This is a genomic window from Pseudomonas sp. CAU 1711, from assembly GCF_039888625.1.
Taxonomy (GTDB): Bacteria; Pseudomonadota; Gammaproteobacteria; order Pseudomonadales; family Pseudomonadaceae; genus Aquipseudomonas.
On sequence record NZ_JBDQQT010000009.1, the window covers coordinates 54681 to 167091 of the forward strand.

The window sequence follows — 112411 nt, forward strand, 5'->3', positions numbered from 1 at the left end:
GTACGCCTGACCCGTGAGCTGTACCGGGTGGAGACCGTGCTGGTCAGCCTGGTCGACCGCGACCGCCAATGGTTCAAGGCGCGCATCGGCCTGGAAGCGAGCGAGACGCCACGCGACATCTCCTTCTGCGGCCACGCCGTGGCGGCGCGCAGCCCGCTGGTGGTGGAGAACGCTCTGGACGACCCGCGCTTCGCCGACAACCCCCTGGTCAGCGGCCCGCCCTTCATCCGCTTCTATGCCGGCCAGCCCCTCTACAGCCGCGACGAGCAGCCGATCGGCACCCTCTGCCTGATCCACTCCGCGCCACGCCAGCTGAGCCAGGAAGAGCGCCTGCGCCTGCGCGACCTGGGCACCCTGGTGGAGGGTTATCTGCACCTGCGCAGCGTGGGGCAGCAGGCGCGTCGGCTGCGCGAGGCGGTGAATCGCGAGCAACGCAAGGCGCTGATCGACCCGCTGACCCAGCTATGGAACCGCGCCGCACTCGAGCGCTTCTACCCCCGCGAAGCGGCCGCCGCGCAGGACGCCGGCCAGCGTCTGGGGGCCCTCTACATCGACCTCGATCATTTCAAGCAGGTCAACGACCAGTTCGGTCACGCCGGCGGCGACCAGGTGCTGTGGCAGAGCGCACGGCGCATGGCCACGGCACTGCGCCCGGACGATCTGCTGCTGCGCCTGGGCGGCGAGGAGTTCGTCGCCCTGCTGGCGGTACACGACGCCCAGGAGCTGGGCCTGATCGCCGAGCGAGTGCGCCGCGCCATCGCCGACGAACCGATGCGCATCGGCGAGCGCCTGCATGGCATCACCGCCAGCCTGGGCACCGCCCTGGGACAACCCGGCGAGTCGAAGGCCAGTCTGCTGGAACGCGCCGACGCTGCCCTGTACCAGGCCAAGCAGCTGGGCCGCAACCGAACCCAGCACGCCCCCGACAACACCTGAGGAAGGGACTCCCCATGGCCGACGCCATCGCCGCCAGCCTGCACTACCTGTCGATCTTCGTCCTGTTCGCCCTGCTCACCGCCGAGCACCTGCTGTTCAAACCCGAGCTGGACGTCGCCACGGCGCGCCGTCTGCAGCGTATCGACATCGCCTACGGCGCCAGCGCCGGCCTGGTGCTGATCACCGGTCTGGTGCGGGTGCTGTGGTTCGGCAAGGGACTGGACTACTACCTGCACAACGGGCTGTTCCACGCCAAGATCGGCCTGTTCCTGCTGGTCGGCCTGCTGTCGATCTATCCGACCCTGACCTTCTTCAACTGGCGCAACGGCCTGCTGGCCGGACAGACGCCGGCCATCGCCCCGTACCAGGCCAGATGGGTGATCCTGACCATCCGTCTGGAACTGCTGCTCCTGCTATGCCTGCCGCTGCTGGCCGCGCTGATGGCCCGCGGCCACGGCATGATCCGCTGAGCCCCTGCCCGCCCGGGCACCCCCTCGCCATCGCTCTTCTATAGTTAGGGAACGCGCAGAGATAGCCGCCCGTCGCAAGTGCCCCATGGGCAAGGAGGATTGCATGAAAGGCGTGGTGTTCACCGAGTTCCTGGAAATGGTCGAGAACCGCTTCGGCCTGGAGACCCTGGACCAGATCATCACCCAGGCCCGGCTGGACAACGACGGCGCCTACACTTCGGTGGGCACCTACGAGCATCAGGAGCTGGTGAAGCTGGTGGCGGCTCTCAGCGGAACCACTGGGGTAGCCGCCCCCGACCTGATCAAGGCCTTCGGCGAACACCTGTTCGAGCGCTTCGCCCTCGGCTACCCGCAACTGTTCCAGGGCGTGACCTCGGCCTTCGACTTCCTGCGCTGCATCGAGCACTACATCCATGTGGAGGTCCGCAAGCTCTACCCGGACGCGGAACTGCCCAGCTTCGCCTACGAGGACCACGGGCCGGACAGCCTGGTGATGATCTACCAGTCGCGCCGCCCCTTCGCCGACCTCGCCGAAGGGCTGATCCTCGGCTGCGTCGCGCACTATGGCGAGCCCATCGACGTGCGCCGCGAGGACCTGGAAAGCGGCGCCAACAACCGCAGCCGCTTCACCCTGGTGCGGCGCCGGCCATGAACGCCAACGCGCCCGATCCGGGCCTGCTGTTGCGCCAGCTGGAGCGCGAGCGAGCCGCGCGCAAGAACGCCGAGGCCCTGCTGGAAAGCAAGAGCCTGGAGCTCTACCAGGCCAACCAGGAACTGCTCCGGCTCAACGGCACGCTGGAGGAGCGGGTACACGAGCGCACCCTCGAGCTGGTGGCGGCGCGCGACCAGGCACTGGAGGCCAGCCGCATCAAGAGCCAGTTCGTCGCCTCCGTCAGCCACGAACTGCGCACCCCCCTGCACGCGGTGATCAGCTACAGCGAGATGCTCCTGGAAGAGCTGGAAGACGCCGGACTCGGCCAACTGATCGAGGACCAGCGCAAGATCCAGGGTGCCGCCCAGCACCTGAAGATGCTGATCGACGAGGTGCTGGACTTCACCAAGCTGGAGGCCGGCAAGATGGAACTGCACGCCGGCAGCATCCGCCTCGACGCATTGACCGCCAACCTGCGGGACACCCTCGCCCCCCTGGCGCAGAAGAACGCCAACCGTCTCGACGTGCAGATGGCGGATGATTTAGGCGAGCTGGTCAGCGACCGCCTCAAGCTCAGCCAGTGCCTGTACAACCTGCTGAGCAACGCCTGCAAGTTCACCGAGAACGGTACCGTCACCCTCTCCATCCAGCGCGAGCGACAACAGGACGGCGAGTGGTATAGCTTCCAGGTCAGCGACACCGGCATCGGCATGGATGCCGGACAGCTGGCCAGGCTGTTCCGGCCGTTCAGCCAGGGCGACAGCTCGATCACCCGCAAGTACGGCGGCACCGGCCTCGGCCTGGCGATCACCCACGGCCTGTGCCAGGTACTGGGTGGCGAGATCACCGTCGACAGCCAGCCTGGCCAGGGCACGGTGTTCCGCATGCGGATACCTGCGACCCCGCCGCAGGAAGCTCCGGAGGATGCCGATGCCGCCTCTAGCTGACCCCGACCAGGCGCCCACCATCCTGGTGGTGGACGACGAGGAGACCAACCGCGACATCCTCAGCCGCCGCCTGCAGCGCCATGGCTATCGCGTGCGCCTGGCCGGCAGCGGCCGGGAGGCGCTGCAGAGCATCGCCGATGACACGCCGGACCTGGTCCTGCTGGACATCATGATGCCCGACATGGATGGCCTGGAGGCGCTCGATCGCATCCGCCAGAGCCATAGCCAGCAGGTCTTGCCGGTCGTCATGGTGACCGCCCGCAGCCAGAGCGAGGTGATAGTCGGGGCCCTGGACCATGGCGCCAACGACTATCTGGTCAAGCCCTTCGACTTCGCCGTGGCCCTGGCGCGGGTGCGCACCCAGCTGGCCTTCAAGCGTGCCGAACAGGCCGCCGAAGAGAGCCACGAGTTCTATCAACTGATCGCCCACTCCAGCAACGACGGCATGTGGGATTGGAACCGGCGCAGCCGGCGCATCTATTTCTCGCCACGCCTGCGGGCCATTCTCGGCTACTCCGAGGAGGACCTGCCCGACCGCCTGGACCTGTGGCTGGAGCGGGTCTACGAGAGCGACCGCGGCAAGCTCAAGGCCGCCTTCAAGGCCCATCTGGCCGGCCGCGCCGCGCATTTCCAGGTGGAGGTGCGCGCCTACAACCGGACCGGGGACTGCTGCTGGCTGCTCTGCCGCGGCCAGGGCAAGCGCGATGCCAGCGGCCGTGTGGTGCGCCTGGCCGGTTCCTGCACCGATCTCACCGAGCGCAAGACGGTGGACGCGCTGACCAACCTGCCCAATCGCGTGCTGTTCGACGACCGCCTGGAGCGCTGCATGACCCGCCGCGCCCGCCACCGCGACAGCCTGTTCGCCCTGCTGCTGATCGAGCCGGACCGCCTGCACCTGATCCAGGAGAGCCTCGGCCACCACGCCACCAACCAGCTGCTGATCGCCCTCTCCCTGCGCCTGCAGAATCTGGCGCGGCCCTCCGACACCCTGGCCTACCTGGGCGGGGTGAAGTTCGCCGTGCTGATCGACAACCTCAACCATCAGGGGGACGCCTTGCGCGTGGCCGAGCGCATGCAGGGCGCCTTCACCGAGCAGCTGTGCTACGAGAACCAGGAACTCTTCATCACCGCCAGCATGGGCGTCGCCGCCATCGACCAGTGCCCGCAGGGCAACCTGCTGCAGGCGGCGGAGACCGCCCTGGGCCGAGCCAAGGAGAAAGGCGGCAACCTCTACCAGATGTTCGACAACGCCATGCAGGTGCGCGTGATGGCGCGCATGCGCCTGGAGAGCGATCTGCGCCGCGCCCTGGAGCACCACGAGTTCGAGCTGTTCTACCAGCCCATGGTCGACCTCGACAGCGGCCGCATCGCCGGCTTCGAGGCGCTGTGCCGCTGGCACCACCCGCAGCAGGGCATGGTCTCGCCGGACATCTTCATTCCGCTGGCGGAAAGCACCGGGCTGATAGTGCCGCTCGGCCTCTGGGTGCTGCGCGAGGCGGTGCGGCAGCTGCGCGACTGGCACCAGCGCTTCCCCGGCCTCGCCGAGCTGGGCGTGAGCGTCAACCTGTCGGGCAAGCAGTTCAGCGAGAAGGGGCTGCTGGAGGACATCGGCCGCACCCTGACCGAGTCGGGCGTGGACAGGCGCAGCCTGAAGCTGGAGATCACCGAGAGCGCGATCATGAACGACGCCGACAGCGCCAAGCTGCTACTGGACCGCCTCAAGGAACTGGACATCCAGCTCAGCATCGACGACTTCGGCACCGGCTACTCCTCGCTGAGCTACCTGCACCGCTTCCCCTTCGACGTACTGAAGATCGACCGCTCCTTCGTCGGCAAGATGGACCAGGACCGCCAGGGCCTGGAGATAGTGCGCACCATCATCGCCCTGGCCCAGGTGCTGGAGCTGAAGGTGGTGGCCGAGGGCGTCGAGACGCCCAACCAGCTGGCCCAGCTGCGCCAGCTGGGTTGCCACTACGGCCAGGGCTATCTGTTCGCCAAGCCGCTGAACGCGGCGGACGCCGAGGCGCTGCTGGTCCGGGAGCCGCGCTGGTAGCGCACGCCCCCGGCCAGGGTGGCGGTTCAGGTCGCCAGGTAGGACGAGCGGGTCAGGCCCAGACGCAGCGCGTCGAGGAACTGGGTGCGCTCGTTGGCGGTGAGCTTGGCCCCGGCCACCTTGTCGCGGTAGTAGGTCATCAGCTCCTCGGGCGACAGGTGCACGTAGCGCAGCATGTCCTCGATGGTGTCGTGGGTCTCGATGCCGGTGTGGTACACGCCGCCGTCCGGGCGCTGATAGATGTTCACCGAGTCGGTGTCGCCGAACAGGTTGTGCATGTCACCGAGGATTTCCTGATAGGCGCCGACCAGGAACACGCCGAGCACGTAGTCCTCGCCCTCGCGCACCTCGTGCACCGGCAGGCTGGTCTCGATCGACTGCTCGTCGACGTACTGGCGGATCTTGCCGTCCGAGTCGCAGGTCAGGTCCTGCAGCACGGCGCGGCGCAGCGGCTCCTCCTCCAGGCGGGTCAGCGGCAGGATCGGCAGGATCTGGCCGATGGCCCAGGTGTCCGGCAGGCTCTGGAACACCGAGAAGTTGCAGATGTACTTGTCCGCCAGCTTGTCGTTGAGCTCGTCGATCACCTGACGATGCGAGCGCTGGCGCGCCTTGAGCTGGTTGTACAGGCGGCGGCAGATGGCGAAGTAGCACTGCTCGGCCAGGGCCTTCTGCGGCAGGTCGAGCTTGCCGGCGGAATACTGCGCGGCCACTTCCTCGATGAAGTGGGTGGCGCGCCAGTAGGTCTCGGCGACCATCTCCGGGTCGCTGTCGCCGAGCAGCTCGATCAGCGTCTGCAGCACCTCGGGATGCTCCACCTGCGGGTCGATCTGCGGCACCTCGTCGTTGTGCCGCTCGACGTCGGTGACCTGCACCACCAGCACCGCGTGGTGCGCGGTCATGGCCCGGCCGCTCTCGGAAAAGATGTGCGGGTGCGGCAGCTCCTGGCGGTCGCAGAACTCCTTGAGCATGTCGACCACGGTGCCGGCGTAGTCCTCCATGTCGTAGTTGATCGAGCTGGCGTTACGCGAGTGGGTGCCGTCGTAGTCCACGCCGAGACCGCCGCCGACGTCGATGTGATCGACCGGCAGGCCGAGGGCGCGCAGCTCGCCGTAGTAGCGGATGGCCTCGCGGAAACCCTTGCGGTAGTCGGCCAGGTTGGCGATCTGCGAGCCCATGTGGAAGTGCAGCAGGCGAATGCCCTGGTCCAGCTTGGCCGCGCGGAAGCGCTCGACCACCGAGAGCAGCTGCGCGGCGGACAGGCCGAACTTGGACTTCTCGCCGCCGGTGTCGGCCCACTTGCTCGAAGCCAGCGAAGACAGGCGCACGCGCAGACCGATCTGCGGGGCGACCTTGAGCTTGGCCGCCTCCTCGATAACGAACTGCACCTCGGATTCCTTCTCGATCACGATGAATACGTTGTGGCCGAGCTTCTGCCCCATCAGCGCCAGCTTGATGAACTCACGGTCCTTGTAGCCGTTGCAGACGATGGTGCCGCCCTTCGGCGCCAGCGCCAGCACCGCCATCAGCTCGGGCTTGGAGCCGGCCTCCAGGCCGATGGAGACGTCCTGGGTGGCGATGATGTTCTCCACCACCGCCTCCTGCTGGTTGACCTTGATCGGGTACAGCGCGGTGTAGCGGCTGCCGTATTCGAGACGCTCGATGGCCGCGTCGAAGGCGCCGGTGAGCTGGCGCACGCGGTACTGCAGGATGTCCGGGAAACGCACCAGCAGCGGCAGCGACAGGCCGCTCTCGCGCAGGCCGTCGAGCTGCGCGTAGAGGTCGATCGGCGCGCTGTCCGGACCATTGGGACGCACTTCGACGCGGCCGGCATCGCTGATCGAGAAGAAACCGGCGCCCCAGTGGCGAATGCCGTAGACGCTGCGGCTGTCGGCCACCGTCCATTGGCTGCCATCGTCTTTGCGTGTGCGTCGTGCGGCCATCTATGTCTCCTGTGGATAGCGAAAAGGCTGCCGCCCCATTGGGCCGCAGGTGTAAGCCATGGTGATGACAATTGCAGGGGTGTTGACCACACCTGCCCGAATGAAGTTTAGGAAAGTCCGGCTCAGCCGCCGGATTTCTTGGCCCTGAAGCCGCGCTTGGTCAGCTCCTCGAGGAGCAGTTCGAGCATGTCGCCCTGGATCTCGATGACCCCGTCCTTCAGCCCGCCGCCGCAGCCGCAGCGCTTCTTCAGGGCGCTGGCCAGCTCCTTCAGCTCGGCCTCGGCGAGAGGAACACCGGTGATGGTGGTGACGGTCTTGCCGCCGCGCCCCTTGGTTTCGCGGCGCACGCGGGCGATGCCGTCGCCTGCGGGAATCTGGCTCTGCTTGCAGATGCAGGCGGCCACCGGCTGGCCGCAGTCGGGACAGTGCCGACCGCCATCGGTGGAATAGACGAGACCGCCCAGGGCGGCGAGGGACGCAGCTTTCTTGACCACCGGCTTTTCCTCGTAGGGGTCAGGATAGCGACTGGCCGGCGGGGTGCCGACCGCGAAGCCCCACTCAGGCAGGGGCAGCGCAGCCAGGCATGGCGCCTGGCTTTGAAGGTGGCGCAGTGTAAGGGCAAAAGGCCGGGATGCTAAGTGCGAAATTGCGCCATTGATCGACGGATTGGCGACCTCGTGCGGCATCGTGCACGGCGCGTCCGGGAATACTGCACAAATCCACGCCCGGCGCGGCTTTGGCTCCCCTCTCCCAGACCCTAGGGTGGGTTAGGCCGCAGGCCGTAACCCACCCTCTGGGCCTGCCTCAATGCCGCTCGCTGGGTTACGCCGCCAGGCGGCTAACCCACCCTACGTCTGATTCGCCAGATACAGGCGCAGGTCGTAGGCTGTACTCGCCGCAGGCAGTACACCGACCACGGTGGGCTGCCGCTGCGCGGCGAGACCACCCTACGACCGAGTCAGATCGTAGGCTGGGTTAGGCCATAGGCCGTAACCCAGCTTCGGCATCCAGTCGCGACATCGCTCGCCGGGTTACGCCGCGGCGCGGCTAACCCAGCCTACGACCGGGAATCCAGATACAGCCGCAGCGCCTGCAGCGAGTCCGGGCAATAGGGCCGCTGCATGGCATCGGCCAGGACCTCGGCCGGGGCGACGAAGTGGGCCTCCAGCACCTCCTCCGGCTGCAGCCGCAGGGGCGCATCGGAGACGGCCGAGTACAGGGCGCACCACAGGCGGTTGCCCGGCTCGTCGAAGAAGAAGCGTCCATGCTCGCGCAACGCGACGCCGACTATGCCCAGTTCCTCGGCCAGTTCGCGGGCGGCGGACTCGGCGTAGCTCTCGCCCGCGCCGACCATGCCGCCGGCAGCCGCGTCCCAGTAGCCGGGATAGAGCGCCTTGCTCAGGGTGCGCCGGTGCACGCACAGCAGGCCGGCGGAATTGAACAGCAGAATGAAGGTGCCGCGGCCGATCAGCCCGCGCTCGCGCAACTCGGCCCGCGGCAGCACGCCGAGCGGCCTGTCCTGCTCGTCGACCCAGACGATAGGTTCGGCATCGGAAGCGGCGCGATGCGCCGCCTCGCGCTCGCTGATGCTCATCAGCCCTGGCTCAGCAGGGTGCGCAGATCGATGATCGCGGCATTGGCGCGGGAGATGTAGTTGGCCATCACCAGCGAATGGTTGGCCAGCACGCCGTAGCCGCTGCCGTTGAGCACCATCGGGCTCCACAGCGGCTCCTGGGCCGCCTCCAGCTCGCGGATGATCTGCCGCACGCTGACGGTGGCGTTCTTCTTCGCCAGCACGTCGGCGAAGTCCACCTCGATGGCGCGCAGGATGTGCGACAGCGCCCAGGCCTGGCCGCGCGCCTCGTAGAACACGTTGTCGATCTGCAGCCAGGGTGTCTTCACTTCCTCCTCGCTCAGCGGGGCGCCTACCGCCGCCGACTGCCCTTCGAGCAGGTCGGTGTTCAGCCGCACCCGGCCGACGCTGGCGGACAGGCGCTGGGACAGCGAGCCGAGACGGGTGGCCACATCGCCCAGCCAGCTGTTGAGGTTGTCGGCGCGGGTATAGAACTGCGCGTTCTGCTGGTTCGGGTCGGCCAGCGCCTTCAGATAGCGCTCCAACGACTTGAGGCCCTCGGCGTACTCGGCCTCGGAGGCCGGCAGGGCCCAGCTCTTGTTGTCGAAGTTGAAGCGCTGCTCGGCCTTGATCAGATTGGCGTCCTCGGTGGACTGCGACTGCGAGCGGGCGAAGTCCTTGCGCAGTGCCCGCGACAGGTCGCGCACCTGCACCAGCACGCCGTACTCCCAGCTCGGCATGTTGTCCAGCCACAGACCGGGCGGCGCGATATCGTTGGACAGGTAACCGCCGGGCTTGTCCAGCAGGGTCTGCGCCACCCTCTTCAGGGTCGCCACCGTGGTGTAGCCGCCGACCAGCTTGCGCTGGGCCTGCTCGGCAGCGGCCTGGGCGCTCTGCTGCACCGGGAACAGTTGCGGCTCCTGGCTCCAGTACCAGCCCACCAGCAGCGCACCGAGCAGGTAGAGCGCGAGCAGGCCGGCCAGGGCCCGGCCCAGCCAGAACCCTCCGACCTGGCCGCGCGCGCCGCGCGCCGAGACGCCGACAGTGCCGGTCGGCTCACTCGTGCCTTTCTTCCAATCCAACATGATCTCGATCCTTAACTGGCATGTTTCTCCCGGCCCACCCAAGGAGGGCCACTGCCCTGCACTATAAGTGAAGCGTAGCGACGAAGCAGTGTCGCAGAGGACTGATCGGCCAAAAGCTAGAAAGTTGGCGCCAGATGACCGGTGGTTGTCGTACAGTTATTGACCAGTGGTAGCATGCCGCCATCATCTCACCTCCCCTGCACTGCCAGATCACCCCATGAGCGAACACGAAGATCCCAATCGCGACCGTCTCAAGCAGCACTTCGCCAAGCGTGTGATCCATCAGGCGCGCCAGGTGCTGGAAGTCTGGCAACGCCTGCAGCAGCAGGAGTGGGATGCTGCGGTGATGGCCGAGATGCACGAGGCCAACCTGGGCCTGCTGCGCTATGCCGAGCGTTTCGAGCAGGAGGTGCACATCCAACTGGCCCGCGCCGTCGGCCATTGCCTGGATGCCGTGGAGGCCAATCGCGGGCGCCTGACCAGCCCATTGATCACCGAGATCAACCAGCTGATGCAGCGCCTGTCGCGCACCGGCCTGCGCCATGGCGACCAGTACGAACAGACCTTCCTGCCGCCGCTGCGCAAGCCGGTGTACCTGGCCCTGCAGGACCTGGAGCGCGCCGAGCGCCTGGCCCAGCAGCTGGAGTTCTTCGGCCTGACGGCCCAGGCCCTGGCCGACGCCAATGCCTTCCGCGCGGCCATGACCGAGCGCCACCCGGCCGCCATCCTGATGGAGGTCGACTTCGCCGGCCCCGGCCAGGGCCTGCAGCTGGCCGACGAGGCCCAGCAGGGCCTGGCGCAGAAACTGCCGCTGCTGTTCTTCAGCCACGCCGACGTCGACACCCCGACCCGCCTGGCCGCCGTGCGCGCCGGCGGCCAGGAGTTCTTCACCGGCGCCCTGGACGCCTCCAGCCTGATCGAGCGCATCGAGATCCTCACCAACGTGGTCCACTACGACCCCTACAAGGTGCTGATCATCGACGACTCGCGGGCCCAGGCCACCCACACCGAGCGCGTGCTGAACAGCGCCGGCATCGTCACCCGCACCCTGATCGAGCCGATCCAGGCCATGGCCGAGCTGGCCGAGTTCCAGCCGGACCTGATCATCCTCGACATGTATATGCCCGAGTGCAGCGGCACCGAGCTGGCCAAGGTGATCCGCCACAACGACCGCTACGTCAGCGTGCCGATCATCTACCTGTCCGCCGAGGACGACCTGGACAAGCAGCTCGACGCCATGAGCGAGGGCGGCGACGACTTCCTGACCAAGCCGATCAAGCCACGCCACCTGATCGCCACCGTGCGCAACCGCGCGGCGCGGGCGCGCAACCTCAAGGCGCGCATGGTGCGCGACAGCCTCACCGGGCTGTTCAACCACACCCATACCCTGCAGTTGCTGGAGGACGCGCGCTACCGCGCCCGCCGCGATGGCCAGCCACTGGCCTTCGCCATGCTCGACATCGATCACTTCAAGAAGGTCAACGACACCTACGGCCACCCCATGGGCGACCGGGTGATCAAGAGCCTGGCGCTGTTCCTCAAGCAACGCCTGCGCAAGACCGACCATATCGGCCGCTACGGCGGCGAGGAGTTCGCCGTGGTCCTGCCCGACACCGACGCCGCCACCGCGGCCAAGGTGCTCGACGAGATCCGCCGGCGCTTCGCCGAGATCCACTATCCGGCACAACCCCAGGACCTGACCTGCACCTTCAGCTGCGGCATCGCCGAACTGCGCGAGGGCATGGACTGCAACAGCCTGTCCAAGAGCGCCGACGAAGCGCTCTACGTGGCCAAGCGCGGCGGGCGCAACCGGGTGGCGATCCACGGCGAGCAAGAGTGACGCGCGTCACGTCGTCATAAAGTCGTAACCGAATCGCAATAACCTGCGGGCATCGCCAGCTTTTCGGTGCCCATCATGCGTCTCAAGCAGCTCACCAACCTGTCCACCGCCCTGCTGGTCATCGCCTGCGTCGCGCTCGGGGCGACGCTCTGGTGGTCCGAGCGGGCGCTGGAACGCCCTTACCTGCTGATGCAGCGCTACCTGAACCTGTCCCAGCAGTTCCAGCGCCAGGTCGCCGACAACGTCCAGGCCTACCTCGCCAAGGGCGACGCCCTGCGCCACAGCCAGGCCAGCCAGGCCATAGCCGAACTCGACAGCCAGCTGGGCGAACTACCCGCGAAGCTGGCCGCACAGCTGCGCCCCAGCCTGGAGGAGCTGAACCGCTTCGTCGCCACCGACCTGCTGGCCGCCGGCAAGCTGGCCGGCGACCCGCAGGGCCTGCTGTTGCAGGCGGAGCGCGAGATGGCCGGCGCCCTCGACCAGCTGGCCAGATACGCCGAGAACGGCGACGGCCCGCAGACGGGCGCCTATCGGGCGACCCTGTTCTCCGCCGCCCAGCACCTGGCGCGCCTCGGCCATGCCCGCGGCAAGCTGGTGAGCAGCGGCCGCGACGAGCTCGCCGCCGACGTCGAGCGCGAACTGGCCACCCTCGCCGAGCAGAGCGCCCGGCTGGACGCCCTGCCGCTGCTCGGCGTGAGCGAGGAGGCGGACAGCGGCAGCAGCTTCGCCGCCCTGCTCGGCCTCGACCAGGGCGAAGAGCAGGCCGAGGTGGAGGACAAGGGCATCGGCCTCAAGCGCGAACTGGCCAGCCTGATCAAGCGCTACCCGAGCGAGCTGAACCGAACCCGCGAGCTGATCCGCCAGCGCGGCGAGCTGCTCAGCACCAGCGCCGCCCGCGTCGAGCGCCTGCAGCAGGCGCTGGCCGCACTGGAGCCCGCCGTACGGGCCGAGCACGGCCGCATCCAGGGCGAGGTGCGCCTGATCCAGGGCCTGGTGATCGGCCTGATCCTGCTCATCGCCCTCGGCCTGGACCGGATTCAGCGACGCCTGAGCACAGTGCTGAGCCGGCTGGCGCCGGAACTGTCGACCTGGGCCGCCGGCGACTTCGCCCAGGACATCCAGCTGCGGGCACGCACCCGCGAGATGCGCGACATCGAGGACTCGCTCAACCGCCTGCGCCGCTACCTGGTGGAGCTGGTCGGCACCATTCACCAGCATGCCGGCGAAGTGGCCGGCAGCAGCCGCACCCTGGCCGAACTGAGCCAGGGCCTGCACGGCGGCGCCGAGCGCCAGCTGGCCGACACCGCGCAGATTCGCGACGCCCTCGGCGAGCTGGAGGGCACCATCTCCCAGGTGGCCGACGACGCCAGCCAGGCCGCCGAGGCCAGCCGCGCCGCCAGCCGCGCCGTGGAACAGGGCCAGCGGGTGATCGAACAGAGCCTCGCGGGCCTGCACGCGCTGGTCGGCGAGGTGCAGGGCAATGCCCAGTCCATCGAACAACTGGCCAGCGAGACCGCCACCATCGGCTCGGTGCTGACGGTGATTCGCGGCGTGGCCGAACAGACCAACCTGCTCGCGCTCAACGCCGCCATCGAGGCGGCCCGCGCCGGCGAGGCGGGGCGCGGCTTCGCCGTGGTCGCCGACGAGGTGCGCTCGCTGGCGCAGCGCACCAGCGGCGCCACCGAGGAGATCCAGCAGCTGATCGCCCGCCTGCAGCAGGCCGCACAGCAGTCGGTGGCGGCCATGCGCGCCCAGGTCGTGCATGCCGAGGCCACCGCCGGCCAGGCCGAGCAGGCCGATGGCGCGCTGGACGAGGTGGTCGGCGCCATCCGCACCATCGCCAGCATGGCCGAGCGCATCGCTGAGGCCACCGCCCAGCAGGGCGGCGCCGCCAGCGAGATCCGCCACCGCAGCGAGCGCATCCACAGCCTGGGCGGCGCCAACCTCGAGCGCATCGGCGAGGGCCGCGCCCAGGGCGAACAGTTGCTGCACCTGGGCGGGCGCCTGCACACGGCGGTGCAGGCCTTCCGCGTGTAGGCTGGGCCGCAGCGCGGCGTAACCCAGCGCTCGGAAAACACCTAGTTTGAGCCACGCAGGCCGGCCGCCTAGGTTGAGCGCGGCGAAACCCTACACACGAGCAGAAACACCGCCCAGCGCCCGGCAATATCCGCTGACACCCTGCGCCCCCCGCTCGCCTGGGGTCCGGCGAGCGACTTGGGTATGATGCCCGCACATCTTTCGTGCGAGCCCGTTATGCGCCGTCTGCTGCCCCTGTTCCTGCTGCTGTTCACCCTGCCCGCCCTGGCCGGTCTGTTCGACGACCCGGCGCCACGCGGCATCATCGACGACGCGCCGCTGAACAACAGCGGCGACTTCCTGCCGGTGCGCGAGGCGTTCAAGCTCAACCTGGTTGAGCACAACGACAAGTCGGTCAAGCTGCGCTTCGTGGGCGCCGAGGGCTACTACCTCTACAAGCACCGTTTCAGTTTCCGCATCGAGCCGAGTGATCTGGCCAGGGGCGAGGCGGTGCTGCCGGCCGGCACGCCCAAGCACGACGAATACTTCGGCGATGTCGAGGTGTACTACGGCATCACCGACGTCGAGTTGCCGCTCGACAACCCCGTCGACCTGCCCTTCACCGTCCATGTCGGCTATCAGGGCTGCGCCGACAAGGGCCTGTGCTATCCACCGGAGAGCGAGCGCATCGAGGTCGAGGGCCTGGGCGCCGCACCGGCCAGCTCGACCGCCACCGCACCGAGCGACGCCCCGGCGCAGTCCGGCTGGACCTGGAAGGAGCTGACGCTGTTCTTCCTCGGCGGCCTGGCCCTGACCTTCACCCCCTGCGTGCTGCCGATGCTGCCGATCCTCACCGGCGTGGTGCTGCGCGGCCAGCCCGGCGGCGCCCGCGGCCTGGTGCTGTCGCTGGCCTACGTGCTGCCGATGGCGCTCAGCTTCGCCATCCTCGGCGCGCTGATGGGCGTGTTCGGCGCCGAGCTCAACCTGCAGGCGCGCCTGCAGTCGCCCTGGGTGCTGGTGCCTTTCGCCATTTTCTTCGCCCTGTTCGGCGCCGCCAGTCTGGGCTTCCTCGAACTGCGCCTGCCGGCCGCCATCGGCGTCCCGCTGGAGAACCTCAGCCAGCGCCTGAAGGGCGGCACCCTGCTCAGCGCCGCCGCCCTCGGCGTGCTCTCCAGCCTGCTGGTATCGCCCTGCGTATCGGCGCCGCTGGCCGGCGCCCTGCTCTATATCAGCGCCAGCGGCGACGCCCTCGGCGGCGGCCTCAAGCTGCTGGCCCTGGGCCTGGGCATGGGCGCGCCGCTGGTGCTGTTCGCCGTCGGCGGCGGAGCCCTGCTGCCACGCTCCGGCCAATGGATGGTGGCGGTGCGCAACACCTTCGGCGCGCTGCTGATGGCGGTCGCCGTGTGGCTGCTGGAGCGAGTGGTGCCCGGCCCGGTCGCCCTGGCCCTGTGGGGCCTGCTGGCCGCCGGCATCGCCCTGTGGCTCGGCACCCTGGAGCTGACGCCCAAAACCCATCACCAGAAGCTGGCCCAACTGCTCGGCCTGCCGCTGCTGGTCTACGCCCTGGTCGCCTGGTTCGGCGCCCTGCAGGGCGCTAGCGACCCGCTGCGCCCGCTGGGCCGCGCCGAAGTCGCCGTCACTACCACGACGGCCTCCGCCCAGGGCAAATGGCAGACCGTCACCGCCCCGGCCGAACTGGACGCAGCCCTGGCCTCGGCCAAGGCTGCGGGCCAGCCACTGCTGCTGGACTGGTACGCCGACTGGTGCATCAGCTGCAAGGTGATCGAGCGCGAGGTGCTCACCGCCCCGGCGGTGAGCGCGCAGCTGGGCGGCTACCGACTGGTGCGCTTCGACATCAGCGAGAGCCGCGAGGACCAGCGCGCCCTGCTCGACCGCTACCAGCTGTTCGGCCCGCCGGCGATCCTGTTCTTCTCACCCGCAGGTGACGAATGGGCCGATCTGCGTGTCGTAGGTGAAATCGATGCCAGCGACTTTGCCGATCGCCTGACCCACGCCGCCTCGCGACAGAACTGACGACGTCATATTTCTGCCGCAAATTTCGTCCATCTTGCCGACTACTCCTGGCATCTGGACAGCCTGCGGCGCATTGGGCATAGTCCAGGCCAACCCTCGCACGGAACGACAAGGAAGCGCCCATGGCCACCCTCCTGGTGCTGCACGGACCCAACCTCAACCTGCTGGGCACCCGCGAGCCCGACAAATACGGCGCCACCACCCTGGCCGAGATCAATCAGGACCTGGAGCAGCGCGCCCGCGCCGCCGGCCATCATCTGCTGTACCTGCAGAGCAATGCCGAGTACGAGCTGATCGACCGCATTCACGCCGCAAAAGGCGAAGGTGTCGACTTCATCCTGATCAATCCCGCCGCTTTTACCCATACCAGCGTCGCATTACGTGACGCATTGCTGGCGGTGAGCATCCCATTCATCGAAGTGCACCTGTCCAACGTGCACAAACGCGAAGCCTTCCGCCATCACTCCTACTTCTCCGACGTAGCGGTGGGAGTGATCTGCGGCCTCGGCGCCAGCGGTTACCGCCTGGCTTTGGAAGCCGCCCTGGAACAATTAGAACGCCCCTGACCTCACCCTTGGGAGTTGAAAAACTATGGATATCCGCAAAGTCAAAAAACTGATCGAACTGCTGGAAGAGTCCGGTATCGACGAACTGGAGATCCGCGAGGGCGAAGAGTCCGTGCGCATCAGCCGCCATAGCGCCAAGGCCATGGCCGCCCCGGTCTACGCCACCGCTCCGGCTCCGGCCGCCGCTCCGGTGGCCGCCCCGGCCCCGACCGCCGAAGCCGCCCCGGCCGCCGCCAAGCTGAACGGCCACGTGGTGCGTTCGCCGATGGTCGGCACCTTCTACCGCGCCGCCTCGCCGACCTCGGCCAACTTCGCCGAACCCGGCCAGACCGTGAAGAAGGGCGACATCCTGTGCATCGTCGAAGCCATGAAGATGATGAACCACATCGAGGCCGAAGCCAGCGGCGTGATCGAGCAGATTCTGGTCGACAACGGCCAGCCGGTTGAGTACGACCAGCCCCTGTTCACCATCGTCTGATGCACGGGGAGCCTGCGATGCAGAAGCTGGAGAAAGTCCTGATCGCCAACCGTGGCGAAATCGCCCTGCGCATCCTGCGCGCCTGCAAGGAGATGGGCATCAAGACGGTGGCCGTGTACTCCACCGCCGACCGCGAACTCATGCACCTGGGCCTGGCCGACGAGACCGTCTGCATCGGCCCGGCACCGGGCGCCAAGTCCTACCTGAGCATCCCGGCGATCATCGCCGCCGCCGAGGTGACCGGCGCCACCGCCATTCACCCGGGCTACGGCTTCCTCGCCGAGAACGCCGACTTCGCCGAGCAGATCGAGAAGTCCGGTTTCAAGTTCGTCGGCCCCACCGGCGACGTGATCCGCCTGATGGGCGACAAGGTCTCGGCCAAGAACGCCATGATCAAGTCCGGCGTCCCCGTGGTGCCCGGCTCCGACGGCCCGCTGCCGGAGGACGAGGAAGCCGCGCTGGCCATCGCCCGCGATGTCGGCTACCCGGTGATCATCAAGGCCGCCGGCGGCGGCGGTGGCCGCGGCATGCGAGTGGTGCACAAGGAAGAAGACCTGATCAAGTCGGCCAAGCTGACCCGCACCGAGGCTGGCGCCGCCTTCGGCAACGAGATGGTCTACCTGGAGAAGTTCCTCGGCAATCCGCGCCACGTGGAAGTCCAGGTGCTGTCCGACGGTCAGGGCAACGCCATCCACCTGTACGACCGCGACTGCTCGCTGCAGCGCCGTCACCAGAAGGTGCTGGAGGAAGCCCCCGCCCCGCAGATCGACGAGAAGGCCCGCGCCGAAGTGCTCAAGCGCTGCGTCGACGCCTGCATCGAGATCGGCTACCGCGGCGCCGGCACCTTCGAGTTCCTCTATGAAGACGGCCGCTTCTACTTCATCGAGATGAACACCCGCGTGCAGGTCGAGCACCCGGTCACCGAGATGGTCACCGGCATCGACATCGTCAAGGAGATGCTCAGCATCGCCGCCGGCAACAAGCTGTCGATCAAGCAGGAAGACGTGAAGATCCTCGGCCACGCCCTGGAGTGCCGGATCAACGCCGAAGATCCGGACAACTTCATGCCCTGCCCGGGCAAGGTCAAGCACTACCACGCCCCGGGCGGCAACGGCATCCGCGTCGACTCGCACCTGTACAGCGGCTATTCGGTACCGCCGAACTACGACTCGCTGATCGGCAAGCTGATCAGCTACGGCCGCACCCGCGACGAGGCCATGGCGCGCATGCGCAATGCCCTGGAGGAGATCGTGGTGGACGGGATCAAGACCAATATCCCGCTGCACCGCGACCTCACCCGCGACAAGGGCTTCCTCAAGGGCGGCGTGAATATCCACTACCTGGAAAAGAAACTGGGCATGGATAAGCACTAAGTCGAGCCTCAAGCTGCAAGCCTCAAGCGGCAAGCTGTACGATATGCACTTCAAGGGAGCGGCCTCGGCCGCTCCTTCTTTTTCTTGCAGCTTGAAGCTTGCCGCTTGAAGCTGCTCCCGAAGGGAGCCCCCCATGCCCTGGTTACAAGTCCGTCTCGCCATCACCCCCGAACAGGCGCAGACCTACGAGGACGCCCTGCTCGGCGTCGGCGCCGTGTCGGTGACCTTCATGGATGCCGAGGACCAGCCGATCTTCGAGCCTGACCTGGGCACCACCCCGCTGTGGTCGCACACCCATCTGCTGGCCCTGTTCGAGGCCGATACCGACGCCACCAACCTAGTCGCCCACCTCGAGCTGCTCACCGGTGGCGCCCTGCCCGAGCACCAGATCGAGCGCATCGAGGATCAGGACTGGGAACGCAGCTGGATGGACAACTTCCAGCCGATGCGCTTCGGCCGGCGCCTGTGGATAGTGCCGAGCTGGCACGCGGCGCCGGAACCGGGCGCGGTCAACCTGCTGCTCGACCCCGGCCTGGCCTTCGGCACCGGCACCCACCCGACCACCGCGCTGTGCCTGGAATGGCTGGACGGCCAGGACCTGGCCGGCTGCGTGGTCATCGACTTCGGCTGCGGCTCCGGCATCCTGGCCATCGCCGCCCTGCTGCTCGGCGCCCCCCAGGCTCGCGGCACCGACATCGACCCGCAGGCCCTGGAAGCCTCGCGCGACAACGCCTCGCGCAACGGCATCGCCGCCGAGCGCTTCCCGGTCTATCTGCCGGCCGATATGCCGCAGCAGCCCGCCGATGTGGTGGTGGCCAATATCCTGGCCGGCCCGCTGGTATCCCTGGCGCCGCAGATCACCGCGCTGGTCAAGACCGGCGGCCGCCTGGCGCTGTCCGGCATCCTCGCCGAGCAGGCCGAGGAAGTGCGCGCCGCCTATGCCGAGGCCTTCGAACTCGACCCGACTGCCGTCAAGGACGGCTGGGTCCGCATCAGCGGCATCAGACGCGGCTAACCCCTTGTATTCCCAGGCCCGGGACTGGGTAAACTAGCGCCCTGTTTCGCACGGACCGCCGCATGACCGACAGTTTCGTCACTCAATGCCCCCACTGCCGCACCAGCTTCCGCATCAGTCGCGCGCAGCTGGGCGCCGCCCATGGCGCCGTGCGCTGCGGGGCCTGCATGCGCGTGTTCAATGCCGCCCAGCAGCTGCTGGTGGACCAGAACCGGGCCAGCAAGCCGGCCACACCACAGCCCACGCCCACGCCCACGCCGGCTCCGGCTCCGGCTCCGGCTCCGAGCAAGCCCGCGACGGTGGCCGCTCCGCCAGCCCGGCCTGCACCTCCCGCATCACCAGCCCCCGTGCAACCCGCAGCCGCGCCAGCGTCCAGGCCCAGCCAGCCACCGCCGGCAACGGAGAAGAAGTCCGTCGACACCCTGTGGATTCACGACGACCTGGACCTCGACAGCCTCGACCTGGACGAGGAGCTGGCCAAGCTGGAAGAGCAGGAGATGCAGCTGTCCCGCGAGTTCCTGGCGATGGACAGCGCGCCCAAGCCCGCCGAGCACCTGCTGCGCGGCGAGGACGAAGATAAGCGCCATGACGAGAGTTGGGCCGAATCGTTGATCCAGGACGAGCCGCCGCGCAAGCCGGCGCCCATCGCCCCGCCGCGGCCGCGACCGGAGCCGCAGCCCGCCCCGCGCACAAAAGTCGAGCCCGAGCCACCCAAGGCCGAGCCGGCGAGCCGCACCAAGCCCAGCGAAGCGCCTGCGGCCATGCCCACGCCCGTGCCGGAGCGCGAGGAGCCCAGCCTGGGCAAGCTGTCCATCTCGGATGCAGATGCGCCCGAGGAAATCGGCGATGGCGACTACGGCATCGCCGCCGAACCGGTGCAAGCCGCCAAGCCCACGCGTAGCGAGCCGGCCCTGCGCGACGACAGCCTGCTGGAGCTCAGCGACGACCCGTTGCAGCTCGACTGGCGACAACCACGCAAGCCCTGGGGCCGCTGGATCGGCTGGGGCCTGCTGAACCTGCTGGCCGCCGTCGCCCTGGCCGGGCAGTACGTGACCTACCACTTCGAGGAACTGGCCCGCCAGGACCAGTATCGCCCCTGGTTCGAGGCCCTCTGCCCGGAAATCGGCTGCAGCCTGCCGTCCAAGGTCGACATCACGCAGATCCGCAGCACCAACCTGGTGGTGCGCAGCCATCCGCAGTACATGGACGCGCTGCTGGTCGACGCCATCCTCTACAACCGCGCGCCCTTCGCCCAGCCCTTCCCGCTGCTGGAGCTGCGCTTCGCCGACCTGGGTGGCCAACTGATCGCCAGCAGCCGCTTCCGCCCCAGCGAATACCTCAGCGGCGAACTGGCCGGGCAGGACGAAATGCCGCCACAGACGCCGATCCACATTTCCTTGGAGATCAAGGACCCGGGCGCCAAGGCGGTCAACTACAGCCTCAGCTTCCACTCGCCCGAATAGCCGCGCCGCCTGCTCGCCGGCGGGCCTCAGCGCTCCCGAACACAGGCCCGCTCCCGGCCGCAAGCGCCGAGATTCCGGCGCTTGCGGGTTCAACCGAGGCGAACGGCGATAAGCCGCAGGCTGCTCATAATTTGTTCAAAACAGCCTTTATCCGGTCATCGAGAGCGGGTATCATGCCCTCCCTTTTCCGCACTCCCCCGAACGCCGTCACCGCATCGGCAGGCTACGCCTTTGCCCGGACGACTTCGAGATAACAGGGATGACCATGTCGGTGGTACGCATCGGCCCTTACACACTGCCCAACCCGCTGATCCTCGCCCCCATGGCGGGCGTCACCGATCAGCCGTTCCGCCAGCTGTGCCGACGGCTGGGCGCGGGCATGGTGGTCTCGGAGATGGTCACCAGCGATGTGCGCCTGTGGAACAGCCGCAAGTCGCGCCTGCGCCTGGTGCACCAGGGCGACCCGGAGCCGCGTTCGGTGCAGATCGCCGGCGGCGACCCCGAGATGCTGGCCGAGGCCGCCCGCCGCAACGTCGAGCTGGGCGCGCAGATCATCGACATCAACATGGGCTGCCCGGCCAAGAAAGTCTGCAACAAGGCCGCCGGCTCCGCCCTGATGAAGGACGAACAGCTGGTCGCAGCCATCCTCGACGCCGTGGTCAAGGCGGTAGACGTACCGGTCACCCTGAAGATCCGCACCGGCTGGGACCGCGCGAACAAGAACGGCATCGCCGTGGCGAAAATCGCCGAACAGGCGGGCATCGCGGCGCTGGCCGTGCACGGCCGCACCCGCGCCGATCTGTACACCGGCGAGGCCGAGTACGACACCATCGCCGCCATCAAGCAGGCGGTGTCCATTCCGGTATTCGCCAATGGCGACATCGATTCGCCGCACAAGGCCAGGCAGGTCCTCGACGCCACCGGTGCCGACGCCCTGCTGATCGGCCGCGCGGCACAGGGACGGCCGTGGATCTTCCGCGAGATCGCCCATTATCTGGCGACCGGCAAGGAGCTGCCGGCGCCGACGCTGTACGAAGTGGAACAGATTCTGCTGGAGCACCTGGCCGCATTGCACGCCTTCTACGGCGAGCACATGGGCGTGCGCATCGCGCGCAAGCATGTCGGCTGGTACCTGGCAACCCTGCCCGGCGCCAAGGAGTTTCGCGCCGAGTTCAATCGTCTGGACAGTACGGACGCGCAGTGCACCGCCGCTCGGCAGTTCTTCGCCGCGCAGAACAACAATGGAAAAGGGGTGGCCGCATGACCAGGATGACCGAGCCTTTTTTTGAGCAATCCGTTTTTGATGGGGCAGTACCCGTGAGCGACAACGCCAACCTGAAGCAGCACCTGAACACCCCCTTCGAGCAGGGCCAGTCCCTGCGCGACAGCGTGGAGAAGGCCCTGCACAACTACTTCGCCCATCTCGAAGGGGCTGAGGTGACAGATGTCTACAATCTGGTACTGACCGAGGTCGAGGCGCCGCTGCTGGAGACCGTCATGAACTACGTGAAGGGCAACCAGACCAAGGCCTCCGAGCTGCTCGGCCTGAACCGCGGCACCCTGCGCAAGAAGCTCAAGCAGTACGACCTGCTGTAAACACGCATTCCCCGAGAAGGGCGGTCCGCACAAACGACCGCCCTTTTCCGTTGAATCCCGCCGTTAGATGGAAACCGTGATGACCGACCAAACCACCCGCACTCCCGTTCGCCGCGCCCTGATCAGCGTCTCCGACAAGACCGGCGTCGTCGACTTCGCCCGTGAGCTCGCAGCCCTCGGCGTGGAGATCCTCTCCACCGGCGGCACCTACAAGCTGCTCAAGGACAACGGCATTGCGGCCGTGGAAGTGGCCGACTACACCGGCTTCCCGGAGATGATGGACGGCCGGGTGAAGACCCTGCACCCGAAGATCCACGGCGGCATCCTCGGCCGTCGCGCGCTGGACGGCGCGGTGATGGAACAACACGGCATCAAGCCGATCGACCTGGTCGCGGTCAACCTCTACCCCTTCGCCGCCACCGTGGCCAGGCCCGACTGTGATCTGGCCGATGCCATCGAGAACATCGACATCGGCGGCCCGACCATGGTCCGCAGCGCGGCGAAGAACCACAAGGACGTGGCCATAGTGGTCAACGCCTGCGATTACGCCGGCATCGTCGAATCGCTCAAGGCCGGCGGTCTGAGCTACGCCCAGCGCTTCGACCTGGCGCTCAAGGCCTTCGAGCACACCGCCGCCTACGACGGCATGATCGCCAACTATCTGGGCACCATCGACCAGAGCCGCGACACCCTGAGCACCGAGAATCGCGGCGCCTTCCCGCGCACCTTCAACAGCCAGTTCGTCAAGGCCCAGGAAATGCGCTACGGCGAGAACCCGCACCAGAGCGCTGCCTTCTACGTCGAGGCCGACAAGGGCGAGGCCAGCGTCTCCACCGCCGTGCAGCTGCAGGGCAAGGAGCTGTCGTTCAACAACGTGGCCGACACCGACGCCGCACTGGAATGCGTGAAGAGCTTCGTCAAGCCGGCCTGCGTCATCGTCAAGCACGCCAACCCCTGCGGCGTCGCCGTGGTACCGGACGACGAAGGCGGCATCCGCAAGGCCTATGACCTGGCCTATGCCACCGACAGCGAATCCGCCTTCGGCGGCATCATCGCCTTCAACCGCGAGCTGGATGGCGAGACCGCCAAGGCCATCGTCGAGCGCCAGTTCGTCGAAGTGATCATCGCGCCCAAGGTTTCCGCCGAGGCCCGCGAAGTGGTGGCCGCCAAGGCCAACGTGCGCCTGCTGGAGTGTGGCGAGTGGCCGGCCGATCGCGCCGCCGGCTGGGACTTCAAGCGCGTCAACGGCGGCCTGCTGGTGCAGAGCCGCGATATCGGCATGATCGCCGCGTCCGACCTCAAGGTCGTGACCCGGCGCGCGCCGAGCGAGCAGGAGATCCACGACCTGGTCTTCGCCTGGAAAGTGGCCAAGTTCGTCAAGTCCAACGCCATCGTGTACGCGAAGAACCGTCAGACCGTCGGCGTCGGCGCCGGCCAAATGAGCCGGGTCAACTCCGCGCGCATCGCCGCCATCAAGGCCGAGCACGCCGGCCTGCAGGTTCAGGGCGCGGTGATGGCCTCGGACGCCTTCTTCCCCTTCCGCGACGGCATCGACAACGCCGCCAAGGCCGGCATCACCGCGGTGATCCAGCCGGGCGGCTCGATGCGCGATGCCGAAGTCATCGCCGCCGCCGACGAAGCCGGCATCGCCATGGTGTTCACCGGTATGCGCCATTTCCGTCATTAACAGCGAGCTGCAAGCTGCAAGCTGCAAGCTGCAAGCAAAGCGCCGTTCAGTTCGGCTTTTGCTTGAGGCTTGAGGCTTGAGGCTTGAGGCTCTCTCCGCAGGAGAGATTCATGAACGTACTGATCATCGGCAGCGGCGGCCGCGAGCACGCCCTGGCCTGGAAAGTGGCGCAGGACAAGCGCGTCGAGAAAGTCTTCGTCGCCCCGGGCAACGCCGGCACCGCCCTCGAAGCCAAGTGCGAGAACGTCGCCATCGACGTGCTGGCCATCGAGCAGCTGGCCGACTTCGCCGAACAGAACGTGCAGCTGACCATAGTCGGCCCGGAAGCGCCGCTGGTGAAGGGCGTGGTCGACCTGTTCCGCTCGCGCGGCCTGGACATCTTCGGCCCCACCGCCGCCGCCGCTCAGCTGGAAGGCTCCAAGGCCTTCACCAAGGACTTCCTGGCGCGCCACAACATCCCCACCGCCGCCTACCGGAACTTCACCGAAGTCGAGCCGGCCCTGGCCTACCTGCGTGAGCAGGGCGCGCCGATCGTGATCAAGGCCGACGGCCTGGCCGCGGGCAAGGGCGTGATAGTCGCCATGACCCTGGCAGAAGCCGAAGAGGCCGTGCGCGACATGCTCAGCGGCAATGCGTTTGGCGACGCCGGCGCACGCGTGGTGATCGAGGAATTCCTCGACGGCGAAGAAGCCTCCTTCATCGTCATGGTCGACGGCGAGCACGTGCTGCCGATGGCCACCAGCCAGGACCACAAGCGCGTCGGCGACGGCGACAGCGGCCCCAACACCGGCGGCATGGGCGCCTACTCGCCGGCCCCGGTGGTCACCCCGGACGTGCACCAGCGGGTGATGGACGAAGTGATCATGCCGACCGTGCGCGGCATGGCCAGCGAAGGCAACGTCTACACCGGCTTCCTCTACGCCGGCCTGATGATCGACAAGGCCGGTGCACCCAAGGTCATCGAGTTCAACTGCCGCTTCGGCGACCCGGAGACCCAGCCGGTGATGCTGCGTCTGGAGTCCAGCCTGGTGCTGCTGGTCGAGGCCGCCCTGGCCAAGGCCCTGGACAAGGTCGAGGCGACCTGGGACCCGCGCCCGACCGTGGGCGTGGTGATCGCCGCCGGTGGCTACCCGGGCGACTACGCCAAGGGCGCCGTTATCGAAGGCCTGGACGAGGCCGCCAAGCTCGACGGCAAGGTGTTCCATGCCGGCACCAAGCTTTCGGACGGTCAGATAGTCACCGCCGGCGGCCGCGTGCTGTGCGCCACCGCCATCGGCCCGAGCGTGTCCAGCGCCCAGCAGCAGGCCTATCGCCTGGCGGAAAAGATCCGCTGGGACGGCAGCTTCTACCGCACCGACATCGGCTACCGCGCCATCGCCCGCGAACAGGGCGAGAACTGAGGCTAAAAAGTAAAGTTGCGGTAAAGCGCGCATAAAGGCAGCCGGCATGGCTGCCTTTTGTTCATTCGCGATAGCTATAATCGGGAAATTGACTTTCGAAGGGACTCCGCCCGTGCGCCGGCTCTGGATCGCCACCGGACTCATATTAAGCCTGCTCCTGGGCCTGCCCCTGCCGGCCAGTGCCAATGGGCAGAGCTGGTCCATCCTGCTGGACAAGTCGGCCCAGATGAGCTTCGCCGAGGTCCAGGCCCAGCGCTCACGCTTCCAGCCGCTGGATCGCCTGGCCTTCACCCTGCCCGCCTCGCCCCAGGCCATCTGGCTCAAGGTCGACACCCAGGCCCTGGCCGAGCCGCACTGGCTGTGGCTGTTCGCCCCGCGGGTGCAGCACCTCGACTTCTACCTGCTCAAGGATGGCGAGCTGGAACAGCAGCTGCGCACCGGCGAGGCCCTGACCCTGAGCTCGCGCCCCTTGCCGTCGCGGGCCTACCTGTTCAACCTGCCCAACGACGGCCAGCCGCGCACCGCCTACCTGCGCATGACCTCCAACCATGCCCTGATGATGTGGTTCAAGGTCATCGACGAGGCCGAACTGGTGGCCCAGGAGAAGCCCGCCTACCTGTTCGGCGCCCTGCTCGGCGGCCTGCTGCTGCTGGCCCTGTTCAACCTGCTGCGCATGGGCTATTCGCCCACCGCCAGCAACCTGTGGCTGGCCGGCATGCACTGCGCCCTGGCCCTGTGCGCCACCGCCAACATCGGCCTGCTCGCCGTGCTGCTACCCGAGCAGAGCTACAACCAGTCGCTGATCGCCGACCTGGCCGCGCTGAGCGCGGCCCTGTGCATTCTCGGCTACACCCGTTTCTTCTTCCGCGGTACCTGCACCGAGCGCCGCATACTGAATCTCGCGCTCTATGCCGAATTCGCCCTGGTCGCCGGCGCCGCCCTGATGATCGCCCTCACCGGGCAGTTCTGGCACAGCTGGCTGGTCTACGGCCTGGTGGTGCTGGTGGCGCTGACCGTGCCCGGCGTGGCCCTGATCCACTGGCGCGCCGGCTACCGGCCGGCGCGCCTGATCTTCGCCGGCATGCTGCTGTTCGACCTGGGCTTCGCCATCCTCGGCCCGGTGCTGTTCGGCTTCGACCAGCTCAACCCGGGCTGGCTGGTGCTCAGCCTGTTCAGCGTGGCCATGGTCGCCGGCGTCATCCTCAGCGTCGCCCTGTCCGAGCGGCAGCGACAGATCCAGAACGAGACGCTGTTCCGGCGCACCCGCGAGGCCGCCAGCAGCGCCGAGCTGAAGGCCAAGGCCGAGTTCCTGGCCAAGATCAGCCACGAGATCCGCACCCCCATGAACGGCGTGCTGGGCATGACCGAGCTGCTGCTCGGCACGCCGCTGTCGGCCAAGCAGCGCGACTACGTGCAGACCATCCACAGCTCCGGCAACGAACTGCTGACCCTGATCAACGAGATTCTCGACATCTCCAAGCTGGAGTCCGGGCAGATCGAGCTGGATGACGTGCAGTTCGACCTCAATGCCCTGATCGAGGACTGCCTGGACATCTTCCGCGCCAAGGCCGAGCAGCAGAAGGTCGAGCTGATCAACTTCACCCAGCCGCAGGTGCCACGGGTGATCGGCGGCGACCCCACGCGCCTGCGCCAGACCCTGCTGAGCCTGCTGGACAACGCCTTCCGCCAGACCGACGAGGGCGAGATCCTGCTGGTGGTGGCGCTGGACACCGAGGGCCAGAGCCCGCGCCTGCGCATCGCCGTGCAGGACAGCGGCCGCCCGCTGGAGTCGGCCGAGCGCGACGCCCTGCTCAACAGCGAGCTGCACAGCAGCGACTTCCTCAGCGCCAGCAAGCTCGACGGCCGCCTCGGCCTGATTATCGCCCGCCAGCTGGTGCGCCTGATGGGTGGCGAGCTCGGCGTGCAGGGCGGCGGCAACAGCGGCAGCACCCTGTGGCTGAGCCTGCCGCTCGACCCGCAGAGCCTGCAGCAACCCGCCACCGACCTCGACGGCCCGCTGCAGGGCGCGCGCCTGCTGGTGGTGGACGACAACGAGACCTGCCGCAAGGTGCTGCAGCAGCAGTGCAGCGCCTGGGGCCTACAGGTCAGCGCGGTGGCCTCCGGCAAGGAGGCCCTGGCCCTGCTGCGCACCAAGGCGCATCTGCGCGAATATTTCGACGCCGTGCTGCTGGACCAGGAGATGCCCGGCATGACCGGCATGCAGCTGGCGGCCAAGATCAAGGAAGACCCCAACCTCAACCACGACCTCCTGCTGGTCATGCTCACCGGCATCAGCAACGCGCCGAGCAAGATCGTCGCGCGCAACGCCGGGATCAAGCGCATCCTGGCCAAGCCGGTGGCCGGCTACACGCTCAAGACCACCCTCGCCGACGAGCTGGCCCAGCGCCAGGCCGGCGCGCCGCAGCGGGCGCAGCCCGACAACGACACGCTGCAGGTGCCGGAGGACTTCCGCATCCTGGTCGCCGAGGACAACAGCATCTCCACCAAGGTGATCCGCGGCATGCTGAGCAAGCTCAACCTGCAGCCGGACACCGCCAGCAACGGCGAGGAAGCCCTGCACGCCATGCAGCAGCGGCAGTACGACCTGGTGCTGATGGACTGCGAGATGCCGGTGCTCGACGGCTTCTCCGCCACCGAACGCCTGCGCGAGTGGGAACGCAACGAACGGCGCGGGCATACCCCGGTGGTGGCGCTGACCGCGCACATCCTCGCCGAGCACAAGGAGCGCGCGCGCCAGGCCGGCATGGACGGCCACATGTCCAAGCCGGTGGAGATGTCGCAACTGCGCGAACTGATCGCCCACTGGGTCAGCGAGCGCGAACGCCGCCAGCGTGACGCCCTGCCCTCATGACGCATCGAAAGCGGGCCGCCACCGCGGCCTCTATGCTTGCCCTACCTGACTCGACGAGCCGTCCCCATGCTTTCCCTGCTGTCCACCCTGTACCTGAAGATGCTGGTGCTTTACAGCCCGTTCTTCGTGCTGTCCTGCTTTCTCGGCCTCACGCCCGGCTATAGCGTCAGGGAGCGCAAGCGCCTGGCCTGGAAGGTGGCGCTGGGCACCCTGATCTCCAGCGTGCTGCTCTACCTGTTCGGCCAGACCATCTTCGAGATCTTCGGCATCACCGCCGACGCCTTCCGCATCGGCGCAGGCTCGGTGCTGTTCATCTCGGCGCTGGGCATGGCCCAGGGCAAGTCGGCGATACAGGCGGACAACCCCAACCAGGACATCACCATAGTGCCGCTGACCATCCCGCTGACCGTCGGCCCCGGCACCATCGGCGCGTTGCTGGTGATGGGCCTCAGCCAGCCCGCGTGGGACGACAAGCTGCTGGCCATAGTCGCCATCGCCTTCGCCAGCATCACCGTCGGCCTGGTGCTGTACCTCTCGGACAAGGTCGAGCGCCTGCTCGGCCAGCAGGGCCTGCAGATCCTCAGCCGCCTGATGGGCCTGTTCGTCTGCGCCCTGGCCGCGCAGATCATCTTCACCGGCGTGCGCGGCTACCTCGTCCCCTGAATCCCGCCCCCTACTGGCGCACCACCACGACCGGCCGGCCCCCAAACGGGGCAGGCCAGCCCGGCGGCGCGCCCAGCACAAGTTATAAATTCTTCTAATTTCAATCGCTTAGAAATCTGGCACGGCTTTCGCTTTACGGACATCGACTTGGATACAAGAAGGAATCTTGGACGATGTCCCACGCCACCCTCGGCTGGACCCTCGGCGACTGGCAGCAGGCCTATAGCAGCGGGCAACTGCAACCCGGCGTACTGGCCGAGCTGCTCGGCGAACTCGGCGCGGGCGACCCGGCCTGGATCGCCCTGGCCAGCCCAGACCAACTGCAGGATCAGCTCGACCAGCTGGCCGAGCGCCTGAGCGCCGCCGCAGGCGACCTCGGCAAGCTGCCGCTGTACGGCGTGCCCTTCGCCATCAAGGACAATATCGACGCCGCCGGCTGGACCACCACCGCCGCCTGCCCGGCCTTCGCCTACGACGCCACAGCCGATGCCACAGTGGTCGCCCGCCTGCGCGCGGCCGGTGCCATCCTGATTGGCAAGACCAACCTCGACCAGTTCGCCACCGGCCTGGTCGGCACCCGCTCGCCCTATGGCGCGGTGCCCAACAGCTTCGATCCGGCCTACGTCAGTGGTGGCTCCAGCTCCGGCTCGGCCAGCGTGGTGGCGCGCGGTCTGGTGGCCTTCGCCCTGGGTACCGACACCGCCGGCTCGGGCCGGGTGCCGGCCGGCTTCAACAATATCGTCGGGCTCAAGCCGACCAAGGGCTGGCTATCCACCCACGGCCTGGTGCCGGCCTGCCGCACCCTGGATTGCGTCTCGGTGTTCGCCCTGACCGTGGCCGATGCTCAGACCGTGGCCAACATCGCCGGCGGCTATGACGCCAGCGATGCCTACAGCCGCAAGAACCCCAACAGCGCCAGGGTCGGCATGCCGACCAAGCCGCGCCTGGCCGTGCCAGCCGATGCCGAGTTCTTCGGCGACGCGCAAAACCAGGCGCTGTTCGAGCACGCCCAGGGCAAGCTGTGCGAACTGGGCGCCGAGCTGGTGGAGATCGACTTCGCCCCCTTCCGCGAGCTGGCCGAGCAGCTCTACCAGGGCGCCTGGGTCGCCGAGCGCACGCTGGCGGTCGAAGGCGTCGAGCCCGCGCATATCGACCCGGTGGTGCGCGGCATAGTCGACAGCGGCCACCGCTACAGCGCCTGCGACGCCTACCGGGCCGAGTATGCGCGCGCCGAGCTGAGCCGCCGGATCAACCAGGCCCTGGCCGGCTTCGACGCGCTGCTGGTGCCGACCTCGCCGACCCTGCGCACCCTGGCCGAGATGCAGGCCGAGCCGGTGCTGTTCAACAGCCAGTTTGGCACCTACACCAACTTCACCAACCTCGCCGACCTCTGCGCCCTGGCCCTGCCGGCCGGGTTCCGCAGCGACGGTCTGCCGGCCGGCATCACCCTGATCGCTCCGGCCTGGCACGACCAGGCGCTGACCGCCCTCGGCCGCCGTTGGCAGGCGTTCCTGGGTCTGCCGCTGGGCGCCACCGGGCGCGCCCTGCCGGCGCAGCCGGCCGCGCCCCAGGCCCCCGGCAGCGTGCGCGTGGCGGTGGTCGGCGCGCACCTGACCGGCATGCCGCTGAACTTCCAGCTCACCAGCCGCGACGCCGTGCTGGTCGAGCAGACCACCAGCAGCGCCGACTACCGGCTCTACGCCCTGCCCGGCAGCGTGCCGCCCAAGCCGGGCCTGGCGCGGGTCGCCGAGGACGGCGCCGAGATCATCGTCGAGCTGTGGGACGTGCCGCAGGCGCGCTTCGGCGAGTTCGTCGCCGAGATCCCGCCGCCGCTGGGCATCGGCAACCTGCAGCTGGCCGACGGCCGCTGGGTCAAGGGCTTCATCTGCGAGCCCTACGCGCTGCAGGGCGCCCGCGATATCACCGCCTTCGGCGGCTGGCGCGCCTTTATCGCCGAAACCAGGAAGTGAATGACTCCCCTCTCCCCCCGGGAGAGGGGCCGGGGGTGAGGGTGTAGGGGATGTTCCCTCACCCTAGCCATCTCCCAAGGGGAGAGGGAACAAGAGCGCAGTCCATCGCGCCAGCCAGGAGACCAAGGAATGTTTCATACCGTACTGATCGCTAACAGAGGCGAGATCGCCGTCCGCGCCATCCGCACCCTCAGGCGCCTGGGCGTGAAGAGCGTGGCGGTGTACTCCGACGCCGACCGCAACGCCCAGCATGTGCGCGATGCCGACCTGGCCATCGCCCTGGGCGGCGACAAGCCGGCCGACAGCTACCTGCGCATCGACAAGATCCTCGCCGCCGCCCAGGAAGCCGGCGCCCAGGCGATCTACCCCGGCTACGGTTTTCTCTCCGAAAGCGCCGAGTTCGCCGAGGCCTGCGAAGCCGCCGGCATCGCCTTCGTCGGCCCGACGCCCGGGCAGATCCGCGAGTTCGGCCTCAAGCACCGTGCCCGCGAGCTGGCCGCCGAAGCCCGGGTGCCGATGGCGCCGGGCACCGGCCTGCTGCACAGCTTGGACGAGGCGCTGCAGGCCGCCGAGGACATCGGCTACCCGGTGATGCTGAAGACCACCGCCGGCGGCGGCGGCATCGGCCTGACCCGCTGCAACGATGCGGCGGCATTGACCGGCGCCTATGACAGCGTCAAGCGCATGGGCGAGCAGTTCTTCAGCGATGCCGGGGTGTTTCTCGAGCGCTTCGTCGACCAGGCGCGGCATGTCGAGGTGCAGATCTTCGGCGACGGCCAGGGCAGGGTCGCGGCCCTGGGCGAACGCGACTGCTCGCTGCAGCGACGCAACCAGAAGGTGGTCGAGGAAACCCCTGCGCCCAACCTGCCGCAGGCCACCCGCGAACGCCTGCACGCCGCCGCCGTACAGCTCGGCGAGTCGGTCAGCTACCGCAGCGCCGGCACCGTGGAATTCATCTACGACGGTGCCCGCGACGACTTCTACTTCCTCGAGGTAAACACCCGCCTGCAGGTCGAGCATCCGGTCACCGAGATGGTCACCGGCCTCGACCTGATCGAGTGCATGCTGCGCGTGGCCGCCGGCGATGCCCTCGACTGGGACGCACTGAACCGCGCCCCGCAGGGCGCCGCCATCGAGGTGCGCATCTATGCCGAGGACCCGCTGAAGAACTTCCAGCCCAGCCCCGGCGTGCTCAGCGAAGTGCACTTCCCAGAAGATGTGCGCGTCGACGGCTGGGTCAGCACCGGCAGCGAAGTCTCGGCCTTCTACGACCCGATGATCGCCAAGCTGATCGTCCACGGCGAGAACCGTGAGCAAGCCATCGCCAAGCTGCGCGCGGCCCTGGGCGAGACGCGCCTGCACGGCATCGCCAGCAACCTCGACTACCTGCGCCAGGTGGTGGCCGACCCGCGCTTCGCCAAGGGTGAGGTGTGGACCCGCCTGCTCGACGGCTTCGAGTTCGCGGCCAGCGTGATCGAGGTGCTGGAGCCCGGCACCTACTCCAGCGTGCAGGACTATCCCGGCCGCCTCGGCTACTGGGATATCGGCGTGCCGCCGTCCGGGCCGATGGACGACTTCGCCTTCCGCCTGGCCAACCGCATCGTCGGCAACCACGCCAGCGCCGCCGGCCTGGAGTTCACCCTGCAGGGCCCGACCCTGCGCTTTCACTGCGACGCGCTGATCGCCCTGACCGGCGCCGACTGCCCGGCCGAACTGGACGGCGAAAGCGTGGCCTACTGGCAGCCGCTCCCGGTCAAGGCCGGCCAGGTGCTCAAGCTCGGCCGCGCGCGTAGCGGCTGCCGCACCTATCTGGCGGTGCGCAACGGTTTCGACGTGCCGCTGTACCTGGGCAGTCGCTCGACCTTCGCCCTCGGCCAGTTCGGCGGCCATGCCGGGCGTACCCTGCGCCCGGCCGATATGCTGGCCATCTCGCAGCCGGCGCTTGCCGCCTGCACCACCCCGGCGCCGGTGGCGCCGCCGCAGGCCGCCCACCCCAGCCTGATCCCGGCCTACGGCAACACCTGGCACATCGGCGTGCTCTATGGCCCGCACGGCGCGCCGGACTTCTTCACGCCCGAGGCGATCGAGGAATTCTTCGCCGCCGAGTGGGAAGTGCACTACAACTCCAACCGCCTCGGCGTGCGCCTGTCCGGGCCCAAGCCGAGCTGGACCCGCGCCAACGGCGGCGAGGCCGGCCTGCATCCGTCCAACGTGCACGACTGCGAGTACGCCATCGGCGCGATCAACTTCACCGGCGATTTCCCGGTGATCCTGACCAAGGACGGCCCGAGCCTGGGCGGCTTCGTCTGCCCGGTGACCATCGCCAAGGCCGAGCTGTGGAAGGTCGGCCAGCTCAAGCCCGGCGACAAGCTGCGCTTCTTCCCCATCGGCTTCCAGCAGGCGCAGAGCCTGGAGCAGGCCCAGCTGGGCAGCATCGAGGCGCTGGCCGCGATCAGCGCGGTGAGCCTGCCGGCGCCCTCGCTGCAGCCAGGCGCCACGGTTTCCGCCACCGTGCTGGCCGAGCTGGCGGCCGAGGGCAGCCGCCCACGGGTGGTCTATCGCCAGGCCGGCGACGCCTACATCCTCATGGAATATGGCGACAACGTGCTCGACCTGGCCCTGCGCCTGCGCGTGCACCTGCTGATGCAGGCGCTCAAGGCCGAGCCGCTGGCCGGCCTTGAGGAGCTGGCGCCGGGCGTGCGCTCGCTGCAGCTGCGCTACGACAGCCGCGTGCTGCACCAGCAGGCGCTGATCGAGCATCTGCTCACGCTGGAACAGCGCCTCGGCGACGTCGCCAGCCTCAAGGTGCCGACCCGCATCGTCCACCTGCCGATGGCCTTCGAGGACAGCGCCACCCTCGGCGCCGTCACCCGCTACCGCGAGACGGTACGCAGCGAGGCGCCCTGGCTGCCGAACAACGTCGACTTCCTGCAGCGCATCAACGGTCTGAACAGCCGCGAGGCGGTGAGAGACATCCTGTTCGATGCCAGCTACCTGATCCTCGGCCTCGGCGACGTCTACCTCGACGCGCCCTGCGCCGTGCCGCTGGACCCGCGCCACCGCCTGCTCAGCTCCAAGTACAACCCGGCGCGCACCTACACCGCCGAAGGCACGGTGGGCATCGGCGGCATGTACATGTGCATCTACGGCATGGACTCGCCCGGCGGCTACCAACTGGTCGGCCGCACCCTGCCGATCTGGAACAAGTTCGTGAAGAACGCCCAGTTCGAAGGTGGCCAGCCCTGGCTGCTGCACTTCTTCGACCAGGTGCGCTTCTACCCGGTCAGCGAGGCCGAGCTGGACGAATTCCGCGAGGCCTTCCGCGAGGGCCGCGCCGAGATTCGCATCGAGCACGGCGAATTCGATTTCGCCGAGTACCAGCGCTTTCTGTCCGCCAACGCGGACGATATCGCCGCCTTCCAGGCCCGGCAGAAGGCCGCCTTCGACGCCGAAGTGCAGCTGTGGCAGGACGACGACCCGACCGCCGCCGCGCCGCTGGCCGGCGTCCAGGACGAGGAGGACGACCTCGACGGCCATCTGGTCAGCGCCGACATGTGCGGCAGCGTGTGGAAGGTGCTGGTCGAGCCCGGCCAGCGCGTCGAGGCCGGCATGCCGCTGCTGGTGGTGGAGGCGATGAAGATGGAACTGGCGGTCACCGCGCCGGTGGCCGGCATCGTCAAGTCGGTGCGCTGTGCGCCGGGCAAGGCGGTGACCCCAGGCGACGCCCTGCTCCTGCTCGACGCGGTGGAGGTCGCCTGATGCAACTGGTCAGCCCCACCAAACCGGCCAAGGAGCGCCCGGAGAAACTCGCCGAGCGCATCTACCAGCGGCTCAAGGACGACATCTTCGAGTTCCGCCTGCTGCCCGGCGACCGCTTCAGCGAGGGCGAGGTGGCCGAGCGCATGGCGGTCAGCCGCACCCCGGTGCGCCAGGCCCTGTACCGCCTGGAGCGCGAGGGCTACCTGGAGGTGTATTTCCGCAGCGGCTGGCAGGTCAAGCCGTTCGACTTCCACCATTTCGAGGAGCTGTACGAAGTGCGCATCGTCCTCGAACTGGAGGCGGTCAAGCGCCTGTGCGAGCGCCCGGCCGGCGAGCTGCCGGCGCCGCTGGAGGACCTGCGCCGCACCTGGCTGGTGCAGCCGGAACAGCGCCTGCAAGACGGCCGCGCCGTGTCGCTGCTCGACGAGCGCTTCCACTGCCAGCTGGTCGAGGCCACCGGCAACCGCGAGCTGGCCCGCCTGCACGCCGAGGTCAGCGAGAAGATCCGCATCATCCGGCGCCTGGACTTCACCCAGGCGCCCCGCGTGGAACTCACCTACGAGGAACACGCCCGCATCCTCGGCGCGATCCTGTCGCGCCGCTGCGAAGAAGCACAGCTATTGCTCAAAGCCCATATCGAGGTGAGCAAGGCGGAAGTGCGCAAGATCACCCTGCACATGCTGCACAGCGCCCGCCAGCGGGCGCTGGCCGGGCAAGGGTGACGCGATAGACCCGTTGAAAGACTGCCAAGCCGAATAACCAGAAACCGCAGTACTCAAAACAGCTCGAATGGAGATCGCACCATGCAACGTCGCAGCCTGATCAAGGCCTTCACCCTTTCCGCCTCCATCGCCGCCATGGGCATGACCTGGACAGTGCAGGCCGCCGAAACCATCAAGGTCGGCATCCTGCATTCGCTGTCCGGCACCATGGCCATCTCCGAAACATCCCTGAAAGACATGGCGCTGATGACCATCGAGGAGATCAACGCCAAGGGCGGCGTCAACGGCAAGCAACTGGAGCCGGTGGTGGTCGACCCCGCCTCCAACTGGCCGCTGTTCGCCGAGAAGGCGCGCCAGCTGCTGACCCAGGACAAGGTCGACGTGGTGTTCGGCTGCTGGACCAGCGTGTCGCGCAAATCCGTGCTGCCGGTGTTCGAGGAGCTCAACGGCCTGCTGTTCTATCCGGTGCAGTACGAAGGCGAGGAAATGTCGCCGAACGTGTTCTACACCGGCGCCGCGCCGAACCAGCAGGCCATTCCGGCCGTCGAGTACCTGATGAGCGAGGACGGCGGCGAGGCCAAGCGCTTCTTCCTGCTCGGCACCGACTACGTCTACCCGCGCACCACCAACAAGATCCTGCGCGCCTTCCTGCATTCCAAGGGCGTGCAGGACAAGGATATCGAGGAGGTCTACACCCCCTTCGGTCATAGCGACTACCAGACCATAGTCGCGGGCATCAAGAAGTTCTCCGCCGGCGGCAAGACCGCGGTGATCTCCACCGTCAACGGCGACTCCAACGTGCCGTTCTACAAGGAACTGGCCAATCAGGGCATCGAGGCCACCGACATTCCGGTGGTGGCCTTCTCGGTCGGCGAGGAAGAACTGCGCGGCATCGACACCAAGCCGCTGGTCGGCCAGCTGGCCGCCTGGAACTACTTCCAGTCGGTGGACAACCCGGTCAACAGCGCCTTCGTCGACAAGTGGAAGGCCTACGCCAAGGCCAAGAACCTGCCGAACTACCAGAGCGCGGTGACCAACGACCCGATGGAGGCCACCTACGTCGGCATCAATATGTGGGCACAAGCGGTCGAGAAGGCCGGCACCACCGAGGTCGACAAGGTGCGCGAGGCCCTGGCCGGCCAGACCTTCGCCGCGCCCAGCGGCTACACCCTGACCATGGACAAGACCAACCACCACCTGCACAAGCCGGTGATGATCGGCGAAGTCCAGGAAGACGGCCAGTTCTCCATCGTCTGGCAGACCGAAGGCCCGCTGCGCGCCCAGCCCTGGAGCCCCTTCATCGCCGGCAACGAGAAGAAGCCGGACTATGCGGTAAAGAGCAACTGAGAGAAGCAGCTCGCGCATGACCTGGCTTCCCTCACCCCCGCCCCTCTCCCAAGGGGAGAGGGGGACCAGCGGCACCTGCGTTAACGACAAGTAGCGCGCCGCCGTACTGCTCCCCTCTCCCTCCGGGAGAGGGGTTGGGGGTGAGGGATGTGTCATCCGGCACATTCCTCGACCCGACAGGTTCGTAGCCCGGATGCACTCCGGGAAAGGCCGCCCCGGAGTGCATCCGGGCTACGGCTCCACTCGAAGGACCGTTCCACTATGCCCACCGCCCTATACCGCATCCTGCTGTCGCTGGCACTGCTGCTGCCACTGACCGCCCACGCCGGAGACGCCGCCGACTTCGTCGCCGCCAACCCGGCCAAGCAGGCCAGGCTCCTGGAGAGCTGGGCCGCACAACCCGATCCTGCCCGCCAGCCACTGCTCGATGCCCTGCAGCAGGGCCGCGTCGGGGTCGACAGCGGCAAGGCCGCCTTCTATGAAGTCGACGGTAGCTGGCAAGCCGCCGCAGGCGACGTGGCTCCCGCGACCACTCCGCGCAAACTGCGCCTGAACAACCGCCTGCGTGGCCTGCTGGCCATCGCCCAGGCCAGCCAGCAGCTGCTGGCACAGGATCCGGCCATGCGCCTGGCCGCCGCCCAGCAGCTGCAGAACAAGGCCAGGCAGAGCCAGCTGCAACTGCTCAATGCGCGGGTCGCCAGCGAACAGGATGACGCCGTGCGCGCTGCCCTGGCCCTGGCCCTGGCCAATCTACAACTGACCGACCCGGACCCTGCCGTGCGCCTGCAGGCCGTGCGCCTGCTCGGTGACAGCGGCGAGCCACGGGCCCGGGCACGCCTGGAGGCGCTGCTGGCTGCAGGCGTGGAAAGCGACGCAGCGGTACGCACCGCCGCCGAGACCAGCCTGGCCCAGGTCAAGCGCCGCCTGCTGGTCGGCGAACTGCTCGGCCAGGCCTTTAGCGGCCTCTCGCTCGGCTCGATCCTGTTGCTGGCCGCCCTGGGCCTGGCCATCACTTTTGGGCTCCTGGGCGTGATCAATATGGCCCACGGCGAGATGCTGATGCTCGGTGCCTACACCACCTATTTGGTGCAGATCGCCTTCCAGAAGTTCGCCCCCGGCTACCTTGCCCTCTATCCTTTGGCCGCCCTACCGGTGGCCTTCTTCGTCACCGCCGCCATCGGCATGGCCCTGGAGCGCACGGTGATCCGCCACCTGTATGGCCGCCCGCTGGAAACCCTGCTGGCCACCTGGGGCATCAGCCTGATCCTGATCCAGGCGGTGCGAGTGCTCTTCGGCGCGCAGAACGTCGAAGTGGCCAACCCTGGCTGGCTGTCCGGCGGCGTGCAGCTGCTGCCGAACCTGGTGCTGCCCTACAGCCGCATGGTGATCATCGGCTTCGCCCTGTTCGTGGTGGCGCTGACCTGGTTGTTGCTGAACAAGACCCGCCTGGGCCTGAACGTGCGCGCCGTGACCCAGAACCGCAATATGGCGGCCTGCTGCGGCGTGCCCACCGGGCGGGTGGACATGCTCGCCTTCGGCCTCGGCTCCGGTATCGCCGGCCTCGGCGGCGTGGCCCTGTCGCAGATCGGCAACGTCGGCCCTGACCTGGGCCAGAGCTACATCATCGACTCCTTCCTGGTGGTGGTGCTCGGCGGCGTCGGCCAGTTGGCCGGCAGCGTCATGGCCGCCTTCGGCCTAGGCATCGCCAACAAGCTGCTGGAGCCACAGATCGGCGCCGTACTGGGCAAGATCCTCATCCTCGCGCTGATCATTCTGTTTATCCAGAAACGTCCGCAGGGACTGTTCGCATTGAAAGGACGGGTGATCGACTGATGAATCAAGCACTCAATCCCACGCCTGTTAACAGGAGCCTGCTGGCCCGCGCCACGGCGAAGCTGGGGCCGAAGACCTCGCTGGCCGTGCTCGGCCTGCTGCTGCTCGCCCTGCTGGCCATGCCGCTGCTGCACCTGCTGCCGGCGGACAACGCCCTACACGTCTCGGCCTACGGCCTGACCCTGGTCGGCAAGATCCTCTGCTACGCCATAGTCGCCCTGGCGCTGGACCTGGTCTGGGGCTACGCGGGCCTGCTGTCGCTGGGCCACGGCCTGTTCTTCGCCCTCGGCGGCTACGCCATGGGCATGTACCTGATGCGTCAGAGTGCGGGAGATGGGTTGCCCGCCTTTATGAGCTTCCTGGCCTGGAGCGAGCTGCCCTGGTACTGGTACGGCACCAGCAGCTTCCTCTGGGCGATGTGCCTGGTGGTGCTGGCGCCCGGCCTGCTGGCCCTGGTGTTCGGCTTCTTCGCCTTCCGCTCGCGGATCAAGGGCGTGTACTTCTCGATCATGACCCAGGCGCTGACCTTCGCCGGCATGCTGCTGTTCTTCCGCAACGAGACCGGCTTCGGCGGCAATAACGGCTTCACCAACTTCCGCGCCATCCTCGGCTTCGATATCACCGCGCCGGGCACCCGCGCCACCCTGTTCCTCTGCACCGTGCTGCTGCTGGTCGGCAGCCTGGCACTGGGCTTCGCCCTGGCCCGCAGCAAGTTCGGCCGCGTGCTCACGGCCCTGCGCGACGCGGAGAACCGCCTGATGTTCTGCGGCTACGACCCGCGCGGCTACAAGCTGTTTATCTGGGTGCTCTCCGCCGTGCTGTGCGGCCTGGCCGGCGCGCTGTACGTGCCGCAGGTGGGCATCATCAACCCCAGCGAGATGTCGCCGACCAACTCCATCGAGGCGGCCATCTGGGTCGCCCTCGGCGGGCGCGGCACGCTGATCGGCCCGCTGCTCGGCGCAGGCATCGTCAACGGCATGAAGAGCTGGTTCACCCTGGCCTTCCCCGAGTACTGGCTGTTCGCCCTCGGCGCGCTGTTTATCGTGATTACGCTCTTCTTACCCAAGGGCGTGATCGGCCTCCTGAAAAAGGAGAAGGACCAATGAGAGCCACTCCGCTACCCGAGCTCATGCTCGAACCCGCCTTCGATCCGGCCGGCGCGGCGCGCGACGCCATCGGCGCCGGGCGCGCCGCGGCCAAGGGCCTGGATGTGCGCCACGGCACCATCCTCACCCTGGAAGGCATCGACGTCAGCTTCGACGGCTTCCGCGCCATCAGCGATCTCAACCTGTACATCGGCGTCGGCGAGCTGCGCTGCATCATCGGCCCCAACGGTGCCGGCAAGACCACCATGATGGACGTGATCACCGGCAAGACCCGCCCGGACAACGGCCACGCCTGGTTCGGCGAGACCTTCGACCTGACCCAGATGAGCGAGGTGGAGATCGCCCAGGCCGGCATCGGCCGCAAGTTCCAGAAGCCCACGGTGTTCGAGGCGCTGAGCGTCTTTGAAAATCTCGAACTGGCGCTAAAGACCGACAAATCGGTGTGGGCCAGCCTGCGCGCCCGGCTCTCCGGCGCGCAGAAAGACCGCATCGAGGAAGTGCTCACCACCATCCGCCTGGAGGGCTCGCGCCATCGCCCGGCCGGGCTGCTTTCGCACGGCCAGAAGCAGTTCCTCGAAATCGGCATGCTGCTGGTCCAGGACCCGCAGCTGCTGCTGCTCGACGAGCCGGTGGCGGGCATGACCGACGCCGAGACCGAGTTCACCGCCGAGCTGTTCAAGAGCCTGGCCGGCAAGCACTCGCTGATGGTGGTGGAGCACGACATGGGCTTCGTCGGCTCAATCGCCGACCACGTCACCGTGCTGCACCAGGGCAGCGTGCTGGCCGAGGGTTCGCTGGAGCAGGTGCAGGCCAATGAGCGGGTGATCGAGGTTTATCTGGGGCGCTAACGCGCCAGCCACAAGCAGCAAGCTTCAAGCGGCAAGTAAGAGCGTGCCAGTGCCGCTTTTCCTTGAGGCTTGCAGCTATGAGGAAGAAACATGCTCCAAGTCGAGAGTTTGCATCAGTACTACGGCGGCAGCCATATCCTCCGCGGCCTGAGCTTCGAGGCCAGGGTCGGCGAAGTCACCTGCCTGCTCGGGCGCAACGGCGTGGGCAAGACCACCCTGCTGAAATGCCTGATGGGCCTGATTCCGGCCAAGGAAGGCAGCATCAACTGGGAAGGCCAGGCCATCAACGGCCACAAGCCGCACCAGCGGGTGCGGGCCGGCATCGCCTATGTGCCGCAGGGTCGGGAAATCTTCCCGCGCCTGACCGTGGAGGAGAACCTGCTGATGGGCCTGTCCCGTTTCGGCGCCGGCGAAGCCAAGACCGTACCGGAATTTATCTACGAGCTATTTCCGGTGCTCAGGGAGATGCGTGGACGCCGCGGCGGCGACCTCTCCGGCGGCCAGCAGCAACAGCTGGCCATCGGCCGCGCGCTGGCCAGCCAGCCGCGCCTGCTGATCCTCGACGAGCCCACCGAGGGCATCCAGCCCTCGGTGATCAAGGAGATCGGCGTGGTCATCAGGAAGCTCGCCGAGCGCGGCGATATGGCCATCCTGCTGGTAGAGCAGTTCTACGACTTCGCCGCCGAACTGGCCGACCAGTACCTGGTGATGAGCCGCGGCGAGATCGTCCAGCAGGGCCGCGGCGACAGCATGGAGAGCGATGGCGTGCGCGGCCTGGTCGCCATCTGAGTCGCGGCGGCGCTCAGCCGCCGCGACTCATCCGCCCCAGGCGCTCGGACAGCTCCTGCATGTCATGCCCCAGACCGCGCAGGGTACCCGCATCGCGCGCGCCCTCCTCGCTGGCGGCATGAATGCGCACCGCCAGTTCGTTGATCTCGTGCGCCACATGGCTCTGCTGCTGGGCGGCCACGGCGATCTGCTGGGCACGGCGGACGATGTCGTCGAAGCTGGCCACAGTGCCGCCCAGGGTGCTGGCCACCCCGCCCGCCTGCTGCACCGCGGTACGGGTGCGCTCGACGCCGCCCTGCATGGTGGCCACCGCCTGCGCGGAAGCCTGGCGCAGGCCGCCGATCATCTCCTGGATTTCGTTGGCCGAGGCCTGGGTGCGTCCGGCCAGGGTGCGCACCTCGTCGGCCACCACGGCGAAGCCGCGGCCCTGCTCGCCGGCGCGGGCCGCCTCGATGGCGGCGTTGAGCGCCAGCAGGTTGGTCTGCTCGGAGATCGACTTGATCACCTCCAGCACGCCGCTGACCCGCTCGATGTCCTGACCCAGACGGGTGATGGCCTCGGCGGCGCCGTCGATCTCGCCGGCCAGGGCCTGGATCGAGGCGCTGTTGTTCTGCACCTCCTGCTGGCCTGCGCGCGCCGCCTCCAGCGACCGGCCGGCGGTGGCCGAACAGTCGGTGGTGTTGTTCGCCACCTCCTGGGCGCTGGCCGACATCTCGGTGATGGCGGTGGCCAGCAGGGTATTGTCCTCGCGCTGCACCTCGGCGCGCTCGGCGATGCCATCCGACAGCCGCGCCAGTTGCCCGGCCTGGCGCTCGAGGGTCGCCGACTCCTCGGCGATGGCGCCGAGCATGTCGCGCAACGAGCCGGCGTAGCGGTTCACCGCCTCGCGCAGCTCGCCGATCTCGTCGGCGCGGCGAATCTCCAGCTCGCTGGCGCCGCCGCCCTGGCCGAGGCTACGAATCTGCGCGGTGGTCTCCTCGAGCTGCGCCAGCAGGCCCTTGCCCGCCAGCCAGGCGAGGCCGAGCAGCAGCGCCAGCAGCGGCAGGAGGAACAGCAGTATCTCGCCGGTCAGGCTGTCCGCCAGGTCGGTGACGCGGGCCTCGGGGGTGACCAGGCCGACCCGCCAGCCGGTGCCCTCCATGGTCTCCAGGCTGACGTAGGCCGGCCCGTCGAGGCGCTCGTCGTGCTCCAGGAAGAGGGTCCGCCGCGCCTTGTCGGCACGCCCCAGGGCCTCTATCACCGGGGCGAAGCCGGGCAGCTCGCGCTCCAGGCCGGCCAGGGTCGGCAGGCCCTGGCCGGCCTTGGCCTCGGGGAAGAACAGCAGGTTGCCGGCCTGGTCGACGGCGAAGGCATAGCCGCCGGTGACATCGCCCTCGCGCTGGAGGAACTGGGCCAGGCCGTCGAGCTTGAGGTCGATGGTGGCCACCCCGGCGAAGCGGCCGCCGTCGTGGTAGGGCACGCTGCAGGTAGTCATGGCCACGCCGGTCACCGGGTCCTGATAGGCGTCGGACCAGACGCAGCGCCCGCCCGGTGCCGAGCGTGCGCTGCTGTACCAGGCCTCGCCGTGATAGGCGGCGATGTCCGCGGCGTTGTAGTCGTCCGAGTAGTCCAGCCCGCCCTGGGCATTGCGCGCCCAGAAGAAGCTGCGCCGCTCGACGCCGGCGGCGAAGGCGTCCGGCTCCGGCCACAGCCCGCCGCCGGCGATGGAAGCATCGCCCTGGCTGTCGACCACATTGGGCAGCTGCGCCTTCACCAGCGCCTCGTCCTTCGGCAGGGTCTCGGCCAGGTGCGCCATGGCCGCGGTGGTGCCCTCGATCAACTTGAGCTGCAGCGCCAGCTGGCGGGCGATGGCCACGGCCGACTGCTCGGCGGCCGTGGTGCCGGCCTCGACCAGCTGCGGCTTGCCGCGCAGGGTCATCACCGAGAAGATCGCCAGCGCGGTCAGCACCAACAGCAGGAGGATGCCGAGCGTCATGCGCTGGGCGATGCGAGCGGGAATAAGCGACACGGCTGCAACTCCACAAATGCATATAGGTGGAATGAAGATAACGCTCCGTGAAAGCCAGGGCGAGCCTGCCGGAGGTCACGGCGGGGGTTTCCGCCTCGAGGGCCATCGTCTCCACCACAGGCATGACGATCGCCCCTCATGCCTCAGGTATAGCAGTTCGTGCCTGGCTGGCCGTCAATCCTGGTCGATCGCCCCCGCCGAGGGCGGCCCGACAGGTGACAGTCGCTCGCCTATCGCGTAAACAAGCCTTCCACAGTCGAACCTGGGCCCACCCTATGCTTATCCGCGACGCGCTCGACAGCGACCTGCCCGCCATCCGTGACATCTACAACGACGCGGTGCTGCATAGCACGGCGATCTGGATGGACCGCGAGGTCGACCTGGCCAACCGCCAGGCCTGGTTCACCGCCCGCGCCGCCCAGGCCTATCCGATCCTGGTGGCCGAGGCCGGAGGCGAGGTGATCGGCTACGCCAGCTTCGGCGACTGGCGGCCGTTCGATGGCTTCTGCCACACGGTCGAGCATTCGGTGTATGTGCGCGCCGACCAGCGCGGCCGCGGCCTCGGGCCGCTGCTGATGAACGCGCTGATCGAGCGCGCACGGGCCTGCGACAAGCATGTGATGGTGGCCGCCATCGAGAGCGGCAACGCCGCCTCGATCCGCCTGCACGAGCGTCTGGGTTTCGTCGTCAGCGGGCAGATGCCGCAGGTGGGCCGCAAGTTCGGCCGCTGGCTGGACCTGACCTTCATGCAGCTGATCCTCAGCCCGCAGCGCAGCGCGCCCTGAGTGCCGCCGCGAGCGCATGGCACGACCTCACTCAGCGTAGCTGGCTGTCCTTGCTGCCGCGTCGGTTGTAGCCGCTGAAGGCCGCCTGTTCGCGGTCGTGGGTCGCCTGGCAGCTCACGCACAGGCGCACGCCGGGCAGGGCCCGGCGGCGCGCCTCGGGTATCGGCGCGGCGCACTCCTCGCAGTGCTCCAGCCCCGCACCGCTCGGCAGCTGGCTGCGCGCCCGGGCGACGGCATCCGCGAGGCTGTCGTCGATCTGCTCCTGCACCGCACCATCGTTGCTCCAGCCGCCGGCCATAGGCACCTCCACCCGTAGTCGGGGCAGATATGCGTCCGCCGCCGGAGCAATGCAAGCCTGCGGCGCCGTACGGTCTATTCCTTGACTTCCATGTACTCGCGCGCCCAGACGATGTAATCCTCGGGCTGGGTGTACTTGTGGGTCAGTTCGGTGGCGTTGAGGTCGCTGGCGGCGATGCCGCGCTGCTCGCGCAGGCAATCGTAGGTGGCCTTGATCGCAGCGAAATAGGCAGCGTGGCCGTCGACCACGATGCGCACGCCGAGACGGGCCAGGCGTGCGTCGTCGCGCAGCTCCGGGTTGCCGTAGCTGACCAGCATCAGCGGCACGCTGAGATGCCCGGCGATGGCCTCCAGGTGGGCGAAGTCGCGGATGCCGACCATGCAGATGGCGTCGGCGCCGGCGGCCTGGTAGGCCTGGGCGCGGGCGATCAGCTCGTCCGTCGGCAACACCCCGGCGTGGGTGCGGGCGATGATCGCCAGGTCGGGATCGACCCGCGCCTCCAGCGCCGCACGAATCTTGCCGACGCCCTCGTCGACGCCGATCAGGTCGGTGGACTTGCGGCCGAACTGGGCCGGCAGCAGAGTGTCCTCGAGGGTCAACGCGGCGATGCCGGCGCGCTCCAGTTCGACCACGGTGCGCATCACGTTGAGCGCGTTGCCGTAGCCATGGTCGGCGTCGGCGATCACCGGCAGGCGCGCCACCCGACCGATGCGGGTGGCCTGCTCGACGAACTCGCTGAGCGTGATCAGGGCGAAGTCCGGCGCCGCCAGAACTTGTAGTGAAGCTACAGAGCCGCCCAGGATGCCGACCTCGAAACCGAGATCGGCGGCGATCCGGGCGGACATCGGATCGAACACCGAGGCCGTGTGGTAGCAGGCGTCCGACGCCAGAAGCGCGCGAAACTGGGCGCGCAGGTCGTGATGTGAAGCTCTTTGCATGGAAAACATTCTGTGGGTCGCTCTCAGTGTCAGGGCGAATTATGTAGCAAAACTACAAAAGCAGCCATGTAGTAAAACTACATATACACCCATCCGCACCTCCCCAGGCTTTCAACGATGGACGGCACCCAGGCCCGCGGGCAAGCGCGGCGCCACGCCAGGGCCGCCGAGCAGGCCGTAGGCCATCCACAGCGCCACCAGCAGGTAGATCAGGCGTGGCAACCAGACCGCCAACTGCTGCTGGAAGTCCTCCAGCGCGGCGCTCTCGCGGGCGGCATAGCTCAGCAGGGTCGCCGGCAGGGCGCCGCCGGCCTCCGCACTGCATACCAACGCGGCGAGCTGCGTCTTGCCGGGAAAGTCCAGCAGCTGGAGCGCCTGGGCCAGCGTCTGCCCGGCCTGCAAGCGCACTTGTAGGCCGGCGAATGCGCGGCGCAACTCGGCATCGTCGAGGGTCGCCAGCGCCTTGGGCAGCGCCTCGAACATCGGCACCCCGGCCTCCAGCAGCAGCCCCAGGCTCTCGAAGAAATCCCGAACATTGCGCCGGCGCAGGGCCCGACCGAGCAGCGGCAGGCGCCCCGGCCAGGCACCGGGCCGCGTGCTGGCCTGCTGCCGACGCCACAGTTGACGCCCCAGCAGCCACAACGCCGCCAGCAGAACCAGCGGCTGCAACACACCCCAGAAATAGGCGAACGGACCTAGGCTGCCACCGATCAAGGCAGGCAGAGGCTGGATCAACAGTGCCAGTAACAGCACGCCACCCGGCAACAGCAGACGCGCGCGCAGGGCGGCGCCCTGAGCGGCACGGCGGGCGTGGCTGTCGGCCAGACGTTCGAATAACCGGGCCGGGCTGCCGGCACTCTGTGCGGCGCGTATCAGGCTGGCTTCCAGGGGCGTGAAGAGTCCCGCCTGACAACCGGCGCCCGCCAGCTCCCGCCCGTCTTCCAACCAGCGCGACAGGCGCTGCACTCGCGCCCGTGACGCCGGGCCGAGTTGCAAGCCGGCCAGCGCACTCAGCAAGGGAACCCCCGCCCGCTCCAAGGCCGCCAACTGGGCGAACAGCTGGGCGCGCTCGGCGAATGGCAGCGCGGTGGTAACAGGCGCGGCATGTCTCGGCGCAGAACACAAAGGAGCAGCCTGCCTCTTCACGGCATTGTGGCCCCCGGCAGCCAGCGCGCCAGGATGCTGCGCAGGCTGCCGTCGTGGCGCATCCCGTCCAGCTCGTGCCGCCAGCGCTCGACCAGAGCAGGCTCGGTCTGCGGGGAAAAGACGATGTAGTGGTCGGATCTCATGAAGACCATATGCGCCTGCACCTCCTCCGGCGTCAGGCCGCCACTGGCCAGCTCCTCGCGCAGGGTCAGGTCCTCGGTGGCGATCAGCTTGACCCGGCCGTGCTTGAGCATGGTCACCATCTGCCTGGGGCCCGCGGCGCCATACAGGTTGTCGAAGCCCATACGCTGCAGGGTCTCGTAGGTATACCACTGCTTGGGCATGGCGATGGTACCGGCACTGGCCGCCTGCTCCAGGCTGTCGACCTGCAGGCCGCTGTCCTTCAGCGAATAGAAGCGGGTGGAGCCGCGCAGAATGGGGCCGACCCACTGGAACAGCGCCTCGCGCTCGGCGGTGCGCACCACCAGGAACAGCCCGGTATTGGCTTCGCTCTTGGCCTTGCTGTAGGCGCGGGTCCAGGGCAACAGCTCGACATGGGCGCGGCTGCCGGTGCGGCGAATCAGCTCGCGCACCACCTCGACCGCATAGCCATCGGGCAGACCATCGCGCAGGAAGCTGGTGGGCGGCGCCTCCTCGGTCAGCAGCAACAGTTCGTCGGCGCGCAGCGGTGACTGCCACAGGAGCAGCAGCAACAGGCAGACACCCCACGCACGCATCCTCACCTCCCGTGCCTCATGGCGCCAGCAGCTGTTGCACCATCCCGTCGCCGAGATTGCGCTTGTCCACATAGATCGCCGGCAAACTGACCCGGCGCGGCCCCGTGAGGTCGCCATCGAGCAGCCGGCGCGCCCGAGCCACGCTCTCGGCCCCCATCAGGCGGGGCTGCTGCACCATCAGCCCGGCGATCTCGTCGCGCTGCAACGCATCGACCAGCAAGGGGCTGGCATCGAAGCCGACATGTGCCAGCTTGCCGGCGAGCTTCAGACGACGCAGCACGGCCAACACTTCCAGAGTAGTCGCTTCGCTGGGCGTGAACAGGCCGTCCAAGCGTGCCAACTCCCTGCCCAGCTTGGTCATCGCCTGCGGATCGGCGAGCGGCAGGTAACGGTCCAGCACCACCCGCAGCCCTCCGCCGTGGGCCCCCTCGATGAAGCCGCGCTCCCGTTCGCTGGTCGACTGCACGCTGGCATCGAGGCGCAGCAGCGCCACCTCGCCGCGCCCGCCGAGCAAACGCGCCAACTCGGCACCGGCGCGCCGCCCGGCGGCGTGGTTGTCGGTGGCGATGGCGGTCAGCACCTCATCGCCACTCAGGTCACGGTCGATATAGATGCCCAGCACACCCTGCGCCTTCAACTGGGCCATGCGCTGCGCCACCTCGGGGCCGCTGGGCGCGACTATCAGCACCCGACAGTCGAACTTGAGCATCCGCTCGATCAGCTTCAACTGCACCCGCGTATCGCCGTCGCGCGAGGGTCCGCGGGCATACAGGGGTATGCTCAGCTGCGCGGCGGTCTGCTCGGCGGCCTGCCGCACCTGATTCCAGAAAGACTGGCCTCCGGCACTGGTCACCAGACTGACGCAACGCTCCTGCGCCGCTGCGCCTGCGCTCAGCAGCAGCAGGCCACAGGACCAGGCTCTTATTCGCTCGTGCATTGTCGACTCCCCTTACGACAGGGTCGGTTATCGGCAACTGGGCGCATCTCTTCAGCAATCTAGCAGTTGGCCGGACGCACGCCGCTCGCGGCGACCATCTGCACGCGCGCTCGAGGCCGGTCTCGCATAAACTGCGCGGCCGTTTTTCCGGAACCAGCGCAACATGACCCCATACTCCGCCAACGCCCTGGGCATCGATTTCGGCACCTCCAACTCCACGGTCGGCTGGTGGCGCCCCGACGCAGAGCCCCTGCTGCCCCTGGAGGGCGGCATGACCACACTGCCCTCGGTGATCTTCTTCAACACCGAGGAGCGCCGCCCGGTGTACGGGCGCCAGGCCCTGAGCGAGTACCTGGACGGCTACGAAGGCCGTCTGATGCGCTCGCTGAAGAGCCTGCTCGGCTCCAAGCTGCTGAAAAGCGAGACCACCGTGCTGGGCAGCGCCCTGCCGTTCCGCGACCTGCTCGGCTTCTTTATCGGCGAGCTGAAGAAACGCGCCGAACAACAGGCCGAGCGCGAGTTCGAGCAGGTGGTACTGGGGCGTCCGGTATTCTTCGTCGACGACGATGCGGCAGCCGATGCCGAGGCCGCCAACACCCTGCAGGCGGTGGCGCACAAGCTGGGCTTCAGGGAAGTGTCGTTCCAGTACGAACCGATCGCCGCGGCCTTCGATTACGAGCGCAGCATCCAGCGCGAGGAGCTGGTACTGATCGTCGACATCGGCGGCGGCACCTCGGACTTCTCCCTGGTGCGCCTGGCCCCCGCACGGCGCGAGCTGGACGAGCGCCAGGACGACATCCTGGCCACCGGCGGCGTGCATATCGGCGGCACCGACTTCGACAAGCAGCTCAGCCTGGAGGGCGTCATGCCGCTGTTCGGCTATGGCAGCCGGATGAAGAGCGACGCGCCGATGCCGACCAGCCACCACCTCAACCTGGCCACCTGGCACACCATCAACGCGGTGTATGCGCAAAAGGCCCAGCTGGCGCTGAAGAACATGCGCTACGACAGCCTCGATCCGAGCGGTATCGACCGCCTGCTCAGTCTCACCGAGCAACGCGCCGGACATTGGCTGGCCATGCAAGTGGAAGACAGCAAGATCGCCCTGACCGAGCACGACAGCCGGCTCATCGACCTGTCGCGCATCGAGGACGGTTTGAGCGCCCTGCTCGACCGCGCGCTGCTCGACCGCGCCATCGATGGCCTGCTCGAACGCATCCGCGCTGGCGTGAACGAGCTGCTGCTCAAAGCCGGCGTGAGCCACGGCGAGATCGACACCATCTTCTTCACGGGCGGATCCAGCGCCATTCCGGCCCTGCGCCAGAGCGTCGCCGCCCTGCTGCCCAACGCCCGCCCCACCGAGGGCAACAGCTTCGGCAGCATCGGCAGCGGCCTGGCCATCGAGGCCAGACGTCGCTACGGCTGACCGCTCGATCTGCCGGCAGCTGCAGATACGCCGCCGGCAGGTTAAGTTTGCCCATCGTCATGTTCTAGAGACCGTCATGCGCCCCATCATCGTTCTGCTCTGCCTGTTCACCCTCGCCGCCTGCGACGGCGGTGCCGCCACCGCCACCAGCGCAAAACTGCAGGCCGACCGGGCCGAGCAGGCGCAGCAGCAGATGGAACAGCTCAAGCAGCAGATCGACCAGGTCAACGCGCAGAGTCAGCAGCGCCTGCAGCAACTGGAACGACAGGGACAGCAGTGAAACGAAAAAGGCCAGACAAATGCCCGTAACACTGTTCTCTTAAGAAAACGCCGCGACTTCTTTACAGAGCCGCGGCGTTTTTCTGGTTTGGCCAGTAGCGAACGAGACCGCGCAATACCACGACCTGAATGTCACGGTGTCTCGAGAGCGCTCCCCCTCTCCCGCCGGGAGAGGGGCTGGGGGTGAGGGACTATCGCCTACTCGTTGCCTGACCCTCACCCCGGCCCTCTCCCGGAGGGAGAGGGAGAACAGCAGCCGCACACCTGAACCCAAAAAAGTCCGGCCGTGGCCGTGATGCCGCTAAGTGAACAGCATTAGGACAAATGCCCGGCCTTCTCTTGATCCGCCCGGATCAGGCCGCGCGTCTGAGCAGAACCACCCCCGCCAGCGCGCAGATGGTCGCCGGCACGGCCACCGCCAGCAGCGGCGAGAAACCGAATACCAGGCTGGATGGGCCGAGCAGGTCCTGGGCGATGCGGAACACGAAGCCCACCAGCACCCCGGTGAACACCCGCTGGCCGAGGGTCACCGAACGCAACGGGCCGAAGATGAAGGAAATCGCCATCAGCACCAGGGCGGCGGTGATCAGCGGCTGCAGCACCTTGGTCCAGAACGCCAGCCAGTAATTGCCGTTGCTCAGCCCCTGCTCGCCGAGATAGTGGATGTAGCGCCACAGGCCGCTGATCGACAAGGCCTCCGGCGCCAGCACCACGGTGCCGAGCAGCTCGGGCTTGAGTTCGACGTCCCAGCGCTCGCTGGCAGCCTGCTGCACATCGGTGGTCTTGCCGTGGAAGCGAGTGGTCTTGACCTGCTGCAGCATCCAGTGGTCGCCCTGGTACTGGGCCGAGCGGGCGAAGCTGGCCGAGAGCAGGTGGCGCTCGTCGTCGAAGCGGTAGCGGGTCACGCCGAGTAGGCGGCCGTTCGGCTGCACCGCGTTGATATGCACGAATTCCTGGCCATGGCGATGCCACAGGCCGCGCTTGGAGGTCTGCGCCTCGCCGCCGCCCTGGGCCAGCGCGCGATGGGCCTGGGCCTGGCTCTCGCTCCAGGGCGCCAGGTACTCGCCGACCAGCACGCCGGCCAGCATCAGCACCAGCATGGGCTTCATCACCGCCCAGACGATGCGTCCGACCGACACCCCGGCGGCGCGCATGACGGTCAGCTCGCTGCTGCTGGCCAGGCTGCCGAGGCCGATCAGGCAGCCGATCAGCGCCGCCATCGGCAGCATCTCGTAGGCCCGCCGCGGCAGGGTCAGCAGCACATAGGTCAGCGCCTCCCAGGTGCCGTAGCTGTCGCTGAAGTCGCCCAGTTCGTCGATGAAGGCGAACAGCAGGCCCAGCCCGACGATGATGCCGAGCACCGCCAGGATGGCGAAGAAGACGCTGGTACCGATGTAACGATCAAGCCGGCGCATGGGCCATCTCCTTGGCTGCGCGACGAGCGGCGAGCTTGAGTTTCAGGGGGCTCCAGCCGACCAGACCGAGGCCGATCAGGAGGAACAACGCATGCACCCACCACAGGCCCAGTTCCATGGGCAGCTTGCCCTTGTCCAGCTGGCCACGGACGCCGATCAGCAGGGCCAGGTAGGTCATGTACAGCAGTACCGCCGGCAGCAGCTTGAGGAAGCGCCCCTGGCGCGGGTTGACCCGGGCCAGCGGCACCGCCAGCAGGGTGACCACGAATACCAGCACGGGAATCGACAGGCGCCACTGCAGCTCGGCCTGCTCGCGCGGGTTGTCGCTGCCGATCAGCTCGCGGGTGGGAATGGCCTCGCGCTCGCTGGCCTCGGCGCCGACTTCCGGCTTGGGCAGCAGCACGCCATAGGTGTCGTAGCGGATCGCCCGGTAGTCGGCCTGCCCCGGGTTGCCGTCGTAGCGATAGCCGTTCTCCAGGATCAGGTAGCGGCTGCCATCGTCCTGGATCACCTGGCGGCCCTGCTCGGCCACCAGCAGGGTGATGCCGCGCTTGCCCTTGTCCTGATCGGCGCGCCCCTTGCCGGTGCGCTGCTCGGTGATGAACACCCCGCTGAGCTCACCGCGGTCGTCGGACAGGCCCTCGGTATAGGTCACCCGCGAGCCATCCTTCATGGCCTGGAAGCGGCCGGGCACCAGGGTATCGAACTCGGTCAGGGCGTCCTGCTCCTTGAGGATGCGCATCTGCTCGGCCACGCCCTGTGGCGCCAGGCCCAGGCTGAGCCAGGCGACCAGCGCGGCGACCAGCGCGGCCGGCGCCATGCTGTAGGCCACCAGGCGGCGGTTGCTCATACCGGTGGCCGACAGCACGGTCATCTCGCTGTCCAGGTAGAGGCGGCCGTAGGCCAGCAGGATGCCGAGGAACAGGCCCAGCGGCAGGATCAGCTGGAGGAAACCGGGAATCCGGTAGCCCATGATCAGGAACAGCACGCTCGGGTCCAGCGCACCCTGTGCGGCCTGGGCCAGGTACTTGATGAAACGCCCACTCATGATGATCACCAACAGCACGGCGCTCACCGCGCCGAGGGTCACCAGCACTTCGCGGGACAGATAACGGAAGACGATCAAACCGGACGCTCCAGGGTTGTCAGGCTCCAGCGGCTACGCTCACACTAGCCGCTCTCGGATGGCCGGCCCGCCGCGGCGGGCCTCGAAAAAATGACCGGCATTATCCGTCAAACCCGACTCTTTGTCTTGGGGACAGCACATGGAATTCCTCGTCAAAAGCACCCGCCCGGAAACCCTGAAGACCGCGACCCTGGTGGTCACCCTCGGCGAGGGCCGCAAGCTCGGCGCGGCCGCCAAGGCCGTGGACGAGGCCAGCGGCGGCGCCATTTCGGCCCTGCTCAAGCGCGGCGACATCGCCGGCAAGCAGGGCCAGACCCTGCTCCTGCACAGCCTGCCGGGCCTCAAGGCCGAGCGCGTGCTGCTGGTCGGCAGCGGCAAGGGCGAACTGTCAGACCGCCAGTTCCGTAAACTGGTTGCAGCCGCCCATGGCGTGCTGAAGAGCCTCGGCGGCGCGGATGCCGTGCTGACCCTCGGCGAACTCAAGGTCAAGGGCCGCGACGCCTACGGCAAGGCCCGCCTGCTGGTCGAGACCCTGGCCGACGGCGCCTATGTGTTCGACCAGTTCAAGAGCCAGAAGGCCGAGCCGAAGGCGCTGAAGAAGATCACCCTGATCGCCGACAAGGCCGAGCAGGCCGAAGTCGAGCGCGGCAGCCTGCATGCCCGCGCCATCGCCACCGGCATGGCCTTCACCAAGGATCTCGGCAACCTGCCGCCGAACCTCTGCCACCCCAGCTACCTGGCCGACGAGGCCAAGGCCCTGGCCAAGGCGCACAAGAACCTCAAGGTCGACATCCTCGACGAGAAGAAGCTCAAGGAGCTCGGCGCCGGCGCCTTCCTCGCCGTGGCCCAGGGCAGCGAGCAGCCGCCGCGGATGATCGTGCTGCACTACCAGGGCAGCAAGAAGGACGACAAGCCCTTCGCCCTGGTCGGCAAGGGCATCACCTTCGACACCGGCGGCATCAGCATCAAGCCGGCCGCCGGCATGGACGAGATGAAGTACGACATGTGCGGCGCCGCCAGCGTGCTCGGCACCCTGCGCGCCGTGCTGGAACTTGCGCTGCCGATCAACCTGGTGTGCCTGCTGGCCTGCGCCGAGAACATGCCCAGCGGCCGTGCCACCCGCCCGGGCGACATCGTCAGCACCATGAGCGGGCAGACCGTGGAGATCCTCAACACCGACGCCGAAGGCCGCCTGGTGCTGTGCGACACCCTCACCTATGCCGAGCGCTTCAAGCCGCAGGCGGTGATCGACATCGCCACCCTCACCGGCGCCTGCATCGTCGCCCTGGGCAGCAATGTCTCCGGCCTGATGGGCAACAACGAGGCGCTGGTGAAGCAGATCCTCAAGGCCGGCGAGCACGCCGACGACCGTGCCTGGCAGCTGCCGCTGCACGACGAGTACCAGGAGCAGCTCGACAGCCCCTTCGCCGACATCGCCAATATCGGCGGGCCCAAGGCCGGCACCATCACCGCCGGCTGCTTCCTGTCGCGCTTCGCCAAGAGCTTCCACTGGGCGCACCTGGACATCGCCGGCACCGCCTGGATCAGCGGTGGCAAGGACAAGGGCGCCACCGGCCGCCCGGTGCCGATGCTGACCCAGTACCTGCTGGATCGCGCCAAGGCCTGAGCCTGTAGGATGGGTTGAGGCGCCCTGGCGCCGATACCCATCAACGGCATCGAACCACATCCGCGAGTAGCCCATGCGCGTCGAGTTCTACGTTCTTTCCTCCGCCACCGCCGAAGGCCGCCTGCGCGCCGCCTGCCAGCTGGCCGGCAAGGCCTGGAAGGCCGGCCTGCCGGTGTTCCTGCGCGGCGCCGAGCAGGCCCAGTGCGAAGCGCTGGACCGGCTGCTGTGGAGCTTTCGCGCGGAGTCCTTCATTCCCCACAGCCTGTACGAGGAAGACCCCGCCGCCCCGGTGGTGATCGGCCTCGACCAGGAGCCGGCGCAGGACGGCGGCGTGCTGCTCAACCTGCACCCGCAGCTGTCGCCGCACCTGGCCCACTTCAGCCGAGTGATTGAGATAGTCAACCAGGAGCCGGCGCTGCTGGCCCAGTGCCGCGAGAACTTTCGCCAGTACCGCCAGCTCGGCCACGACCCGCAGCGCGTCGAGCTGTGACGCCGCGCGGCCTCGAAAAAGCCCGGCGGCAGGCGTAGAATCTGCAGTCTCGGCCACCCTCCCCCGCCCGCAACGCCCATGGACAGCTCGCCTCCCGCCAAACCCGCTCATCTGCTGGATGACCTCGAAGCCATCCGCCAGTTGCTGGAAAAGGAGCAGCTGGAGCCGCCCCTGCTCACCGAGAGCCTCGAAAACGAGCTGCAGATCCCCCTGCTGTCGGAGATCATCGAGCCGGGCCCGGGCCTGCCCGCCGCCACAGCGAGCAAGCCGGCCAGCGCCGCCCCGCTGCCCTACCCCGCCCAGCCGGCCGTCGCGCCACGCCCGACCGCCCAGACCGCCCAGACCGCCCAGACCGCCCAGACCGCCCAGACCGCCCAGACCGCCCAGACCGCCATCAGCGGAGCCCAGGACGGCCTGGTACGCAATCGCCTGAACGCCGAACTGCGCGCCGCCGCACAGCTGATCCTGCAGGACGTGATCGACGACTTCGTGCCGCAGATCGAGGCCGAGCTCAAGCGCCGCCTCGACGCCCGCCTGGATCGCCTGATCAAGCAGCCCAAGGCCTAACGCCCGCGCGCCATACGGCGGCCAGTGGCCCACGGCGGGCGGCAGCCGTTATACTCGGCGGCTTTCAGTTGCCAATACGGTCCCGCCGCACTCATGGACAAGACCTACCAGCCGCACGCCATCGAAACCTCCTGGTACCAGACCTGGGAGCAGAACAACTACTTCGCCCCGCAAGGCTCCGGCGAGCCCTACACCATCATGATCCCGCCGCCGAACGTCACCGGCAGCCTGCACATGGGCCATGGCTTCAACAACGCGATCATGGACGCGCTGATCCGCTTCCGCCGCATGCAGGGCCGCAACACCCTGTGGCAGCCGGGCACCGACCACGCCGGCATCGCCACCCAGATGGTGGTCGAGCGCCAGCTGGCCGCGCAGGGCATCGGCCGCCACGACCTCGGCCGCGACAAGTTCCTCGACAAGGTCTGGGAGTGGAAGAACCAGTCCGGCGGCACCATCACCCGGCAGATCCGCCGCCTGGGCAGCTCGGTGGACTGGTCGCGCGAGCGCTTCACCATGGACGAGGGCCTGTCCGAAGCGGTCAAGGAAGCCTTCGTGCGCCTGCACGAGGACGGCCTGATCTACCGCGGCAAGCGCCTGGTCAACTGGGACACCAAGTTCCACACCGCCATCTCCGACCTCGAAGTGGAGAACCACGACGAGAAGGGCCACCTGTGGAACCTGCGCTATCCGCTGGCCGACGGCCATAAAACGGCCGACGGCAAGGACTACCTGATCGTCGCCACCACCCGCCCGGAAACCATGCTCGGCGATAGCGCCGTGGCCGTGCACCCGGAAGACGAGCGCTACAAGGCCCTGATCGGCCAGTTCGTCGAGCTGCCGCTGGTGGGCCGGCGCATCCCCATCGTCGCCGACGACTACTGCGACCCCGAATTCGGCACCGGCTGCGTGAAGATCACCCCGGCCCACGACTTCAACGACTACGAAGTCGGCAAGCGCCACAACCTGCCGCTGATCAATATCTTCGACAAGAACGCTGCGGTCCTCGCGACCGCCCAGGTATTCAACCTGGACGGCAGCGTCAACAGCGAAGTCGACGGCAGCCTGCCCGAGCAGTTCGCCGGCCTCGACCGCTTCGTCGCGCGCAAGGAGATCGTCGCCGCCTTCGAAGCCGCCGGCCTGCTGGAGAAGATCGAGGACCACGCGCTGAAAGTGCCGAAGGGCGACCGCTCCGGCACCGTGATCGAGCCCTGGCTGACCGACCAGTGGTATGTCTCCACCAAGCCGCTGGCCGAGAAGGCCATCGCCGTGGTCGAGAGCGGCGAGATCCAGTTCGTGCCCAAGCAGTACGAGAACATGTACTTCAGCTGGATGCGCGACATCCAGGACTGGTGCATCAGCCGCCAGCTGTGGTGGGGCCACCGCATCCCGGCCTGGTACGACGAGGCCGGCAACGTCTATGTCGGCCGCGACGAAGCGGAAGTGCGCGCCAAGCACGACCTCGCAGGCGTCGCCCTGCGCCAGGACGAGGACGTCCTGGACACCTGGTTCAGCTCCGGCCTGTGGACCTTCTCCACCCTCGGTTGGCCGCAGCAGACCGACTTCCTCAAGACCTTCCACCCCACCGACGTGCTGGTCACCGGCTTCGACATCATCTTCTTCTGGGTCGCCCGGATGATCATGCTGTCGACCCACCTGACCGGGCAGATCCCGTTCAAGACCGTGTACGTGCACGGCCTGGTGCGCGACGGCCAGGGCCAGAAGATGTCCAAGTCCAAGGGCAACGTGCTCGACCCGCTGGACATAGTCGATGGCATCACCCTGGAAGAGCTGCTGGAGAAACGCACCAGCGGCATGATGCAGCCCAAGCTGGCCGAGAAGATCGCCAAGCAGACCCGCGCCGAGTTCCCCGAGGGCATCGCCAGCTACGGCACCGACGCCCTGCGCTTCACCTTCTGTTCGCTGGCCACCACCGGCCGCGATGTGAAGTTCGATATGGGCCGCGTCGAGGGCTACCGCAACTTCTGCAACAAGCTGTGGAACGCCACCAACTTCGTGCTGGAGAACACCGACGGCCAGGACACCGGCGTCAACGATGAGCCGGTCGAGCTGTCCGCCGTGGACCGCTGGATCATCTCTGCCTTGCAGCGCTGCGAGCAGGACGTGACCCGCCACCTCGACGCCTTCCGCTTCGACCTGGCGACTCAGGCCCTGTACGAGTTCGTCTGGGACGAGTACTGCGCCTGGTATCTGGAGCTGGTGAAACCCGTTCTCTGGGACGAGAGCGCCTCCGCCGAGCGCCAGCGCGGCACCCGCCGCACCCTGGTGCGCGTGCTTGAAGTCATCCTGCGCCTGGCCCATCCGTTCATGCCTTTCATCACCGAAGAAATCTGGCAACGGATCAAGGCCCTGGCCGGCAAGGACGGCGCCACCCTGATGCTGCAGCCCTGGCCGGTGGCGGTCGAGGAGCGCATCGACGCCGCCGCCGAGGCCGACATCGCCTGGGTCAAGACCTTCATGCTCGGCGTGCGGCAGATCCGCGGCGAGATGAAGATCTCCATGACCAAGCGCATCGACGTGGTGCTGGCCAACGCCAACGCCGAAGACCTGCGCCGCCTGGCCGATTTCGAACCGCTGCTGAACAAGCTGGCCAAGTTCGAGTCGATCCGCGTGCTCGCCGCCGGCGAACACGCGCCGATGTCCGCCACCACCCTGGTCGGCGAACTGCAAGTGCTGGTGCCCATGGCCGGGCTGATCGACAAGGACGCCGAGCTGGCGCGCCTGGACAAGGAGATCGGCCGCCTGCAGGGCGAAGTGCAGCGCGTCGGCGGCAAGCTGGCCAACGAAGGCTTCGTCGCCAAGGCCCCGGCCGAGGTGCTCGACAAGGAGCGCGCCAAGCTGGCCGAGGCCGAACAGGCACTGGCCAAGCTGGCCGAGCAGCGCGAGAAGATCGCCGCGCTCTGAGCCCCTGCGTCACCGAAAGGCCCGCCGTCCTCGCGACCGCGGGCCTTTTTCGGCTCAGGACTCGCGGCGCTGGCGGGCAAGCCTCTCGGCCAACACCTCCAGCTCCGGTAGCGGCCGCTCCGGCAGTTGCCGCAGCACGGCCTGGGTGACTTTCATCTGGCGAATGAAGCGCCGGCAGTTCCTGCACATGGCGAGATGCGCGCGCACGGCGATGCGTTCGCGCAGGCGCAGCTGACCATCGAGATAGTCGCTGGAATGGGCCACCAGTTCCTGACAGGTCAACATTGGCCGGTCTCCTCGAAATGCTCCAGGGTGGCAAACACCTTGAGCCGGGCGCGGTGCAGCAGCACACGGACATTGGAGAGCGAGAGATCGAGAAGATTACAGATCGCCTCCAATTCCAGGCCCTGGCGCTCGCGCAGCAGCAGCACGCTGGACTGCATCTCGGACAGGCTGGCGATGGTCTTCTCCAGGCACTCGCGCAGCTCGGCCTCGGCCAGCAGGGCTTCGGGTGTGTCCTGCTCCCACTGACTGGGCGGCGTCAGCCAATGGCCGTCCTCGGCGAAACGCTCGGCGCCGACACTGCCGTGCGGCGCCGGCAGGTCGTCGAGCAGCGGCTCGCGGCGCTGCTGCTTGAGGCGGGTCTTGGCGGTGTTGGCGGTAATGGTCAGCAGCCAGGTCTTCAGGCTGGCGCGCTGCTGGAAGCCATCCAGGCTGCGCACCACGGCCAGCCAGGCGTCCTGCACCACCTCGTCGGCATTGCGACTGCCGACTATGGCGAAGGCCACCGCGCGCATGGCGCCCTGGTAGGTCGTCACCAGCTCGCGAAAGGCCCGTTGCTCGCCGGTGCGCAGGCGGGCGAGCAACTCGTCCTCGGCACTCCCTGCCATGGCGGGTCAGGCCTTCTTGCGCAGGATCACGCTGCCGATGGAGTAGCCCGCGCCGAAGGAGCTGAGCACGCCCAGGCTGCCGGCCGGCAGGTCGTCCTGATGCTTGTGGAAGGCGATCACCGAGCCGGCCGAACTGGTGTTGGCGTAGGTATCGAGGATCACCGGCGCCTCGTGCGGTTCGGCGTCGCGGCCGAGCAGCTTGCGCGCGATCAGCAGGTTCATGTTGAGGTTGGCCTGGTGCAGCCAGAAGCGCTTGACGTCGCCGACGTTCAGCTGGTTCTCCGCCAGGTGGGCGCCGATCAGCTCGGCCACCATCGGGCAGACGTCCTTGAACACCTTGCGCCCTTCCTGGACGAACAGCTTGTCCTTGGCGCCTACGCCCTCTTCCGCGGCGCGGTTGAGGAAGCCGAAGTTGTTGCGGATGTTGTTGGAGAACTGGGTCAGCAGCTTGGTGCCGAGGATGTCCCACTGGTGTTGGGAGCTGGCCTGGTCGGCACGCTCGATGATCACCGCGGTGGCGGCATCGCCGAAGATGAAGTGACTGTCGCGGTCGCGGAAGTTCAGGTGGCCGGTACAGATCTCCGGGTTGACCATCAGCACGGCGCGGGCCTGGCCGGTGGCCACGGCGTTGCTGGCAGCCTGGATGCCGAAGGTGGCGGAGGAGCAGGCCACGTTCATGTCGTAGCCCCAGCCCTCGATGCCGAGGGCCGCCTGCACTTCGATGGCCACCGCCGGGTAGGCGCGCTGCAGGTTGGAGCAGGCGACTATCACCCCGTCGATGTCGGCCACCGTGCGCCCGGCGCGCTCCAGCGCCTGCCTGGCCGCGGCCACGGACATCTCGCAGAGGATGCCCCACTCCTCGTTGGAGCGCTCGGGGATGCGCGGCACCATGCGCTGCGGATCGAGGATGCCGTCCTTGTCGATGACGAAGCGGCTCTTGATGCCCGAGGCCTTCTCGATGAAGGCACTGCTCGACTCGCTCAACGCCTCGATCTCGCCACGCTCGATGGCGGCGGCGTTGCTCGCGTTGAACTGCTGGACATAGGCATTGAAGGAAGCCACCAGCTCGTCGTTGGAAATGCTGTTGGCCGGGGTATACAGACCAGTGCCACTGATTACGGCTTTGTGCACGGGACATTCCTCTTCTTCTATGGCCGCCCAATGCGGCTGGCTTGACGGTTGCACCCCGGCGACGGCCGGCGGCGCGAATTCGCTTGCGGCGGCGACTCGAGCCAAACAGTGGCACTCGGCGCAGCAAAAAACGCAGTTTGCCATAGCCGGGCCCACGGCGCTGCCATGACGAAGCGGCACCGACTGGCGGCAGGCCTCGTCGCTTTTCAGAAGCTATGCGACAGATAGAGAAAATAGCGGAGAAAATGCAGTCTTTTCCGGAAAAATAGACGACATCAGCCCATAGGCAGACAGCCCCCGCAACGCCTCGGCGGAACTTTGACCGAACACTCGGGAAAGGCGCAGAATTCCGCTTTCCCACGGCAAGGAACCCCGCCATGCTCGGCACCCATGATCTCGCCCTGTTCGTCATTTCCGGCCTGCTGCTGAACATGGCTCCCGGCCCCGACTCGCTGCTGATCATGGCGCGCAGCGCCACCCAGGGCTGGCGCGCCGGTTCGGCGGCGGCGCTGGGCATAGGCGCCGGCACCTGCGTGCATATAGTCGCCGCCGCGCTGGGCATGTCCGCCCTGCTCGCCACCTCGGCCACCGCCTTCATGGTGGTCAAGCTGGTCGGCGCCGCCTACCTGCTGTACATCGGCATCGGCATGCTGCTGGCCAAGCGCAAGGAGGCCATCGAGCCGGGTAGCGTCGAACTGCCGGCCCTGCCCTATGGGCGCATCTTCGCCCAGGGCTTTCTGACCAATGTGCTCAACCCCAAGGTGGCGCTGTTCTTCCTCGCCTTCGTGCCGCAGTTCATCAGCCCGGACGCCGAACACAAGGCCCTGGCCTTTATCCTTCTGGGCGTCATCTTCAACGTCAACGGCATGCTCTGGTGTCACTTCCTGGCCCTGACCACCGCTTTCGCCCAACGGCGCCTGCAGGTCGGCCGCCGCGTCGGCCTGTGGCTTGAGCGTGGTACGGGCGGGCTGTTCACCCTGCTGGGCGTGAAGCTGGCGCTGGCCGACCGGGTCTGAGAAGAACGCCCCCAGGAGGCCGGGCGCCATGCCCTCTCCCACAAGCAGAGGGCATGACTCACTCAGTTGCAGTTGGCCGGCGGAGTGGCCGCCACCACGGTGCTGTAGTGGTAGCTGTAGTCGCCGCCCACCGCCTGGGTCCCTTCCTTGCCGGCATGCTGGCCGATGATCCAGGTCTGCGCCTTGGGAATGCCGCCGGCGGCGTAGGCCGCGATATCGGTGGTGGCGTTGCCGTAGGCGCGCACTATGTTCAGGCCGACCTGCTCGCGCAGGTACTTCACGTAGTTGGTCTTGTGCGCCAGGGTGTCCGGCGGAATCGGGCCGTCGCCGTAAGGGTTGGAGCGGTAGTGCCACTGCGGCAGGCCCTGGTAGTCGAACCACTGGCGGGCGTCCTTGGTCACCCAGTAGGGCCGCGCGGTGAGGAACACCAGCTGGTAGCCCTTGTCGCGATAGGCCTGCACCGTCTGCGGTGCGTAGTAGTAGGCCTGTGCGGTCTTCAGCCCGACGTAATCGGCGTAGGCCTCGAAGTCGTTGATGGTCAGGGTGCCGTCGATATCGAACAGCACCGCCGGGCGGTTCGGGTCGACCACGCTGAGGTAGCCGTCGACCTGGCTGAGGTCGCCCTCGACCACGAAACGCAGGCGATACTCGCCCACCGGGCGAACGCCGACCGCCACGTTGATCTTGCCGTCGCTGTCGGTGGTGTGACGGCCCAGGTAACTCCAGCCGCTCATGCCGGTGCCGTACAGGTAGGCGTGCACGTACTCGCCCTCCAGATCCTTGTGCAGCACGGCGTCGTAGTCGAACTTGGCGGTGACTGTGGCGGTCTGGCCGCTGCGCACCATCTGGTCGTGGACCATGTGCCAGGGCTTGTACAGGCCGGCCAGCACCTGGTTGCCGAAATGGCGGAAGCTCTTCTTCGCCGGCTTGCTGAAGCTCGGCGGATTGGCGGGGCTCTGGAAGTCCGGACACTGGGCGCCGGCCTGGGCGCTCAGGGCCAGCAGGCTGAGGGCTGCGAGAACACGCATCGCTGCATTTCCTTATGGTTGTTGTTATGGCGCGTCCCCGGGTTGGGGAGCAGCCCCAAGTTAAGCAGCGATTGTGAATTCGACGTGAATGCCCGGCACGCCAGATCGCCATGCCCGAGACGCCAGTGGCTCTGGCTCGCGCCTCATGCCCGAGAGGCAGTCGCTCGGCTTGTGATCGACATCACCTATGGGGCAGCGCCTGGGGCCATTCCCTGCATGCGTGATCCGGCGCAGCCAGTACGGGCAGGAGCGCCGGGGCACAGTCCAGACGGCGCAGCCAGGCGCAGTTCAACAGCGCGCCACACAGGCGCGCGCCGCCCTCGGCATCGTTCAGCCACAGCAACCAGCACCGCTCCACTGACCCCAGCCGCTGCAACCGCCAGCCATTGCCCCCGGCCAGCGCCACGAGGTGCCGGCGCAGGGTCTGTTCGTCGGGATGCTGGGTCTCGATCAGCACGGCGTGCAACATGATGCCCTCCTGCGGGATGCTTTGACTCGGTGGGAAACCGGCCCGAACAGCGGCGCCTGGCCCTCGGACAACAGCCAGGCCACCACACGGCAGGCTGGCACAGCTGGCGCTGAGCAGATCGCAATCGACTGCGCGGCGTTCACCTCTCCGGCCGCATGGCGAAACCGACACCGAAGCGGTTCCACGCGTTGATGGTGACTATGGCCAGGGTCAGCTCGGCGATCTCGCCCTCGTCGAACTGCGCGGCCACCTGGGCGTATACGGCATCCGACGCATGGCGCGCGGCCAGCAGGGTCAGGGTGTCGGTCCACAGCAGGGCGGCGCGCTCGCGCTCGCTGAAGAAGGGCGCGTCTTCCCAGGCGCCCAGGGCCAGCAGGCGGCGGGCCGACTCGCCCCGCTGCAGCGCGTCGGCGCTGTGCATGTCCAGGCACAGGGCGCAGCCGTTGAGCTGCGAGGCGCGCACCTTGATCAGCTCGCGCAGCGAACCCTCCAGGGGGAAGCCGGCCTGGGTCTGCTCCAGGGCATAGAGGGCCTTGAACACGCGCGGGGCGGTCTGGTGATAGTTGTTGCGCTTGCTGGTCATCATGGCGGCATCTCCGAAGTGGCCCGGTGTCGTACCGGGATCGGTCGCCACTGTATTGCTCGCCCATAACTGGATAAATTAGCCACACACGTAAACATTGTGCGGAGAAACGGACAATGGCCTTCGACCGTCTGGAGGCGATGCGCGCCTTCTGCCGCATCGTCGAGCTCGGCAGCTTTACCCGCGCCGCCGAGGCACTGGGCCTGGCCAAGACCACGGTGTCCGGCCAGGTGCTGGCGCTGGAGACCCAGCTCGGCGTCAAGTTGCTGCACCGCACCACCCGGCGCGTGTCGCCGACCACCGATGGCAGCGCCTACTACGAGCGCGCCCGCGCCGTGCTGGACGACCTCGACGAGCTGGAGACCAGCGTCTCGCACAGTCGCGGCCTGGCCCGCGGCCGGGTCCGGGTGGAGATGCCCTCGCCGGTCGGGCGCTTCCTGATCATCCCCGCCCTGCCCGACTTCGTCGCCCGCCACCCGCTGATTCGCCTCGACGTCGGTTGCAGCGAGCGGGTCGTCGACCTGGTTCAGGAAGGCGTGGACTGCGCCATCCGCGGCGGCCCGGTGAACACCCCGGACCTGGTCTGCCGCCCCATCGGCCAGATGCGTTTCACCCTCTGCGCCACCCCCGAGTACCTGGCCCGGCATCCGCCACTGCGCCACCCGCAGGACCTCGCCGCGCTGCGCTACCTGGCCTTCGTCTATCCGGCCAGCGGGCGGCAGAAGGTCAGCGTGCTGCAGCGCGGCCAGGAGCGTTACGTCATCGAGCAGGAACCGGCCATGCGCTTCAACAGCGGCGGGGCCTATATCGCCGCCGCCGAGGCCGGCCTCGGCTTCGTCACAGTGCCCAGCTGCGAGGCCGAGCAGCCGCTGGCCGAGGGTCGGCTGGTGGAGATGCTGCCGGACTGGCGCCTGGAGAGCATGACCATGAGCCTGGTCTACCCCTACTCGCGGCACCTTTCGGCGCGGGTGCGCGCCTTCGCCGACTGGGCCACCGAGGTGATGGGCAAGCACCCGCTGTGGCGGGAGTAGACGAGAGGGACTACCCCTGCCCCTCCAGAGCCTGCAGGCACTGCTGGGACAGCCGCTGCAGGCGCTCGATCAGGGGCTGCGGCAGATCGGCCTTCTCCAGTTCGGCGACCTCGGCACTGGAGAAGTCGCGGTCGATGCCGGTCACCGTGCACGCGCAGTAGAGTCGCGCACGCTCCGCGCCCAGGGCCTGGCCGGCGCTGCTCTCGCAGCCCTTCTGGAAGGTTTCGCGCACGCCCGGCGGCCATTCGGCGGCCAGCGCCGGCAGGCCGGTCAGCAACAGTGCGGCGAACACGAGTCGCGCGATGCGATCCATGCAAGTTCCCTCTCTATGCGCAAATGAAGGCCACACCGTGGCCCGGGGTCAGGGCCGCGGCGGGTTGGCGTCCGGGCGGAGATCGAAACCGCCGCGGTTCTCGCTGACCACCTGGAAGTACTGGGTGCTGCCCGGCGTCACCTTGACCGCCAGCTCCTTGTGCAGGCGCCCCTTGCCGCACAGGGTGTCGTCCAGCGGGTCGAGGGTCAGGCCCAGCACGCGAGTGCCGGCCGGCACCTGGAAGCTGGCCACCTCGGCCATGCCGATACGCGCGGCGAGCTGGCGATCCACTTCGATAGCCACATAGCAGCCGCCGCCCATCAGGCCCATGTCGCGATTGACTACCAGTTGGCCGCCACCCTCGCGCGCCTCCTGGTAGGCCAGCAGGCGATCACCGGGCACCGGGGTGATGTGCTCGGCATCGGGGCGGAAGGACGAGCAGCCGGCCAGCAGAACCAGGGGTAGAACGGCGAGAATCGAACGCATGAAGGCCCTCCTTGGGCGTGCGTGGGGTCGGGCCAGTATTGGCGACCCCAGGCCGGCGCTCAAGCCCCGTCGTGCTAAAGCCCCGCCTTCAGCCTAGAAAAGGCCCGGGTCAGCGCGCGGTTGAACAGCGGGCCGTTGTCGTTCTTGGTGTACAGCCGCGCGCGCACCGCCGCCGGCGGATAGGTGCCGGGGTCGGCGAGGATCGCCGGATCGACCGTGGCGTCGGCGGCCGGCACCGCGTTGGCGTAGTACACCGTGTTGCTGATGGCGCCGATCACCTCGGGGGTCATCAGGTGGTCCATCAGCGCCAGGGCCGCCTGCGGATGCGGTGCATCGGCCGGCACCACCATGGCGTCGAACCAGATCTGCGCGCCCTCGCGCGGGATGCTGTAGCCGATCGCATAGGGCTTGCCGGCCTGCTCGGCCTGGCCGGCGGCGAGCGCCACGTTGCCGTTCCAGGCCATCGCCAGGCAGCTGTCGCCGTTGGCCAGGTCGGCGATATTGCGGTCGTTGTCGAAGTAGCGGATATGCGGCCGCACCTTGGCCAGATGCGCCTCGGCGCGCTTCAGGTCGTCGAGGTTCTGCCGGTTGATGTCCAGGCCCAGGTAGCTGAACGCGGCGGCGAACACCTCGTTGGGGTCGTTGAGAAAGCTCACCCCGCAGTCGGCGAAACGCGAGACCACTTGCGGGTCCAGCAGCATGGCCCAGCTGTCGGTCGGCGCATCGGCCATGCGCCGGGCGATGGCCTCGCGCTGGTAGCCGACGCCGGTGGTGCCCCACAGGTAGATGCCGGCATAGCGGTTGTCCGGATCGAAGGCCGCCATGTGCTTGGCGAACTCCGCGCCGATGCCGGCGAAATGCGGCAGCGCGGCCTTGTCCAGCGGCTGCAGCGCGCCGCTCTTGATCGCCCGCTGCAGGTGCTGGCCGGCGGTCAGCACCAGGTCGTAGCCGCTGCGTCCGGTGAGCAGCTTGGTCTCCACCGTTTCCAGCGAATCGAAGTGGTCGACCACCACCTTGATCCCGGTCTTCCGCTCGAAGGACGACAGGGTGTCCGGCGCCAGATACTCGTTCCAGATATACAGGTTGACCTGCTGGCCCGGCGCCGCCTGGGCGGCGGCAGACAGGCCCAGAGCCAGGCAGAGTGCGGACAGGCGCATGGCTACACCTCCTGGCGCTTGGGAGCGGCGTATTGCGGCGAGGTGATGCAGGCGACGTTGCCGCCGCCGAGCAGGATCTCGCGCGAGTTCTCGATGCCGAGGATTCGGTGCCGGGGGAACAGCTCGGCCAGGGTGGCCTGGGCGATGCGGTCGTTGGGGTCGCCGAACAGCGGCACGACGATGGCCGAGTTGCCGGCGTAGTAATTGATATAGGAGGCGCAGATCTGCGTGCCGGCCTGGCGCGCATGGGTGGCGTCGTCCCGGTCCAGGCCCTCGGCCTCGGCCGCCGTCCACTCCAGCACCCGCGGCTGCGGCAGCTTGTGTACCTGCAGCGCGCGGCCCTGGGCATCGCGGGTGCTGCGCAGGATGTCGTAGGCCTCCTGGTAGATCTCCCACTGCGGGTCGCTGCGGTCGTCGGTCCACTGCATCACCACCACGCCGGGGCGGACGAAGCAGGCCAGGTCGTCGATATGGCCGTCGGTCTCGTCGAACTTGCAGCCGCGCGGCAACCAGATCACCTGCTCGGCGCCCAGGTAATCCTGCAGGCGGCGGGTCATCTCGTCCTTGCCCAGGTGGGCGTTGCGGTTGCGGTTGAGCAGGCACTGCTCGGTGGTGAGGATGGTGCGCTGGCCGTCGCTTTGGATGCCGCCCATCTCGGCGATGAAGGGCGCGCGGTAACGCTCGAAGCCCTCGATCTCGAGGATCTTCTGGGCGATCTGGTCGTCCTTGTCCCAGGGGTAGTAGAGGCCGCCGTCGAGGCCGCCGTAGGCGTTGAACTCGAAGTCGACGCCGCGCACCTCGCCGCTCGCATCGTTGACCAGGAAGGCCGGGCCGCTGTCGCGGAACCAGCTGTCGTTGCAGGTCATCTCCACCACCCGCACCTGGGCCGGCAGCTGGCGCCGGGCGTTGGCGTACTGCGCGGCCGAGGCGCACACGGTGACCGGCTCGCTGCTGGCGATGGCGCTGACGATCTCAACCCAGACTTTCTGCGCCGGCTTGCCGCCGTTGCGCCACACGTCCGGGCGCTCCGGCCAGCCGAGCCAGCAACGGCTCTTGGGTTCGAATTCGCCGGGCAGGCGGAAGCCGTCGGCCTTGGGCAGGGAAGTCAGGGTGCGGGCCATGTGCGTGTCCTCGTCGGGGCTGGAAGTAGCCCGACAGTACCCGCGGCAGAATGCCCGCGACCAATGACGATTTTCGCGGAACTACTGAATCTAATTCACACATCGACCAGCTGATCGGTGAACCACTCGATGAACTGCGCCACCGCCGGCTTGTCCAGGCGCAGGCGCTCGCAGACCAGCGCGTACTGCCCCAGCGCCGGCACCTGGGCGGCGAACGGGCGCACCAGGCGGCCGCTGGCCAGGTCCTCGGCGCTGGTCAGGTTGTCGCCGATGGCCACGCCCTGGCCGCGCGCCGCCGCCTCCATGGTCAAGCCGGCATGGCCGAGGTAGAGGTGGCGGCTGGGCTGGATATCGCCGGCGTGGGTGGTCAGCCAGGCGGTCCAGGTCTTGCCGTCCTGGTCGTCGTGCAGCAGGCAGTGGCGGGCCAGGTCACGCGGGTGCTTGAGCGGCAGCTGGTTGAACAGCCCCGGGCTGCACACCGGGAAGAACTGCAGGGTCGGCAGCGGCCGCACGAAGTAGGCGCTGGCATCCTCCGGGCCGGTGCCGTAGGTGATCGCCAGGTCGATCTCGGCGCCCGGCAGCGGCGCCTCCAAGGCTTGCTCGTGCAGGTGCAGGGTGATCTGCGGGTGGCGCTCGGAAAAATCGGCCAGGCGCCCGATGAGCCACTTCTGCGCCAGCTCGGCGGTCACCGCGATGCGCAGCTGCGCCTGCGAGCCGGGGTCGCGCAGCTCGTCGCAGGCCTCACCGATCAGCTCGAAGGCCTGCTGCAGGCTGCGCAGCAGGCGCCGCGCCTGCGGCGTCGGGCGCACCTGGCGGCCGTCGCGCTGGAACAGCGGCGTGCCGAGCTGCTCCTCCAGTTGGCGGATCTGGTGGCTGACCGCGCTGTCGGTGACGCACAGCTCGGCCGCCGCGCGGCCGAAGTGGGCGTGGCGCGCGGCGGCCTCGAAGGTGCGCAGGGCGGTGAGCGATGGCAGGCGGCGCATGGCGGGCTTCCCGGCAAAAGCCGTCATCCTTGCCCAGCGCCGGGCCCCGCGTCCAGCCCGCTCAGTGGCCGCGGAAGGTCTGCCGCCAGGCGCTGGGCGACACGCCGAAGGCGCGGCCGAAGTGATGACGCAGCGACACCGGCGAACCGAAGCCGGCCAGCTGGGCGATGGCCTCCACGCTCTGCTCGGTACTTTCCAGCAGGCGCTGGGTCAGGGCCAGCCGCTCGGCCAGCAGCCAGCCGCCCAGCGTCGCTCCGGTGAGCTGGCGGAAATGCCGGGTGAAGCTGCGCCGACTCATCAGCGCGCGTTCGGCCAGGCTGTCCAGGCTGTGCGGCAGGTCGAGATGGGCGCGCACCCAGTCCAGCAGGCCGGCCAGGCGGTCGTCGCGGGCGCTGGCCGGCAGCGGCTGCTCGATGAACTGCGCCTGCCCGCCCTGGCGATGCGGCGGCACCACCAGGCGCCGCGCCACCCGGTTGGCCAGCTCGGCGCCGTGCTGCTGGCGCAGCAGGTGCAGGCAGCAGTCGATGCCGGCGGCGGTGCCGGCCGAAGTCAGCAGGCTGCCGTCTTCTAGGTAGAGCACATCGGCATCCAGCGTCACCCGTGGGAAGCGCTCGGCGAAGTCGCGGGCCCAGGCCCAGTGGGTGGTCGCGCGGCGGCCATCGAGCAGTCCCGCCTCGGCCAGCACACAGGCGCCCAGACACAGGCCGACCAGGCGCGCGCCGCGCGTGTGGGCCTGCACCAGAGCATCCAGCAGCGCCTGCGGCGGACGCTCGGCCGGATCGTGCCAGCTCGGCACTATTACCGTCTGCGCCCACTCCAGGGCCTCCAGGCCGTGCGCCACCTGCAGGCCGAAGCCGGCGGGGGTCGCCAGCGCGCCTGGCGTGCTGGCGCAGACGCGCAGCTCGTATAGCTCGGCCAGGTCGCCGAACACCTGGCATGGCACGGACAGGTGAAAGGGGTTGATGCGGTCGAAGGCGACCACGGCGATGCGATGAGCAGGCACGGCTGGCTCCAAGAGGCTTGGCCCGATCTTAGCGCAAGCTGGCTTCAGGGCCACTCACTGCGAAGGAGGCGGCGAGCCAACACTCTGCCCGGCGATAACCACCCCAAGAGAAGGAACCCGCCATGAGCCCGCAACCGCAACGCGCCCTGATCGTCATCGACGTGCAGAACGAATACGTCACCGGCAACCTGCGCATCGAGCATCCACCCATCGAGCAATCGCTGGCCAATATCGGCCGCGCCATGGACGCCGCCAGCGCCGCCAGCATCCCGGTCATAGTCGTCCAGCACCTGGCACCGCAAGGTTCGCCGATCTTCGCCAGCGGCGGCACGGGTGCCGAGCTGCATCCGCTGGTAGCCGAGCGCCCACGCGATCACCTGATCCAGAAGCGAATGGCCAGCGCCTTCGCCGGCACCGACCTGGGCGCCTACCTGCGCGACAACGGCATCGATACTCTGACGGTGATCGGCTACATGACCCAGCACTGCGACGACTCCACCGTGCGCCAGGCCCATCACGAGGGCTGGAGGGTCGAGCTGCTGCACGACGCCACCGGCGCGCCGTCCTACCGCAACGCCATGGGGGCGGCCACGGCCGAGGAGATCCACCGGGTGTTCAGCGTGGTCATGCACACCGGCTTCGCCGCCGTGCTGAGCACCGAGGAGTGGCTCGGCGCCCTGCAGAGCGGCGAGGTGCCGCAGCCGGACAATATCTACCTGTCCAACCGGCGGGCGATCGCCCAGCGCTGAGCAGTGCCGGGCACGCGCCGAGTCGTGCCAGGCAACCGAAGCGTAGGAGCGAGCCCTGCTCGCGAATCCAGCGAGCTAGAGGCTTCGCGAGCAGATCTCGCTCCTACAGAGACACTGCGCTCGGCCCAGCAAAAACGCCGCGCCCTGCCAGGGGAGCGCGGCGTTTTCTTGAGCGAGCGGCCTGCGGCCCTGGCCGGGCCGGCGCGATCAGCCTTCGATGCGCTTGACCAACCGCGCCTGCAGCGCCTCGAGCTGCTCGGTATCGCCCGGCCTGGAGGCATGGATACCCAGCGCCTCGCCCTCGTAGCGCGGCACTATGTGCATGTGGATGTGGAACACCGTCTGCCCGGCCGGGGCGCCGTTGAACTGCGCCACCTGCACGCCGGCCGGCTGCAGTTCGTCGACCACCGCCTGGGTCAGCTTGCGCACCACGCTCATCAGCTTGGCCAGGTTGGCGTCGTCGATCTCCAGGATATTGCGCGCCTCGACCTTCTTCGGAATCACCAGGCAGTGGCCATAGGACTGCGGAAACAGGTCGAGGAAGGCGAGCGCGTCCTCGTCCTCGTACAGCTTGTAGCAAGGGGCCTCGCCACGAATGATCTTGGCGAAGATGTTCTGCGGGTCGTACTGGCCGTGCAGGCTCATGGGGTTCTCCCTGGGGTCCGTTCTCGTTGCGTTGGCTGCCGAAGGCGCGCGTGCAGCACCATACCGGCTCGGCGCACGCCTGCACATTCCCTTGCCACGCCGGCGGGGCGAAATGTCGCAAGCGCCGTGGTGACCAGACAGTCGCGCTACCGCGTCATTGCCTCCATCCCCACTGCCAGGCGAAGAGTCCCTATGCACCCTCTGCGCGTCTCCCTGCACAACGAACTGCACTCGCGCCCCTCCATCTACTTCAGCGAACCGGCCAACGTGCATCACCTGGCCTTCTTCGACCCGGAAGAATCCTGCTCGGTGCTGGTCGGCCAGCTGGAACGCCTGGCCGACGACCGCCTGGGCAGCAACAGCGCCCAGGGCCTGCTGCGGCTCGCCAGGGCGACCCTCAAGTGGGAGCGTCACGGCGAGTTCTTCACCCTCACCCTGGTGCAGCCACGGCAGGCCGACGACCCGCTGTGGCGCGCCTGGCCGGACGACCTGGAAGCCCTGCTGGAGCCGCACCGCGAACGCCTGATCTGCGCCACCCAGCTGCTGGTGGACGCGGCCGACAACTGGCGCGAAGGTCCAGCCCGCTGCGGCTTCAAGGACCCCGCCGCCTCGCACCTGGGCGGCGGCGACGCCACCGCCTGGTCGGACTTCCGCCTCGACGAGCGCGGCGTCAACCGCCTACTTCTGGTCAATCACGGGCTCAACGCCTACCGTCTGGGGCGCATGGTGCGCCGCCTGCTGGAGATCGAGACCTACCGCATGATGGCCTCGCTGAGCCTGCCGGTGGCGCAGCAGGTCAACCAGGAGCTGAAGGACTACGACCGCGAACTGGACCGCCTCTCCGAGTGCAATGCCGACGGCCGTGGCAGTGCCCGCGAGCTGTCCGCCGAGCTGGCCCGGTTGTCGGCGCGCATCGTGCGCTGCAACGCGCGCACCCGCCAGCGCTTCGGCGCCGTCACCGCCTACGCGCAACTGGTCGGCGAGCGCATCGCCGAGCTGCGCGAGAGCCATGTCGAGGGCTGCCAGCGCCTGGGCGTGTTCATCGAGCGGCGTTTCCGCCCCACGGTGCGCTACTGCCTGGCCACCGACCAGCGCCTGAACCGCCTGGCGCAGAGCGTCGGTCACCTCAGCGACCTGCTGCAGGTACGGGTGCAGGGCGAAGTCGAGGAACAGAACTCGGCCATCCTGCACAGCCTCAACGCCCGCGCCGACACCCAGATCAAGATCCAGAAGGCGGTCGAGGGCCTGTCGATCATCGCCATCAGCTACTACCTGCTGAGCCTGTTCAAGCTGCTCTACCAGGGCCTGCACAGCCTCGGTCTGGAGCTGTCGGAGCGCACCGCGCTGCTGACCCTGGGGCCGCTGGCCCTGCTGATACTGGTCGGGGTGATGCGGCGCATCCGCCGGGCGCGCCGGCACTGAGGCGAATCGGCCCGGTCGATGGGCACTAGCAAGCCTATCGATTGTCGTACTGCCGCGCGGCCGTGTTCAGATACGGCCTCGCAGCCCTTCTCAGCGATCAAGGAAGCCCCATGACCGACCTCTCCGCCTTCCCCATCACCCGCAAGTGGCCCGCCACCCAGCCCGAGCGCCTGCAGCTGTATTCGCTGCCCACGCCCAACGGCGTCAAGGTGTCGATCATGCTGGAGGAGATCGGCCTGGCCTATGAGCCGCACCTGGTCAGCTTCGACAGCAACGATCAGTTCAGCCCCGAGTTCCTCTCGCTCAACCCGAACAACAAGATCCCGGCGATCCTCGACCCCAACGGGCCGAATGGCGAGCCGCTGGCCCTGTTCGAGTCCGGCGCCATTCTCCTCTACCTGGCCGAGAAGAGCGGCCAGCTGCTGCCACAGGACCCCGCCGCGCGCTACCAGGCCATCCAGTGGCTGATGCTGCAGATGGGCGGCATCGGCCCGATGTTCGGCCAGCTCGGCTTCTTCCATAAGTTCGCCGGACGGGAGTACGAGGACAAGCGTCCGCGCGACCGCTATGTCGCCGAGTCCGCGCGCCTGCTCGGCGTGCTCGACCGGCACTTGGAAGGCCGCCAGTGGATCATGGGCAACGAGTACAGCATCGCCGACATCGCCACCTTCCCCTGGGTGCGCAACCTGGTCGGCTTCTACGAGGCCGGCGAACTGGTGCAGTTCGAGCGTTTCGCCAATGTGAGCCGCGTGCTCGACACTTTCCTCACCCGCCCGGCGGTGCAGCGTGGCCTGAGGATTCCCGGCCATGGCTAAGCTGCGCGGACTCTTGGCCAGCGCCCTGGCGTTGGCCGCGGCCGCTGCTAGCGGCGCCCCGGCGGACGAACTGCAGGCCAGGGTGGACGCGGTGATCCGGCCGCTGATGGCCGAGCACGACATACCCGGCATGGCCGTCGCCATCAGCCTCGACGGCCAGCCGCAGCACTTCAGCTACGGCGTCGCCTCGCGCGAGAGCGGGCAGGCGGTGACGCCGCACACGCTGTTCGAGATCGGCTCGCTGAGCAAGACCTTCACCGCCACCCTCGCCGCCTACGCCCAGGCACGGGGACGGCTCGAGCTGAGCGACCCGGCCGGCCGCCATCTGCCGGCGCTGCGCGACAGCCCGCTCGGGCACATCAGCCTGCTGCAGCTCGGCACCTACACCGGCAGCGACCTGCCGCTGCAGTTCCCCGCCGAGGTCGACGACGAGGCGCGCATGCTCGCCTACTACCACAGCTGGCAGCCGCCAGAGGGTTCCGGCGAGCGGCGCCGCTACTCCAACCCGAGCATCGGCCTGCTCGGCCTGCTCGGCGCGCGCAGCCTCGGCCGGCCCTTCCCCGAGCTGCTGGAGAACGAGCTGTTCCCCAAGCTCGGCCTGACGCACAGCTACATAAGGGTGCCGGCGGCGCAGATGGGTCTCTACGCCCAGGGCTACGACCGCGACGACCGCCCCGTGCGGGTCAACCCCGGCATGCTGGATGCCGAGGCCTACGGGGTGAAGAGCGACGCCAGCGACATGCTCCGCTTCGTCGCCGCCAACCTAGATGCCGGCGCCCTGGAGCCGGCCCTGCGCGAGGCCATCGAGACCACTCAGCGCGGCTACTACCAGGTCGGCGAAATGACCCAGGGCCTGGGCTGGGAGCGCTACCCCTATCCAATAACGACGGAGCGCCTGCTGGCCGGCAACTCGTCGGCCATGGCCCTGGAGGCGCAGCCCGCCAGGCGCATCGAGCCGGCACTGGCGCCCACGGCCCAGATGCTGCTCAACAAGACCGGCTCCACAAACGGCTTCGGCGCCTACGCCCTGTTCATCCCGGCCCGCCAGGTCGGCATCGTGCTGCTGGCCAACCGCAACTACCCCAATGCCGCCCGTGTGCAGGCGGCGCTGCAACTGCTGGACGCGCTGTGACACCGACGGCGGGCCGCCAACGCGGCTCGCCGCTCGGCAAGCGGTAGATGCAGGCGGGCGCGACTGCGGGTATCTTCTGCGCCCACCCGTTCCAATCGAACCGCCCCACGCCATGAGCCGTACCCTTCTGCGCACTACCCTACTCTGCCTCGGCATCCTCTGCGCCAGCCCCAGCCTCGCCAGGGTCGAGGTCGAGTCCGGCGTGCAGCAGCCGCTCGGCCGCGTGCTGGTGGCCAAGGTCTCCGAGGACATCGCCCCCGGCGACTACGAGGCGCTGCTCAAGGGCCTGCGCGCCCACCCCGGCAAGTTCGCGCGCAAGATCCTGCTGCTCGACAGCATCGGCGGCAGCACCGTCGAGGCCATGCGCATGGGCCGCCTGCTGCGCGAGACCGGCTTCGACGTGCTGATACCGAGCAACGCTGTGTGCCAGGGCAGCTGCGTCTACCTGCTGGCCGCCGGGCGCAAGCGCAACGTGCGCGGCCATGTGGCCATCCACCGCCCGCACTACCCGGCCGGCGAGTCGGCCCAGGCGCGCCTGGCTGGCATGCCCCACGACACCGCCGGCTACCTGCGCGAGATGGGCGTGGCGCCCGACCTGGCCAGCGACATGCAGGCCATCGCGCCGCAGCGCATGAAACTGCTCGGCCCGCAGGAGCTGGCGCGTTACCGCCTGTACTGAAGCGCTGGCCCCGGGGGCATCGATTGCGTACCATCGCCCCCCCTAAAATCCGCAGCACAGGGCCGGCGCCTGCCGCCCCGCCTCAGGTAGCCCATGAAAATCGCACGCCTGCGCGCCGACATCCTGGCCGGCCTCACCTCGTCCTTCGCCCTGGTGCCCGAGTGCATCGCCTTCGCCCTGGTGGCCCAGCTCAACCCGCTGATGGGCCTGTACGGCGCCTTCATCATCTGCACCCTCACCGCCCTGTTCGGCGGCCGTCCGGGGATGATCTCCGGCGCCGCCGGCTCCATGGCGGTGGTGATCGTCGCCCTGGTGGTGCAGCACGGCGCCCAGTACCTGCTGGCCACCGTGCTGCTCGGCGGCCTGCTGATGGTGCTGTTCGGCGTGCTGCGCCTGGGCAAGCTGGTGCGCATGGTGCCGCACCCGGTGATGCTCGGCTTCGTCAACGGCCTGGCCATCGTCATCGCCCTGTCGCAGCTGGAGCACTTCCATGCCGACGGCGGCTGGCTGGCTGGCGCGCCGCTGTACTGGATGCTCGGCCTGGTGGCCCTGACCATGGCGGTGGTCTACCTGCTGCCCAGACTGACCCGCGCGGTGCCGCCGGCGCTGGTGGCGATCCTCGGTGTCGGCCTGCTGGTCTACCTGCTCGAGCTGCCGACCCGCACCCTCGGCGACATGGCGCACATCGCCGGCGGCCTGCCGCAGTTCGCCATCCCGGACATCCCCTGGACCCTGGAGACCCTGCACATCATCGCCCCCTACGCGGTGCTGATGGCCCTGGTCGGCCTGCTGGAAACCCTGCTGACGCTGAACCTCACCGACGAGATCACCCAGAGCCGCGGCCACACCAACCGCGAGTGCGTGGCCCTGGGCGCGGCCAACATGGTGTCCGGCGCGTTCGGCGGCATGGGCGGCTGCGCCATGATCGGGCAGACCGTGATCAACTTGAGTTCCGGCGGCCGTGGCCGCCTGTCCGGGGTGGTCAGCGGGGTGATGATCCTGCTGTTCGTGCTGTTCCTCTCGCCGCTGATCGAACTGATCCCGCTGGCGGCGCTGGTCGGCGTGATGTTCGTGGTGGCGCAGCAGACCTTCGCCTGGGCCTCGCTGCGCGTGCTCGGCAAGGTGCCGGTCAGCGACGCGCTGGTGATCGCCGCCGTGACCGCCATCACCGTGTTCACCGACCTGGCCACCGCCGTACTCTGCGGCATCGTCATCGCCGCGCTGAACTTCGCCTGGCACCACGCCCGCGAACTGTACGCCGACAGCGACCTGCAGGCCGACGGCAGCAAGCTGTACCGCGCCCACGGCACCCTGTTCTTCGCCAGCACCACGCCCTTCCTCAACCAGTTCGACGTGGCCGCCGACCCGGCCCAGGTGACCCTGGACTGCCGCCACCTGAGCTTCGTCGACTACTCGGCCATCGCCGCGCTGAAGACCCTGCGCGAACGCTACGAACGCGCCGGCAAGCACCTGCGCGTGGTGCACCTGTCCGAGCGCTGCAAGCAGCTGCTCAAGCGCGCCGGCGCCCACGACTGAGGCGCAGAAACGACTGCGGCGCCCTCGGGCGCCGCTTGCGTGTCAGGCCTTGGCCTTCTTGCGGAACAGGCGCTTCCACCAGCGCTTGGGCCGGGTCACGGAATTGCCGGTATAGGTCTTCTGCGAGTACTTGGGGAAGTCGCCGAAGACCTGCGGCATGCGGTAGTTGTCCAGGCTGTAGCCGGCGTCCAGCGCCTCCTGGTACAGGCGCTCGAACAGCGCCTGCAGGTCCTGCCGCGGGTGCTCCATCACGGTGCCGTCGAACCAGTGCTTGCGGCCTTCGCGCTCCAGCCGGGCGAAGGCGAGCTTGTGCGAGAACTGGGTGCCCATGTCCGAATAGTGGAGGATCTTGATCCGCTCGATCGGGGTGTTCTCGCCGTCGATATTGTTGTACTGGGTATCGAACGGCTGGATCACCTCGGTGTGCTTCTTGTAGTACTTCTTCAGCTGCTGGTGGATCTCCGGCTTGCCGCGCAGATCCTCGATGGGCGGCAGGTGTTTCTTGGCTTCGGCGCAATCCCACATGGACACGCAGAAGCGCCAGGACTGCTCGCCGCCCTTGGCCATCACCACCTTGCCCGGCTCGAAGGGCTTGTTCCAGATTTCCGCCAGGTCACACAGCACCATCACGTCGGTGTCCATGTAGATGGCCCTGCCCTGGTAATCGCAGAAGGCCGGGATGCCCCAGCGGAAGGCGGAGAACGGCGTGGTCCAGGCCTCGGTGCGCCAGCCCTGCTGCTGCTCGGGGTTGGAATGCCAGAAGCTCTGCGGATCGCGCGACAGCTGCATCCAGTGGATCTCCACCGGCTGCGAGCAATGCTTACGGATGCTGTAGTCCAGCACCATCATCTGTTCCAGGTCGCAATCGTTCGGATCGCAGCCCACGAATACGCGGATCGTCTCCGGCATAACCCTCTCCCTTGTCTCGGCAGTCGTCGCACCGCCCCGAAAAGCCGGCATGATAGCGCCAAGCCCCGGCAAATGCCGCATCCACCGGGCGGTCACTCGGCCCCTGTCCGAGGTGCCTGAGTCAGGCTGGGGCGGAGCGAATCCGAGAGTATGCGTCGCCGCGATTCAGACCCAGCCGTCGTTGCGCTTGCGCTTGACCCGTAGCAGCGTCGGCAGGATCAACCCGAAGACCAGCCCGGCGCCGGCGATGCTGCCGCCGTAGACCATGTAGCGCATCAGCACCTGCTTGTTCTCCTCGCCCAGCTGCGCCTGCGCCTCGCGCAGGTCGGCCTGGGCCAGGGTGAGCTGGCCGTTCAGTTCGGTGCGCGAGGCCTGCAGCTCGTCGATCAGCGCCTTGCGCGTATCCAGGGTCTCCTGCATGCCCTGCACGCGCTCCTTCCAGGTATCGTCGATGCCCTTGAGCTGCGCGCCGAGCTCGGCCACCTGCTGCTCCAGCTGCGGCAGGCGCTCGGCCTGGCCGGGCACGGCCTGCAGGTCGCGGGTGGGTATCCACACGCTGTCGCCACTCTCGCTGCGCACCTGGCTGTAGTCGCCCTGGGTGCGCAGCAACTCGACCCTCTGCCCCGAACTCAGGGTGCCGACGATGCGATAACCGTCGGTGGGGCCGCTGCGCACATAGGTCGCCAGGTTGTCGCTGACCCAGCGCGCCTCCGCGGCACTGGTCCAGGGCGCCCATAGCGAGCCCAACAGGCAGGCCGCCAGCGCGGGAAAGCGGAAGGAGGAAAGGGAAAGGGAGAGGGAAAACGACAGGGAAACGGGCATGGGCGATCTTCACAAATTCGGGGAAACGAGACCCGCAACACGGGCATGATGGCCGCCGGCCAGCTCGCACGCAGGGTGGCCGACCGACTGCCGAATGACTCCTCCGTGGCGGCGGAGTTCATCCAATCGCCCTCCCCGAGCGCCTCGCTGTGCGCCGGCGCACCCTTCGAGACAGCCGGCTGTAACTTCGCTACGTTTCGGTCTCCTGACAGGACTCGTTACGAGTGGCTTAGAGGTTCTCTTGACGCTTCGCGGGCTTTTGTAGGGTGGACTCGCCGCAGGCAGTCCACCGCAGTGGGTGGTGTACTGCCCTGCGGGCGAGTACACCCTACTGCGTAACAACGCGCTGTCGGGCAGAGCAAAACGCCCCTTCAGGATGGTGAGCGGAATCGTTGTGCGGCATGAATGCTGCAAGAGGCGCGATGGGTTAAGGGGTGGCCCTATGACGGGGTAAGCGCTTTGGGTTGCTTTTCGGGACCGGCCATCCGGCGACTGGAGAAAGCGGCCTGCCCAGCAGGGCAGAACCACTGCTAACAAGCAGCGAGAAATGCGGCTCGGCACAAAACCCACGGTTTCCAAAACGTAGGGTGGATAACGCCGCTCGCGGCTTATCCACCGGCAGCCACCAGGGTGGGCAACGATACGCGGTTGCCCACCCTACGGTTCTTTGATCGCGTCTGAACCCCGCACAGCCTCGAAAACCACGCAAGGGACTCAGCGACCCTTCTTCCTCCCCATCTTGCGCTCATGCGCCCCCGCCGCCGCGGCCTTGAGCAGGCGCTGAAAGGTCGGGCACTCGGCATAGCTCGGCGCCGGACAGGCTGCCGCATGCCGCAGCCCCCGGCTCATGGCGCGCAGGCGCTTGATGCTGGCGTCGATCTCGTCGGCCTTGGCCAGCAGCGCCTGGCGGTCGATGTTCGGCTCGCCGTTGCTGGTGAGCATGCTGCGGATCTCCTCCAGGCTGAACCCGGCGGACTGGCCGAGTGAGATCAGCGCCAGCTGGTCGAGAATCTGCGGGCCGAAGCGGCGTCGCTCGCCCTGCTGGTTGAGCACCCGCACCAGGCCCTTCTCCTCGTAGAAGCGCAGCGTGGATGCCGGCAGACCGGAGCGTTTGGCGACTTCGGCGATGTCCATGCGAATACCCCTTGACCTCAAGTTCACTTGAACTTGTAGCCTCACATCGAACCCCCTGTTGGTCAACCCGAGTGAGGCCGCCATGAACCCGTTACTGCACAACCTTCTGCTGACTGTCGCCATCGGCGCCGGCGCCACCCTGGTGATGGACGCCTGGCTGCTACTGCTGCAACGCCTGGGTGTGCCGACCCTGAGCTTCGCCTTTATCGGCCGCTGGGTCGGCCACCTGCTGCGCGGCCGGGTCCGCCACGCCGCCATCGCCAAGGCCGCGCCGGTTCGTGGCGAGCTGGCCCTGGGCTGGGTCACCCATTACCTCACCGGCATGGTCTTCGCCGCGCTGCTGCTGGCCCTCGCCGGCCTGCCCTGGGCGCGCCAGCCGACGCTGCTGCCGGCGCTGGCGCTGGGCCTGGCCACAGTGGCCGTGCCGCTGCTGCTGATCCAGCCGGCGATGGGCGCCGGCCTCGCCTCGCGCAACACGCCCACGCCGCTGCGCAACTGCCTGCGCAGCCTGGCCAACCACGGCGTGTTCGGCCTCGGTCTGTACCTGGCCGCCAGCCTGATCGCACCCCTGAGCGTCTGACCCCAACAGGAGTACCCCTGATGAAAAGCGTCGCCATCCTCTACCACAGCGCCCACGGCCATACCGAACATATCGCCCAGTGCATCCGCGAAGGCCTGAGCGGCCTCGCCGGCATCCAGGCCGAGCTGCTGCAGGCCCAGCAGCTGGCCGCCGCGCCCGACGAACTGCTGCACCATGACGGCCTGATCCTCGGCTCGCCGACCTACCTGGGCGGGGTCTCGGCGCCGCTCAAGGCGGCGATGGACGCCACCGGCGGGCTGTGGCGCAGCCAGCGCCTGCGCGGGCGCCTGGCCGCCGGCTTCACCGTGTCGGCGCTGCCGGCCGGCGACAAACAGTCCACCCTGCTGTCGATGTTCACCTTCTGCATGCAGCACGGCATGCTCTGGGTCGGCAACCCGATCCTGCCCGAACAGCATCTGGGCGTGCCCTACGAGGAGGCCGCCAACCGCCTCGGCTCCTGGTCCGGGCTGATGGCCCAGGCGGACAAGGCCTCACCCGGCCACGCCTTCGTCCCGGGCGATATCAAGACCGCGCGAATGTTCGGCCGGCACTTCGGCGAGACCCTGCTGCGCCTACATGCCGGCACCAGCGTGGCCCAACAGCTGGAGCACGCCCGATGATCCCGGCCAGATTTGCCCCGGCGCTGTTCGCCCTGATTCTCTCCGGGCTGATGTCGCTGCTGGTCTCGGGCATCGCCACCCTGCGTACCGGCGGACTGGTGCCGCAGTTCGCACAGCTCTGGCTGGGCGCCTGGCTGACGGCCTGGCTGTTCGCCTTCCCCAGCGTGCTGCTGGTAGCGCCGCTGACCCAGCGGCTGGTCAGGAGGCTGGTGGCGGGCAAGTGATCGCTCATCGCGCATGCCCCTCTCCCGTAAACCGGAGAGGGGCGTTACAGTGCCCGTCCCTGAACCCGAGCCCGACCCGATGAGCAACGATCCCCTGCATGGCCTGACGCTGAAAGCCATCCTCCAGGCCCTGGTCGACAAGCACGGCTGGGAGCGCCTCGGCCAGCTCATCGCCATCCGCTGCTTCCAGCACGAGCCGAGCATCGAGTCGAGCCTGAAGTTCCTGCGCAAGACACCCTGGGCGCGGGAGAAGGTCGAGGCGCTCTACCTCAAGGACATCGCTCGCCGCTGAGGCGAGACGCCGACCCGCCGTCAGCGGTATCGCGCCAGTATCGCCTGCCAGTCGCCATCCTCATCCAGACCACGCAGGACGAGGCTGAGGAAATCGAAGAGAGCCCTGTCGTGACGCGGCACCAGCACGCGGCGGGCGTAACGATCGTGAGGCTGCGGCGAGCGGTAGAGGGTGTCGCCCAGGCCCTCGAAGGTGGCCAGGTAATCCAGGGTCGAGCGGCTGACGATGCCGACGTCGACCCGCCCCTTCAGCACCATCTGCAGGACTTCGCGTTCGCCCACGGTGTTCCTGCGCGCCACCTTGCCCTGCGCCACCATCTGGTCGATGCCGAAGTAGGTGAAGCCGAGGACCCCGCCCAGGCTCTTGCCGACGAGCGACTCGGGGCCCTGGTAGTCGAAGGCGGTGGCGGCACGCGAGACGATTTCGTCCTGGTCCTGGTACATCGGCGGTGTCCACAGGTACTTCTCTTCGTCCTTGTCGCGGAACCACGCGGGGCTGACGCCGAGCAGCACCCCGTCGAGCTCGCCCTGCTCCAGCTCGTGCTCGATGCGGTTGCGCGGCTGGTACAGGGTGCGGAAGTGGTAGGCATCGCCCTTGCCGTTGAGGAAGTCGGCGAAGTCGTAATAGAGCCCGCGCTCGCTGGGCAGGTCGACTATGAACGGGGGCTTGAGATGGTAGACGTACAGCGTCACCACGCGGGGCTCGGCAGCCTGAGACAGGGCACAGAACGACAGTAGCCAAACGGCGATCAGGTACTTTCTCATTGCCCTCACGATCCCGACATCCACCCCGAGTCTAATCGGAGATTGACCGGCCGACATCACGGCCCGGATGAGAGGCGCCGGATAGGGTGACTCAGGCTTGCGTGGCGAACCAGGCGGCGACCACGGCCGGCCCGCCGCGCTGAGCCGCTCCCTGCCACCCTCCGACAGGCGGATACGGCAGATGACCGAACACGCCAGAGCGGCCGCTAAGACTGCGCAGACCTCCCCGCCATTCACGGGCCTGCGCCAGGCGGCCCATGCGTACCGCGCCGTGCATTTGACATCTAGGACAGTTGACCTAATATTTCGAGCACTCTAGGTCAAACGTCCTAACCCGCCACGGAGAATGCCCCATGGCCGCAAATTCCACCCGCGAGCAGATCGTCAGCGCGGCCGACGAGCTGTTCTATCAGCGCGGCTACGAACACACCTCCTTCGCCGACATTGCCGCGGCGGTGAACCTCTCGCGCGGCAACTTCTATTATCACTTCAAGACCAAGGACGACATTCTCGCTGCGGTGATCGCGCGGCGCCTGGACAACACCCGGGCGCTGCTCGAAGGCTGGCAGACCGAGACGCCGGAGCCGGCGGCGCGCATCCGCTGCTTCATACGGATACTGATCATGAACCGGGCCAAGATCATCCTGTACGGCTGCCCGGTGGGCACCCTCTGCAGCGAGCTGGCCAAGCTCGAGCATCCCGCCCAGACCGACGCCGGGCGCCTGTTCGGCCTGTTTCGGCAATGGCTTGCCGGCCAGTTCGAGCGACTCGGCCGCGCTGCCGATGCCGACGCCCTGGCCATGCACCTGCTGGCGCGCAGCCAGGGCATCGCCACCCTGGCCAGCACCTTTCGCGACGAAGACTTCATCCGCCAGGAGGTCGAGCTGCTGGACGCCTGGCTGCAGTGCCAAATCCACTGACCCCGAGGGAGAACCACACCATGTTCATCGTCATGCTGCGCTTCGCCGCCAACAAGGCACTGGCCGGGCAATTCATGGAAGGCCACAAGAGCTGGATCAGGCAGGGCTTCGCCGACGGCGTGTTCCTGCTCACCGGCAGCCTGCTGCCCGGCGTGGGCGGAGGCATCCTGGCGCACAACAGCAGCCTGGAGGCCCTGCACGCCCGGGTCGAAGCGGACCCCTTCGTCGCCGAAGGCGTGGTCGATGCCGAGATTATCGAACTCAGCCCCGCACTGGCCGACGAACGCCTGCAGTTCCTCGTCGGCTGAGCCAGGCCCACGGGCGGGGCTAATGCCAGTCACGCAAGAGACGATTGAGCGCGATCAATCCCCTCTCCTCTCTGGGGAGAGGGGAAAACGACAGCTCCTAGCTTTACGCGGGCCACCGCAGCATTACGCACGCGGGACCGCCGCCCATCACGGCTTGAACTGCTTCACCGCCTCCAGCCAGGCCGGGTCGAGGTGCAGTTGCTGCACCTCCAGCCCCCGCGCCTGCATGGCCTCGCGATGGGCGTCGATCTCGCGCAGCGTCTGGCTCAGTTCGCTGCTGTTGCCGTCCAGCTGGAGCATCTGGGTCAGGCCCAGATGGTAGAAGCGCAGCAGCTTCATCGCGCTCTCGTCGCCCGCCGCCACGCCGGCCTTGACGTGGTGCATGACGTTGGTGACGCGCATCAGGCTGCGCTTGAGGTTCCAGCCGTACACCGCCGCCGCCATCAGGGGCCGCGACCACAGCTGCTGGCGCACCAGGGCGACGGTCAGGCCCAGGCCGAGCAGCACGCCGAGCAGGTTCCACTTGAAGTTGTCGCCGCCCGGGCTACCCAGCAGCTGGGTACTGGCGGTGGAACAGAGCATGGCCAGCGCCAGGAAGATGGCGATGACCACGAAGGTGCTGCGGCGGGTCTGCTGGCGATAGAGCTCGGGGCTCATGGGCTGGATCTGGAACATGACTAATCCGGGTGGAGGCGAAGGGACGACAACATGCCGGATCGATCCGCCGCCGTCGAGCCTGGCCCGGTGACAAGCCTTGTCAGAGCGCCTCGACCCGGTCGCGTCCCTCGGCCTTGGCCCGGTACAGCGCACGGTCGGCGCGATCGAGCATGCTCTGCGGGCTGTCGTCGCGACGAAACTGGGTGACACCGAAGCTGGCCGTGCGGCTGTTCACGGTGTCGAAGGCGAACTGGCGAATGCGTTGCTGCAAGGTGTAGGCGACGGCCATGGCCTGCGCGGCGTCGCTCTGCGGCAGCAGGACGACGAACTCCTCGCCGCCCAGGCGGCCCACCTTGTCGACGGCGCGAACACTGCTGCGCAGCAGGCGGGCGAACTCGCGCAGCACGTTGTCACCGACAGCGTGGCCGTGGCAGTCGTTGACGCTCTTGAAGTGATCGATATCGATCATGATCAGCGAGAAGGGCGTGGCGTAACGCTGGGCGCGGGCGATCTCCTCGGCGAGCAGGCGCTCGCTGCAGGCACGGTTCCACAACCCGGTGAGACCATCGAGATTGGCGTTCAGCACCAGCTGGTTCTGGTGCAGGAAGGTGACTTTGTAGGCTCTCTCCAGCACGAAGGCGCTCAGCAGGCCGAAGGACAGCGAGGCCAGTATCCAGCCCAGATGCAGCAGCTTCGCACCGGGCGGTAGTGCCTCGCCCAGGGTCGCCAGCAGGAGCAGCAGGGTGGCCACCCCGGCCGTCAGGGTGGCCTGGAGCAGCGCCAGGCCGGAGACGGTGAAGATCCACATCAGGCAGAGGTAGATCTCCGGCAGGAAGTAGGCGAAGTCGGCATTGCCGCAGTTGAATGCCAGGTTGGCGATGACCGCGCCGACCGGCGCCGCACAGAGCAGCCTGATCATGTGCTCGTACCAGGCCTCGAAGTAACTCATCACCCCGACGGTCAGCAGCGAAAGCGGCACCAGCAGGCCATGCGCCAGCAGCCGCAGGCCGAGATGATCCTGCGCCACGTGCTGTTCGATGGCGGTGTAGACGAAGTACAGCAGCATGGTCAGGAAGGCGACGGCACGGATCTGTGGCAGCTTGGCCTGGCGATACCAGCGGGAGAACTCCAGGCGCGTGGAGGCCGGCTGTCCGCGCAGCGGGTCCATGGACCGCATCAGCCTCTCACTCCAACCCAACAGCCTACTCCCACTCGGTTCGTGGCCCATGCCGACGCCGGCATGATGCTTCGGACGCGCCCGGCCAGCCGCAGGGCACGCCGCAAGGATAACCCGCCGCGCCCCGGCCAGCGTGGCCCACTCGAGCGCGGCCCCCGCTCAGGCCCGGCGACCCGCTGCCTCGGGTCAGGCTTCCACCTGGCTCCACTGCTTGCTCAGGCGTTTGTCCGACACCGCCATTTTCGTGCCCAGCTGCTGGGCGAACAGCGACACGCGGTATTCCTCCAGCATCCAGCGATACAGCACCAGCTCGGCGTCGCGCTTGCCTTCCTGGGCGTGCTTGGCGGCGCGCGCCTGGTATTGCTCCCAGGCGGCGGTGAGCTCGCCGGTCCACACGCGGTCGCGCTGCAGCTGGCCGCCGATCTTGTCGAAACGCTGCTCGATGGCCTTCAGATAACGCGGGATTTCCTTCAGCCACTCGCCGGGGGTCTCGCGCACGAAGCCGGGATAGACCAGGTTGGCCAGCTGCTGCTTGATGTCGTTGAGGGCCATGGCCTGGGCCAGGTCGATCTTGCCCTTGAAGCGCTTGTGCAGGCCGTGGGCGAGCTTGAGGATGTCCAGGGTCAGCCTGGCGATGCGTTCGGCGTGCGCCGTCCAGTCGCCACGCTTTTTCTCGGCCAGGGCGGCCAGGGCCGCGCCATCGCGCGGCAGGCTGGCCTCGCCTTCGAGGATGCAGGCGTCCAGGCTGGCCAGCAGGATGTCCTCGACCAGCGCCTCGGGGCGGCCCAGCTCGCGGTACAGCAGGCCCAGCTCGGTGAGGCCCGGCAGCTTGCCGCGCAGATACTTGGCGGGCTCGGCCAGCTGTTGCAACAGCAGCCTCTGCAGCGCGCGGCGGTGCTGGAAGTCGGCCTCGGCCTGGGTCGGGAAGCGCCCTTCCTTGACCACGCCAGCCTCTTCCACCAGCGCCGGGAAAACGGTCATGGACAGGCCGGCGATCTTCTGCTGGGTCTTCTCGGCGACCTGGGCGAAGGCCTTGGCCTCGACGGGCTTCTGCTCCTGCTTCTGCTGCGGGATGGCCAGGGCGGCCTGGCTGGCCTCGGCGAAGCGCGCGCACAGTTCGGAAAGAATGCGGCCCTCGCCGAGGAACTTGCCGCGCGCATCGACCACCTCGATGTTCATCTTCAGGTGATTTTCCAGCTGCGCGGCCGCCTCTTCCCAGGCCTCCTCGGGCACGCGCGCGCCGGTCATGCGGGTCAGCTCGCGGCTCAGCGACTCGGGCAGCGAGCCCTGGCCGAAGGCGATCTTCGACAGGGCCGCGCCGACGAAGTCCGGCACCGGCACGAAGTTCTTGCGAATGGCCTTGGGCAGGCCGCGCACCAGGGCGATGGCCTTGGCCTCGATCAGGCCCGGCACCAGCCATTCGAGACGCTCGGCCGGCAGTTGCGGCAGCAGCGGCGCGGGCACGCGCAGGGTCACGCCGTCGCGCGGATGATTGGGCTCGAAGTGGTAGGAGAGCGGCAGTTGCAACTCGCCGAGCTGGAGGATGTCCGGGTACTGGGCGGCGGTGACTTCGCAGGCCGAGCGCGCCAGCACGTCTTCCTCGCGCATGATCAGCAGCTGCGGGTTGTTCTGGCTCTCGCTCTTGTACCAGTGCTCGAAGGTCGCCGCCTGGTGGATCTCCTGCGGGATGCGCGCCTCGTAGTAGCCGTACAACGTCTCTTCATCCGCCAGGATATCGCGGCGGCGGGCCTTGGCCTCCAGCTCGTCGAGGCGCTCCAGCAGCTCGCGGTTGGCCGCCAGGCACTTGGCGCGGCTGTTGATCTCGCCGCGCACCAGGCCCTCGCGGATGAACAGCTCGCGCGCGGCCACCGGGTCGACCGGGCCGTAATGCACCGGGCGGCGGCCGACCACGATCAGGCCGTAGAGGGTGACCTGCTCGAAGGCCACCACCTGGCCACGGCGCTTCTCCCAGTGCGGCTCGAAGTGATTCTTCTTGATCAGGTGGCCGGCCAGCGGCTCGATCCACTCCGGCTCGATCTTGGCCACCATGCGCGCGAACAGCTTGGTGGTCTCGACCAGTTCGGCGCTCATCAGCCAGCTCGGCTTCTTGCGCCCCAGCACCGACGAGGGATGCACCCAGAAACGCCGCTGCCGGGCGCCGAGGTAGTCGCCGTCCTCGCTCTTCTGGCCGATCTGGCTGAGCAGGCCGGACAGGATCGCCTTGTGCACCGCCGCGTAGTTCCTGGCGCGCCGCGCCGCCTCGCCGGCCTCGGCCTGCTCGCGGACGACGGCGTTGACCCTGGTGTCGGTGGTCGGCTGCAGACCTTGCGCAGGTCGGCCTTTCTGAGCTGGCTTGGTGGTGGGCTGCCCTGCGGGCGAGACCACCCTACGACTATCCTCCGACTTGCTCGCCGACAGCTGCAGCTCGCGGACGATCAGCACCAGCTGGCGGTGCGCATCGCGCCACTCGCGCAGGCGCAGGTAATTCAGGAAGTTCTTCTTGCACCAGTTGCGCAACGGATTGCTGCCCAGCTCCTGGCGCTTCTCCTCGAAGCCGCGCCACAGGTTGATCAGCGCGGCGAAGTCGGAGTCGACGTCCTTCCACTGCGCGTGGGCCTGGTCGGCCGCCTGCTGGCGGTCCATCGGCCGCTCGCGTGGGTCCTGCACGGACAGCGCCGAGGCGACTATCAGAATCTCGTCGAGGCTGCCAAGCTTGGCCGCCTCCAGCACCATGCGGCCCAGGCGCGGGTCGATCGGCAGGCGCGCCAGCTGGCGGCCGATGGGCGTGAGCTGGCCCTCGCGATTGACCGCCGAGAGCTCCTGCAACAGGGTGAAGCCGTCGCTGATGGCCTTGCCATCCGGCGGCTCGATGAAGGGGAAGTCCTCGATGCTGCCCAGGCGCAGATGCAGCATCTGCAGGATCACCGCCGCCAGGTTGGTGCGCAGGATTTCCGGATCGGTGAACTCGGGGCGGCCGAGGAAATCCGCCTCGCTGTACAGGCGGATGCAGATGCCCGGCTCGACCCGGCCGCAGCGGCCCTTGCGCTGGTTGGCGCTGGCCTGGGAGATGGCCTCGATGGGCAGGCGCTGGACCTTGGCGCGGTAGCTGTAGCGGCTGATCCTGGCCGTGCCCGAGTCGATCACATAGCGGATGCCCGGCACGGTCAGCGAGGTCTCGGCCACGTTGGTGGCCAGCACTATCTTGCGCGCGCTCATCGGGGCGAAGATCTTCTGCTGTTCGGCCGGGGTCAGCCGCGCGTATAGCGGCAGCACCTCGGTGAAGCGCAGGTTGGCCTTGCGCAGCACCTCGGCGGCCTCGCGTATCTCGCGCTCGCCGGGGAGGAACACCAGCACGTCGCCGGGGCGCTTGCCCTCGGCCTTCTCATGCGCGGCGATCTCGTCCAGCGCGGCAAGAATGCCCTGGTCGACGGTCAGGTCGTCGAACAGGCGCTCGCCCTCCTCGTCCAGCTCCGCGGCCAGCGGGCGGTACCAGGTCTCCACCGGGTAGGTGCGCCCGGACACCTCGATAATCGGCGCATCGTTGAAGTGCTTAGAGAAGCGCTGCAGATCGATGGTCGCCGAGGTGATGATCAGCTTCAGATCGGGGCGGCGCGGCAGCAGGGTCTTGAGATAGCCCAGGAGGAAGTCGATGTTCAGCGAACGCTCGTGGGCCTCGTCGACGATGATGGTGTCGTACTTTTCCAGGAAACGGTCGTGCTGGGTCTCGGCCAGCAGGATGCCGTCGGTCATCAGCTTGATCAGGCTGCGCTCGTTGGACTGATCCTCGAAGCGCACCTGGTAGCCGACCAGCTCGCCCAGCGGTGAGCCGATCTCCTCGGCCACCCGGGTGGCCACGCTGCGCGCGGCCAGGCGGCGCGGCTGGGTGTGGCCGATCAGGCCGTGCACGCCACGGCCCAGCTCCAGGCAGATCTTCGGCAGCTGGGTGGTCTTGCCCGAACCGGTCTCGCCGGCGATCACCAGCACCTGGTGTTTTTCCAGCGCGGCCTTGATCTCGTCGCGCTTGGCGGCGATCGGCAGGGCGTCGTCGTAGCGCAGCGCCGGAATGCTCCGCCGGCGCGCCTCGACCCTGGCGCAGGATGCCTGGAAGCGCTCCAGCCACTGCGCCAGCCTGGCCTCGTCCGGTTTCTTCTGCAACTCGTGCAGCTGGCGGCGCAGGCGGTGACGGTCGGCCTGCATGGCCTGGTCGAGGTTGTTCAGCAGGGAGGCGTGGTTATCGGTCATCGGGCGGGAACAGGCGCGGTTACGGCAAGGCGGCGATTGTCGCAGCCCGGCCCCGGCTTGCCCAGCCCGCGCGGGGGGGCGGGTTGGCCGGCGAGGCCATATCGCCCAGGTGGTGGTGCAGATGCGCCAGAGCGACGCTCTGGCTCGGTGTACTGCCTGCGGCGAGTACACCCTACGCGCAGATCAACACCGTGCCGTAGGGTGGATTCGGCGCGCAGCGACAATCCACCAACCCGATGGCTTTCACCAACCAGGCGACTCAATCGTCGTAGGCGATAGTCGATGGACCGAGCCCGCCACCCCAATCGACCGGATAGACGCCATCCCGCACCGCCCGCTGAAAGGTCGAATAGGGCCAATCCTCGACTCGTTCGACCAGCCCATGCTTGACCGGATTGAAGTGGAGATAGTCCAAGTGCGCGCGCAGGTCGACTTCGTCACGGATCAGATGTTCCCAATAGCGCCGCTGCCAGATGCCGTGCTCGCCTCTGCTGCGATTGAGCGCAGAGCGTTGCTCCACGGGTGGTAGGCCACGGGAGAAGATCAGCTTGATCAGGCGCCAGCGCAGCGCGAAATTCGAGTCTGCATCCGGCAGTTCGATCACGCAGTGCAGATGATCGGGCAACACCACCCAGCCATGAATGTGAAACGGATGAGCAGCACGCACGGTGTGTACGGCCGTGCGCAGCAACTCGACATGCCGCACCAGCAGATCGTTGCCCTGGCGCCGACGCAGCGTATGAGTAACGAAGTAGGTACCACCGGGGCACCAGAGGCGGCGGTATTGCGGCATTAATCGTCATCCTTGACGAGAGAGGTGGCCCATCAGCCTAGCGCCCTTCTTGAAGTCGTGGTGGTTTGGTGTACTGCCTGCGGCGAGTACACCCTACGCGCAGGTCGACACCGCCCGTAGGGTGGATTCGGAGCGTAGCGACAATCCACCAAACAGGCCGCTGGGGCTGCAGGTGCCTGGTTGGTGTACTGCCTGCGGCGAGTACACCCTACTCCCAAGCCAACACCTTCCGTAGGGTGGATTCGGAGCGTAGCGACAATCCACCAACCGCGCCATTTGATGAGGCCAATCTCGCAACCGGCCGGATCACACGCGCGGCATGTGCTTGCTCACGCAATGGATGCCGCCCCCGCCGGCGGCGATCGGGTCGATATTGACCTGCACCACGCTACGCCCCGGATAGAGTTTGGCGAGCAGGTCCTTGCAGTACTTGTCCGCCGCCGCGTCGCCGAACTGCGGGGCGATCACCGCGCCGTTGATCGGCAGGTAGTTGATGTAGCCGGGGGCGAAGTCCGGGTTGTTGCGGGTGTAGACGTTGTTGCGAAGCTTGAGGGGCGGCGGCAGGGTATGCACCTCCAGCCTGCGGCCGTCGGCGTCGGTGGCGTTCTGCAGGATCTGCAGGTGGGTGCGGGTCACGGCATGGTCGTAGGACTGGGGGTCGTTATCCAGGTTGGCGATGACCACGCCCGGCCTGACGAAGCGCGCGTAGAAGTCGACGTGGGCGTCGGTGATGTCCTTGCCCTTGATTCCGGGCAGCCAGATGATCTTGCGCAGGCCGAGATTGGCCTTCAGCTCGGCCTCGATCTGCGCGCGGCTCATGCCCGGGTTGCGGTTGCCGTTGACCCAGCAGCTCTCGGTGATGATCGCCGTGCCGTGGCCGTCCACCTCGATGCCGCCGCCCTCGCCCACCAGCGGGCTGGCGATATAGCTGGCGTCCAGCTCATAGCTCAGGGTGTCGGCCACCAGGGTGTCGCGGGCATGCGCCTGCTTGTTGCCCCAACCGTTGAAGTTGAAGTCGACCAGGCCACTCCCGCCCTGGCCGTCGACCACGAAGCAGCCGCCGTAGTCGCGCACCCAGACGTCATCCAGCGGCATGGTCAGAAAAGTGATATTGCGCGTGCCGCACTTCTGCCGGGCCTGACTTAGCTGGTTGGCGCGGCACAGTACGGTCACCGGCTGGTACTGGGCGATGGTCCTGGCCAGCAGGGCGATGCAGTCGTTGACCGGTGTGGCCCAGTCGCGCCAGATCGCCGTGGAGGCGGCGAACGCGAGGATCATCCGCTCCTGCGCAGCGTGCTCGTCGGGCATGTACCAGTTGCCGGCCAGGGCCGCCCGCGCGCGCGGCGCGCCGACGCCCAGGCCGAGAGAAGTGACGGCGCCGAGACCGGCGGCCAGGGTCAGGTGTTTCATGAAATCGCGGCGTGTAGACATCGTGGTCCCTCCTGCTCAGTGACTGGCGGTCTTGAAACGGGTCCAGGCGCGCATGCGTGCGCGCATGTCGCGCTGGGGGATGTCCTTGCCGGGGATCAGCCGCGCGTAGGTGGCCTCGTCGACATAGATATCCGGGTTGTTGCGCATGTCGGCGTCGACCATCGGCCGCGCCTTGGCGCTGGAGGTCGGGTAGCCGGTGAAGTTACTGATCGCCGCCATGTTCTGCGGCCGCATGACGAAGTTGATGAAGGCGTAGGCATGCTCCGGATGCTTGGCATCCACCGGGATGGCCATGGTGTCCATCCACACCGTGGTGCCCTCGCGCGGGATGTGGAAGCGGAAGTTCGCCGGCTTGCCGGCATCGCTGGCGGCGCGCTGGGCCTGGGTGAAATCGCCGCTGTAACCGAGCGACAGACACAGGTTGCCATTGACCAGATCGGTGACCGGCTGCGACTGGAACTTGCGAATGTAGGGCTTGATCGCCAGCAACAGCTCGCTGGCGGCCTTCAGATCCTCGGGCGCGGCGCTGCGCGGCGAGCGGCCGAGGTAGTTGAGCACCACGGCCATGACCTCGTCGGGCGAGTCGATCATGGAGATGCCGCAGTCGGCGAACCGGGCCGCGTTCTCCGGCTTGAACAGCAGGTCCAGGCTGTTCACCGGCGCGCCTTGCATGCGCTTGCCGATCGCCTCGGCGTTGTAGGTGATGCCGATGCTGCCCCAGGTATAGGGCACGGTGGCGTGGCGCGAATAGGGATACTGGGTCTGCAAGGTGCGCAGGCCGGGCTCGATATCGCCCAGGTGCTGCAGCTTGTTCGGGTCGAGCTTCTGCAGCGCTCCGGCACGCATCAGCCGCTCGGCCACGGTGTCGCCGGGGAAGATCAGGTCGTAGCCGCTGTTGCCGGCCATCATCTTGGCCTCCAGCGTCTCGCTGCCGTCCATGACGTCGTAGATCACCTTGATCCCTGTCTCCTCGGTGAAGCGGGCCAGGGTGTCTTCGGCGAAGTAGTCGGCCCAGTTGTACAGGCGCAGGGTCTTGTCTTCGCCGGCCGCGGCCTGGGCGCAGCCCAGCGCCAGGGCGGCGAACAGCAAGGTCTTCTTCTTGTTCATGGTCAGACTCCCCGAGGGTTCCAGTGGCTGTGCAGGTGGCGGCCATCCAGGCCCAGCAGCGCTCCGTACATCTCCGGGCGGCGATCGCGGTAGATGCCCCAGGTCAGGCGCTCCTCGCGCATGGCGGCCAAATCCAGCTCGCGCACCAACACGCCGCTGCTGTCGCGGTCGGCCTCGGCGAGCAGCTTGCCCTTGTGGTCGCTGATGAAGGACGAGCCGTAGAAGCTCATCTGCAGGCCCGGATCGCTGCTCGCCACCTCGCGACCGACGCGGTTGGCGGCGATCACCGGCACCAGGTTGGCGGCAGCGTGGCCGCGTTGGGTCAGCTGCCAGTGGTCGCGCGAATCCAGCGCCGCAGCGCCGGGCTCGGAGCCGATGGCGGTCGGATAGAGCAGCACCTCGGCACCCTGCAGGGCCAGGCAGCGCGCGGTCTCGGGGAACCACTGGTCCCAGCAGATGCCGACGCCGATGCGGCCGACGGCGGTGTCCCAGACCCTGAAGCCGGTATCGCCGGGGCTGAAGTACTCCTTCTCCTGGTAGCCGATGGCATTGGGGATATGGGTCTTGCGATAGACGCCGAGCAGGCGGCCGTCGGCGTCGGCCACCGCCAGGGAGTTGAAGTAGGCGTTGCCGGCCTTCTCGAACCAGCTCAGCGGCAGCACCACGCCCAGCTCGCCGGCCAGGGCGGCGAAGCGCTTGAGCAGCGGGCTTGCGACGTACTCCTCGGCCAGGGCCAGGTGTTTGTGGTCCTGCTCGATGCAGAAGTACGGCGTGGCGAACAGCTCCTGCAGCAGGATCAGGCGCGCGCCGCGGGCGGCGGCCTCGCGCACCAGCTGCTCGGCACGCTCGAGGTTGTCCTGCAGATTCCAGCCGCAGGCGAACTGGGTGGTGGCGACGGTCAGTCTGCTCATGACCTCACCCCTTCAGCGACCACAGCGGCTGCTGCTGGGTGATGCAGTGCACCCCGCCGCCGCCGTGGGCCAGCTGGTTGATGCGCACCGGCACCACTTCGCGGCCGGGGAAGGCCATGCGCAGGGTGTCCGCCGCCACCTGGTCGGCGGCGATGCCGTAGGCCGGCATGATGATGGCGCCGTTGCAGATGTAGAAGTTGGTGTAGGAGGCGCAGAACACCTCGGCCTCGCTGTCCACCGCCTCGCTGGCCTCGTACAGTTCGAGCAGCTCGAACTGGCGGCCCTTGGCATCGCTGGCCAGCTCCAGGGCGCGGCGGTTCTCGCGCACCACCTCGGCATAGACCGAAGACTGGTCATGGGTGGCATCGACCAGCAACGCGCCAGGCTTGGCGAAGGCGCATACGCCATCGACGTGGCCGTCGGTCATATCGCCGGTGACATGGTCCGGATCGCCCGGCAGCCAGATGGTCTTCTTCACGCCCAGCAGGCGGGCGAAGATTTCCTCCATCTCGGCCTTGCTCATGCCCGGGTTGCGGTTGGGGTTGAGCAGCACCGACTCGGTGGTGATCAGGGTGCCCTCGCCGTCCACATGGATGGCGCCGCCTTCGTTGGCGAGCGGGGTGCCGAAGCACTCCAGGCCAAGGCCGTTGAGGATGCGCCGCGCCAGGCCCTCGTCGAGGCCGTGCGCGGACTTGCCGCCCCAGGCGTTGAAGCGCCAGCTGACCCCGGCCAGGCCCAGCTGCGGGTGGCAGACGAAGCTCGGCCCGGAGTCGCGACACCAGCTGTCGTCCACCGCCAGCTCGATCAGCTCGACACCCGCGCCGCACAGCTCGCGGGCTCGCGCCACGGCGCCGGGGTCGACCACCATCTTCACCGGCTCGAAGCGGGCGATGGCGTTGGCCACGCGGGCGAAATCCACCTGCACCTCAGCCAGGGTCACGCCCCAGCCGGACTCCCACAGCGGCCGATTATGCGGCCAGACCATCCAGGTGGCGGCGTGCGGAACCCATTCGGCGGGCATGAACCAAGCGTTTGGAGCGACTGCGTTCTGTTGCATACAAGAGCCTTTCAGTTAAGTCTTTGTTATCACTGAAAACCGCGAATGCGGTGATGACTTGCATGCTAGGCCTGTAAAAATGCCGCAACAAACGATAGATTTTGCGCAATTCTGATTAGATGAGCTTATCGATCATGCTCAAGCACTGGCCCCCGCTGAACGCCCTGCGCGGCTTCGAAGCCGCCGCCCGCCTGGGCAGCTTCCACAAGGCGGCCGAGGAGCTGCACCTCACTCAGTCGGCGATCAGCCAGCAGATCCGCAGCCTGGAGAGCTTCCTCGAACAACCGCTGTTCTTTCGCTCCGGGCGCAGCGTGGCGCTGACCGATGCCGGCTTCGACCTGCTCAGCACCACCCAGGCCCTGCTGCAGCAACTGGCCGTGGGCATCCGCCGCCTGGAGCAATACCGCAAGCCCAACCAGCTGGTGGTCAACAGCACGCCGGCCTTCGCCCGCCACTGGCTGGTGCCGCGCCTGGGCGACTTCCACGCCCGTCATCCGCAGGTGGACCTGTGGCTGTTCACCAGCGACGAGGTGCCGGACATGGCCAGCCAGACCATCGACGTGGCGGTACGGGATGACCTGACCGCCCAGGCCGAATGCAGCTTTCGCGTGTTACTGGAAGATCGCCTCTATCCAGCCTGCCACCCGCGCCTGCTGCAGCTGCCGGCGCGCGAGCGCACCACCCTGCACGGCGAGCGGGAAATGGACTGGAGTCACTGGCAGGTGCAGGGTGGCGAGGATGTCGGCCAGCACAGCCAGGGCCTGAACTTCTCCGACCCCGGCCTGTTGCTGGACGCCGCCAGCGGCGGCCTGGGCATCGCCTTGGTCAGCGAGCTGCTGGCCGGAGCCGCCCGCGCCCAGGGCCTGCTGCGCCCGCTGAGCGAGCAGCGGGTGCGCGGCCCGAAATGGAGCTGGCTGGTGCACCGCGACAGCGAGAAAGATGCGCTGACGCAGAACTTCTGCACCTGGCTGAGCGAGCGCCTGGCGCCGGCGCAGGACTGAGCGAGCGCGGCCGGAGCAACTCGCCCGTCAGGCGTTGCCGGCCAGTTTCAGGCGCGCGGCCTGGGTGAAGTCGAGCATGCGCTTGAGCGGCCTGACCGCGCGCGGGATCAGCGCCGGCTCGACCAGTATCTCGTTGCTGCCCTCGCGCAGGCACTGCAGGGTGCGCTGCAGGGTGTTCATGGCCATCCACGGGCAGTGCGCGCAGCTGCGGCAGGCGGCGCCGTTACCGGCGGTGGGCGCCTCGATGAACTGCTTGTCCGGGCACAGCTGCTGCATCTTGTAGAAGATGCCGCGGTCGGTGGCGACGATGAAGGCCTTGTTCGGCAGGGTCTGCGCCGCCTTGATCAGCTGGCTGGTGGAGCCCACCGCGTCGGCCAGTTCGATCACCGCCTCCGGCGATTCCGGATGGACCAGCACGGCCGCCTCCGGATAGAGCGCCTTCATGTCTTCCAGCTGCTTGGCCTTGAACTCCTCGTGGACGATGCAGGCGCCGTCCCACAGCAGCATGTCGGCGCCGGTCTCGCGCTGGATGTAGCGGCCCAGGTGCTGGTCCGGCGCCCAGAGGATCTTCTCGCCGTTGTCCATCAGGCTCTCGACTATCTCCAACGCGCAGCTGGAGGTCACCACCCAGTCGGCACGCGCCTTCACCGCCGCCGAGGTGTTGGCATACACCACCACGGTGCGGTCCGGGTGCTGGTCGCAGAAGGCCGAGAACTCATCCACCGGGCAGCCCAGGTCGAGCGAGCAGGTGGCGTCCAGGGTCGGCATCAGCACGCGCTTCTCCGGGTTGAGGATCTTCGCCGTCTCGCCCATGAACTTGACCCCGGCCACCACCACCGTCTGCGCCGCGTGCTGGTTGCCGAAGCGGGCCATCTCCAGGGAGTCGGACACGCAGCCGCCGGTTTCCTCGGCCAGCGCCTGGATCACCGGGTCGCAGTAGTAGTGGGCCACCAGCACGGCGTTCTGCTTCTTCAGCTCGGCGGCGATCTCGCTGCGGTAGAAGGCCTCTTCCTCGGCGGTGAGGGCCTTGGGCTGCTTGGCGGCGAGGTGGGCCTGGACCAGCAGGCGTTCGGAAATCTGGGTCATGTCATCAACCTGAGAAGCTGATACGCGGGTGCGGCCAGTATACCACCGCCCCCTGCGCGCCCTGCCGGGCGCTTTCGCCCGGGCATAAAAAAAGCCAGTCTGACGACTGGCTTTGGCGATATGGTGGGTCGTGTAGGATTCGAACCTACGACCAATTGGTTAAAAGCCAACTGCTCTACCGACTGAGCTAACGACCCAACGCGGAGCGCATGATACTGATTTGATTCAGAAAATCAACACTCCTCGAAAAAAATTCAGCGGTAGCGGGTCGGGTCCGCGATGCCCGCAGCGGCGAAGCCGGCGGCGCGCAGGCGGCAGCTGTCGCACTTACCGCAGGCGCGGCCATCGTCGTCGGCCTGGTAGCAGGACACGGTCAGCGCGTAGTCCACGCCATGGCGCACGCCGATCTGCACGATCTGCGCCTTGCTCAGCTCCTGCAGCGGCGCCTGGATGCGAAAGCCCTCGCCCTCCACGCCCTCGCGGGTGGCCAGGTTGGCCATGCGCTCGAAGGCGGCGACGAACTCGGGACGGCAGTCCGGGTAACCGGAATAGTCCACCGCGTTGACCCCGATGAAGATATCGTGCGCGCCCAGCACCTCGGCCCAGCCCAGCGCCAGGGACAGGAACACGGTGTTGCGCGCCGGCACGTAGGTGACCGGGATGCCTTCGGTCGGGCCTTCGGGCACGGCGATGCTACTGTCGGTCAGGGCCGAGCCACCGATGCCGTTGAGGTTGAGGCCGATCACCTTGTGCTCGACCGCGCCCAGCTGCCGCGCCACCCGCTCGGCCGCCTGCAGCTCGGCGCGATGGCGCTGGCCATAGTCGAAGCTCATGCTGTAGCAGGCGAAGCCCGCCGCCTTGGCCTGGGCCAGCACGGTGGCGGAGTCCAGCCCACCGGAGAGCAGTACCACGGCTTTCTTGTCGGTCATATCGGTGCTCCCCCTCAGTGGCCGGGTTCGTCGTTCCAGAGAATCTTGTGCAGCTGCAGCTGGAAGCGCACCGGCAGGTTGTCGGCGACTATCCAGTCGGCCAGCGCGCGGGCATCCACCTGCTTGTGGCTGGGCGAGAACAGCACCTCGCCGGCGCGCTGCTCCAGGCGGTATTCGATCAGCTTGCTCACCGCCCAGTCGTAGTCCGTGCGCGAGCAGATGACGAACTTGACCTGGTCATTGGCGGTCAGCTCATTCAGGTTGCCGTAGAGGTTGCGCGCCATCTCGCCGGAATCCGGGGTCTTCAGGTCGAGCACCCGGCTGACGCGCCTGTCGGTGGGCGCGATGTCCATGGCCCCGCTGGTCTCCAGGGATACCCGGTAGCCGGCGTCGCACAGGCGCTCGAGCAGCGGGATGCAGTTGGGCTGGGCCAGCGGCTCGCCGCCGGTGACGCAGACATAGCGCGGGTTGTAGCCGGCCACCCGTTCGAGGATGGCGTCCAGGCTCATGATCTCGCCGCCGCTGAAAGCGTAGGCGGTGTCGCAGTACTGGCAGCGCAGCGGGCAGCCGGTGAGGCGGACGAACACGGTGGGCAGGCCACTGGTGTTGGTCTCGCCCTGCAACGAGTAGAAAATCTCGGTAATGCGCAGGTTAGCTTGCATAGGGCACCGGGCGTGACGGCTAAACAGGCCATCCGCCTCCGTTGCGGTTGAATCGGGGCCGCGATTCTAAACGAAAAAACGCCGCGAGACGCTGCCGACCTGCCTCAGACGACGACCAACGGGCAGCAAGCAGGTGGCCCGGACATAAAAAACCCGCGACAGGCGCGGGTTCTTGGCTCACTCGGCGGCTCAGGGCAGGCGCTGCAGATCGCGCTGCGCCAACTGGGCGGCCGAACTGCCCGGATACTGGGCGAGCAGTTGGCGGAGGATGCCCTTGGCGCGCTCGGTGTTGCCCAGGCGTTGCTCGACGTCGGCCAGCTTGAACAGCGAATCCGGCACCTTGGCGTGGGTCGGATAGCTGGCGGCGACCTGGGCGAAGGCCTTGCCGGCGCCCTGCAGGTCGCCATTGGCCAGGTTGACTTCGCCCAGCCAGTACTGGGCGTTGCCGGCGTACTGGCTCTGCGGGAACTTGCGCAGGAAGCCCTCGAAGGCCTGGCCGGCCTTGGCGAAGTCCTTGGCCTTGATCAGGTCGAAGGCGGCATCGTAGTAGAGCTTTTCCTTGGCCGGATCGGCCGGCTCGTTGCTGGCCGCCGGAGCCTGCTGGACCGGGGCGACGGGTGCGCCGGCGGCGTCGATCGCGCCGTCGGCCGGGGGATTCTGTGCGGGCGCCTGCTGGGCACCGGCGGCACCGCCTTGCAGGCGGCTGTCGAGATCCTGGTAGCGTGCCTGGCTCTCTTGCTTGAGGCGGGCGATCTCGTGTTGTTGCTCCTCGAGCATGCCTCGCAGTTGGGCGATTTCCTGCTGCATCTGCTGCAGCTGGATGAACAGCTCGCCCTGCGCCGAGACCGGGGCTTGCGCCCCGGCCCCGGCGTAGGCGCCGCTCGTACCGTAACCGACCGGCGGATAGCTGCTGCCGTAGCCGGCGCTGCCATCCACCACGGGAACCTCGGCCTGTGCCGCGAGCGGCAGGGCCAGAAGCAGAGAGGTCAGGATACGAGGGCACTTACGCATGGCGAATTACTTGCGCAGTTCGACGCGGCGGTTCTGAGCCCAGGAGGACTCGTCGCTGCTGACGGCAACCGGACGCTCTTCACCGTAGGACACCAGCTCCAGCTGGGCCGGGGAAACGCCCTGCAGCACCAGGTAGCGCTGAACGGCCTTGGCGCGACGCTCACCCAGAGCCATGTTGTACTCGCGGGTACCGCGCTCGTCGGTGTGGCCTTCCAGAACGACGCGAGCGCCGTTGCCTTTCAGGTCCTTGGCGTGTACGTCCAGAGCGCGCATGGCTTCCGGCTTCAGGTCGGAGCTGTCGTACTCGAAGTAGAAGGTGGTGATGGCGCGCAGAGCGGCTTCTTCGCTCAGGGCACCGTCAACGCCGCTGCCGCCAGCGTTGTAACCGGCGTTCGGGTCGACAGCGCCTTCGCCGGAGGCGTCGCCGCCCTTGGAAGAACAGCCGACAGCCACGGCCAGAGCCAGGCTCAGAGCGGCAAATTTGCCAAATTTCAGCATATCCATAATGGACTCCTAATGATCCCAGGGTTGGTTTGAAAAAGTGTTGGTTCTGATTACCGCATCAGTTCAGGTATGGGGACCACGAAGGCTCTCGGACATCGCCTTGAGCGGTAGGAATTGGGAGCCTAACGCGCCCATTGGTGGACACGAGCATCAAGACTCCCCGGCCCTGCTGGCGGGTGGCGTAGATTAGCATGGTGCCATTGGGCGCAACAGTGGGCGAGTCATCCAGACTGGTCTCGGAGAGGATGCGCAAACGGCTGGTCACCAGGTCCTGGGCGGCCACCTTGAAGTTGGTGAAGCCATCCTGGCGATGGATCATCACCAGGGTCTTCTCGTCGGCCGACAGCTTCGGGTTGGCATTGTAGTTGCCGGTGAAGGTCACCCGCTGGGCCGCGCCACCGAAGATGGCCTGCTTGTAGATCTGCGGCTTGCCGGCGCGGTCGCTGGTGAAGTACAGAGTCTGCCCGTCCTTGCCCCAGAACGGCTCGGTCTCGATCGCCGGCGAATTGGTCACGCGCTGAATCTGCCGGCTACCCAGGTCCATCACATAGATTTCCGGGTTGCCATCCTTGGACAGCACGAAGGCCAGGCGATTGCCGTCCGGCGAGAAGGCCGGCGCGCCGTTGAGGCCCTCGAAGTTGGTCAGCTGCTCGCGGCGACCGGTATCGATGTGCTGCAGGAAGATGCGCGGGCGGCGCTGCTCGAAGGACACATAGGCGATGCGACGGCCATCCGGCGCGTAACGCGGCGACAGGATCGGCTCGCGCGACTGCAGCAGGGTCACGCCACGGGCGCCGTCGTAGTCGGAGCGCTGCAGGGTGTAGCGGGTGTTGTTGACGCCAAAACGCTCGGCGGTGACATAGAGCATCTTGGTGGAGAAGGCGCCCTTGATGCCGGTGAGCTTCTCGAAGGCCTGATCGGCGATATGGTGGGCCATGTCGCGCAGCTGGTCGGTGGTACCGCCGACGGTGCCGGCCACCACCTGCTGCTGGGTCGCCACGTTGAACAGGGCGAACTGCACCTGCAGGCGCGCGCCGTTCGGCACTATGCTGCCGACCATCACGTACTGGGCGCCCAGGGCCTGCCAGTCGCGATAGATGATCTCGGCCGCCGAGGTCGGCAGGCTGATCATGTTCTGCCGGGCAATCGGCTCGTACATGCCGGAGTTGCGCAGATCGTTGCCGATCACCGTGGCCAGGTCCTCGGGCAGCACGGTGCCACCCTGCCAGCCAAAAGGCACCACGGCGATGGGGATGGCGCGGTCGGAGCCGGTGGTGACCACCAGCGGATCCGCTGCCTGCACCGAGCCGACCAGCAGGCTCAGGCCCAGCAGGACAATACGCATCAAGGTATTCACAGAGACAAATCCTCCGGTTTGAAAATCATTCGCCGCTGACGGTACATGGCGTTGAAAGTTGCACTATCCAGTTGTTGCATTTCCGGAATGCGAACGACGTTCTTCACCGCCGCCACCGCCGAGTTGTCGAACGGCGCATCGCCGCTGGAACGGGTGACCGAGGCGTTGACTATGGTGCCATCGGGCAGCATTTGGATCAGCACCTCGACGCTCATACCATTGCGTGCGGACGGCGGGCGCTGCCACTGCTCGCTGACCAGTTTGATAATCAGGTCGTCGAGACTACCGGCCACCTGGTCGCCCTGGGTATCGGCCACCGCCTGCTGACGTTCGGTGGTGTCGCCCAGCAGCTCGGCCAGGGCCTGCGCCTTCTTGTCCTCGGCGGCCTTGCGCGCGGCCTCCTGCGCGGCCTTCTTCTTGGCGGCTTCGGCGGCGGCCTTTTTCTTGCGCTCTTCCTCGGCCTTTTTCTTCTGCGCCTCGTAGGCCTTCTTCTTGGCCTCCTCGGCGGCTTTCTTCTTCTCGTCCTCGGCCTTCTTCTTGGCGATTTCGGCCTGCTTCTTCTGTTCCGCGGCCTTCTTCTGCGCCTCGGCCTTCTTCTTGGCCTCGGCCTGTTTGGCCGCCTCGACCTTCTTTTGTTCCTCTGCGGCCTGCTGTTTCTGCTGCTCCTGCTTCTTGGTCTCGAGCTGCTCCACCTCGTACTGGCGCGCCTTAGTTTTTTCGGCCTCGCCGGCAATCTTCTGGTTGGTCTGGGTGGTGGCCTGGCTCTGCGACTTCAACTGGTACAGGGTAGCTTGCACTATCGGCCGCGCCGGCGGCAGCTCGGGGGCGAACTGGAAGCTGACGAACAGCATGGCGAACAGCAGGGCATGCAGCGCCACGGCCCAGACCGTGGGCCAGAAGTAGCTTTCCGAGGAGGAGCGAACGCTCTGCTGCTGCATCAGGGCGCCTCGGTGATCAGCCCGACATTGCCCACGCCGGCCTGCTGCAGGCCGCCCATCACGGCCATGACCGAGCCGTAGTCGACCGCCTTGTCGCCGCGCACGAAGACCTGCACCTTCTTACCCTGGCTGGCGTTCTGGTTCATGATCGCGCCGACCGTCTGCACCAGCGCGGGCAGCTCGATGGCGGTCTCGCTGGCCTTGCTCTGGTCCGGGTCGACTTCCTCGCCCATGTTCCAGTAGTAGGTCTTGTCGGCCTTGATCGAGATGGTCAGCACGCGGGCGTTATTGTCCTGCGGCAGCACCTCGCTGGAGACCTTGGGCAGGTCGACCTTGACGCCCTGATTGAGCATCGGCGCGGTCACCATGAAGATCACCAGCAGCACCAGCATCACGTCGATATAGGGTACGACGTTCATCTCGGCGACCGGTTTGCGTCTGTTGCGAATTCTGGCCATGGGCTGCGCCTTTAGTCGTCCGAGGTGTGGACCTTGCGGTGCAGGATCGCCTGGAACTCATCGGCGAAGGTGTAGTAGCGGCCCACCAGCATCTCGCCGCGGGCGGAGAAGCGGTTGTAGGCGATCACCGCCGGAATCGCGGCGAACAGGCCGATGGCCGTGGCGATCAGCGCCTCGGCGATGCCCGGGGCCACGGTGGCCAGGGTGGCCTGCTGCACCTGGGCCAGGCCACGGAAGGAGTTCATGATGCCCCACACGGTGCCGAACAGGCCGATGTAGGGGCTGGTGGAACCGACGGTGGCGAGAAACGGCAGGGCGGTCTCCAGCTTCTCCTCCTCGCGCGAGATGGCCACGCGCATGGCCCGGGCCACGCCGTCCATCACCGCGTCCGGATCGACGCCCGACTGCTGGCGCAGGCGCGAGAATTCCTTGAAACCGGCGCGGAAGATCTGCTCGACGCCGCAGTCCGGGTCCGGATTGCTGCCGGCCTGGCGGTACAGTTTGGACAGGTCGATGCCGGACCAGAAACGCTCCTCGAATACTTCGAGGGACTTCTTGGCGGCGCGCAGCATGGTGCTGCGCTGGAAGATCATGATCCAGGAGGTGACCGAGGCGGCCACCAGGATCAGCATGACCAGCTGCACCACCAGACTGGCGTTGCTGATCAGGCTCCACATCGACATATGGTCAACTGCGGCGTTGGCTGCTTCCACGCTTACTCTCCTACGGGAACGGGAACCGCGCCGGCGAAGGCCTGGCGCAGCGCTTCGGGAATGGCACGGGGTTTCAAATTGTCGGCACGCACGCAGGCCACCAGGAACTGCCCCTCGCAGAGCAGCGTCTCGTCCGTCGCCCGTCGTACCTGTTGACGAAAGCGCAGGCTGGCACGGTTCAACTCGACCACCTCGGCCGTGATAAATAGTTCGTCGTCCAGCCGGGCCGGCGCGTGATAGCGCGCCTCGGCGGAGTGCACGACGAACAGCAGGTTCTCGTCGACCAGTTGCGACTGGGCAAAACCCAGGTGCCGCAAGCGCTCGGTACGAGCCCGCTCCATGAACTTGAGGTAATTGACGTAGTAGACGATGCCACCGGCGTCGGTGTCTTCGTAGTAGACCCGGCTACGGAGGACGAAAGGCTGAGCCTCGTTTTGTGCGCGCATACTCTAGTGCCAGCTCTCTGGGTTGCCAATCGGGGGCGACAACTATTTTTTGTTACTCGTCGCTGCCGTCGAACAGGTCCGCGGTGGGCGCCTCGGCCAGCCGCTTGGGCAGGTTGAGACCGAAATGCAGGTAGGCGTGCCGGGTCACCACCCGTCCGCGCGGCGTGCGCATGATATAGCCCTGCTGGATCAGGTAGGGCTCGAGCACGTCCTCGATGGTGCCGCGCTCCTCGCCGATGGCCGCGGCCAGGTTGTCGACGCCTACCGGGCCGCCGTCGAACTTGTCGATCATGGCCAGCAGTAGACGCCGGTCCTGGTGGTCGAAGCCACGCTCGTCGACGTCCAGCATGTTCAGCGCCTGATCGGCGATGGCGCGGCTGATCTGACCGCCGGCGCGCACCTCGGCGAAGTCGCGCACACGGCGTAGCAGGCGGTTGGCGATGCGCGGCGTGCCACGGGCGCGGCGGGCGATCTCGAAAGCGCCCTGCGCATCGATGTGCAGACCGAGAATGCCGGCCGAGCGCGTGACTATGGTGGCCAGATCCTCGCTGGAGTAGAACTCCAGGCGCTGGACGATGCCGAAGCGGTCGCGCAGCGGGTTGGTCAGCATGCCGGCACGGGTGGTGGCGCCGACCAGGGTGAAGGGTGGCAGGTCGAGCTTGATCGAACGCGCGGCCGGCCCCTCGCCGATCATGATGTCGAGCTGGAAGTCCTCCATGGCCGGGTACAACACCTCCTCCACGACGGGCGAGAGGCGATGGATCTCGTCGACGAACAGCACGTCGCCGGCCTCCAGGTTGGTCAGCAGCGCGGCCAGGTCGCCCGGACGCTCCAGCACGGGGCCGGAGGTGCTCTTGATCGACACGCCCATCTCCTGGGCGATGATATTGGCCAGGGTGGTCTTGCCCAGGCCGGGCGGACCGAAGATCAGCGTATGGTCCAGCGCCTCCTGGCGGTTCTTGGCGGCCTGGATGAACAGCTCCATCTGCTCGCGCACCACCGGCTGGCCGATGTACTCGGCCAGCGCCAGCGGGCGGATGGCGCGGTCCAGCTGCTCGTCGCGGTCGCGGCTGCTGGCGGTGATCAGGCGATCGGCTTCTATCACGGGTTACACCATTCCTTTCAGGGCGCGGCGGATCATCTCTTCGCTGGACAGCCCCTCTTCCTTGATCGCCGCCACGGCCTTGCTGGCCTCCTGCGGCTTGAAGCCGAGGGCGATCAATGCGCTGAGGGCATCGCTCTCCGCGCTTGAGACTGCCACGCCGGCGCGAGGTTCCACCACCAGCGGGGCGATGGACGGCATGCTCTCCCAGGCCTTGAAGCGATCCTTGAGCTCCACCAGCAGGCGCTCGGCGGTCTTCTTGCCGACGCCGGGAATCCTCACCAGGACCCCGGTGTCCTGGGCCTGCACGCAGCGCACCAGCTCGTCCACCTCCAGACCGGACATCAGCGCCAGGGCCAGCTTGGGACCGACGCCATTGAGCCGGATCAGTTCGCGAAACAGCTCGCGCTCGCGCTTTTCGAAGAAGCCGTAGAGCAGGTGGGCGTCCTCGCGCACCACCAGATGGGTGTGCAGGGTCACCGGCTGGCCCACCGCCGGCAGGCGATAGAGGGTGGTCATCGGCACTTCCACTTCGTAGCCGATGCCGCCCACGTCGAGAATCAGGTGCGGCGGCTGCTTCTCCGCCAGGGAGCCCTTCAGGCGTCCGATCACTTCTATTTATCCTTCTGGTTACAGGCGCAGACGGCCGCCGCGCCGCTTGGCGCCGAGCAGGTTATGGGGAATCAGGCTCTGCCGGTGATGGGCATGGCAGAGGGCGATGGCCAGGGCGTCGGAGGCGTCGATCTGCGGCTTCTGCGTGAGCTTGAGCAGGTGCATGACCATCATCTGCACCTGCTGCTTGTCCGCCCCGCCGCTGCCGGCGATGGCCTGCTTGACCTGGCTGGCGGTGTATTCGCTGACCTCCAGCCCGGCCTCGATACCGGCGACTATGGCCGCGCCACGGGCCTGGCCGAGCTTGAGCGCCGAATCGGCGTTCTTGGCCATGAACACCTGTTCGATGCCCATGGTCACCGGCCCATGCAGGCGAATCACCTCGCCGACCCCGCGAAACACCTTCTGCAGACGACTGGCCAGATCGCCCTCGCCGGTGCGGATGCAACCGGAGGCGACGTACTCGCAGCCACGCCCGGTGTCGCGCACCACGCCGTAGCCGGTGATGCGCGAGCCGGGGTCGATGCCGAGAATCAGGGTCATGCCGGGTTCAGCTCCGCGCGCCAAGGCACTGTCTATTTATCCAGCCGCGAGTATACGGAGCGCCACGCATATAAAAAAGCCGGAAGAGCGCGAGCGGCTTCCGGCTTTTCCTCACGACGCAGGGATCAGTCGAGCTGCTCCATGATCTCGTCGGGTATCTCGGCGTTGTGGTAGACGTTCTGCACGTCGTCCAGGTCTTCCAGCATGTCGATCAGCTTGAGCACCTTCTTGGCGGTGTCCAAATCGGCGATCGGCGCCATGGTCGAGGGGATCATCGCCACCTCGGCCTCGTCGCCCTTGAAGCCGGCGGCGGCCAGCGCCTCGTTGACCGAGAGGAAGTCGGCGAAGCTGGTGGAGACCAGGGCCGAGCCGTCCTCGCCCATCTCCACGTCGTCGGCGCCGGCTTCCAGAGCCGCCTCCATCAGGGCGTCCTCATCCACGCCCGGGGCGAAGCTGATCTGCCCCTTGCGCTCGAACATATAGGCCACCGAGCCGTCGGTACCCAGGTTGCCGCCGCACTTGGTGAAGGCGTGGCGCACGTCAGCGGCGGTACGGTTGCGATTGTCGGTCATGGCTTCGATGATGATGGCCACGCCGCTCGGCGCGTAGCCCTCGTAGCTCAGCTCGATCATGTTGTCGGCTTCGGTGTTGCCGGCGCCACGGGCGATGGCGCGGTCGATCACGTCGCGCGACATATTGGCCGTGAGGGCCTTGTCGACCGCCAGGCGCAGGCGCGGGTTGTCCGCCGGCACTGGGCCGCCATGCTTGGCCGCCACGGTCAGCTCGCGAATCAGCTTGGTGAAGATCTTGCCGCGCTTGGCGTCCTGGCGCCCCTTGCGGTGCTTGATGTTGGCCCATTTGGAATGACCAGCCATAACTCACTCCTATCCAGATTTGAGCCGCAAGCCGCAAGCCTCAAGCGTGCATCTTGCAGCTCGAAGCCCACGGCTTGCCGCCGTTTTACTCCGCCTTGGGCTGCTCGCGCAGGCGGATATGCAGCTCGCGCAGCGCCTTGTTGTCGACCAGGCCCGGCGCCTGGGTCATGACGCAGGCCGCGCTCTGGGTTTTCGGGAAGGCGATCACTTCGCGGATCGAGCTGGCGCCGGTCATCAGCATCACCAGGCGGTCCAGACCGAAGGCCAGGCCACCGTGGGGCGGCGCGCCGAACTTCAGGGCGTCCAGCAGGAAGCCGAACTTCTCTTGCTGCTCCTCCTCGCCGATGCCGAGGATCTCGAACACGGCCTGCTGCATCTTCTTGTCGTGGATACGGATGGAGCCACCGCCCAGCTCGGTGCCGTTGAGCACCATGTCGTAGGCGCGCGACAGGGCCGCGGCCGGGTTGGCCTTGAGCTCTTCCGGGCTGCACTTGGGGGCGGTGAAGGGGTGGTGCATGGCGGTCAGGCTGCCGTCGTCGTTTTCCTCGAACATCGGGAAGTCGACCACCCACAGCGGCGCCCACTCGCAGGTGAGCAGGTTCAGATCGTGACCGACCTTGATACGCAGGGCACCGAGGGCATCGCAGACGACCTTGGCCTTGTCGGCACCGAAGAACACGATATCGCCGTCGACCGCGCCGACGCGATCGAGGATCACGTTGAGGTTGGCCTCGGGGATGAACTTGACGATCGGCGACTGCAGGCCTTCGACGCCCTTGGCGCGCTCATTGACCTTGATGTAGGCCAGGCCCTTGGCGCCGTAGTTGCCGACGAACTTGGTGTAGTCGTCGATCTGACTGCGCGGCATGCTGGCGGCACCCGGCACGCGCAGGGCGGCGACGCGACCCTTGGCATCGTTGGCCGGACCGGAGAACACCTTGAACTCGACTTCTTTCAGCTGATCGGCGACATCCACCAGCTCCAGCGGGATGCGCAGGTCCGGCTTGTCCGAGCCGAAACGGCGCATGGCCTCGGCCAGCGGCATGTGCGGAAGCTCGCCGAACTCCACGCCCAGCACTTCCTTGAACAGGTTGCGGATCATGGTCTCGGTGATGCCCATGATGTCGCTCTCATCGAGGAAGCTGGTCTCGATGTCGATCTGGGTGAACTCCGGCTGGCGGTCGGCGCGCAGGTCCTCGTCGCGGAAGCACTTGGCGATCTGGTAGTAGCGGTCGAAGCCGGCCACCATCAGCAGCTGCTTGAACAGCTGCGGCGACTGCGGCAGGGCGAAGAAGCTGCCGGCGTGGGTGCGGCTCGGCACCAGGTAGTCGCGCGCGCCTTCCGGGGTGGCGCGGGTCAGGATCGGCGTCTCGACGTCGAGGAAGCCGTTGTCGTCCAGGTAGCGGCGGATGCTGCTGGTGATGCGCGAACGCAGCTTCAGGCGCTCGGCCATCTCCGGGCGACGCAGATCGATGAAGCGGTAGCGCAGGCGGGTTTCCTCGCCCACGTCGGAGTATTCGTCCAGCGGGAAGGGCGGAGTCTCGGCCTGGTTCAGTACGTCCAGCTCGTAGCCCAGCACCTCGATGGCGCCGCTGGCCATGTTCGGGTTGCGCGCGCCTTCGGGGCGCAGGCGTACCTTGCCGCGAATCTTCACCACGTACTCGCTGCGCACGCGGTCGGCCTTGGCGAAGGTCTCGGCGCGATCCGGGTCGAACACCACCTGGGCCAGGCCTTCACGGTCGCGGATGTCGAGGAAGATCACGCCACCGTGGTCGCGCCGGCGGTGAACCCAGCCGCAAAGGGTGATTTCCTGGCCGTCCAGGCTCTCGTTCAGTTGGCCGCAATAGTGGCTGCGCATCATGGTCGTGGTTCGCTTCTCTAGATCGGTCTTGAATTGGCACCCGGCCGGCCCGGGCAATAGCGAGCATTTTCTGCAAATCGGAGGGGAAAGCGCAGGAACAGGCGACCAATGGCGCCGCGCGCCCTGGCCTGTGCGCATCCGCATCCAGGACAAGGGGCGGGATTATATAGGGTTAATCGCACCGGTGCAGCCGGCCTTTCTATACTGAGATTCCAGCCTTGCGGAGACCACCCCATGGCCCTGCCCCGCCCCGCCGACATTCCCAGCGACCTGCTGGAGGAGTTCCGCCTCGACACCGCCGACAATCTGCCGCGCTGCGAGCAGCTGCTGATCGAGCTGGAACGCCATCCCCAGGACGGCGACCGCCTGCGCGAGCTGTTCCGCCTGGTGCACACCATCAAGGGCAGCCTGGGCTACGTCGAACTGAATCACCTGCTGCCGCTGCCGCAGGCCATGGAGGACGTGCTTGAGCGCCTGCGCGAGGGCAGCCTGCAGTTCGACAGCCTGCTCGGCGACATCCTGCTGCTCAGCCTGGACCAGCTGCGCCAGCTGATCGACGCCGCCCTGGGCCTCGCCCTCGCGCCCGAGCCACGGCAGATCGCCAGCCAGTGCCAGGCCCTGCAGGCACTGGCCGCCGCCCCCGGGGCGCAGCAGACCGAGATTCGCCGCACCCTGCTGCTGCATCTCGACCCCAGCACCCGCCTGCAGCCGGTGGAAGTCGGCCAGGGGCAACTGCAACAGCTGCTGGAGCGCTATGGCATAGAGGCGGAGGTCGACCTGCGATTCTTCGCCGAGTTGATGAACGCCGGCGAACACCGCTCGCCCTTCTGGCATGGACGCGGCCTGCGCCTGCTCGACCTGGCCCTGGCCATGAACGAATGCGCCGGCAAACCGGTGGAGCCGAACCAGCTGGCCGCCGCCGTGTGCCTGCACGACCTAGGCATGGCCTTCCTGCCGCTGGAGCTGCTGCACAAGCAGAGCGAGCTGAGCCGCGAGGAACGCCGCCAGATGCAGTCGCACCCGCGCCAGGCCAGCGAGCTGCTCAAGCGCATGCCGGCCTGGGCCGGCGCCAGCGAAATCATCCTGCAGCACCAGGAGCACGCCGATGGCAGCGGTTATCCCAAGGGCCTGCGGGAGGGGGAAATCCATCCCGGCGCGCTGATCCTCAACATCGCCGACACCTTCGACGCGCGCACCCACGAGCGCGCCCACCAGACCCTGAGCAAGCGCCCGCGCCTGCGCGCCATCCTGGAGATCAACAGCCTGGCCGGCCTGCAGTTCAGCGCCTACTGGGTCGAAGTGTTCAACCGCACCCTGCATGAGCGTCCGGAGCTGGCCCGCCAGCCATAGCCTGCGGGCATAGACCCGATTGATATAAGACCAAGGTGGAAATGCAGACGTCCGTGATAGGCTGCAATCCTTGCGAAAGCCTCTACACGGCCACCTGAAGGAGAAATGGCATGGAAATCAACATCGGTATCGCCGAGCAGGATCGCGCCGCCATCGCCGACGGCCTGTCCCGCCTGCTGGCCGACACCTATACCCTGTATCTGAAGACCCACAACTTTCACTGGAACGTCACCGGCCCGATGTTCAACACCCTGCACCTGATGTTCGAGGCGCAGTACACCGAGCTGGCCCTGGCCGTGGACCTGATCGCCGAGCGCATCCGCGCCCTCGGCTTCCCCGCCCCCGGCACCTACGCGGCTTACGCCCGCCTATCCTCGATCGAGGAAGAGCAAGGCGTGCCCGCCGCCGAGGACATGATCAGGCTGCTGGTACAGGGCCAGGAGGCCGTGGTACGCACCGCCCGCGGCATCTTCCCGTTGCTGGACAAGGTCAGCGACGAGCCGACCGCCGATTTGTTGACCCAGCGCATGCAGGTACACGAGAAGACCGCCTGGATGCTACGCAGCCTGCTGGCCGCCTGAACCCCCCCCTCGCATAGCGAGGGGCGCCCGCCCCACGCAGCAGGCCGGGGCTTTTCCGGAGTTTTCTGGGCACCACCCCGGAGCTACTCTATCCTTTACGATTATCCGCCTCGTCTTCACGCAGGGATTCACATGAGCCAGGCGCCCAAAGCCCCCTCCCTTCTCGAGCTCTACCCCGAAGAGACTCGCGAGGCCGCCGATCTGCTCAAGCGGGCCGTGCCGCACATGGTGCGCCACGATATTCCGCCGAACCCGCTGCACTATGCCCTCTGGTTCACCTACTGCAGGGGCTCCGAGCCCGAGCTGAACCGGCGCCTGGACAAGATCGTCAAGGACTTCGCCAGCTTCCCCCCCGAGTCCGCGCTCAAGCTGTTCCGCGAATACATCATTCGCGGCGAGCTCGAGGAGGCCAGGGCCGGCCAGCAACAGGTCATCGAGCTGGTCGACGACATCGAACACGGCGTGGCTCGCAGCGTCAACGGCAGCCAGCACTACCAGGAGAGCCTGTCGCAGGGCCTGGCCGCGCTGCGCGAACCCATAGCCGAAGACCTGCCCAGCGTGCTCAACGAACTGCAGCTCAGCACCCAGCAGATGCAGAGCCAGCAGGAGCAGTTCCTCTATCGCCTGCGTGCCGCCCAGGCGGAGATCCAGAGCCTGCGTTCCCAGCTGGAACGCGCCCAGGCCGCCGCCACCCTCGACAGCCTGACCAATGTCTTCAATCGCCACGCCTTCACCCGCCTGCTGGACCAGGCGCTCGCAAAAAGCACCCAAGGCCTGGCGCTGGTGATGCTGGATATCGACCACTTCAAGCAGTTCAACGATCAGTACGGCCACCCTCTGGGGGACCGGGTATTGCAGCATGTCGGTCAGCTACTGCGCGACATGCTGCCCTCCCAGGGCATAGCGGCCCGCTACGGCGGCGAGGAATTCTGCGTGATCCTGCGCGACTGCTTCGAAATAGAAACCGCCAGCGCCTTCGCCGAGCAACTGCGCCTGAAAATCCAGTCCCTGAGGGTCAAGGTGCGCAGTACCGACAAGGTGCTGGACAGCATCACCGCTTCCTTCGGCATCGCCCTGGCCGAGACCGGCGACACCTTTGACAGCCTGGTCACCCGCGCCGACGACGCCCTCTACCAGGCCAAACGCAATGGCCGCAACCAGACCCACCCCCCCGCCCCGGAAACGGCACTAAGCGCTTGATTTGAGTAGGCATCTTCTTTGCGGTTAAATACCGGCGTGCCGCCGAGCGGCACAGCCGGTTATCCGCCCATGCATCGGGCAGCCGCACTTCATCTAGCCTTTCAAGACAAGCGAGTTCATCGACCATGCTCAAGATCGTTCACCTGATCACAGGCGGCGGCGCCCTGCTGCTGTCCCTCGCACCAAGCCTGCGCAGCGACGCACTGCCTCATCTGCACAACGCCGACGCCCTCTGCCTGGCCCTGCTCGGCATGACCAACCTGCTGCTCGCCCCCCTGCTGCCGCTGCGCCACCAGGGCGCCCGCAATCAGTTGCAGGTCCTGGCATCGGCCCTAGTGGTATTCGCCAGCGTGCTGCAGGCCCTGATCCTGCTGGCACCACTGCCGCAGATCGGCAACCAGCCCGCTGCCCTGCTGAGCCTATCGATACTACTGAGCGCCACCCTGCTGCACCTGGCCATCAACCTGAGCAGTAAGACCGCACGCCGAGCCCCCGCCAGCCGCCCGATGAGTGGCAATCGCGAAACGGGCACGGTCAAATGGTTCAACACCTCCAAGGGCTTCGGCTTCATTTCCCGCGACCGCGGCGATGACATCTTCGTGCACTTCCGCGCCATTCGCGGGGAGGGCCATCGCATTCTGGTGGAGGGGCAGCGCGTCGAGTTCTCGGTGATGCAGCGCGACAAGGGCCTGCAGGCCGAGGACGTGATAGTCGCCGTACCCAGCCACTGAGTCGCCCCGACCAAAAAACGCCGGACCCAAGGGCCCGGCGTTTTTTATTGTTCGCGAACAAAGTGAACAAACGCCACCACGCACAGAGTTGGCAGCGCGAATACCCATTCAATAATGCGGCGGCGGCGACTCATCCTCGGCGATGCCGAACTGCCCGGCCATCTCCGCCTGGCGCCTGGCCAGCGCCTGCACCTGTAGCTGCAAGCGCTCGAGTTCGCGCCGCTGCTCTACCAGCACATCATTGAGGGTCGCAATGGTGTCGTCCTGAAAGGCCAGGCGAGTCTCCAGCTCGATGATGCGCGATTCCAACTCCATGCTGTCAGCCCTCGAAAAACTGGAAGTCGTCGGTCAGCGCCGAGCGCAGGCGCTGGCGTAGCGCCTCGATTTCGCCCACCTCGTACGGGCGAGCAGGCAGCTTGCCCCACACGGGCGCAGGCCAGGCCGGGTCCTCCCGGCGCCGCACTATGACATGCATGTGCAGCTGACTCACCACATTACCCAGGGTAGCGACATTCATCTTGTCCGCCACGAAGGCATCCTTGAGCGTCTCCGCCAGCCGGTTGGTCTCCAGCCAGAG

At 67.5% G+C, this 112411-nt stretch carries 107 protein-coding genes, 1 tRNA gene and 1 pseudogene (2 of these 109 only partly in view); 54 read left to right on the forward strand and 55 right to left on the reverse strand.

Features of this window, described 5'->3' with window-relative positions:
- The 5 genes from AAFN46_RS11750 to AAFN46_RS11770 form a co-directional block, all read left to right on the forward strand.
- Positions 1–936 carry the 3' portion of a sensor domain-containing diguanylate cyclase gene (locus AAFN46_RS11750; protein WP_347808874.1) on the forward strand. 102 nt of this gene lie to the left of the window's left edge, so the window shows 936 of its 1038 coding nt (coding positions 103–1038); the start codon falls outside the window, past its left edge; its stop codon occupies positions 934–936.
- Positions 937–950: 14 nt separating this feature from the next.
- Positions 951–1406, forward strand: a complete 456-nt coding sequence (locus AAFN46_RS11755; RefSeq protein WP_347808875.1) for a DUF2214 family protein — start codon at positions 951–953, stop codon at positions 1404–1406.
- Positions 1407–1509: 103 nt separating this feature from the next.
- The gene (locus AAFN46_RS11760; protein WP_347808876.1) at positions 1510–2058 is read left to right on the forward strand and encodes a heme NO-binding domain-containing protein; all 549 of its coding nucleotides are present in this window, start codon (positions 1510–1512) and stop codon (positions 2056–2058) included.
- Complete coding sequence (locus AAFN46_RS11765; protein WP_347808877.1) at positions 2055–3005, forward strand: ATP-binding protein; 951 nt, start codon at positions 2055–2057, stop codon at positions 3003–3005. The genes AAFN46_RS11760 and AAFN46_RS11765 overlap by 4 nt, the downstream gene beginning before the upstream one ends.
- Complete coding sequence (locus AAFN46_RS11770; protein WP_347808878.1) at positions 2989–5058, forward strand: EAL domain-containing protein; 2070 nt, start codon at positions 2989–2991, stop codon at positions 5056–5058. The genes AAFN46_RS11765 and AAFN46_RS11770 overlap by 17 nt, the downstream gene beginning before the upstream one ends.
- Before the next feature lie 26 nt (positions 5059–5084).
- On the opposite strand, the gene speA is transcribed toward AAFN46_RS11770, so the two are convergent.
- From speA to AAFN46_RS11790, 4 genes are all read right to left on the reverse strand, one after another.
- Positions 5085–6998, reverse strand: a complete 1914-nt coding sequence (speA, locus tag AAFN46_RS11775) for an arginine decarboxylase (protein WP_347808879.1) — start codon at positions 6996–6998, stop codon at positions 5085–5087.
- Between the two features lie 122 nt (positions 6999–7120).
- Positions 7121–7492 (reverse strand): translation initiation factor Sui1, encoded by a 372-nt coding sequence (locus AAFN46_RS11780; protein WP_347808880.1) that lies wholly within the window; start codon positions 7490–7492, stop codon positions 7121–7123.
- A 563-nt stretch (positions 7493–8055) separates the two neighbouring features.
- Positions 8056–8592 carry an NUDIX domain-containing protein gene (locus tag AAFN46_RS11785; RefSeq protein WP_347808881.1) on the reverse strand — a complete coding sequence of 179 codons (537 nt, stop codon included), beginning with the start codon at positions 8590–8592 and terminating at the stop codon, positions 8056–8058.
- Positions 8592–9656: a DUF2333 family protein gene (locus tag AAFN46_RS11790; protein ID WP_347808882.1), complete on the reverse strand. Its 1065-nt coding sequence runs from the start codon at positions 9654–9656 to the stop codon at positions 8592–8594. The genes AAFN46_RS11785 and AAFN46_RS11790 overlap by 1 nt, the downstream gene beginning before the upstream one ends.
- Before the next feature lie 217 nt (positions 9657–9873).
- On the opposite strand from AAFN46_RS11790, the gene AAFN46_RS11795 reads away from it, so the two are divergent.
- The 22 genes from AAFN46_RS11795 to urtE all read left to right on the forward strand — a co-directional run bounded on the left by AAFN46_RS11795 (position 9874) and on the right by urtE (position 41033).
- Positions 9874–11496, forward strand: a complete 1623-nt coding sequence (locus AAFN46_RS11795; protein ID WP_347808883.1) for a PleD family two-component system response regulator — start codon at positions 9874–9876, stop codon at positions 11494–11496.
- A gap of 75 nt (positions 11497–11571) precedes the next feature.
- Positions 11572–13533, forward strand: a complete 1962-nt coding sequence (locus tag AAFN46_RS11800; protein ID WP_347808884.1) for a methyl-accepting chemotaxis protein — start codon at positions 11572–11574, stop codon at positions 13531–13533.
- A 216-nt stretch (positions 13534–13749) separates the two neighbouring features.
- The gene (gene dsbD, locus AAFN46_RS11805; protein WP_347808885.1) at positions 13750–15546 is read left to right on the forward strand and encodes a protein-disulfide reductase DsbD; all 1797 of its coding nucleotides are present in this window, start codon (positions 13750–13752) and stop codon (positions 15544–15546) included.
- A gap of 122 nt (positions 15547–15668) precedes the next feature.
- Positions 15669–16112, forward strand: a complete 444-nt coding sequence (aroQ, locus tag AAFN46_RS11810) for a type II 3-dehydroquinate dehydratase (RefSeq protein ID WP_347808886.1) — start codon at positions 15669–15671, stop codon at positions 16110–16112.
- A gap of 25 nt (positions 16113–16137) precedes the next feature.
- On the forward strand, positions 16138–16590 hold the full coding sequence (accB, locus tag AAFN46_RS11815; RefSeq protein ID WP_347808887.1) for an acetyl-CoA carboxylase biotin carboxyl carrier protein: 453 nt from the start codon (positions 16138–16140) through the stop codon (positions 16588–16590).
- A gap of 17 nt (positions 16591–16607) precedes the next feature.
- Entirely contained in the window at positions 16608–17963 is a 1356-nt protein-coding gene (gene accC, locus AAFN46_RS11820; protein WP_347808888.1) for an acetyl-CoA carboxylase biotin carboxylase subunit, read from the forward strand.
- Between the two features lie 133 nt (positions 17964–18096).
- Positions 18097–18978: a 50S ribosomal protein L11 methyltransferase gene (gene prmA, locus AAFN46_RS11825; protein WP_347808889.1), complete on the forward strand. Its 882-nt coding sequence runs from the start codon at positions 18097–18099 to the stop codon at positions 18976–18978.
- Between the two features lie 62 nt (positions 18979–19040).
- Positions 19041–20441, forward strand: coding sequence for a DUF3426 domain-containing protein (locus AAFN46_RS11830; RefSeq protein WP_347808890.1), 1401 nt, complete (start codon positions 19041–19043; stop codon positions 20439–20441).
- Positions 20442–20706: 265 nt separating this feature from the next.
- On the forward strand, positions 20707–21705 hold the full coding sequence (dusB, locus tag AAFN46_RS11835) for a tRNA dihydrouridine synthase DusB (protein WP_347808891.1): 999 nt from the start codon (positions 20707–20709) through the stop codon (positions 21703–21705).
- The gene (gene fis, locus AAFN46_RS11840) at positions 21702–22037 is read left to right on the forward strand and encodes a DNA-binding transcriptional regulator Fis (protein ID WP_347808892.1); all 336 of its coding nucleotides are present in this window, start codon (positions 21702–21704) and stop codon (positions 22035–22037) included. Before dusB ends, fis begins: the two co-directional genes overlap by 4 nt.
- Positions 22038–22116: 79 nt before the next feature.
- Positions 22117–23724: a bifunctional phosphoribosylaminoimidazolecarboxamide formyltransferase/IMP cyclohydrolase gene (gene purH / locus AAFN46_RS11845; RefSeq protein ID WP_347808893.1), complete on the forward strand. Its 1608-nt coding sequence runs from the start codon at positions 22117–22119 to the stop codon at positions 23722–23724.
- Positions 23725–23834: 110 nt separating this feature from the next.
- Positions 23835–25124 (forward strand): phosphoribosylamine--glycine ligase, encoded by a 1290-nt coding sequence (gene purD, locus AAFN46_RS11850; protein WP_347808894.1) that lies wholly within the window; start codon positions 23835–23837, stop codon positions 25122–25124.
- A 112-nt stretch (positions 25125–25236) separates the two neighbouring features.
- On the forward strand, positions 25237–27996 hold the full coding sequence (locus AAFN46_RS11855) for a response regulator (RefSeq protein WP_347808895.1): 2760 nt from the start codon (positions 25237–25239) through the stop codon (positions 27994–27996).
- A gap of 66 nt (positions 27997–28062) precedes the next feature.
- A complete protein-coding gene (locus AAFN46_RS11860) occupies positions 28063–28659 on the forward strand; it encodes a MarC family protein (protein WP_347808896.1) in 597 nt (198 codons plus the stop codon).
- A 173-nt stretch (positions 28660–28832) separates the two neighbouring features.
- The gene (gene atzF, locus AAFN46_RS11865; protein ID WP_347808897.1) at positions 28833–30629 is read left to right on the forward strand and encodes an allophanate hydrolase; all 1797 of its coding nucleotides are present in this window, start codon (positions 28833–28835) and stop codon (positions 30627–30629) included.
- A 129-nt stretch (positions 30630–30758) separates the two neighbouring features.
- Positions 30759–34388, forward strand: a complete 3630-nt coding sequence (gene uca / locus AAFN46_RS11870; protein ID WP_347808898.1) for an urea carboxylase — start codon at positions 30759–30761, stop codon at positions 34386–34388.
- Positions 34388–35110 carry a GntR family transcriptional regulator gene (locus AAFN46_RS11875; protein ID WP_347808899.1) on the forward strand — a complete coding sequence of 241 codons (723 nt, stop codon included), beginning with the start codon at positions 34388–34390 and terminating at the stop codon, positions 35108–35110. The genes uca and AAFN46_RS11875 overlap by 1 nt, the downstream gene beginning before the upstream one ends.
- 81 nt (positions 35111–35191) lie before the next feature.
- A complete protein-coding gene (gene urtA, locus AAFN46_RS11880) occupies positions 35192–36457 on the forward strand; it encodes an urea ABC transporter substrate-binding protein (RefSeq protein ID WP_347808900.1) in 1266 nt (421 codons plus the stop codon).
- Positions 36458–36718: 261 nt separating this feature from the next.
- On the forward strand, positions 36719–38290 hold the full coding sequence (gene urtB / locus AAFN46_RS11885) for an urea ABC transporter permease subunit UrtB (protein ID WP_347808901.1): 1572 nt from the start codon (positions 36719–36721) through the stop codon (positions 38288–38290).
- Complete coding sequence (gene urtC / locus AAFN46_RS11890) at positions 38290–39396, forward strand: urea ABC transporter permease subunit UrtC (protein WP_347808902.1); 1107 nt, start codon at positions 38290–38292, stop codon at positions 39394–39396. Before urtB ends, urtC begins: the two co-directional genes overlap by 1 nt.
- Complete coding sequence (gene urtD / locus AAFN46_RS11895; protein WP_347808903.1) at positions 39393–40244, forward strand: urea ABC transporter ATP-binding protein UrtD; 852 nt, start codon at positions 39393–39395, stop codon at positions 40242–40244. The genes urtC and urtD overlap by 4 nt, the downstream gene beginning before the upstream one ends.
- A gap of 90 nt (positions 40245–40334) precedes the next feature.
- Positions 40335–41033, forward strand: coding sequence for an urea ABC transporter ATP-binding subunit UrtE (gene urtE, locus AAFN46_RS11900; RefSeq protein WP_347808904.1), 699 nt, complete (start codon positions 40335–40337; stop codon positions 41031–41033).
- Positions 41034–41046: 13 nt separating this feature from the next.
- Here urtE and AAFN46_RS11905 read toward each other — a convergent pair whose 3' ends face one another.
- Entirely contained in the window at positions 41047–43041 is a 1995-nt protein-coding gene (locus AAFN46_RS11905) for a methyl-accepting chemotaxis protein (protein WP_347808905.1), read from the reverse strand.
- 275 nt (positions 43042–43316) lie between these two features.
- Between AAFN46_RS11905 and AAFN46_RS11910 the strand changes: the two genes are divergently transcribed.
- Positions 43317–43826, forward strand: coding sequence for an N-acetyltransferase family protein (locus AAFN46_RS11910; RefSeq protein ID WP_347808906.1), 510 nt, complete (start codon positions 43317–43319; stop codon positions 43824–43826).
- A gap of 31 nt (positions 43827–43857) precedes the next feature.
- On the opposite strand, the gene AAFN46_RS11915 is transcribed toward AAFN46_RS11910, so the two are convergent.
- The 5 genes from AAFN46_RS11915 to AAFN46_RS11935 form a co-directional block, all read right to left on the reverse strand.
- On the reverse strand, positions 43858–44124 hold the full coding sequence (locus AAFN46_RS11915; RefSeq protein WP_347808907.1) for a DksA/TraR family C4-type zinc finger protein: 267 nt from the start codon (positions 44122–44124) through the stop codon (positions 43858–43860).
- Positions 44125–44198: 74 nt separating this feature from the next.
- Entirely contained in the window at positions 44199–45062 is an 864-nt protein-coding gene (locus tag AAFN46_RS11920) for an oxaloacetate decarboxylase (protein WP_347808908.1), read from the reverse strand.
- A 111-nt stretch (positions 45063–45173) separates the two neighbouring features.
- A complete protein-coding gene (locus AAFN46_RS11925) occupies positions 45174–46187 on the reverse strand; it encodes a type II secretion system F family protein (RefSeq protein ID WP_347808909.1) in 1014 nt (337 codons plus the stop codon).
- A 17-nt stretch (positions 46188–46204) separates the two neighbouring features.
- Positions 46205–46945: a transporter substrate-binding domain-containing protein gene (locus AAFN46_RS11930; protein ID WP_347808910.1), complete on the reverse strand. Its 741-nt coding sequence runs from the start codon at positions 46943–46945 to the stop codon at positions 46205–46207.
- 16 nt (positions 46946–46961) lie between these two features.
- Positions 46962–47882, reverse strand: coding sequence for a substrate-binding domain-containing protein (locus AAFN46_RS11935; RefSeq protein ID WP_347808911.1), 921 nt, complete (start codon positions 47880–47882; stop codon positions 46962–46964).
- A gap of 163 nt (positions 47883–48045) precedes the next feature.
- Here AAFN46_RS11935 and AAFN46_RS11940 point away from each other — a divergent pair, with 163 nt between their 5' ends.
- Together AAFN46_RS11940 and AAFN46_RS11945 are read left to right on the forward strand one after the other, a co-directional pair.
- Positions 48046–49308, forward strand: coding sequence for an Hsp70 family protein (locus AAFN46_RS11940; RefSeq protein ID WP_347808912.1), 1263 nt, complete (start codon positions 48046–48048; stop codon positions 49306–49308).
- A 76-nt stretch (positions 49309–49384) separates the two neighbouring features.
- Positions 49385–49588 carry a hypothetical protein gene (locus AAFN46_RS11945; RefSeq protein WP_347808913.1) on the forward strand — a complete coding sequence of 68 codons (204 nt, stop codon included), beginning with the start codon at positions 49385–49387 and terminating at the stop codon, positions 49586–49588.
- Positions 49589–49940: 352 nt separating this feature from the next.
- Here AAFN46_RS11945 and lptG read toward each other — a convergent pair whose 3' ends face one another.
- Complete coding sequence (gene lptG, locus AAFN46_RS11950) at positions 49941–51002, reverse strand: LPS export ABC transporter permease LptG (protein ID WP_347808914.1); 1062 nt, start codon at positions 51000–51002, stop codon at positions 49941–49943.
- Positions 50989–52128, reverse strand: a complete 1140-nt coding sequence (lptF, locus tag AAFN46_RS11955; RefSeq protein ID WP_347808915.1) for an LPS export ABC transporter permease LptF — start codon at positions 52126–52128, stop codon at positions 50989–50991. The genes lptG and lptF overlap by 14 nt, the downstream gene beginning before the upstream one ends.
- 139 nt (positions 52129–52267) lie before the next feature.
- Here lptF and AAFN46_RS11960 point away from each other — a divergent pair, with 139 nt between their 5' ends.
- The 4 genes from AAFN46_RS11960 (at position 52268) to AAFN46_RS11975 (ending at position 57737) form a co-directional block, all read left to right on the forward strand.
- Positions 52268–53755, forward strand: a complete 1488-nt coding sequence (locus tag AAFN46_RS11960; RefSeq protein WP_347808916.1) for a leucyl aminopeptidase — start codon at positions 52268–52270, stop codon at positions 53753–53755.
- A gap of 73 nt (positions 53756–53828) precedes the next feature.
- Complete coding sequence (locus AAFN46_RS11965) at positions 53829–54245, forward strand: DNA polymerase III subunit chi (protein ID WP_347808917.1); 417 nt, start codon at positions 53829–53831, stop codon at positions 54243–54245.
- Positions 54246–54323: 78 nt separating this feature from the next.
- Positions 54324–54812 (forward strand): DNA polymerase III subunit chi, encoded by a 489-nt coding sequence (locus AAFN46_RS11970; RefSeq protein WP_347808918.1) that lies wholly within the window; start codon positions 54324–54326, stop codon positions 54810–54812.
- 93 nt (positions 54813–54905) lie between these two features.
- Entirely contained in the window at positions 54906–57737 is a 2832-nt protein-coding gene (locus AAFN46_RS11975; protein WP_347808919.1) for a valine--tRNA ligase, read from the forward strand.
- Between the two features lie 54 nt (positions 57738–57791).
- Here the strand turns inward: AAFN46_RS11975 and AAFN46_RS11980 are convergent, their stop codons facing one another.
- From AAFN46_RS11980 to AAFN46_RS11990, 3 genes are read right to left on the reverse strand one after another with little or no spacing between them, the layout of a single operon-like run.
- A complete protein-coding gene (locus AAFN46_RS11980; RefSeq protein WP_347808920.1) occupies positions 57792–58022 on the reverse strand; it encodes a zf-HC2 domain-containing protein in 231 nt (76 codons plus the stop codon).
- Positions 58016–58627, reverse strand: coding sequence for an RNA polymerase sigma factor (locus AAFN46_RS11985; RefSeq protein WP_347808921.1), 612 nt, complete (start codon positions 58625–58627; stop codon positions 58016–58018). Before AAFN46_RS11985 ends, AAFN46_RS11980 begins: the two co-directional genes overlap by 7 nt.
- 6 nt (positions 58628–58633) lie before the next feature.
- A complete protein-coding gene (locus tag AAFN46_RS11990) occupies positions 58634–59758 on the reverse strand; it encodes a beta-ketoacyl-ACP synthase III (RefSeq protein WP_347808922.1) in 1125 nt (374 codons plus the stop codon).
- 377 nt (positions 59759–60135) lie between these two features.
- Here AAFN46_RS11990 and AAFN46_RS11995 point away from each other — a divergent pair, with 377 nt between their 5' ends.
- Positions 60136–60774, forward strand: a complete 639-nt coding sequence (locus AAFN46_RS11995; protein ID WP_347808923.1) for a LysE family translocator — start codon at positions 60136–60138, stop codon at positions 60772–60774.
- 62 nt (positions 60775–60836) lie between these two features.
- On the opposite strand, the gene AAFN46_RS12000 is transcribed toward AAFN46_RS11995, so the two are convergent.
- The 3 genes from AAFN46_RS12000 to AAFN46_RS12010 all read right to left on the reverse strand — a co-directional run bounded on the left by AAFN46_RS12000 (position 60837) and on the right by AAFN46_RS12010 (position 62854).
- Positions 60837–61802: a hypothetical protein gene (locus AAFN46_RS12000; RefSeq protein ID WP_347808924.1), complete on the reverse strand. Its 966-nt coding sequence runs from the start codon at positions 61800–61802 to the stop codon at positions 60837–60839.
- Between the two features lie 181 nt (positions 61803–61983).
- Positions 61984–62271, reverse strand: coding sequence for a hypothetical protein (locus tag AAFN46_RS12005; protein ID WP_347808925.1), 288 nt, complete (start codon positions 62269–62271; stop codon positions 61984–61986).
- Positions 62272–62410: 139 nt separating this feature from the next.
- Positions 62411–62854 carry a carboxymuconolactone decarboxylase family protein gene (locus tag AAFN46_RS12010; RefSeq protein ID WP_347809022.1) on the reverse strand — a complete coding sequence of 148 codons (444 nt, stop codon included), beginning with the start codon at positions 62852–62854 and terminating at the stop codon, positions 62411–62413.
- Between the two features lie 116 nt (positions 62855–62970).
- On the opposite strand from AAFN46_RS12010, the gene AAFN46_RS12015 reads away from it, so the two are divergent.
- Positions 62971–63885: a LysR family transcriptional regulator gene (locus AAFN46_RS12015; RefSeq protein ID WP_347808926.1), complete on the forward strand. Its 915-nt coding sequence runs from the start codon at positions 62971–62973 to the stop codon at positions 63883–63885.
- 10 nt (positions 63886–63895) lie between these two features.
- Here the strand turns inward: AAFN46_RS12015 and AAFN46_RS12020 are convergent, their stop codons facing one another.
- From AAFN46_RS12020 to AAFN46_RS12045, 6 genes are all read right to left on the reverse strand, one after another.
- Complete coding sequence (locus tag AAFN46_RS12020; protein ID WP_347808927.1) at positions 63896–64198, reverse strand: hypothetical protein; 303 nt, start codon at positions 64196–64198, stop codon at positions 63896–63898.
- A gap of 48 nt (positions 64199–64246) precedes the next feature.
- Positions 64247–64684 carry a 3-isopropylmalate dehydratase gene (locus tag AAFN46_RS12025; RefSeq protein WP_347808928.1) on the reverse strand — a complete coding sequence of 146 codons (438 nt, stop codon included), beginning with the start codon at positions 64682–64684 and terminating at the stop codon, positions 64247–64249.
- Positions 64685–64758: 74 nt separating this feature from the next.
- Positions 64759–65841: an extracellular solute-binding protein gene (locus tag AAFN46_RS12030; protein WP_347808929.1), complete on the reverse strand. Its 1083-nt coding sequence runs from the start codon at positions 65839–65841 to the stop codon at positions 64759–64761.
- A gap of 2 nt (positions 65842–65843) precedes the next feature.
- Positions 65844–66962, reverse strand: coding sequence for an agmatine deiminase (gene aguA, locus AAFN46_RS12035; protein WP_347808930.1), 1119 nt, complete (start codon positions 66960–66962; stop codon positions 65844–65846).
- Between the two features lie 95 nt (positions 66963–67057).
- The gene (locus AAFN46_RS12040; protein ID WP_347808931.1) at positions 67058–67945 is read right to left on the reverse strand and encodes a LysR substrate-binding domain-containing protein; all 888 of its coding nucleotides are present in this window, start codon (positions 67943–67945) and stop codon (positions 67058–67060) included.
- 61 nt (positions 67946–68006) lie between these two features.
- A complete protein-coding gene (locus AAFN46_RS12045; protein WP_347808932.1) occupies positions 68007–68948 on the reverse strand; it encodes a helix-turn-helix domain-containing protein in 942 nt (313 codons plus the stop codon).
- Between the two features lie 122 nt (positions 68949–69070).
- Between AAFN46_RS12045 and AAFN46_RS12050 the strand changes: the two genes are divergently transcribed.
- Complete coding sequence (locus AAFN46_RS12050) at positions 69071–69697, forward strand: cysteine hydrolase family protein (RefSeq protein ID WP_347808933.1); 627 nt, start codon at positions 69071–69073, stop codon at positions 69695–69697.
- A gap of 207 nt (positions 69698–69904) precedes the next feature.
- Here the strand turns inward: AAFN46_RS12050 and AAFN46_RS12055 are convergent, their stop codons facing one another.
- On the reverse strand, positions 69905–70342 hold the full coding sequence (locus tag AAFN46_RS12055; protein WP_347808934.1) for an HIT family protein: 438 nt from the start codon (positions 70340–70342) through the stop codon (positions 69905–69907).
- Positions 70343–70534: 192 nt separating this feature from the next.
- Here AAFN46_RS12055 and AAFN46_RS12060 point away from each other — a divergent pair, with 192 nt between their 5' ends.
- From AAFN46_RS12060 to AAFN46_RS12080, 5 genes are all read left to right on the forward strand, one after another.
- The gene (locus AAFN46_RS12060) at positions 70535–71764 is read left to right on the forward strand and encodes a DUF3422 domain-containing protein (protein ID WP_347808935.1); all 1230 of its coding nucleotides are present in this window, start codon (positions 70535–70537) and stop codon (positions 71762–71764) included.
- A 110-nt stretch (positions 71765–71874) separates the two neighbouring features.
- On the forward strand, positions 71875–72579 hold the full coding sequence (locus AAFN46_RS12065) for a glutathione S-transferase N-terminal domain-containing protein (protein ID WP_347808936.1): 705 nt from the start codon (positions 71875–71877) through the stop codon (positions 72577–72579).
- Positions 72572–73711, forward strand: a complete 1140-nt coding sequence (ampC, locus tag AAFN46_RS12070) for a class C beta-lactamase (RefSeq protein ID WP_347808937.1) — start codon at positions 72572–72574, stop codon at positions 73709–73711. Before AAFN46_RS12065 ends, ampC begins: the two co-directional genes overlap by 8 nt.
- A gap of 112 nt (positions 73712–73823) precedes the next feature.
- Positions 73824–74390, forward strand: coding sequence for a hypothetical protein (locus AAFN46_RS12075; RefSeq protein WP_347808938.1), 567 nt, complete (start codon positions 73824–73826; stop codon positions 74388–74390).
- A gap of 93 nt (positions 74391–74483) precedes the next feature.
- Positions 74484–75926 carry a SulP family inorganic anion transporter gene (locus AAFN46_RS12080; RefSeq protein ID WP_347808939.1) on the forward strand — a complete coding sequence of 481 codons (1443 nt, stop codon included), beginning with the start codon at positions 74484–74486 and terminating at the stop codon, positions 75924–75926.
- Between the two features lie 42 nt (positions 75927–75968).
- Here AAFN46_RS12080 and AAFN46_RS12085 read toward each other — a convergent pair whose 3' ends face one another.
- From AAFN46_RS12085 to AAFN46_RS12095, 3 genes are all read right to left on the reverse strand, one after another.
- Positions 75969–76835 (reverse strand): glycosyl transferase, encoded by an 867-nt coding sequence (locus AAFN46_RS12085; RefSeq protein ID WP_347808940.1) that lies wholly within the window; start codon positions 76833–76835, stop codon positions 75969–75971.
- Between the two features lie 165 nt (positions 76836–77000).
- Entirely contained in the window at positions 77001–77657 is a 657-nt protein-coding gene (locus AAFN46_RS12090; RefSeq protein ID WP_347808941.1) for a TIGR04211 family SH3 domain-containing protein, read from the reverse strand.
- 714 nt (positions 77658–78371) lie between these two features.
- Positions 78372–78791: a helix-turn-helix domain-containing protein gene (locus AAFN46_RS12095; protein WP_347808942.1), complete on the reverse strand. Its 420-nt coding sequence runs from the start codon at positions 78789–78791 to the stop codon at positions 78372–78374.
- An 82-nt stretch (positions 78792–78873) separates the two neighbouring features.
- On the opposite strand from AAFN46_RS12095, the gene AAFN46_RS12100 reads away from it, so the two are divergent.
- The 4 genes from AAFN46_RS12100 to AAFN46_RS12115 all read left to right on the forward strand — a co-directional run bounded on the left by AAFN46_RS12100 (position 78874) and on the right by AAFN46_RS12115 (position 80507).
- Positions 78874–79371, forward strand: a complete 498-nt coding sequence (locus AAFN46_RS12100) for a DUF2938 family protein (RefSeq protein WP_347808943.1) — start codon at positions 78874–78876, stop codon at positions 79369–79371.
- A gap of 20 nt (positions 79372–79391) precedes the next feature.
- Entirely contained in the window at positions 79392–79991 is a 600-nt protein-coding gene (locus tag AAFN46_RS12105) for an NAD(P)H-dependent oxidoreductase (protein ID WP_347808944.1), read from the forward strand.
- The gene (locus AAFN46_RS12110; RefSeq protein WP_347808945.1) at positions 79988–80215 is read left to right on the forward strand and encodes a DUF2798 domain-containing protein; all 228 of its coding nucleotides are present in this window, start codon (positions 79988–79990) and stop codon (positions 80213–80215) included. The genes AAFN46_RS12105 and AAFN46_RS12110 overlap by 4 nt, the downstream gene beginning before the upstream one ends.
- A gap of 79 nt (positions 80216–80294) precedes the next feature.
- Entirely contained in the window at positions 80295–80507 is a 213-nt protein-coding gene (locus AAFN46_RS12115) for a VF530 family protein (RefSeq protein ID WP_347808946.1), read from the forward strand.
- 20 nt (positions 80508–80527) lie between these two features.
- Here AAFN46_RS12115 and AAFN46_RS12120 read toward each other — a convergent pair whose 3' ends face one another.
- On the reverse strand, positions 80528–81271 hold the full coding sequence (locus tag AAFN46_RS12120; protein WP_347808947.1) for a transporter substrate-binding domain-containing protein: 744 nt from the start codon (positions 81269–81271) through the stop codon (positions 80528–80530).
- Between the two features lie 353 nt (positions 81272–81624).
- On the opposite strand from AAFN46_RS12120, the gene AAFN46_RS12125 reads away from it, so the two are divergent.
- Entirely contained in the window at positions 81625–82191 is a 567-nt protein-coding gene (locus AAFN46_RS12125; protein ID WP_347808948.1) for a TetR/AcrR family transcriptional regulator, read from the forward strand.
- Between the two features lie 20 nt (positions 82192–82211).
- The gene (locus AAFN46_RS12130; RefSeq protein ID WP_347808949.1) at positions 82212–82499 is read left to right on the forward strand and encodes a hypothetical protein; all 288 of its coding nucleotides are present in this window, start codon (positions 82212–82214) and stop codon (positions 82497–82499) included.
- Between the two features lie 147 nt (positions 82500–82646).
- Here the strand turns inward: AAFN46_RS12130 and AAFN46_RS12135 are convergent, their stop codons facing one another.
- The 8 genes from AAFN46_RS12135 to AAFN46_RS12170 all read right to left on the reverse strand — a co-directional run bounded on the left by AAFN46_RS12135 (position 82647) and on the right by AAFN46_RS12170 (position 93874).
- Positions 82647–83174 (reverse strand): DUF3087 family protein, encoded by a 528-nt coding sequence (locus AAFN46_RS12135; RefSeq protein ID WP_347808950.1) that lies wholly within the window; start codon positions 83172–83174, stop codon positions 82647–82649.
- Positions 83175–83256: 82 nt separating this feature from the next.
- The gene (locus AAFN46_RS12140; protein WP_347808951.1) at positions 83257–84333 is read right to left on the reverse strand and encodes a GGDEF domain-containing protein; all 1077 of its coding nucleotides are present in this window, start codon (positions 84331–84333) and stop codon (positions 83257–83259) included.
- 186 nt (positions 84334–84519) lie between these two features.
- The gene (hrpA, locus tag AAFN46_RS12145; protein ID WP_347808952.1) at positions 84520–88575 is read right to left on the reverse strand and encodes an ATP-dependent RNA helicase HrpA; all 4056 of its coding nucleotides are present in this window, start codon (positions 88573–88575) and stop codon (positions 84520–84522) included.
- A 259-nt stretch (positions 88576–88834) separates the two neighbouring features.
- Complete coding sequence (locus AAFN46_RS12150) at positions 88835–89368, reverse strand: transposase (RefSeq protein WP_347808953.1); 534 nt, start codon at positions 89366–89368, stop codon at positions 88835–88837.
- Between the two features lie 306 nt (positions 89369–89674).
- A complete protein-coding gene (locus tag AAFN46_RS12155; protein WP_347808954.1) occupies positions 89675–90799 on the reverse strand; it encodes an agmatine deiminase family protein in 1125 nt (374 codons plus the stop codon).
- A gap of 15 nt (positions 90800–90814) precedes the next feature.
- Entirely contained in the window at positions 90815–91906 is a 1092-nt protein-coding gene (locus AAFN46_RS12160; protein WP_347808955.1) for an extracellular solute-binding protein, read from the reverse strand.
- A 2-nt stretch (positions 91907–91908) separates the two neighbouring features.
- Positions 91909–92817: an N-carbamoylputrescine amidase gene (gene aguB, locus AAFN46_RS12165; protein WP_347808956.1), complete on the reverse strand. Its 909-nt coding sequence runs from the start codon at positions 92815–92817 to the stop codon at positions 91909–91911.
- 4 nt (positions 92818–92821) lie between these two features.
- The gene (locus tag AAFN46_RS12170; RefSeq protein ID WP_347808957.1) at positions 92822–93874 is read right to left on the reverse strand and encodes an agmatine deiminase family protein; all 1053 of its coding nucleotides are present in this window, start codon (positions 93872–93874) and stop codon (positions 92822–92824) included.
- Positions 93875–94008: 134 nt separating this feature from the next.
- On the opposite strand from AAFN46_RS12170, the gene AAFN46_RS12175 reads away from it, so the two are divergent.
- A complete protein-coding gene (locus tag AAFN46_RS12175; protein WP_347809023.1) occupies positions 94009–94875 on the forward strand; it encodes a LysR substrate-binding domain-containing protein in 867 nt (288 codons plus the stop codon).
- Between the two features lie 27 nt (positions 94876–94902).
- On the opposite strand, the gene nadA is transcribed toward AAFN46_RS12175, so the two are convergent.
- The 16 genes from nadA to aspS all read right to left on the reverse strand — a co-directional run bounded on the left by nadA (position 94903) and on the right by aspS (position 107972).
- A complete protein-coding gene (gene nadA / locus AAFN46_RS12180) occupies positions 94903–95961 on the reverse strand; it encodes a quinolinate synthase NadA (protein ID WP_347808958.1) in 1059 nt (352 codons plus the stop codon).
- A 121-nt stretch (positions 95962–96082) separates the two neighbouring features.
- A tRNA-Lys gene (locus AAFN46_RS12185) sits at positions 96083–96158 on the reverse strand.
- Positions 96159–96215: 57 nt separating this feature from the next.
- Positions 96216–96890 carry a 7-cyano-7-deazaguanine synthase QueC gene (gene queC / locus AAFN46_RS12190; RefSeq protein ID WP_347808959.1) on the reverse strand — a complete coding sequence of 225 codons (675 nt, stop codon included), beginning with the start codon at positions 96888–96890 and terminating at the stop codon, positions 96216–96218.
- Between the two features lie 14 nt (positions 96891–96904).
- Positions 96905–97552 (reverse strand): 7-carboxy-7-deazaguanine synthase QueE, encoded by a 648-nt coding sequence (queE, locus tag AAFN46_RS12195; protein ID WP_347808960.1) that lies wholly within the window; start codon positions 97550–97552, stop codon positions 96905–96907.
- Between the two features lie 189 nt (positions 97553–97741).
- On the reverse strand, positions 97742–98563 hold the full coding sequence (ybgF, locus tag AAFN46_RS12200; RefSeq protein ID WP_347808961.1) for a tol-pal system protein YbgF: 822 nt from the start codon (positions 98561–98563) through the stop codon (positions 97742–97744).
- 6 nt (positions 98564–98569) lie between these two features.
- A complete protein-coding gene (pal, locus tag AAFN46_RS12205) occupies positions 98570–99067 on the reverse strand; it encodes a peptidoglycan-associated lipoprotein Pal (RefSeq protein ID WP_347808962.1) in 498 nt (165 codons plus the stop codon).
- Between the two features lie 58 nt (positions 99068–99125).
- Positions 99126–100424, reverse strand: coding sequence for a Tol-Pal system beta propeller repeat protein TolB (gene tolB / locus AAFN46_RS12210; protein ID WP_347808963.1), 1299 nt, complete (start codon positions 100422–100424; stop codon positions 99126–99128).
- Positions 100421–101362, reverse strand: a complete 942-nt coding sequence (gene tolA / locus AAFN46_RS12215; protein ID WP_347808964.1) for a cell envelope integrity protein TolA — start codon at positions 101360–101362, stop codon at positions 100421–100423. The genes tolB and tolA overlap by 4 nt, the downstream gene beginning before the upstream one ends.
- Positions 101362–101820 (reverse strand): protein TolR, encoded by a 459-nt coding sequence (gene tolR, locus AAFN46_RS12220; protein WP_347808965.1) that lies wholly within the window; start codon positions 101818–101820, stop codon positions 101362–101364. The genes tolA and tolR overlap by 1 nt, the downstream gene beginning before the upstream one ends.
- An 11-nt stretch (positions 101821–101831) precedes the next feature.
- The gene (gene tolQ, locus AAFN46_RS12225; protein ID WP_347809024.1) at positions 101832–102503 is read right to left on the reverse strand and encodes a protein TolQ; all 672 of its coding nucleotides are present in this window, start codon (positions 102501–102503) and stop codon (positions 101832–101834) included.
- Positions 102504–102535: 32 nt separating this feature from the next.
- Positions 102536–102979 carry a tol-pal system-associated acyl-CoA thioesterase gene (gene ybgC / locus AAFN46_RS12230; protein ID WP_347808966.1) on the reverse strand — a complete coding sequence of 148 codons (444 nt, stop codon included), beginning with the start codon at positions 102977–102979 and terminating at the stop codon, positions 102536–102538.
- A gap of 52 nt (positions 102980–103031) precedes the next feature.
- Positions 103032–104084: a Holliday junction branch migration DNA helicase RuvB gene (ruvB, locus tag AAFN46_RS12235; protein WP_347808967.1), complete on the reverse strand. Its 1053-nt coding sequence runs from the start codon at positions 104082–104084 to the stop codon at positions 103032–103034.
- Between the two features lie 3 nt (positions 104085–104087).
- Positions 104088–104693, reverse strand: coding sequence for a Holliday junction branch migration protein RuvA (gene ruvA, locus AAFN46_RS12240; RefSeq protein ID WP_347808968.1), 606 nt, complete (start codon positions 104691–104693; stop codon positions 104088–104090).
- 18 nt (positions 104694–104711) lie between these two features.
- Positions 104712–105236, reverse strand: coding sequence for a crossover junction endodeoxyribonuclease RuvC (gene ruvC, locus AAFN46_RS12245; RefSeq protein WP_347808969.1), 525 nt, complete (start codon positions 105234–105236; stop codon positions 104712–104714).
- A gap of 125 nt (positions 105237–105361) precedes the next feature.
- A complete protein-coding gene (locus AAFN46_RS12250; protein ID WP_347808970.1) occupies positions 105362–106111 on the reverse strand; it encodes a YebC/PmpR family DNA-binding transcriptional regulator in 750 nt (249 codons plus the stop codon).
- 85 nt (positions 106112–106196) lie between these two features.
- Entirely contained in the window at positions 106197–107972 is a 1776-nt protein-coding gene (gene aspS, locus AAFN46_RS12255; protein ID WP_347808971.1) for an aspartate--tRNA ligase, read from the reverse strand.
- A 234-nt stretch (positions 107973–108206) separates the two neighbouring features.
- On the opposite strand from aspS, the gene AAFN46_RS12260 reads away from it, so the two are divergent.
- The 5 genes and pseudogenes from AAFN46_RS12260 to AAFN46_RS12280 all read left to right on the forward strand — a co-directional run bounded on the left by AAFN46_RS12260 (position 108207) and on the right by AAFN46_RS12280 (position 111834).
- Positions 108207–109322 (forward strand): HD domain-containing phosphohydrolase, encoded by a 1116-nt coding sequence (locus tag AAFN46_RS12260; RefSeq protein WP_347808972.1) that lies wholly within the window; start codon positions 108207–108209, stop codon positions 109320–109322.
- 110 nt (positions 109323–109432) lie between these two features.
- Positions 109433–109903 carry a Dps family protein gene (locus AAFN46_RS12265; protein WP_347808973.1) on the forward strand — a complete coding sequence of 157 codons (471 nt, stop codon included), beginning with the start codon at positions 109433–109435 and terminating at the stop codon, positions 109901–109903.
- Between the two features lie 132 nt (positions 109904–110035).
- Positions 110036–111103 (forward strand): GGDEF domain-containing protein, encoded by a 1068-nt coding sequence (locus tag AAFN46_RS12270; protein WP_347808974.1) that lies wholly within the window; start codon positions 110036–110038, stop codon positions 111101–111103.
- A gap of 125 nt (positions 111104–111228) precedes the next feature.
- Positions 111229–111552 (forward strand): annotated as a pseudogene (locus AAFN46_RS12275) (cold shock domain-containing protein membrane protein); the annotation flags it as partial.
- Positions 111553–111609: 57 nt separating this feature from the next.
- Positions 111610–111834 carry a cold-shock protein gene (locus tag AAFN46_RS12280; RefSeq protein ID WP_347809025.1) on the forward strand — a complete coding sequence of 75 codons (225 nt, stop codon included), beginning with the start codon at positions 111610–111612 and terminating at the stop codon, positions 111832–111834.
- Positions 111835–111942: 108 nt separating this feature from the next.
- Here the strand turns inward: AAFN46_RS12280 and AAFN46_RS12285 are convergent, their stop codons facing one another.
- Positions 111943–112149, reverse strand: a complete 207-nt coding sequence (locus tag AAFN46_RS12285) for a SlyX family protein (RefSeq protein ID WP_347808975.1) — start codon at positions 112147–112149, stop codon at positions 111943–111945.
- A gap of 4 nt (positions 112150–112153) precedes the next feature.
- Positions 112154–112411: the 3' portion of an HIT domain-containing protein gene (locus tag AAFN46_RS12290; RefSeq protein ID WP_347808976.1), read on the reverse strand. 168 nt of this gene lie beyond the right edge of the window; the window shows 258 of its 426 coding nt (coding positions 169–426); its start codon lies off the right edge, out of view; it ends in the stop codon at positions 112154–112156.

Bases quoted from the DNA above. Each gene is read 5' to 3' on its own strand.
- AAFN46_RS11910 (WP_347808906.1), top strand. From the start codon at position 43,317: ATGCTTATCCGCGACGCGCTCGACAGCGACCTGCCCGCCATCCGTGAC.
- tolA (WP_347808964.1), bottom strand. From the start codon at position 101,362: ATGCAGCAGCAGAGCGTTCGCTCCTCCTCGGAAAGCTACTTCTGGCCC.
- aspS (WP_347808971.1), bottom strand. From the start codon at position 107,972: ATGATGCGCAGCCACTATTGCGGCCAACTGAACGAGAGCCTGGACGGC.
- AAFN46_RS12040 (WP_347808931.1), bottom strand. From the start codon at position 67,945: ATGCGCCGCCTGCCATCGCTCACCGCCCTGCGCACCTTCGAGGCCGCC.
- AAFN46_RS12085 (WP_347808940.1), bottom strand. From the start codon at position 76,835: ATGCCGGAGACGATCCGCGTATTCGTGGGCTGCGATCCGAACGATTGC.
- nadA (WP_347808958.1), bottom strand. From the start codon at position 95,961: ATGACCCAGATTTCCGAACGCCTGCTGGTCCAGGCCCACCTCGCCGCC.
- AAFN46_RS12100 (WP_347808943.1), top strand. From the start codon at position 78,874: ATGAACCCGTTACTGCACAACCTTCTGCTGACTGTCGCCATCGGCGCC.
- AAFN46_RS12125 (WP_347808948.1), top strand. From the start codon at position 81,625: ATGGCCGCAAATTCCACCCGCGAGCAGATCGTCAGCGCGGCCGACGAG.
- AAFN46_RS12020 (WP_347808927.1), bottom strand. From the start codon at position 64,198: ATGGATCGCATCGCGCGACTCGTGTTCGCCGCACTGTTGCTGACCGGC.
- AAFN46_RS12030 (WP_347808929.1), bottom strand. From the start codon at position 65,841: ATGCGCCTGTCCGCACTCTGCCTGGCTCTGGGCCTGTCTGCCGCCGCC.
- urtA (WP_347808900.1), top strand. From the start codon at position 35,192: ATGCAACGTCGCAGCCTGATCAAGGCCTTCACCCTTTCCGCCTCCATC.
- aguA (WP_347808930.1), bottom strand. From the start codon at position 66,962: ATGGCCCGCACCCTGACTTCCCTGCCCAAGGCCGACGGCTTCCGCCTG.
- AAFN46_RS11935 (WP_347808911.1), bottom strand. From the start codon at position 47,882: ATGCACGAGCGAATAAGAGCCTGGTCCTGTGGCCTGCTGCTGCTGAGC.
- AAFN46_RS11960 (WP_347808916.1), top strand. From the start codon at position 52,268: ATGGAATTCCTCGTCAAAAGCACCCGCCCGGAAACCCTGAAGACCGCG.
- AAFN46_RS11965 (WP_347808917.1), top strand. From the start codon at position 53,829: ATGCGCGTCGAGTTCTACGTTCTTTCCTCCGCCACCGCCGAAGGCCGC.
- queE (WP_347808960.1), bottom strand. From the start codon at position 97,552: ATGCAAGCTAACCTGCGCATTACCGAGATTTTCTACTCGTTGCAGGGC.
- AAFN46_RS12090 (WP_347808941.1), bottom strand. From the start codon at position 77,657: ATGCCCGTTTCCCTGTCGTTTTCCCTCTCCCTTTCCCTTTCCTCCTTC.
- AAFN46_RS12135 (WP_347808950.1), bottom strand. From the start codon at position 83,174: ATGTTCCAGATCCAGCCCATGAGCCCCGAGCTCTATCGCCAGCAGACC.
- AAFN46_RS12280 (WP_347809025.1), top strand. From the start codon at position 111,610: ATGAGTGGCAATCGCGAAACGGGCACGGTCAAATGGTTCAACACCTCC.
- dusB (WP_347808891.1), top strand. From the start codon at position 20,707: ATGTCGGTGGTACGCATCGGCCCTTACACACTGCCCAACCCGCTGATC.
- AAFN46_RS12075 (WP_347808938.1), top strand. From the start codon at position 73,824: ATGAGCCGTACCCTTCTGCGCACTACCCTACTCTGCCTCGGCATCCTC.
- AAFN46_RS12000 (WP_347808924.1), bottom strand. From the start codon at position 61,802: ATGCGTGTTCTCGCAGCCCTCAGCCTGCTGGCCCTGAGCGCCCAGGCC.
- AAFN46_RS11940 (WP_347808912.1), top strand. From the start codon at position 48,046: ATGACCCCATACTCCGCCAACGCCCTGGGCATCGATTTCGGCACCTCC.
- prmA (WP_347808889.1), top strand. From the start codon at position 18,097: ATGCCCTGGTTACAAGTCCGTCTCGCCATCACCCCCGAACAGGCGCAG.
- AAFN46_RS12120 (WP_347808947.1), bottom strand. From the start codon at position 81,271: ATGAGAAAGTACCTGATCGCCGTTTGGCTACTGTCGTTCTGTGCCCTG.
- purD (WP_347808894.1), top strand. From the start codon at position 23,835: ATGAACGTACTGATCATCGGCAGCGGCGGCCGCGAGCACGCCCTGGCC.
- AAFN46_RS11795 (WP_347808883.1), top strand. From the start codon at position 9,874: ATGAGCGAACACGAAGATCCCAATCGCGACCGTCTCAAGCAGCACTTC.
- AAFN46_RS12155 (WP_347808954.1), bottom strand. From the start codon at position 90,799: ATGTCTACACGCCGCGATTTCATGAAACACCTGACCCTGGCCGCCGGT.
- lptG (WP_347808914.1), bottom strand. From the start codon at position 51,002: ATGCGCCGGCTTGATCGTTACATCGGTACCAGCGTCTTCTTCGCCATC.
- aguB (WP_347808956.1), bottom strand. From the start codon at position 92,817: ATGAGCAGACTGACCGTCGCCACCACCCAGTTCGCCTGCGGCTGGAAT.
- AAFN46_RS12065 (WP_347808936.1), top strand. From the start codon at position 71,875: ATGACCGACCTCTCCGCCTTCCCCATCACCCGCAAGTGGCCCGCCACC.
- queC (WP_347808959.1), bottom strand. From the start codon at position 96,890: ATGACCGACAAGAAAGCCGTGGTACTGCTCTCCGGTGGGCTGGACTCC.
- AAFN46_RS11790 (WP_347808882.1), bottom strand. From the start codon at position 9,656: ATGTTGGATTGGAAGAAAGGCACGAGTGAGCCGACCGGCACTGTCGGC.
- AAFN46_RS12130 (WP_347808949.1), top strand. From the start codon at position 82,212: ATGTTCATCGTCATGCTGCGCTTCGCCGCCAACAAGGCACTGGCCGGG.
- AAFN46_RS11760 (WP_347808876.1), top strand. From the start codon at position 1,510: ATGAAAGGCGTGGTGTTCACCGAGTTCCTGGAAATGGTCGAGAACCGC.
- AAFN46_RS12260 (WP_347808972.1), top strand. From the start codon at position 108,207: ATGGCCCTGCCCCGCCCCGCCGACATTCCCAGCGACCTGCTGGAGGAG.
- speA (WP_347808879.1), bottom strand. From the start codon at position 6,998: ATGGCCGCACGACGCACACGCAAAGACGATGGCAGCCAATGGACGGTG.
- AAFN46_RS12110 (WP_347808945.1), top strand. From the start codon at position 79,988: ATGATCCCGGCCAGATTTGCCCCGGCGCTGTTCGCCCTGATTCTCTCC.
- AAFN46_RS11970 (WP_347808918.1), top strand. From the start codon at position 54,324: ATGGACAGCTCGCCTCCCGCCAAACCCGCTCATCTGCTGGATGACCTC.
- AAFN46_RS12140 (WP_347808951.1), bottom strand. From the start codon at position 84,333: ATGCGGTCCATGGACCCGCTGCGCGGACAGCCGGCCTCCACGCGCCTG.
- AAFN46_RS11915 (WP_347808907.1), bottom strand. From the start codon at position 44,124: ATGGCCGGCGGCTGGAGCAACGATGGTGCGGTGCAGGAGCAGATCGAC.
- AAFN46_RS11975 (WP_347808919.1), top strand. From the start codon at position 54,906: ATGGACAAGACCTACCAGCCGCACGCCATCGAAACCTCCTGGTACCAG.
- AAFN46_RS11830 (WP_347808890.1), top strand. From the start codon at position 19,041: ATGACCGACAGTTTCGTCACTCAATGCCCCCACTGCCGCACCAGCTTC.
- AAFN46_RS12115 (WP_347808946.1), top strand. From the start codon at position 80,295: ATGAGCAACGATCCCCTGCATGGCCTGACGCTGAAAGCCATCCTCCAG.
- AAFN46_RS12270 (WP_347808974.1), top strand. From the start codon at position 110,036: ATGAGCCAGGCGCCCAAAGCCCCCTCCCTTCTCGAGCTCTACCCCGAA.
- urtD (WP_347808903.1), top strand. From the start codon at position 39,393: ATGAGAGCCACTCCGCTACCCGAGCTCATGCTCGAACCCGCCTTCGAT.
- AAFN46_RS12170 (WP_347808957.1), bottom strand. From the start codon at position 93,874: ATGCAACAGAACGCAGTCGCTCCAAACGCTTGGTTCATGCCCGCCGAA.
- AAFN46_RS11875 (WP_347808899.1), top strand. From the start codon at position 34,388: ATGCAACTGGTCAGCCCCACCAAACCGGCCAAGGAGCGCCCGGAGAAA.
- ampC (WP_347808937.1), top strand. From the start codon at position 72,572: ATGGCTAAGCTGCGCGGACTCTTGGCCAGCGCCCTGGCGTTGGCCGCG.
- AAFN46_RS11985 (WP_347808921.1), bottom strand. From the start codon at position 58,627: ATGGCAGGGAGTGCCGAGGACGAGTTGCTCGCCCGCCTGCGCACCGGC.
- AAFN46_RS11945 (WP_347808913.1), top strand. From the start codon at position 49,385: ATGCGCCCCATCATCGTTCTGCTCTGCCTGTTCACCCTCGCCGCCTGC.
- ybgC (WP_347808966.1), bottom strand. From the start codon at position 102,979: ATGCGCGCACAAAACGAGGCTCAGCCTTTCGTCCTCCGTAGCCGGGTC.
- AAFN46_RS12050 (WP_347808933.1), top strand. From the start codon at position 69,071: ATGAGCCCGCAACCGCAACGCGCCCTGATCGTCATCGACGTGCAGAAC.
- AAFN46_RS12015 (WP_347808926.1), top strand. From the start codon at position 62,971: ATGGCCTTCGACCGTCTGGAGGCGATGCGCGCCTTCTGCCGCATCGTC.
- atzF (WP_347808897.1), top strand. From the start codon at position 28,833: ATGTCCCACGCCACCCTCGGCTGGACCCTCGGCGACTGGCAGCAGGCC.
- AAFN46_RS11995 (WP_347808923.1), top strand. From the start codon at position 60,136: ATGCTCGGCACCCATGATCTCGCCCTGTTCGTCATTTCCGGCCTGCTG.
- dsbD (WP_347808885.1), top strand. From the start codon at position 13,750: ATGCGCCGTCTGCTGCCCCTGTTCCTGCTGCTGTTCACCCTGCCCGCC.
- AAFN46_RS11765 (WP_347808877.1), top strand. From the start codon at position 2,055: ATGAACGCCAACGCGCCCGATCCGGGCCTGCTGTTGCGCCAGCTGGAG.
- AAFN46_RS11755 (WP_347808875.1), top strand. From the start codon at position 951: ATGGCCGACGCCATCGCCGCCAGCCTGCACTACCTGTCGATCTTCGTC.
- AAFN46_RS12095 (WP_347808942.1), bottom strand. From the start codon at position 78,791: ATGGACATCGCCGAAGTCGCCAAACGCTCCGGTCTGCCGGCATCCACG.
- accC (WP_347808888.1), top strand. From the start codon at position 16,608: ATGCAGAAGCTGGAGAAAGTCCTGATCGCCAACCGTGGCGAAATCGCC.
- AAFN46_RS11800 (WP_347808884.1), top strand. From the start codon at position 11,572: ATGCGTCTCAAGCAGCTCACCAACCTGTCCACCGCCCTGCTGGTCATC.
- fis (WP_347808892.1), top strand. From the start codon at position 21,702: ATGACCAGGATGACCGAGCCTTTTTTTGAGCAATCCGTTTTTGATGGG.
- AAFN46_RS11920 (WP_347808908.1), bottom strand. From the start codon at position 45,062: ATGCAAAGAGCTTCACATCACGACCTGCGCGCCCAGTTTCGCGCGCTT.
- tolR (WP_347808965.1), bottom strand. From the start codon at position 101,820: ATGGCCAGAATTCGCAACAGACGCAAACCGGTCGCCGAGATGAACGTC.
- tolQ (WP_347809024.1), bottom strand. From the start codon at position 102,503: ATGTCGATGTGGAGCCTGATCAGCAACGCCAGTCTGGTGGTGCAGCTG.
- AAFN46_RS12250 (WP_347808970.1), bottom strand. From the start codon at position 106,111: ATGGCTGGTCATTCCAAATGGGCCAACATCAAGCACCGCAAGGGGCGC.
- AAFN46_RS11860 (WP_347808896.1), top strand. From the start codon at position 28,063: ATGCTTTCCCTGCTGTCCACCCTGTACCTGAAGATGCTGGTGCTTTAC.
- AAFN46_RS12285 (WP_347808975.1), bottom strand. From the start codon at position 112,149: ATGGAGTTGGAATCGCGCATCATCGAGCTGGAGACTCGCCTGGCCTTT.
- urtB (WP_347808901.1), top strand. From the start codon at position 36,719: ATGCCCACCGCCCTATACCGCATCCTGCTGTCGCTGGCACTGCTGCTG.
- urtC (WP_347808902.1), top strand. From the start codon at position 38,290: ATGAATCAAGCACTCAATCCCACGCCTGTTAACAGGAGCCTGCTGGCC.
- AAFN46_RS12105 (WP_347808944.1), top strand. From the start codon at position 79,392: ATGAAAAGCGTCGCCATCCTCTACCACAGCGCCCACGGCCATACCGAA.
- AAFN46_RS12160 (WP_347808955.1), bottom strand. From the start codon at position 91,906: ATGAACAAGAAGAAGACCTTGCTGTTCGCCGCCCTGGCGCTGGGCTGC.
- ruvC (WP_347808969.1), bottom strand. From the start codon at position 105,236: ATGACCCTGATTCTCGGCATCGACCCCGGCTCGCGCATCACCGGCTAC.
- urtE (WP_347808904.1), top strand. From the start codon at position 40,335: ATGCTCCAAGTCGAGAGTTTGCATCAGTACTACGGCGGCAGCCATATC.
- AAFN46_RS12025 (WP_347808928.1), bottom strand. From the start codon at position 64,684: ATGCGTTCGATTCTCGCCGTTCTACCCCTGGTTCTGCTGGCCGGCTGC.
- ybgF (WP_347808961.1), bottom strand. From the start codon at position 98,563: ATGCGTAAGTGCCCTCGTATCCTGACCTCTCTGCTTCTGGCCCTGCCG.
- AAFN46_RS12175 (WP_347809023.1), top strand. From the start codon at position 94,009: ATGCTCAAGCACTGGCCCCCGCTGAACGCCCTGCGCGGCTTCGAAGCC.
- AAFN46_RS12005 (WP_347808925.1), bottom strand. From the start codon at position 62,271: ATGTTGCACGCCGTGCTGATCGAGACCCAGCATCCCGACGAACAGACC.
- pal (WP_347808962.1), bottom strand. From the start codon at position 99,067: ATGGATATGCTGAAATTTGGCAAATTTGCCGCTCTGAGCCTGGCTCTG.
- AAFN46_RS12010 (WP_347809022.1), bottom strand. From the start codon at position 62,854: ATGACCAGCAAGCGCAACAACTATCACCAGACCGCCCCGCGCGTGTTC.
- AAFN46_RS12150 (WP_347808953.1), bottom strand. From the start codon at position 89,368: ATGCCGCAATACCGCCGCCTCTGGTGCCCCGGTGGTACCTACTTCGTT.
- AAFN46_RS11930 (WP_347808910.1), bottom strand. From the start codon at position 46,945: ATGCGTGCGTGGGGTGTCTGCCTGTTGCTGCTGCTCCTGTGGCAGTCA.
- AAFN46_RS11785 (WP_347808881.1), bottom strand. From the start codon at position 8,592: ATGAGCATCAGCGAGCGCGAGGCGGCGCATCGCGCCGCTTCCGATGCC.
- AAFN46_RS11770 (WP_347808878.1), top strand. From the start codon at position 2,989: ATGCCGCCTCTAGCTGACCCCGACCAGGCGCCCACCATCCTGGTGGTG.
- AAFN46_RS12265 (WP_347808973.1), top strand. From the start codon at position 109,433: ATGGAAATCAACATCGGTATCGCCGAGCAGGATCGCGCCGCCATCGCC.
- uca (WP_347808898.1), top strand. From the start codon at position 30,759: ATGTTTCATACCGTACTGATCGCTAACAGAGGCGAGATCGCCGTCCGC.
- purH (WP_347808893.1), top strand. From the start codon at position 22,117: ATGACCGACCAAACCACCCGCACTCCCGTTCGCCGCGCCCTGATCAGC.
- accB (WP_347808887.1), top strand. From the start codon at position 16,138: ATGGATATCCGCAAAGTCAAAAAACTGATCGAACTGCTGGAAGAGTCC.
- hrpA (WP_347808952.1), bottom strand. From the start codon at position 88,575: ATGACCGATAACCACGCCTCCCTGCTGAACAACCTCGACCAGGCCATG.
- AAFN46_RS12080 (WP_347808939.1), top strand. From the start codon at position 74,484: ATGAAAATCGCACGCCTGCGCGCCGACATCCTGGCCGGCCTCACCTCG.
- AAFN46_RS12055 (WP_347808934.1), bottom strand. From the start codon at position 70,342: ATGAGCCTGCACGGCCAGTACGACCCGCAGAACATCTTCGCCAAGATC.
- AAFN46_RS11980 (WP_347808920.1), bottom strand. From the start codon at position 58,022: ATGTTGACCTGTCAGGAACTGGTGGCCCATTCCAGCGACTATCTCGAT.
- aroQ (WP_347808886.1), top strand. From the start codon at position 15,669: ATGGCCACCCTCCTGGTGCTGCACGGACCCAACCTCAACCTGCTGGGC.
- AAFN46_RS12060 (WP_347808935.1), top strand. From the start codon at position 70,535: ATGCACCCTCTGCGCGTCTCCCTGCACAACGAACTGCACTCGCGCCCC.